The 113,374-nt window shown below is 64.9% G+C and carries 102 protein-coding genes, 1 tRNA gene and 1 pseudogene (1 of these 104 cut by a window edge); 37 read left to right on the forward strand and 67 right to left on the reverse strand.

Features of this window, described 5'->3' with window-relative positions; all coding sequences use genetic code 11:
- Positions 1–78: 78 nt before the first annotated feature.
- From FJW10_RS22640 to obgE, 3 genes are read right to left on the reverse strand one after another with little or no spacing between them, the layout of a single operon-like run.
- A complete protein-coding gene (locus FJW10_RS22640; RefSeq protein WP_140901701.1) occupies positions 79–1,365 on the reverse strand; it encodes a glutamate-5-semialdehyde dehydrogenase in 1,287 nt (428 codons plus the stop codon).
- Positions 1,366–1,399: 34 nt separating this feature from the next.
- Positions 1,400–2,539, reverse strand: a complete 1,140-nt coding sequence (gene proB, locus FJW10_RS22645; protein WP_140901702.1) for a glutamate 5-kinase — start codon at positions 2,537–2,539, stop codon at positions 1,400–1,402.
- 5 nt (positions 2,540–2,544) lie between these two features.
- Positions 2,545–3,573, reverse strand: a complete 1,029-nt coding sequence (gene obgE / locus FJW10_RS22650; protein ID WP_140901703.1) for a GTPase ObgE — start codon at positions 3,571–3,573, stop codon at positions 2,545–2,547.
- Between the two features lie 152 nt (positions 3,574–3,725).
- On the opposite strand from obgE, the gene FJW10_RS22655 reads away from it, so the two are divergent.
- Positions 3,726–4,589: an endonuclease/exonuclease/phosphatase family protein gene (locus tag FJW10_RS22655; protein ID WP_140901704.1), complete on the forward strand. Its 864-nt coding sequence runs from the start codon at positions 3,726–3,728 to the stop codon at positions 4,587–4,589.
- A 163-nt stretch (positions 4,590–4,752) separates the two neighbouring features.
- Here the strand turns inward: FJW10_RS22655 and FJW10_RS22660 are convergent, their stop codons facing one another.
- From FJW10_RS22660 to FJW10_RS22670, 3 genes are all read right to left on the reverse strand, one after another.
- A complete protein-coding gene (locus FJW10_RS22660; protein WP_140901705.1) occupies positions 4,753–5,340 on the reverse strand; it encodes a GNAT family protein in 588 nt (195 codons plus the stop codon).
- A 125-nt stretch (positions 5,341–5,465) separates the two neighbouring features.
- Positions 5,466–5,735 (reverse strand): 50S ribosomal protein L27, encoded by a 270-nt coding sequence (rpmA, locus tag FJW10_RS22665; RefSeq protein ID WP_140646513.1) that lies wholly within the window; start codon positions 5,733–5,735, stop codon positions 5,466–5,468.
- A gap of 100 nt (positions 5,736–5,835) precedes the next feature.
- Positions 5,836–6,558 (reverse strand): 50S ribosomal protein L21, encoded by a 723-nt coding sequence (locus tag FJW10_RS22670; protein WP_140832811.1) that lies wholly within the window; start codon positions 6,556–6,558, stop codon positions 5,836–5,838.
- A gap of 326 nt (positions 6,559–6,884) precedes the next feature.
- Here FJW10_RS22670 and FJW10_RS22675 point away from each other — a divergent pair.
- Positions 6,885–6,974 (forward strand) — tRNA-Ser (locus FJW10_RS22675).
- A gap of 19 nt (positions 6,975–6,993) precedes the next feature.
- On the opposite strand, the gene FJW10_RS22680 is transcribed toward FJW10_RS22675, so the two are convergent.
- From FJW10_RS22680 to FJW10_RS22735, 12 genes are all read right to left on the reverse strand, one after another.
- Positions 6,994–8,100: a tyrosine-type recombinase/integrase gene (locus FJW10_RS22680; RefSeq protein ID WP_140901706.1), complete on the reverse strand. Its 1,107-nt coding sequence runs from the start codon at positions 8,098–8,100 to the stop codon at positions 6,994–6,996.
- Positions 8,084–8,290 (reverse strand): hypothetical protein, encoded by a 207-nt coding sequence (locus tag FJW10_RS22685; RefSeq protein ID WP_140901707.1) that lies wholly within the window; start codon positions 8,288–8,290, stop codon positions 8,084–8,086. Before FJW10_RS22685 ends, FJW10_RS22680 begins: the two co-directional genes overlap by 17 nt.
- 221 nt (positions 8,291–8,511) lie before the next feature.
- Positions 8,512–8,847, reverse strand: a complete 336-nt coding sequence (locus FJW10_RS22690; RefSeq protein WP_140901708.1) for a DUF2190 family protein — start codon at positions 8,845–8,847, stop codon at positions 8,512–8,514.
- Between the two features lie 14 nt (positions 8,848–8,861).
- Positions 8,862–9,059, reverse strand: coding sequence for a hypothetical protein (locus FJW10_RS22695; protein ID WP_140901709.1), 198 nt, complete (start codon positions 9,057–9,059; stop codon positions 8,862–8,864).
- A gap of 5 nt (positions 9,060–9,064) precedes the next feature.
- Positions 9,065–10,891: a prohead protease/major capsid protein fusion protein gene (locus tag FJW10_RS22700; RefSeq protein WP_140901710.1), complete on the reverse strand. Its 1,827-nt coding sequence runs from the start codon at positions 10,889–10,891 to the stop codon at positions 9,065–9,067.
- On the reverse strand, positions 10,888–12,288 hold the full coding sequence (locus FJW10_RS22705; RefSeq protein WP_140901711.1) for a phage portal protein: 1,401 nt from the start codon (positions 12,286–12,288) through the stop codon (positions 10,888–10,890). Before FJW10_RS22705 ends, FJW10_RS22700 begins: the two co-directional genes overlap by 4 nt.
- Complete coding sequence (locus tag FJW10_RS22710; protein ID WP_140901712.1) at positions 12,288–12,824, reverse strand: hypothetical protein; 537 nt, start codon at positions 12,822–12,824, stop codon at positions 12,288–12,290. The genes FJW10_RS22705 and FJW10_RS22710 overlap by 1 nt, the downstream gene beginning before the upstream one ends.
- A gap of 129 nt (positions 12,825–12,953) precedes the next feature.
- On the reverse strand, positions 12,954–13,607 hold the full coding sequence (locus tag FJW10_RS22715) for a hypothetical protein (RefSeq protein WP_140901713.1): 654 nt from the start codon (positions 13,605–13,607) through the stop codon (positions 12,954–12,956).
- A 529-nt stretch (positions 13,608–14,136) separates the two neighbouring features.
- A complete protein-coding gene (locus FJW10_RS22720; RefSeq protein ID WP_140901714.1) occupies positions 14,137–14,424 on the reverse strand; it encodes a hypothetical protein in 288 nt (95 codons plus the stop codon).
- 227 nt (positions 14,425–14,651) lie between these two features.
- Positions 14,652–14,969 (reverse strand): hypothetical protein, encoded by a 318-nt coding sequence (locus tag FJW10_RS22725; RefSeq protein WP_140901715.1) that lies wholly within the window; start codon positions 14,967–14,969, stop codon positions 14,652–14,654.
- Positions 14,966–17,215 carry a hypothetical protein gene (locus FJW10_RS22730; protein ID WP_140901716.1) on the reverse strand — a complete coding sequence of 750 codons (2,250 nt, stop codon included), beginning with the start codon at positions 17,213–17,215 and terminating at the stop codon, positions 14,966–14,968. The genes FJW10_RS22725 and FJW10_RS22730 overlap by 4 nt, the downstream gene beginning before the upstream one ends.
- 217 nt (positions 17,216–17,432) lie before the next feature.
- Positions 17,433–18,389: a helix-turn-helix domain-containing protein gene (locus FJW10_RS22735; RefSeq protein ID WP_140901717.1), complete on the reverse strand. Its 957-nt coding sequence runs from the start codon at positions 18,387–18,389 to the stop codon at positions 17,433–17,435.
- A gap of 527 nt (positions 18,390–18,916) precedes the next feature.
- Here FJW10_RS22735 and FJW10_RS22740 point away from each other — a divergent pair.
- Positions 18,917–19,315 (forward strand): hypothetical protein, encoded by a 399-nt coding sequence (locus FJW10_RS22740; protein ID WP_140901718.1) that lies wholly within the window; start codon positions 18,917–18,919, stop codon positions 19,313–19,315.
- 100 nt (positions 19,316–19,415) lie between these two features.
- Here FJW10_RS22740 and FJW10_RS22745 read toward each other — a convergent pair whose 3' ends face one another.
- The 11 genes from FJW10_RS22745 to FJW10_RS22795 all read right to left on the reverse strand — a co-directional run bounded on the left by FJW10_RS22745 (position 19,416) and on the right by FJW10_RS22795 (position 29,855).
- The gene (locus tag FJW10_RS22745) at positions 19,416–20,348 is read right to left on the reverse strand and encodes a carbohydrate kinase family protein (RefSeq protein WP_181177626.1); all 933 of its coding nucleotides are present in this window, start codon (positions 20,346–20,348) and stop codon (positions 19,416–19,418) included.
- Complete coding sequence (locus tag FJW10_RS22750; RefSeq protein WP_140901720.1) at positions 20,345–20,857, reverse strand: ureidoglycolate lyase; 513 nt, start codon at positions 20,855–20,857, stop codon at positions 20,345–20,347. Before FJW10_RS22750 ends, FJW10_RS22745 begins: the two co-directional genes overlap by 4 nt.
- Positions 20,854–21,546: a BtpA/SgcQ family protein gene (locus tag FJW10_RS22755; protein ID WP_181177627.1), complete on the reverse strand. Its 693-nt coding sequence runs from the start codon at positions 21,544–21,546 to the stop codon at positions 20,854–20,856. Before FJW10_RS22755 ends, FJW10_RS22750 begins: the two co-directional genes overlap by 4 nt.
- A gap of 44 nt (positions 21,547–21,590) precedes the next feature.
- The gene (locus tag FJW10_RS22760) at positions 21,591–22,418 is read right to left on the reverse strand and encodes a GntR family transcriptional regulator (protein WP_140901722.1); all 828 of its coding nucleotides are present in this window, start codon (positions 22,416–22,418) and stop codon (positions 21,591–21,593) included.
- Positions 22,419–22,423: 5 nt separating this feature from the next.
- Positions 22,424–23,287, reverse strand: coding sequence for an ABC transporter substrate-binding protein (locus FJW10_RS22765; RefSeq protein WP_140901723.1), 864 nt, complete (start codon positions 23,285–23,287; stop codon positions 22,424–22,426).
- A gap of 39 nt (positions 23,288–23,326) precedes the next feature.
- The gene (locus tag FJW10_RS22770) at positions 23,327–24,091 is read right to left on the reverse strand and encodes an amino acid ABC transporter ATP-binding protein (protein WP_181177628.1); all 765 of its coding nucleotides are present in this window, start codon (positions 24,089–24,091) and stop codon (positions 23,327–23,329) included.
- Complete coding sequence (locus FJW10_RS22775) at positions 24,088–24,936, reverse strand: amino acid ABC transporter permease (protein ID WP_246674349.1); 849 nt, start codon at positions 24,934–24,936, stop codon at positions 24,088–24,090. The genes FJW10_RS22770 and FJW10_RS22775 overlap by 4 nt, the downstream gene beginning before the upstream one ends.
- 424 nt (positions 24,937–25,360) lie before the next feature.
- Positions 25,361–26,203 carry an HlyD family secretion protein gene (locus FJW10_RS22780; RefSeq protein ID WP_140901726.1) on the reverse strand — a complete coding sequence of 281 codons (843 nt, stop codon included), beginning with the start codon at positions 26,201–26,203 and terminating at the stop codon, positions 25,361–25,363.
- Positions 26,200–26,409: a DUF1656 domain-containing protein gene (locus FJW10_RS22785; RefSeq protein ID WP_140832806.1), complete on the reverse strand. Its 210-nt coding sequence runs from the start codon at positions 26,407–26,409 to the stop codon at positions 26,200–26,202. Before FJW10_RS22785 ends, FJW10_RS22780 begins: the two co-directional genes overlap by 4 nt.
- 5 nt (positions 26,410–26,414) lie before the next feature.
- Positions 26,415–28,460 (reverse strand): FUSC family protein, encoded by a 2,046-nt coding sequence (locus tag FJW10_RS22790; RefSeq protein WP_140901727.1) that lies wholly within the window; start codon positions 28,458–28,460, stop codon positions 26,415–26,417.
- A gap of 48 nt (positions 28,461–28,508) precedes the next feature.
- Complete coding sequence (locus tag FJW10_RS22795) at positions 28,509–29,855, reverse strand: MFS transporter (RefSeq protein ID WP_140832802.1); 1,347 nt, start codon at positions 29,853–29,855, stop codon at positions 28,509–28,511.
- A 151-nt stretch (positions 29,856–30,006) separates the two neighbouring features.
- On the opposite strand from FJW10_RS22795, the gene FJW10_RS22800 reads away from it, so the two are divergent.
- Positions 30,007–30,462: a MarR family transcriptional regulator gene (locus FJW10_RS22800; protein WP_140901728.1), complete on the forward strand. Its 456-nt coding sequence runs from the start codon at positions 30,007–30,009 to the stop codon at positions 30,460–30,462.
- Between the two features lie 114 nt (positions 30,463–30,576).
- On the opposite strand, the gene recQ is transcribed toward FJW10_RS22800, so the two are convergent.
- Both recQ and FJW10_RS30855 read right to left on the reverse strand, forming a co-directional pair.
- Positions 30,577–32,421: a DNA helicase RecQ gene (gene recQ, locus FJW10_RS22805; RefSeq protein ID WP_140901729.1), complete on the reverse strand. Its 1,845-nt coding sequence runs from the start codon at positions 32,419–32,421 to the stop codon at positions 30,577–30,579.
- A complete protein-coding gene (locus FJW10_RS30855) occupies positions 32,421–34,067 on the reverse strand; it encodes a sulfotransferase (RefSeq protein WP_246674350.1) in 1,647 nt (548 codons plus the stop codon). Before FJW10_RS30855 ends, recQ begins: the two co-directional genes overlap by 1 nt.
- A 239-nt stretch (positions 34,068–34,306) precedes the next feature.
- On the opposite strand from FJW10_RS30855, the pseudogene FJW10_RS30860 reads away from it, so the two are divergent.
- Positions 34,307–34,408 (forward strand): annotated as a pseudogene (locus tag FJW10_RS30860) (LysE family translocator); the annotation flags it as partial.
- A gap of 6 nt (positions 34,409–34,414) precedes the next feature.
- Here the strand turns inward: FJW10_RS30860 and FJW10_RS22820 are convergent.
- A complete protein-coding gene (locus tag FJW10_RS22820) occupies positions 34,415–35,161 on the reverse strand; it encodes a sulfotransferase (RefSeq protein WP_181177629.1) in 747 nt (248 codons plus the stop codon).
- A 252-nt stretch (positions 35,162–35,413) separates the two neighbouring features.
- On the opposite strand from FJW10_RS22820, the gene FJW10_RS22825 reads away from it, so the two are divergent.
- Entirely contained in the window at positions 35,414–36,511 is a 1,098-nt protein-coding gene (locus FJW10_RS22825) for a glycosyltransferase family 9 protein (protein WP_140901731.1), read from the forward strand.
- Between the two features lie 95 nt (positions 36,512–36,606).
- Here the strand turns inward: FJW10_RS22825 and FJW10_RS22830 are convergent, their stop codons facing one another.
- Genes FJW10_RS22830 through uxaC form a run of 8 tightly spaced genes read right to left on the reverse strand, consistent with a single transcriptional unit; the run spans position 36,607 to position 43,683 of the window.
- Complete coding sequence (locus FJW10_RS22830; RefSeq protein WP_140901732.1) at positions 36,607–36,939, reverse strand: cupin domain-containing protein; 333 nt, start codon at positions 36,937–36,939, stop codon at positions 36,607–36,609.
- Positions 36,940–36,973: 34 nt separating this feature from the next.
- Entirely contained in the window at positions 36,974–37,741 is a 768-nt protein-coding gene (gene kduD / locus FJW10_RS22835; protein ID WP_140901733.1) for a 2-dehydro-3-deoxy-D-gluconate 5-dehydrogenase KduD, read from the reverse strand.
- Positions 37,738–38,589 carry a 5-dehydro-4-deoxy-D-glucuronate isomerase gene (kduI, locus tag FJW10_RS22840; RefSeq protein ID WP_140901734.1) on the reverse strand — a complete coding sequence of 284 codons (852 nt, stop codon included), beginning with the start codon at positions 38,587–38,589 and terminating at the stop codon, positions 37,738–37,740. The genes kduD and kduI overlap by 4 nt, the downstream gene beginning before the upstream one ends.
- A gap of 20 nt (positions 38,590–38,609) precedes the next feature.
- Positions 38,610–39,383, reverse strand: coding sequence for a FadR/GntR family transcriptional regulator (locus tag FJW10_RS22845; RefSeq protein ID WP_140832786.1), 774 nt, complete (start codon positions 39,381–39,383; stop codon positions 38,610–38,612).
- Positions 39,384–39,394: 11 nt separating this feature from the next.
- Positions 39,395–40,675: a TRAP transporter large permease gene (locus FJW10_RS22850; RefSeq protein ID WP_140901735.1), complete on the reverse strand. Its 1,281-nt coding sequence runs from the start codon at positions 40,673–40,675 to the stop codon at positions 39,395–39,397.
- Between the two features lie 3 nt (positions 40,676–40,678).
- Positions 40,679–41,260, reverse strand: a complete 582-nt coding sequence (locus FJW10_RS22855) for a TRAP transporter small permease (RefSeq protein WP_140901795.1) — start codon at positions 41,258–41,260, stop codon at positions 40,679–40,681.
- A gap of 5 nt (positions 41,261–41,265) precedes the next feature.
- A complete protein-coding gene (locus FJW10_RS22860; RefSeq protein WP_140901736.1) occupies positions 41,266–42,243 on the reverse strand; it encodes a TRAP transporter substrate-binding protein in 978 nt (325 codons plus the stop codon).
- Positions 42,244–42,279: 36 nt separating this feature from the next.
- On the reverse strand, positions 42,280–43,683 hold the full coding sequence (uxaC, locus tag FJW10_RS22865; protein WP_140901737.1) for a glucuronate isomerase: 1,404 nt from the start codon (positions 43,681–43,683) through the stop codon (positions 42,280–42,282).
- 165 nt (positions 43,684–43,848) lie between these two features.
- On the opposite strand from uxaC, the gene FJW10_RS22870 reads away from it, so the two are divergent.
- A complete protein-coding gene (locus FJW10_RS22870) occupies positions 43,849–45,360 on the forward strand; it encodes a mannitol dehydrogenase family protein (protein WP_181177630.1) in 1,512 nt (503 codons plus the stop codon).
- Between the two features lie 190 nt (positions 45,361–45,550).
- Here FJW10_RS22870 and FJW10_RS22875 read toward each other — a convergent pair whose 3' ends face one another.
- From FJW10_RS22875 to FJW10_RS22910, 8 genes are all read right to left on the reverse strand, one after another.
- Complete coding sequence (locus tag FJW10_RS22875) at positions 45,551–45,958, reverse strand: F0F1 ATP synthase subunit epsilon (RefSeq protein WP_095769727.1); 408 nt, start codon at positions 45,956–45,958, stop codon at positions 45,551–45,553.
- A 109-nt stretch (positions 45,959–46,067) separates the two neighbouring features.
- Entirely contained in the window at positions 46,068–47,648 is a 1,581-nt protein-coding gene (gene atpD, locus FJW10_RS22880; protein WP_140704407.1) for a F0F1 ATP synthase subunit beta, read from the reverse strand.
- 65 nt (positions 47,649–47,713) lie between these two features.
- On the reverse strand, positions 47,714–48,598 hold the full coding sequence (locus FJW10_RS22885) for a F0F1 ATP synthase subunit gamma (protein WP_140901738.1): 885 nt from the start codon (positions 48,596–48,598) through the stop codon (positions 47,714–47,716).
- A gap of 34 nt (positions 48,599–48,632) precedes the next feature.
- Positions 48,633–50,162: a F0F1 ATP synthase subunit alpha gene (atpA, locus tag FJW10_RS22890; RefSeq protein ID WP_140646477.1), complete on the reverse strand. Its 1,530-nt coding sequence runs from the start codon at positions 50,160–50,162 to the stop codon at positions 48,633–48,635.
- Entirely contained in the window at positions 50,162–50,722 is a 561-nt protein-coding gene (locus FJW10_RS22895) for a F0F1 ATP synthase subunit delta (RefSeq protein WP_140901739.1), read from the reverse strand. The genes atpA and FJW10_RS22895 overlap by 1 nt, the downstream gene beginning before the upstream one ends.
- Before the next feature lie 235 nt (positions 50,723–50,957).
- Positions 50,958–51,353, reverse strand: a complete 396-nt coding sequence (locus FJW10_RS22900; RefSeq protein WP_140832775.1) for a DUF4345 family protein — start codon at positions 51,351–51,353, stop codon at positions 50,958–50,960.
- 95 nt (positions 51,354–51,448) lie between these two features.
- A complete protein-coding gene (locus FJW10_RS22905; RefSeq protein ID WP_140901740.1) occupies positions 51,449–52,144 on the reverse strand; it encodes an aspartate/glutamate racemase family protein in 696 nt (231 codons plus the stop codon).
- A 33-nt stretch (positions 52,145–52,177) separates the two neighbouring features.
- Positions 52,178–54,361, reverse strand: coding sequence for a primosomal protein N' (locus FJW10_RS22910; RefSeq protein WP_140901741.1), 2,184 nt, complete (start codon positions 54,359–54,361; stop codon positions 52,178–52,180).
- 90 nt (positions 54,362–54,451) lie between these two features.
- Between FJW10_RS22910 and fsa the strand changes: the two genes are divergently transcribed.
- Positions 54,452–55,108, forward strand: a complete 657-nt coding sequence (gene fsa / locus FJW10_RS22915) for a fructose-6-phosphate aldolase (RefSeq protein ID WP_140832770.1) — start codon at positions 54,452–54,454, stop codon at positions 55,106–55,108.
- 312 nt (positions 55,109–55,420) lie between these two features.
- Here the strand turns inward: fsa and lptE are convergent, their stop codons facing one another.
- Entirely contained in the window at positions 55,421–56,002 is a 582-nt protein-coding gene (lptE, locus tag FJW10_RS22920; RefSeq protein WP_140901742.1) for an LPS assembly lipoprotein LptE, read from the reverse strand.
- Positions 55,989–58,616, reverse strand: a complete 2,628-nt coding sequence (leuS, locus tag FJW10_RS22925) for a leucine--tRNA ligase (protein ID WP_140901743.1) — start codon at positions 58,614–58,616, stop codon at positions 55,989–55,991. The genes lptE and leuS overlap by 14 nt, the downstream gene beginning before the upstream one ends.
- Before the next feature lie 291 nt (positions 58,617–58,907).
- Between leuS and FJW10_RS22930 the strand changes: the two genes are divergently transcribed.
- The 3 genes from FJW10_RS22930 to FJW10_RS22940 all read left to right on the forward strand — a co-directional run bounded on the left by FJW10_RS22930 (position 58,908) and on the right by FJW10_RS22940 (position 61,293).
- On the forward strand, positions 58,908–59,570 hold the full coding sequence (locus FJW10_RS22930; RefSeq protein WP_140832765.1) for a YggS family pyridoxal phosphate-dependent enzyme: 663 nt from the start codon (positions 58,908–58,910) through the stop codon (positions 59,568–59,570).
- 134 nt (positions 59,571–59,704) lie between these two features.
- A complete protein-coding gene (locus FJW10_RS22935) occupies positions 59,705–60,109 on the forward strand; it encodes a hypothetical protein (protein WP_140901744.1) in 405 nt (134 codons plus the stop codon).
- A gap of 134 nt (positions 60,110–60,243) precedes the next feature.
- Complete coding sequence (locus FJW10_RS22940) at positions 60,244–61,293, forward strand: aldo/keto reductase (protein ID WP_140901745.1); 1,050 nt, start codon at positions 60,244–60,246, stop codon at positions 61,291–61,293.
- 67 nt (positions 61,294–61,360) lie between these two features.
- Here the strand turns inward: FJW10_RS22940 and FJW10_RS22945 are convergent, their stop codons facing one another.
- Entirely contained in the window at positions 61,361–62,266 is a 906-nt protein-coding gene (locus FJW10_RS22945) for a LysR family transcriptional regulator (RefSeq protein ID WP_140704384.1), read from the reverse strand.
- Positions 62,267–62,389: 123 nt separating this feature from the next.
- Between FJW10_RS22945 and FJW10_RS22950 the strand changes: the two genes are divergently transcribed.
- Together FJW10_RS22950 and FJW10_RS22955 are read left to right on the forward strand one after the other, a co-directional pair.
- Entirely contained in the window at positions 62,390–63,577 is a 1,188-nt protein-coding gene (locus FJW10_RS22950) for an MFS transporter (RefSeq protein WP_140646455.1), read from the forward strand.
- A 40-nt stretch (positions 63,578–63,617) separates the two neighbouring features.
- The gene (locus FJW10_RS22955) at positions 63,618–64,652 is read left to right on the forward strand and encodes an aldo/keto reductase (RefSeq protein ID WP_140901746.1); all 1,035 of its coding nucleotides are present in this window, start codon (positions 63,618–63,620) and stop codon (positions 64,650–64,652) included.
- A gap of 293 nt (positions 64,653–64,945) precedes the next feature.
- On the opposite strand, the gene FJW10_RS22960 is transcribed toward FJW10_RS22955, so the two are convergent.
- Positions 64,946–65,218 (reverse strand): usg protein, encoded by a 273-nt coding sequence (locus FJW10_RS22960; RefSeq protein ID WP_140646989.1) that lies wholly within the window; start codon positions 65,216–65,218, stop codon positions 64,946–64,948.
- Positions 65,219–65,520: 302 nt separating this feature from the next.
- Here FJW10_RS22960 and acs point away from each other — a divergent pair, with 302 nt between their 5' ends.
- Both acs and FJW10_RS22970 read left to right on the forward strand, forming a co-directional pair.
- The gene (acs, locus tag FJW10_RS22965) at positions 65,521–67,476 is read left to right on the forward strand and encodes an acetate--CoA ligase (RefSeq protein ID WP_140901747.1); all 1,956 of its coding nucleotides are present in this window, start codon (positions 65,521–65,523) and stop codon (positions 67,474–67,476) included.
- Entirely contained in the window at positions 67,476–68,237 is a 762-nt protein-coding gene (locus tag FJW10_RS22970) for an MOSC domain-containing protein (protein WP_140901748.1), read from the forward strand. The genes acs and FJW10_RS22970 overlap by 1 nt, the downstream gene beginning before the upstream one ends.
- Before the next feature lie 12 nt (positions 68,238–68,249).
- On the opposite strand, the gene FJW10_RS22975 is transcribed toward FJW10_RS22970, so the two are convergent.
- The 3 genes from FJW10_RS22975 to FJW10_RS22985 all read right to left on the reverse strand — a co-directional run bounded on the left by FJW10_RS22975 (position 68,250) and on the right by FJW10_RS22985 (position 72,474).
- Positions 68,250–69,518 (reverse strand): cyclopropane-fatty-acyl-phospholipid synthase family protein, encoded by a 1,269-nt coding sequence (locus FJW10_RS22975; protein ID WP_140901749.1) that lies wholly within the window; start codon positions 69,516–69,518, stop codon positions 68,250–68,252.
- A 401-nt stretch (positions 69,519–69,919) separates the two neighbouring features.
- On the reverse strand, positions 69,920–71,281 hold the full coding sequence (locus FJW10_RS22980) for a pilus assembly protein (RefSeq protein ID WP_140901750.1): 1,362 nt from the start codon (positions 71,279–71,281) through the stop codon (positions 69,920–69,922).
- 323 nt (positions 71,282–71,604) lie between these two features.
- Entirely contained in the window at positions 71,605–72,474 is an 870-nt protein-coding gene (locus tag FJW10_RS22985) for a transglutaminase family protein (RefSeq protein WP_140901751.1), read from the reverse strand.
- Between the two features lie 267 nt (positions 72,475–72,741).
- Here FJW10_RS22985 and FJW10_RS22990 point away from each other — a divergent pair, with 267 nt between their 5' ends.
- The gene (locus FJW10_RS22990) at positions 72,742–73,407 is read left to right on the forward strand and encodes an HAD-IA family hydrolase (protein ID WP_140832746.1); all 666 of its coding nucleotides are present in this window, start codon (positions 72,742–72,744) and stop codon (positions 73,405–73,407) included.
- On the opposite strand, the gene FJW10_RS22995 is transcribed toward FJW10_RS22990, so the two are convergent.
- Positions 73,404–73,625, reverse strand: coding sequence for a DUF1674 domain-containing protein (locus tag FJW10_RS22995; RefSeq protein ID WP_140832744.1), 222 nt, complete (start codon positions 73,623–73,625; stop codon positions 73,404–73,406). The genes FJW10_RS22990 and FJW10_RS22995 overlap by 4 nt on opposite strands.
- A gap of 167 nt (positions 73,626–73,792) precedes the next feature.
- On the opposite strand from FJW10_RS22995, the gene htpX reads away from it, so the two are divergent.
- The 4 genes from htpX to purH all read left to right on the forward strand — a co-directional run bounded on the left by htpX (position 73,793) and on the right by purH (position 79,803).
- On the forward strand, positions 73,793–74,827 hold the full coding sequence (gene htpX, locus FJW10_RS23000; protein ID WP_140901752.1) for a zinc metalloprotease HtpX: 1,035 nt from the start codon (positions 73,793–73,795) through the stop codon (positions 74,825–74,827).
- Positions 74,824–76,200, forward strand: a complete 1,377-nt coding sequence (locus FJW10_RS23005; RefSeq protein WP_140901753.1) for an RsmB/NOP family class I SAM-dependent RNA methyltransferase — start codon at positions 74,824–74,826, stop codon at positions 76,198–76,200. Before htpX ends, FJW10_RS23005 begins: the two co-directional genes overlap by 4 nt.
- 147 nt (positions 76,201–76,347) lie before the next feature.
- Positions 76,348–78,072: a heparinase II/III family protein gene (locus FJW10_RS23010; protein WP_140901754.1), complete on the forward strand. Its 1,725-nt coding sequence runs from the start codon at positions 76,348–76,350 to the stop codon at positions 78,070–78,072.
- A gap of 114 nt (positions 78,073–78,186) precedes the next feature.
- Positions 78,187–79,803 carry a bifunctional phosphoribosylaminoimidazolecarboxamide formyltransferase/IMP cyclohydrolase gene (purH, locus tag FJW10_RS23015; RefSeq protein ID WP_140901755.1) on the forward strand — a complete coding sequence of 539 codons (1,617 nt, stop codon included), beginning with the start codon at positions 78,187–78,189 and terminating at the stop codon, positions 79,801–79,803.
- A 139-nt stretch (positions 79,804–79,942) separates the two neighbouring features.
- On the opposite strand, the gene FJW10_RS23020 is transcribed toward purH, so the two are convergent.
- Entirely contained in the window at positions 79,943–81,331 is a 1,389-nt protein-coding gene (locus FJW10_RS23020) for an MFS transporter (RefSeq protein WP_140901756.1), read from the reverse strand.
- Between the two features lie 414 nt (positions 81,332–81,745).
- On the reverse strand, positions 81,746–86,515 hold the full coding sequence (locus FJW10_RS23025) for an NAD-glutamate dehydrogenase (RefSeq protein ID WP_140901757.1): 4,770 nt from the start codon (positions 86,513–86,515) through the stop codon (positions 81,746–81,748).
- 130 nt (positions 86,516–86,645) lie between these two features.
- Here FJW10_RS23025 and FJW10_RS23030 point away from each other — a divergent pair, with 130 nt between their 5' ends.
- Positions 86,646–87,209 (forward strand): peroxidase-related enzyme, encoded by a 564-nt coding sequence (locus tag FJW10_RS23030; protein WP_140832733.1) that lies wholly within the window; start codon positions 86,646–86,648, stop codon positions 87,207–87,209.
- 166 nt (positions 87,210–87,375) lie between these two features.
- Positions 87,376–87,699, forward strand: coding sequence for a YciI family protein (locus tag FJW10_RS23035; protein ID WP_140832731.1), 324 nt, complete (start codon positions 87,376–87,378; stop codon positions 87,697–87,699).
- Positions 87,700–87,761: 62 nt separating this feature from the next.
- Here the strand turns inward: FJW10_RS23035 and FJW10_RS23040 are convergent, their stop codons facing one another.
- Complete coding sequence (locus FJW10_RS23040; protein WP_140647002.1) at positions 87,762–88,376, reverse strand: LysE family translocator; 615 nt, start codon at positions 88,374–88,376, stop codon at positions 87,762–87,764.
- A 463-nt stretch (positions 88,377–88,839) separates the two neighbouring features.
- Here FJW10_RS23040 and FJW10_RS23045 point away from each other — a divergent pair, with 463 nt between their 5' ends.
- A complete protein-coding gene (locus tag FJW10_RS23045; RefSeq protein ID WP_246674351.1) occupies positions 88,840–89,571 on the forward strand; it encodes a DUF1062 domain-containing protein in 732 nt (243 codons plus the stop codon).
- On the opposite strand, the gene typA is transcribed toward FJW10_RS23045, so the two are convergent.
- Positions 89,508–91,337, reverse strand: coding sequence for a translational GTPase TypA (gene typA / locus FJW10_RS23050; RefSeq protein ID WP_140901758.1), 1,830 nt, complete (start codon positions 91,335–91,337; stop codon positions 89,508–89,510). The genes FJW10_RS23045 and typA overlap by 64 nt on opposite strands.
- A 201-nt stretch (positions 91,338–91,538) precedes the next feature.
- On the opposite strand from typA, the gene FJW10_RS23055 reads away from it, so the two are divergent.
- A complete protein-coding gene (locus tag FJW10_RS23055) occupies positions 91,539–91,820 on the forward strand; it encodes a hypothetical protein (protein ID WP_140832727.1) in 282 nt (93 codons plus the stop codon).
- 204 nt (positions 91,821–92,024) lie between these two features.
- On the opposite strand, the gene FJW10_RS23060 is transcribed toward FJW10_RS23055, so the two are convergent.
- Positions 92,025–93,599 carry an alkaline phosphatase gene (locus tag FJW10_RS23060; RefSeq protein WP_140901759.1) on the reverse strand — a complete coding sequence of 525 codons (1,575 nt, stop codon included), beginning with the start codon at positions 93,597–93,599 and terminating at the stop codon, positions 92,025–92,027.
- Positions 93,600–93,885: 286 nt separating this feature from the next.
- The gene (locus FJW10_RS23065) at positions 93,886–95,169 is read right to left on the reverse strand and encodes an MFS transporter (RefSeq protein ID WP_140832723.1); all 1,284 of its coding nucleotides are present in this window, start codon (positions 95,167–95,169) and stop codon (positions 93,886–93,888) included.
- Positions 95,170–95,247: 78 nt separating this feature from the next.
- On the opposite strand from FJW10_RS23065, the gene FJW10_RS23070 reads away from it, so the two are divergent.
- A complete protein-coding gene (locus FJW10_RS23070; RefSeq protein ID WP_140901760.1) occupies positions 95,248–95,856 on the forward strand; it encodes a TetR/AcrR family transcriptional regulator in 609 nt (202 codons plus the stop codon).
- Between the two features lie 44 nt (positions 95,857–95,900).
- Complete coding sequence (locus FJW10_RS23075) at positions 95,901–96,491, forward strand: hypothetical protein (RefSeq protein WP_140832719.1); 591 nt, start codon at positions 95,901–95,903, stop codon at positions 96,489–96,491.
- Positions 96,492–96,507: 16 nt separating this feature from the next.
- On the opposite strand, the gene FJW10_RS23080 is transcribed toward FJW10_RS23075, so the two are convergent.
- Positions 96,508–97,035, reverse strand: coding sequence for a TetR/AcrR family transcriptional regulator (locus FJW10_RS23080; protein WP_181177632.1), 528 nt, complete (start codon positions 97,033–97,035; stop codon positions 96,508–96,510).
- A 164-nt stretch (positions 97,036–97,199) separates the two neighbouring features.
- Here FJW10_RS23080 and FJW10_RS23085 point away from each other — a divergent pair, with 164 nt between their 5' ends.
- From FJW10_RS23085 to FJW10_RS23110, 6 genes are all read left to right on the forward strand, one after another.
- Positions 97,200–98,912, forward strand: coding sequence for an MFS transporter (locus FJW10_RS23085; protein ID WP_140901762.1), 1,713 nt, complete (start codon positions 97,200–97,202; stop codon positions 98,910–98,912).
- 96 nt (positions 98,913–99,008) lie between these two features.
- A complete protein-coding gene (locus tag FJW10_RS23090) occupies positions 99,009–101,084 on the forward strand; it encodes a 3-hydroxyacyl-CoA dehydrogenase NAD-binding domain-containing protein (protein ID WP_140901763.1) in 2,076 nt (691 codons plus the stop codon).
- Positions 101,085–101,253: 169 nt separating this feature from the next.
- Positions 101,254–102,279, forward strand: a complete 1,026-nt coding sequence (locus FJW10_RS23095) for a BMP family protein (RefSeq protein WP_140901764.1) — start codon at positions 101,254–101,256, stop codon at positions 102,277–102,279.
- A gap of 230 nt (positions 102,280–102,509) precedes the next feature.
- Complete coding sequence (locus tag FJW10_RS23100; protein WP_140901765.1) at positions 102,510–104,030, forward strand: ABC transporter ATP-binding protein; 1,521 nt, start codon at positions 102,510–102,512, stop codon at positions 104,028–104,030.
- Positions 104,030–105,085: an ABC transporter permease gene (locus FJW10_RS23105; protein ID WP_140901766.1), complete on the forward strand. Its 1,056-nt coding sequence runs from the start codon at positions 104,030–104,032 to the stop codon at positions 105,083–105,085. Before FJW10_RS23100 ends, FJW10_RS23105 begins: the two co-directional genes overlap by 1 nt.
- Positions 105,082–106,026, forward strand: coding sequence for an ABC transporter permease (locus FJW10_RS23110; protein ID WP_140901767.1), 945 nt, complete (start codon positions 105,082–105,084; stop codon positions 106,024–106,026). Before FJW10_RS23105 ends, FJW10_RS23110 begins: the two co-directional genes overlap by 4 nt.
- 222 nt (positions 106,027–106,248) lie before the next feature.
- On the opposite strand, the gene FJW10_RS23115 is transcribed toward FJW10_RS23110, so the two are convergent.
- Entirely contained in the window at positions 106,249–107,016 is a 768-nt protein-coding gene (locus FJW10_RS23115) for an SDR family oxidoreductase (protein WP_140901768.1), read from the reverse strand.
- 297 nt (positions 107,017–107,313) lie between these two features.
- On the opposite strand from FJW10_RS23115, the gene FJW10_RS23120 reads away from it, so the two are divergent.
- Together FJW10_RS23120 and FJW10_RS23125 are read left to right on the forward strand one after the other, a co-directional pair.
- Positions 107,314–107,469, forward strand: coding sequence for a hypothetical protein (locus tag FJW10_RS23120; protein ID WP_140832702.1), 156 nt, complete (start codon positions 107,314–107,316; stop codon positions 107,467–107,469).
- 154 nt (positions 107,470–107,623) lie between these two features.
- Positions 107,624–108,607 carry an LLM class flavin-dependent oxidoreductase gene (locus tag FJW10_RS23125; protein WP_140901769.1) on the forward strand — a complete coding sequence of 328 codons (984 nt, stop codon included), beginning with the start codon at positions 107,624–107,626 and terminating at the stop codon, positions 108,605–108,607.
- On the opposite strand, the gene FJW10_RS23130 is transcribed toward FJW10_RS23125, so the two are convergent.
- From FJW10_RS23130 to FJW10_RS23140, 3 genes are all read right to left on the reverse strand, one after another.
- Positions 108,573–109,487 carry a sigma-70 family RNA polymerase sigma factor gene (locus FJW10_RS23130; RefSeq protein WP_246674352.1) on the reverse strand — a complete coding sequence of 305 codons (915 nt, stop codon included), beginning with the start codon at positions 109,485–109,487 and terminating at the stop codon, positions 108,573–108,575. The two genes, FJW10_RS23125 and FJW10_RS23130, sit on opposite strands and share 35 nt — an antisense overlap.
- Positions 109,488–109,495: 8 nt before the next feature.
- Positions 109,496–109,810 carry an antibiotic biosynthesis monooxygenase gene (locus tag FJW10_RS30865; protein ID WP_140901771.1) on the reverse strand — a complete coding sequence of 105 codons (315 nt, stop codon included), beginning with the start codon at positions 109,808–109,810 and terminating at the stop codon, positions 109,496–109,498.
- Between the two features lie 128 nt (positions 109,811–109,938).
- Complete coding sequence (locus tag FJW10_RS23140; protein WP_140901772.1) at positions 109,939–110,613, reverse strand: isochorismatase family cysteine hydrolase; 675 nt, start codon at positions 110,611–110,613, stop codon at positions 109,939–109,941.
- 406 nt (positions 110,614–111,019) lie between these two features.
- On the opposite strand from FJW10_RS23140, the gene exbB reads away from it, so the two are divergent.
- The 3 genes in view from exbB to FJW10_RS23155 are tightly spaced (at most 5 nt apart) and all read left to right on the forward strand, a layout consistent with a single transcriptional unit that may run on beyond the window.
- Positions 111,020–111,976, forward strand: a complete 957-nt coding sequence (gene exbB, locus FJW10_RS23145) for a tonB-system energizer ExbB (RefSeq protein WP_140901797.1) — start codon at positions 111,020–111,022, stop codon at positions 111,974–111,976.
- A 5-nt stretch (positions 111,977–111,981) separates the two neighbouring features.
- Positions 111,982–112,485 carry a TonB system transport protein ExbD gene (gene exbD, locus FJW10_RS23150; protein WP_140901773.1) on the forward strand — a complete coding sequence of 168 codons (504 nt, stop codon included), beginning with the start codon at positions 111,982–111,984 and terminating at the stop codon, positions 112,483–112,485.
- On the forward strand, positions 112,482–113,374 hold the 5' portion of the coding sequence (locus tag FJW10_RS23155) for an energy transducer TonB (RefSeq protein ID WP_140901774.1). Its footprint extends 97 nt past the window's final position; only the first 893 of its 990 coding nucleotides appear in the window; the start codon lies at positions 112,482–112,484; the stop codon falls past the right edge of the window. The genes exbD and FJW10_RS23155 overlap by 4 nt, the downstream gene beginning before the upstream one ends.

Raw genomic sequence — 113,374 nt, forward strand, 5'->3', positions numbered from 1 at the left:
TCCCCCGTTGAGGGGGAGATCGCCGGCAGGCCAGAGGGGGGGGCCTTGGCGCAAAGGCTCACGCTCTAGCGGCAAGCGTCAAGGCCTCACCTGCCCAGACCCGCGCACGCGGTATTTGAATGAGGTGAGCTGCTCGACGCCGACCGGCCCGCGCGCGTGCATCTTGCCGGTGGCGATGCCGATCTCGGCGCCCATGCCGAACTCGCCGCCATCGGCGAACTGCGTCGAGGCGTTGTGCAAAAGGATCGCCGAGTCGATCTCGTTGAAGAATTTCTCGACCGCCCGCGCATCCTCGGCGACGATCGCCTCGGTGTGGTGCGACGAGAAGGTCTCGATATGCTCGATCGCGCCGGCGACATCGTCGACCAGCTTCACCGCGATGATGGCGTCGAGATATTCCGTCACCCAGTCCGCATCGGTCGCCGGGCTTGCGTCGGAGAAGGCCTTGATCACTTCGGCATCGGCATGGATCTCGCAACCGGCCGCGCGCAGCGCTTCGAGGATCGGCACCAGATGCGTGGAGGCCACCGCGCGGTCGACCAGCAAGGTCTCGGCGGCGCCGCAGACGCCAGTGCGCCGCATCTTGGCGTTGACGGCGATCTTCACCGCCATGTCGAGCTTGGCCGAGCGGTCGACATAAAGATGGCAGATGCCTTCCAGATGCGCGAAGACCGGCACCCGCGCCTCGTTCTGCACGCGTCCGACCAGGCTTTTGCCGCCGCGCGGGATGATGACGTCGAGATTGCCGCCGAGACCTTTCAGCATCTCGCCGACGGCGGCGCGGTCGGTGGTCGGCACCAGTTGGATGGCATCCTGCGGAAGGCCGGCGGCCTTCAGCCCTTCGACCATGCAGGCATGGATCGCCGAGGACGAGTTGATCGAGTCCGAACCGCCGCGCAGGATCACAGGATTGCCCGCCTTGAGGCAAAGCGCGCCGGCGTCCGCCGTCACGTTGGGGCGGCTTTCATAGATGACGCCGATGACGCCGAGCGGCGTGCGCACGCGCTCGATATGGAGGCCGTTCGGCCGATCCCATTCGGCGATGACGTCGCCGACCGGATCCTTGAGCGCGGCGATCTCGCTTATGCCGTCGGCCATCGCCTTGATGCGCGAGGGGGTGAGCTTCAGGCGGTCCATGAAGGAGCCCGACAGCCCGGCCTCCCCGCCATTCGACATGTCGATGGCGTTGGCGTCGAGGATCGCCTGCTCGTTGCGCAGGATGGCATCGGCCATGGCGATGAGCGCGGCATTCTTGGCCTTGGTGGAAGCGACGGCCAACGGTCGCGCGGCGGCGCGGGCGCGGCGGCCGAGATTGGCCATCAGGGCCACGGTGTCTTCGCCGGACTTTTCATGCAGCTTCAGCATGGTTCATCCCTCCGCTTGGTCGTCGGCCGATGCTCTAGTCGTCGGCCAATACTTGGTCGCCGGCGACGCTTACCACAAGGTCGTCGCGATGGATCATCGCCGAGCGGGCCTCGTAGCCGAGCACGTTTTCGATCTCGGCCGTCTTCAAGCCCGCGATCCTTACGGCATCGGCGGCATCATAGGCAACAAGGCCGCGCGCGATCTCGCGGCCCTCGGGCGACAGGATCGCCACCGTGTCGCCGCGCGAGAAATTGCCGCTGACCAGTTTAACGCCCGCCGGCAGCAGCGACTTGCCCGATTTGAGCGCACCGATGGCGCCCGCATCGACCGTGAGCCGGCCTGCCGGCTCGAGCTGCCCGGCGATCCAGGTCTTGTAACCCTTCACCGGATTGGCGCTCGGCTTGAAGAAGGTCGCGCGCTCGCCACGCTCGATCGCCATCAGCGGCGACAGCCTGGTGCCCGAAGTGATGATCATGGCGGTGCCGGCGGCGTTGGCGATCTTGCCGGCGTCGAGTTTCGTGCGCATGCCGCCGCGCGACAGCTCGGATGCGGCCACGCCCGCCATCGCCTCGATGTCCGGCGTGATGCGGTCGACCACGGGGATGAATTTTGCTTGCGGATCCTTGGCCGGCGGCGCCGTGTAGAGCCCGTCGATATCGGAAAGCAGCACCAAGAGATCGGCGCCCATCATCGTCGCCACTCGCGCCGCCAGCCGGTCGTTGTCGCCGTAGCGGATTTCCGACGTCGCCACCGTGTCGTTCTCGTTGATGACCGGCACCGCCTTCATCTTGAGCAGGGTCGAGATCGTCGCGCGCGCGTTGAGGTAGCGGCGGCGTTCTTCAGTGTCGCCAAGCGTCAAGAGGATCTGGCCCGACCTCAGCCCTTCCTTGCCGAGCGCGTCCGACCAGGCGCCGGCAAGCGCGATCTGGCCGACCGCGGCGGCGGCCTGACTCTCCTCGAGCTTCAGCGCGCGTTTACCGAGGCCGAGAATGGTGCGGCCAAGCGCGATGGCTCCTGAGGATACGACAAGCACTTCCGCGCCGGCATTGGCAAGCGCCGCGATGTCGTTGGCAAGCGAGGTCAGCCAGTCGCGCTTCAAACCTGTCGCGCGGTCGACGAGAAGGGCCGAACCGATCTTCACGGTGATGCGCCGGTATGATTTCAGCGATTTCACGGGTCTTATCGCCAGCGCGTGTCGACAGGAGCCGGAACGGCATCGCGGGCTTCGGCGACCACCGCCATCAGCGCGCGCAGCACCGCCTCGACGCCTTCGCCGGTGACGGCCGAGACAAGCAGCGGCGCGCGGCCGGCGGCGCGCTTCAGCGAGGCGGCCTTCTTCTTGCGCTGATCCGCGTCGAGGATATCGATCTGGCTGAGCGCGACGATCTCGACCTTGTCGATCAGCCCATGGCCATAGGCATCGAGCTCCGCACGCACGGTCTTGTAGGCCTTGCCGGGATTTTCCTCCTGCGCCGAAACCAGGTGAAGCAATACGCGCGTGCGCTCGACATGGCCGAGGAAACGGTCGCCGATGCCGACCCCTTCATGCGCGCCCTCGATCAACCCGGGAATATCCGCCAGCACGAATTCGCGGCCATCGATGCGGGCGACGCCGAGGCCGGGATAGAGCGTGGTGAAAGGATAGTCGGCGATCTTCGGCTTGGCGGCGGTGACGGCGGCAAGGAAGGTCGATTTGCCGGCATTGGGCATGCCCACCAGGCCGGCGTCGGCAATCAGCTTGAGCCTCAGCCAGATGCTCAGCTCCTCTCCAGGCAGGCCGGGATTGGCGCGCCGCGGCGCCTGGTTGGTCGAGGTCTTGAAATGCTGGTTGCCGAAGCCGCCATTGCCGCCCTTGGCGAGCAGGAAGCGCTGGCCGACGATCGTCAGGTCGCAGATCAGCGTTTCATTGTCCTCCGCAAAGACCTGCGTGCCCGCCGGCACTTTCAGCGTCACGTCGGCGCCCTTGGCGCCCGTCATGTTGCGGCCCATGCCGTGCATGCCGGTCTTGGCCTTGAAATGCTGCTGGTAGCGATAGTCGATCAGCGTGTTCAGCCCGTCGACCGCTTCCATCCAGACATCGCCGCCGCGGCCGCCGTCGCCACCGTCCGGTCCGCCGAACTCGATGAATTTTTCGCGCCGGAACGACACCGATCCGGCGCCGCCATCGCCGGAGCGGATGTAAACCTTTGCCTGGTCGAGGAATTTCATCTGCGTTTCAAGTTTCTGCTGGTGGCCTTGCGGGATTGCTCTAAACCAAGGCGGGACGAAGGGCGAGGCTGTTTTGCGACTAAAGCGCCTGATGCTCTTTTGCAAAAGACGCAGTAGCACTGTTCGCGAGCCAGGGTTGGGGAAATGCTCGAATGAAGGTCGTCACCTACAACATCCAGTTCGGCATCGGCCTCGACGGCAAATACGATCTTGGCCGCATCGCCGATGCGGTACGCGGCGCCGATGTGATCGCGCTGCAGGAGGTGACCCGCAACAATCCGCGCAACGGCGGTCGCGACATGGTGGCCGAGATCGGCGAGGCGCTGCCCGATTATTTTGCCGCCTATGGCAGCAATTTCGAGGTCAATATCGGCTCGCGCCTGGAGAACGGCCGCGCCGTCTCGACGTCCTTCCAGCTCGGCAACATGGTGCTGTCGAAGACGCCCATCCATCTGTCGCGCAACCTCCTTTTGCCGCGCAGCCGCAGCCTCGAGACCATGAACTTCCAGCGCGGCGCGCTCGAGGCGCTGATCGAGACGCCGCTCGGCTTCATCCGCTTCTATTCCACCCATCTCGACCACCGCAGCCCGGTCGAGCGCCAGGGCCAGATCCGTTTCCTGCGCCAACGCCTGCTGAACTACACGCTGGAAGGCGGTGGTCTGTCGGGCATTCCCGAGATCGGCCTGCCGGACCTGCCCTATCCGGAAGCCTTCATCGTTATGGGCGACTTCAACATGCTGACGGGATCGCCCGAATATGTCGAGCTCGCGGGTCGCCCGGACCATGAGTTCGGCATGCCGTTGACCGCCGATCTTGCCGTCGACGTCGCCCAGCGTCTGGCCGTCGCCGACCTCGTCACCTGGGTCGACCCCGATCGCCCCGGCGACAAAAGCCGCCACAAATGCATCGACTATGTGTTCACCAGCGCCTCGTTGGCCAAGTCGCTGCAGCGCCTGTGGTCCGACCGGGAAGCCGTCGGCTCCGATCATTTGCCGCTCTGGGCCGAACTGAGCTGAGTCGCCTTCGAGCGCCGACGCCTAGGCGTGTTGCTATTCAGGTCAGGCCGAGCCGAAAATGATGGCTACCGGGAACCGGAGCGGAGCGTACTTAAAGTACGTGAGCACCGGAAGCGCAGGAAGCCGGCATTTGCAGGCCGGCCTCACCTGAATTTCAATATGCCTAGAAGTGGACCCAGTTGCGCAGACTGGTCCACGTCTTCCTGTCGAGCCGGTAGCGCTCGACCGGCACCTGGCCGGCGACGATCGAGTTCAGCATGCCCTGGCCGGCATACTGGAAGCCGCATTTGTGGATGACGCGGCGCGAGGCCGGATTGATCACCCGGGTCGAGGCGTGCAGCACCTGGATCGAAGTGTTCTGGAACGCGAGGTCGACTAGCGCATGCGCGGCCTCCGTCGCATAACCGCGCTTCCAGTAGGGTTCGCCGATCCAGTAGCCGAGCTCCAGTCCGCGATCGGTGGTGTTCAAGCCGGCGCAGCCGACGAAAGTGCCGGTGCCGGCAAGCGTCAGCGCATAGACGATGCCGGCGCGACGCGACGCCGCCATGGCAAGGAAGGTGCGGCCCTCGGCTTCGCCGTAGGGATGCGGCATGCGGGCCAGCATTTCGGCGACGTGCCGGTTGTCGGCAAGCGTGACGAGTTGCTCGAGATCGCTCTCGCGCGGGGCGCGCATGACCAGCCGCTCGGTGGCCAGCACCGGGCAATCGATCACATAACTTTCGTCTTCGGTATCTTCCGCTTCGGCAACCATTTAGTCCTCCAGGGCAAAGAAAAATGAAAAAGGAGAGAGGGCAAGCCCATCTCTCCTGATCCTTTTCCTGGCCTGGCCAGACACCGGTTCCCGAGATGGGCGCCGGTGTTATGGTGCGGAACCGGCTACTCCGCTGCTTTGGTAATCGGGTTCACCGATACGTAGGTTCGGCCGTTGGCTTTTTTGTTGAAGGTGACTGCGCCGGCGTCGAGCGCAAAAAGGGTGTGGTCCGTGCCCATGCCAACATTGGTGCCCGGATGCCAGGTCGTGCCGCGTTGGCGGATGATGATGTTGCCGGCGACGACGGCTTCGCCGCCGAACTTCTTCACGCCCAGACGCTTGGAGTGCGAATCGCGACCATTGCGCGACGAACCGCCAGCTTTCTTGTGTGCCATTTGACTAACTCCGATGCGCCCTGAGGCGCTTGAATGGTCTTATGAACGCGTTCGCGTTCCGTTTCAAGTCCCGTACCGGCGACGATCGTCGCCGGCAGAATTACTTCTTCGCCAGTTCCTTGGCCTGCTCGCGCCAGTCCTTGATCTGGTCGGCGCTGAACGGCATGTGCTCGTCGATCTTGGCGACATCCTTGTCGGTGAGCTTGGCGAGTTGCGCGAAGGTGACGATGCCCTGCTCGGCGAGATCCTTCGCCGCGACCGGGCCGATGCCCTTGATCACGGTCAGGTCGTCCGGCTCGCCCTTCGGCGCCTTGAACAGCGGCGCGGCGGCGGTCTCGGCCTTAGCCTCTTCCTTCGGAGCGGCCTCAGCCTTGGGCTCCTTCTTGGCCTTCGGCTCCTTCGGAGCGGCTTCGGCCTTGGCCTCGGCGGCGACTTCCGCCTTGGCTTCGGGCGCCTTTGCCTCGGCCTTGGCTTCCGGCTTGGCGGCGGCCTTCTTCGACGGCTTGGCGCCACCCAGCAGGATCTCGGCGATCCTGACGGTGGTCAGAAGCTGGCGGTGGCCGATCTTGCGGCGCGAATTCTGGCGGCGGCGCTTCTTGAAAGCGATGACGGTGCGGTTCTTGCCCTGCTCGACGACTTCCGCCGTGACCATGGCGCCATCGACGAACGGCGCGCCGAAGGTGACATTCTCGCCCTCGCCATGCGCGAGCACATTGCCGATCTCGACGATATCGCCGACCTTGGCTTCGAGTTTCTCGATCTTCAGGAGATCGTTGGCGGCGACGCGATACTGCTTGCCGCCCGTTTTGATGACTGCGAACATTTTTTGCCTTTCGCTGTTCGGTCGGCCTCGATGAACCGCGTCAGGCGGTTCGGCCGTCTTTTTGTCAGTCTGCGGGTTCAAAAAACAAGCGGCGCGGAAGAGCCTCCACGCCGATTGCGGGCTGTCCCTAACCGAAGGTTGCGCCGGAGTCAAGGCAAGCGGCTCGCGCCTGCAGATGCATCGAGCGACGTTGCCGGCAAATATCGACCTGTTCCGTCGCCGTCGCTTTTCGCGGAAGCTGGAAATCGGTCGAATAGGGCCTTGTAACTCTAACAGTCAGCCGTTATCTAGTGCGCCGCGCCGGCAACGGCCGACCATGACCTCGCGGAGAGGTGGCAGAGTGGTCGAATGCACCGCACTCGAAATGCGGCATACTCGCAAGGGTATCGGGGGTTCGAATCCCTCCCTCTCCGCCATCCCGTTTACGAAGCGTAATCATTTCAATCCTTTAGCGCCGCTTTTGTCCAACCTTTCATCGAGGTTGGGAAAATTCTGTTCCCGGTCTGATCGGTCGGGCATGGTGTCGATTGCCGCATCAGCGAGGCTCACCTGGTCGGCCGCGCGGGTGTAGCGCTCGACCTCTTTCAGGGTCCGGTGGCCGGTAACCGCCTGGATGCGTTTGGTGCTGTTGCCAGCGTCGGCGAGGCGACGCGCGGCCGCCTTGCGCAGGCCATGCGCCGATCGGCCAGGAAGGCCTGCATCATCGCACTGCTCACGGAACCAGTTACCGAAGCCGGCGGCGCTGAAGGGCGCGCCGTACTCCGTCACGATGAAGGTGAGGTTGCTCTTGGCTGTGTGCGCGATCGCCTCGACCAATGCCGGGTGCATCTTCAGCGAAAGCGCCTCGCCGGTCTTGTTCTGCCGCAAGGTGATGCGATCGCCGGTAACATGCTGCCAGCCCATGCGCACCACATCGCCGCGGCGCTGGCCGGTGTAGAGCAGCAGCGCCATCGCCAGGCGCGGCTTGGTGCCGATCGGATGCTTGGCCTCATAGGCGGCAATATCGGCTTCAGACCATGTGGCGAAGCCCTCGGACTTTACCTTGAAGCCCTTCACGCCGCGCGCCGGATTGGCGCGGATCTGCTCGTCGTCGACCGCGAAGTCGAGGAGCAGCCGCAGCAGCCGCAAGAGGTTGTTAGCCGCGTGGGGGCGATCGGCCATCCTGCCGATAATCGCCTTGATGTGTTGCCTCTCGAGGCCGCGCACAGGCTTGTCGCCATGGCCTCGGGCGAATCGGTCGAGGATCCCGCGATAGGTCGCCCGGGTGGCCTCGCTCAGCCCGAGGAACTCGGGCGCGCGATAGAAAGCCAGCACCAGGGCGGCGAGCGAGCCAGGCTTATGCCGGCCGGCGCCTATGCGGCTTGCTGCTTCGCGCACACCGGCGAGCGCGGCTCGGTATTCTTCCCAAAACTCGTCGGTGTCGATTGGCGCTTTCAGATAGGTCGAGAACAGGCCCTTGCGGAAGCGCAGGCGCGTCTTGCCGTGGCGATCGGGCGCCGGGCTGACATGCTTGGGGAGGCCGTGCCTATTGCGCCTTGCCATCGTCCAGGACCTCGTCCCACGGATTGGCGGCCGGCGTGGCGGGGCCGCCGCGCTTTGCGCCATCGACGGTAATAATGCGCACGCCGTCCTTGTTGGCAAACACCTCGGCCACAATCAGCCCTGCAGCGCGCGCGCCATTGACGGCGCGGCTGACATCGGACTGCATGAACGAGGCGGAGCGGCGTGACATCTCAATCTCTTTTGTTTTGAAGGATTTCGCGCACGGCCTTGGCAGGCCGTGCGCAGCACACCGATGGCAAGGGGAAGGAGAGCCCCCGGCGAGGCGGTGCGGCGGGTCCATCCAAACCCACCTCGTGCCGATGAAGCCGTCCGCATTTTTCGAAGCCTTCGGGGCTGGCGGGGACGGACGACCTCTATCAGGACGCGGCGCGCCCCATGCTCACCCCCGCCCTAGATACGCAGGCGCACGCGCGCCGTGGCAGTGCCGCCGCTGGCGGCGGCGAGCGCGGTGCCGATATTCAGATTGTCCTGGCTGGTGCCGCCGTCGTCGGTGGTCACCACCTTGGCGTCGTCGTCCCAATAGATCTTGGCACCATAGGTGACGCTGACCGCCGCTTTCGGCAGGTCGAAGACGCCGGCGCAGGCCATCTCGAAATCGTCGCCCTCGTCGGCATCGGTCGCGGCAACGCCGAACAGGGCATCGAACTGCACGCCGCCGCCCGAGGTCACGCCGCCGGCCGGCGCGGTGGCGGTGATGACATTGCCGGCCTGTACATAGTTCTTCATTTCGGTCGATCCTTCTATTTGAAGTAGTAGGTGCGCACCCGTGGCCTGGTCAGGGCGGCGATCTGCCGTTCAAGGTCAGAGATCGCCGCCGCCAACTCAGGATCCGGTCGGAACTCGGTCGAGGTCTCGCCGTGGCGAACAGTGCGCACGCCGGTGCCGCGCACCTTGCGCAGCGCGTCGAGCCTCGTCTGGAGTTCCTGCAGCGTGGCCATGACGATCAGTCGCCCGGGTTCATGTACCAAGAGCGATAGTCGAGGAACGCCGCCCCGAAATCGAGGCTTACCTTGACCTCGACGCCGTCGACCTCAAAGCCCGCGCGCGTCGCGGTCTGCGGGCCTTCGGCGCCTTGAAGGTAGGCAAATTCCAACCCTTCGGCCGTCGCTGGGTCAGCAACAACATACCAGCGCTTCGAATCGGACATACGCGCCTCGACCAGAAGCTCGAGCTTGCCGCCGAACGGATTGACGTCGGCGACCGATGCCGCCTGGATGGTAGCGAGCGCCTTTTCGGCAACGGTCTCGGCTTCCGGCGGCACCAGCAAGAACTTCGGCGCGACGTTGATCCGGCGGCCGGAAAGCCCCGTCTGCTTGCGCATGGCCAGCCGCGCCGCGTCGAGCCCGTAGAACTGAGGCGGGTTATCTTCGGTAAACGCGACCGGGGTCGCGGCAAGGTTACCATGGTCGACATGGAACAGGCGCTTGGTGTCGGCCATCAATGGCCCGAGACCGGCACCGGATTCCAGCAGGTCGACCAGGAACTGCGCTTCGAAGTCGGCAGCCGCGGCGCCCATCTTCGATGCCAGGTCGGTGAATGCGCCGAGGTCATCATTGACAATCGCCTTGCGCGACAGGCCGACGATCTTGCCGAAACTGTCGATCTTGTAGCTTTCTCCGGCCTCGGCCATGGTGCCGTATTTAAATTCGCCGTGCTCGTTGACTTTCTCCAGCGTCGGCGCCTCGCCGAGTTGCACCATGGTCTTGGCGCGAAAATCCCTTGCCGTCGTCTGCCTGGCCACACGCTTCAGCGTCGCCGGGGCGGCCTGGTAGGCGGTGCGCAGCGACCGGTTCGCCGTGTCGGCGAAAATCAGCGGGAAGTCGGACGTGGTCTGCAGCGCCCGGGTGATGGTCTCGGCCGGCGAAAGGCCGCTGGTGGCAACACCGCGCAGGCGCATCATCTCGCGCGCCATGTCGAGCGTGGTGAGGCCGACGAACGGGCGCGCCTGCTCGGAAAGCTGATGACGCGGATTGGCGCGCAGGTAGAGCGCCTCGCCCATGCGCTCGGCGATCTGCTCCGGCGAGGCATCATTGCTGTTGACGATGAAGGCGCGCGGCGCAATGCGGGTCTGCTGCTGCTGCACGCGTTCGGCGGCGGCGGCGCGCGCCTCGACGATCGTCGCCTCGCTATCGATCAGGCCGTCGGCGAACTCCGCGCCGAGGTTGAACGTCGCCGCCAGCGCGCGGATCTCCTGGTTGACGGCGGCGCGCGTGACGACGGGTGCCGGCGGCACGACGACGGGAGCCGGTGCGGGTGCGGGAGCCGGTGCGGGAACAATGACGGGATCGGGCATTTCATTACCTCGTGTTGTTGCGCCGGCATCCGCGCCGACAGGGACTAGGGAGATTTCGCGGGGCTGCCACCGGGTGATGGTGCGCGTGCGCCGGCCGGCCGCGTCGATGCTGTCAACAAAGTCGATCACGCCATAAGCGACGGACGCGTTGGCGATGATGCCCGCCTTCACGTCCTGCCAGATGGCTTCGGCACGCTGGGAGAACTCGACGGTGACGATCAGCTCGCCGGCAACGATCCGGGCCGAGCGCACGACGCCGAGCTGACGCTCCAAACCGTCCTGCCGGTGGCTGTCGAGCAGAGGCATGGTGGCGATGCGGGAGAGGTCGACCGCCGCGGCTGAAACCGTCAGGACCTCGGCAAAGGAACCGGCCATATCCATGCGCGGCACGGCGGCGCCGGTAGACGCCACCAGCTCGACGGTGCGGGCGGCCTCGTCGATGGAGCGCGGGCGGAAATCGCGATGGTGAATGGTCATGGCGCGGGCTCCGGGCTCGGCGCTGGCGCGGCGGGCAACACCACCGGCTCGATGCCAAGGCGCTTCATGCGCGCCTGGTCGGCGGCGATCTCGGCGTCGAGCTCCTCGATGTCGTAGCCCTGCTCGGCGACGACCTGGGCGCGGCTGACCAGGCGGTTGTTGATCTGAAGCACCGCCGCCTCGCTGTCCTTCAACGGATCGACCCAATCCCATTTCGGCGGCAGCCATTTAACCGCCATGAAATCGGCCTCGGCGGTGCGGAAGGCCGTCGCCGAGATCCGGCCCGAAAGCACCTGCCAGAGCAGAAAGCGGCGCCAGGCAGGGCGGCAGAGCTGGAAGACGATGACTTGGTGCTGGATCGTCTGCGCGAAGCGGCGGAACTCCAGCAGCGCCGCGCGGGCGCTGGAATAGTTGACTTGGCTGTAGTCGCCGCTCAACTGCTCGGCGGCCATGCCGACGCCGGCGGCGATCATGCGCAGGATCGACGCCACGAACTCGGGCACGTTGCCGGCGTCGGGCGGCTCGCTGAAACGCACGTCGGTGCCCGGCGGGATATCGACCATCGCGCCCGGCTCCATCGCCACGTCGGTCGTCCCATTGTAGGTCTCGCCCTCATAGACCGGTTCGCCGTCGGGAGCGACGATGAAGCCGACATGCAAGGCGCTGACGCGGCAGCGCTCGATCATCGCATCGATCAGCTGGACAAGCGTGTTGGCCGGCACCAGCACGGGCGTCAACCAGGACAGGCCGCGAATCTGGCCGGGAAACAGCGGGCGAAAGATGTGCACGACGTCGGCGGCGGGCCAGCGCTCCGGCGCCAGTGCTGCGGCGCTCAGCGCATCGAGGTTCGGACCGGCTCGCCTGATCCAATAGGCGACGATGCGGCCGAACGCGTCGAACTCGACGCCATCGTTGATCAGCCGGCCATCGCTCTTGGAGCGGTCGAGTTGCTCGGGATGCAGGCGACGCATCTGCGGCGCGCCGGTCATGGCATCCGCCATCCAGACGCCGAGGCCTTCGCCGAGCACCACCATGTCGCGCACCAGGCCAAGCTGGATGCCGAAGAAATCGCAGCGGCCATCGGCGTCGGCCTGGTCGGCCCACAGCGAGAAGCCGCGCGCCAGCATCTTGCGCACCGTCTCGACCGGATGGCCGGCACGCGGCACGATGCCGGTGCCGACCAGCTGGTCGGGCAGCGCCTGGGCGATGCGGGCGCCGGTTGCGTTGTTCATGACATAGTTCTGCGCGCGGGCGGCGACGACGCTGGCGCCGGCCGAGACGTAGCTGGCCTCGGCGCGCGGCTGCGGCGTGTCGCGCCAGCGGCGCGTCGGCGCCGCCGCCTCGAGGCCTCGCAAGGCATGGTAGGCCGCCTTGGCGCGATCGAGCAGGCCGGCCATCAGTCGGCACTCTCCGCAGCACCGCGCCACTTTTCGGCGCGACCCTGGAGATCGTCACACTCAGCCTCGACATCGTCGAGATTGATCACGAGCTTCCAGAGGATATCGACATGCTCATCGGTGTCCAACAAGGCATCGAGTAGCTTCGGTTTCGGCTCAACGTGAGCAAGGTGGCGGGCGGCATTGCCTCTGCGGGCATGGACTCGATCCCACGAATCATCGCTCACGCTGAGAGCTTCAAGCTCTTCGGCCGACCGCGTCCCCTGAATGTCGCGATCGAACGCGGTGATGATCAGAAAAGCCGGTTCATGGTACAAAGTAAGCCCGCCGATTGCGCGGCCGACCTCTGGGCGGCAACCGCCGTCGACGAGGCGCATGAACACGAGCAGGCGCATGATGTCATGCTTTTCCCACAAGCGAGCCTTGCCGATCTCCGGACGCTCCAGCATCCGAAAATGGCCTTCGGAGATCCATTTCTCGATGCGCGTCTTCGACCACATCTTGATCGCGCAGAGGGCAGAAAGTTTCGCAGCCACCGGGGACACTCCTGAGGTTTTGTCAGTGCTTTGTCCCACACCTCTGACTTTTCGTCAACGGTTGCCGCCTGTCTCTGTGGATAACAGATGGCGCGGACAAGCCGCGCCATCCGTTTTTTCGTCATAAAATCAACCTTGTTTGCAGCACGCCTGTGCGACCTGAAGCGCGCGCTGCGCCTTAGCCAGTCGGCGGATGTCCTTTGCCAACACGTGCTGGAAATCGTTGTAGAAAAATTCGCGCTGCACCCGCAGCTTCAGCTCCATGTCCTGAAGCGATCTAGCCGGGAAGCACATCACTTTCTCGCCGGCCCGGTGCCGCCGGCCGCTCAGTCGTTTTTCGGCCCGCAGCGCTTTATCGAGACCGCTTGTGCGTTGAGCCCTGTCGCACGCCTGCCGCCAGGCCTCTTCTCGCGCCTTGTTTTCGCGAGTGGTCGCCTCGATCTCTGCTTTCCGAGGATAATCAGCATTGTCGCCGCCCTTCAGGCGAGCCTCGAGCATCTTCACAATTTCCTCATTGGTCAGCCGCGGCGGAGAGAGCCATTCGGGCTTCGGCGGCTTGCTGTCAAAGTACCGTGTTTCGGCCTCGGCCAACCTGTCCCCGAAGGGCTTCCACTTACGGTTCTCGTCGTCATAGGCAGCCTTGAGCCGCAGCAGTTCGGGGCTGACGGCCATCGCCACATCCACCGTTGGAGCGGTCTGGGCTGCCGCAACAGGAGGCATGGCCATTGCCGCCAAGCTGGCCGAGGCTCCGAAGATCGAGCGGCGGGAAACGTGCGTGTTCATGAACTTCTCCATTGTGTGAAAACTCCCTCCCGACGACGCGGGCTCTCCGCCCGCCGGCGGATTCGAAGGCAACGACAATCGAGAATCGAGGCCGCGGTTCTGGGGATCATGGGGACAAGCAGCTGTTATCCCGCCGACATCGACGTGCTTGGTGAACGGCATGTGAAGATTTTCCTCTGGATTTTCGGCTTTCTAGGGCCGGTTGCCAGCGGTCAGCACTGGCGCCGGGAAGCTAGAAACACCGCCAGAGACGGTGCGCGACGGCCTTTCCCTTTCGGGTCTTGTATAGCCGTCGCCTTCCCGGCATAGTGTGCCGGTCGCGCCGACGGCTAAGTCGGCTCGCTCGTTTCGATGGCGATCATGATCCCGGCAAGGATCGCCCCGCCATCGCTCTGGTTGCCAAGGTCCCGGCTAAGGACCTTCGCGGGAGTTTCTAGGCTCCGCCCGGCACGCTGCCGTGATTTGCTGATTTGGTCAAGCTTCCCCTTCACTGGGGGGCTACGCCGGCAAATTTTACCGGTGGCGCGCTTTAGCGACCCAGCACCCGGATAGAGCCAGCCGTGAAGTTGCCGCCGCCAGAATTGTTGATGCGGATGGCATTGATCGGCGACGTCGAACCGACGAAGAGGAAGTCGGTGGCGCCGGCCGCGCGATTGAGAGCCCTGCACAGTTTCGGCACGCCGTTCAGATTGGAACCGAAGATATGGACGCTGCCCGAGCGCGCCGCGGTGCTGTTGGACTCGTGCATCCCGACTGAAATCTGGTTGCTTTCAACGCCAGCGGTCGAGATAAGGACGTAGTCGCCAGATGCGTTCAAGAAGTTTGCGCCGTTGTCGACGCTGCAAAGCAGCTGCCTACTGCCGGTCGTGCCGTCGGAAATATTGCGGGCCTGAATCAGCAGCTCGGCATAGGCGTATCCCAGCTTCCGGCGACACTCCAGCGTGGCGCGGCCGGCGGTGCGTTTTCAGCGAACACGAACATATGCGTTTTCCTTTCCTTTTCTCAGTGAATTATCTCGCTCTAGGGCGAAGGCGATGTAGGCGATCATGCCTTGCCGCCCGGATTGCTATAGGCGAGGTCTGCCAGCTCGGCCGCCGTCATCATGGCGAGCGCGTATTCGTTGCCGAATCGCTGCCAGAGTGTGAAGGGCACGGCCACCTTAAGCCGCTTGCCGTCGACCTCGAAGATGATGCCGACCCATTCGCCCTTGGGTGCCGGGCCGGCCCAGAAGCCGGCGACATGGGCCCCTTGGAAGTCGCCGAAGGCCTCCTGAAAAGCCGCCTGCCTGGCGCGCACATCGGCGTTGTGCTGGTCGCCTGGTTGCGGAATCGTCGCCGGATCGAAGTCGGGGAAATGGGTCATCGAACGCTTCCCCGCCCTGGTGCGCGGCCGGTGCTGACGTGCGCGTGTCGGATCGCCTCTTTTTGCAGGCGTTGCATAGCTATGTCGCCGATGGTGCCGACGTCGATCGGCGTCCCGCCATTGAACTGCAGCAGCAGCCTAGCACCGTTGCCGTTCGTCGATCCGGATGCCTGCGATACGCTGTTAACGAGTCCGCCACTGGCGAAGCGCGGGATCGTCATCGATCGGTTGATGTCGTCGACGAAGCCGCCGAGGCTGAAGCCGCGCAGGCCCTTCAACGACGGTAGAACGCCCTGATTGAGTGCATAGACCACGTCGAGCCCAAGCTTCTTCACTGCCGCCGCCTGCAGCACGAACTCGCCTGGGCTCAACCAAGCCAGCAGATTGTCGCTGCGCGGTCCGCCAGGTCCTCGGATCAGGCCGCCGGCGGCGAAGCCGCCTTGCGACCCGCCGCCGCCGCTGTCCCCGCCGCCGAGGCCGACGAGTTGCTTGGCCAAGTTGATCGCCGACTGGATCTTCGAGACAATGCTGTCGACCAGCGACGAGATGCGATTGAGGACGCTGCTGGCGATGCTGACCAGGCCGTTGAAGATCGAGGTGATCCGCTGCGGCAAGGTGCCGAACCACCCGGCGATCCGATCGACGATCTGCTGCGCGATCGAACCCAGGCGATCGATCAAGCCGTTCCAGACATTGACGATCGCGTCGACGACGCCGTTGAAGGCATCCACGGCCCGTTGCTGACCTTCCTGGAAGGCGCCGACAATGCTGTTCCACAGTCCCGCTGCGCCGTCGACAATGGCCTGCCAGGCGCCCGCAGCGCCGTCGGTGATGAACTGCCAGGTCGCGGCGGCGCCGGCTTTGATGTCGGTCCAGAAGACCGCGATGGCTACGCCGGCCGCCAGGAAGCCGCCGACGATCAATGCCGGGATACCGCCGATGAGGGAGATGAGCGCGCCAAAGCCGGCGACCACGCCACCGATGGCGATTCCGATCGCGGTGAAGCCCCCGACAACGCTCAGCACGAAGGCGGCGATCAGGAGCTGCCCGCCGGTAAAATCTGTCCCGAAGACCTTGTTCAGCTGATCGGCGACGAACTGCGCTGCATCCCGCAGGGCCTTGAACGCAGGCAGGATGATGTTGTTGAATGCGCCGGCGGCATCCTTGGCGAACTGCACGACCGCATCGCGCACTTGGAGAATCCATTTGCCCTGAACCTTGTCGTCGTTGCCGGACAGCGCAAAGAGCAGGTCGCGCACGACGCCGAGCACCTTCTGATTGATGGCCTGGCCGAGATCGATTAGCAGGTCGCGGTTGCTGCTGATGATGTCGGCGAAGCCATTGGCAAGCGCCGTGATGCCGGGCGCGAAGATCAGGCCGAGCTGCAGCTTGGCGCCGGCGGCGGCCTTGCTGAGGCTGTCGAGGCTGTCGCCGAGCGCATCGCCGATATCGGCCTGTTCCTTCGTCAGGACGGTGCCGAGCTGCTCAGCCTGCCTGCCAAGGTCGAGGATGCCGGTCTTCGCCTGGTTGAGGAACGGCAGCAGCTTGGGGCCAAGCGCCTTGCCGAACAACTCGATCGACAAGGCTGATTTCTCCAGTCCGTCGGGCATCCTGGCGAAGGCGTCGGCAACGTCGAGCAGGATCGCCTCGTTGCTGCGCAGCTTGCCGTTGGCGTCGCGGATCTTCACGCCAAGCCGGTCGAAGATCGTGCCGGCCTGCTTGGTGGCGTCGGCGGCCTTCTTCGTAGCGCCGCCGAATCGCGTCACCGTGACGCCGCTGGCATCGAACGAGGCGCCTGCCTTGTCCGTCGATTTGGCCGCATCGGCGACCTCCTTGTTGAGCCGGCTCATGCCGCCGATGAAGTCCTCGGTCGACACGTTCGCCATGTTGGCGGCGAACTCGAGCCGGCCGTAGGCGTCGACCTGCAGTCCGGCCGACTGCGCCGCCTTGCCGGCATTGTCGGCGACCTCGCCGGCGGATTTCGCCAGGCCAAACAGCGCGACACCGGTTCCCGCGGCGGCGGCCGTGACGCCGGCGCCGAGCAGCGCAACGCGCTTGGTCACAGTCGACAGCTGGTTGCCGAGCTTGCTGAGGCTGGCGGTGAACTTGGCGAAGTCGGCTTTCGCCGCCGCCGCCTGGATGTCCTTGAAGGCCTTTTCGCCGGCCGCGCCGAGCGCTTTGAGCTGGTCCTTGATGGCATCGCCGCCCTCGAGCGCGATCCGCTGCACGATCGTGTTTTTCGCCACGGTTCTCAATCCTTTCCGTTGGCCAACCGGCAAATTTTGCCGGTAGAGACCACCGGCAAATCCTGCCGGTGGCCATGGCGTTTAGGCTGTTTAGGCTGCTCTTTAGCCTGCTCTTTAGGCTCGCAAAAACGCGTCAGACTGGGGCAGGACAGCGCTTCGCCGTCCCGCATACGGTTTTGCCAGGGAGGACCCGACGTTCGGAGAGGCCGCTTGGTTGTCATGCCGCTGCACCTGATGACGCGTTCCATGCTTCCCAAGCCGCTATCCTGTCAGCATACAGGTCCGGCCGCTCGAGCATGGCCTTGGTGGGCGGCGCCGGCGGTGCAGGCTGCATTGGCTTGCATGCTGCCTCGGTTCGCTGGACACGCGGCCCCAGGCCCAGCCAGCTCTTGTCACCGAGGTATCGGCCGAAGCTGGGCACATGGCTTCTGCCGATCGACTTCAACGAGTTGACGTAGCGGCCGATCTCGGCAACCGCCTCACAGCGTTCATCGGCCGTAAGGGCAAGCCATGCATCCAGTGCGGTCTTACGATCGTCAGCGAACCCGGATGGCCAGGCGTGACGAGCTTTCTCGAAATCTTCTTGCGCGCGCTCTCTCTCAATAGGTTCCCTTACAGGTTCCCTTACAAGGTTAGTGTCCGAAATTCGGACACGGCTCGGGGACAAATTCGGACACGGCTCGGCCTGATTTTCGGACACGGCTCCGTGTCCGGAATTCGGACACGGCCCCATATTGTTCTCAGCTGGAACATTTTCGGCCACCTCGTTCTTGCTGGGAACGAGGTCGAAAACATTCTCGCCTGGAATGTTTTCCACCCGGGTCTGCAAATTTGCAGACCCGGCCGTAAAGTCTTCCACGCTGGAAGAGTTTTCAAGATTCCCGTCTGGAATTTTGAAATCGTCCTCAAAGGCGAATCGGTAGCGCGTCGACTGCTGTCGGTTCGTGCCTTCATCGCGGCGCTGCTCGCGTCTGATCAGGCCTGCCGCCTCGAGGGCGGCGATCTGGTCATTAAGCGACGAGCGGGAAAGCTCGCAATCGTAGGCCAGCGTCTCCTGGCTTGGAAAGCACCCGTTGTCGGGGTGATATCGGTCGCACAGATGCCAGAGCACCAGCTTTGCAGCCGGCCGCAAGCCGCGCTGTGCGATGGCCCACATGGTCGCCTTGTGGCTCACCGCGCGGGTCCTCCCTGGCAAAACCGTATGCGAGGGGACGTAGCGCTGGCGTGCCCCAGTCTGACGCGATTTTCAAAGCCTTGACAGATAGCCTTGACAAGGCCGCTCCGGTTGGGAAGTCGCAGAAAAACGCCAGTGATTTCAATGGGGGCCGAAAGGCGGTTGGGAAATGCAAGGCCTTGGTTGGACAGGGATGTGGGATAGCCTCCCTCTCCGCCATCCTGCTTCGCTCTTCGAGCTTCGCAGGATAAGCACGATCCTTGGCGCGAAACAGGATGCCCTCCGAAGCTTTAGCGAAGGAGGGCTGGATCGCCGGACTTAAAACGCCTCGAGCCCGGATCAACGCGTTTCGATCGATCCATATCCGGGTCGTGAAGCAGCACACATACGCGTGACAGAAATCCGACCATGGTCGATAATAGTATGACCTCAGGGGATCGTCCCGCGGAGGATCGTTCGACATGCGCTCTGGGCGGAATCCAACATTGTCCGATCGCTCTTCGGATCGGCTGTTGACTGGCCGAACCATGGCGGCCGCCCTGGCAATTGCGTTTTCCGTTTCGCCTTCGCACACCGCGCAGCATCGTTTGCCGAGCGGCTACAAATGGGGCCGCTGCCTGCTGGTCGTTCACGGCGAGACCCGCATCTCCGGAAAATGCTCCTATCAAATCGAACAGGGCGGCGATTTCAACATCCAGGGACCTCATCAGGTATTTGCGGGCATCGACTATCCCGACACGCATAGTGGGGCCGGCGAAATGTCCAAGGATTACTGGGCCGTCGTGTACAAGGACGGAGATTCTTGGGCAGGCTATGCGAACGGGGATATTCGCGACACTCACGGCGAGGGAGGAGATTGGGGAGAACTTCGCCGTGAAGGCGCATGCTATGTCGGGAAGGACGTCCGGGTGTGCCTTTGGCATTAGGCGGCAGGGTTTAGTTCAAGCCCCCGACGGTTGGCTATTGTCGCCCACGGACGACCAGGCGTGCCAATCGACGCCGGAGAAATGCTCAAGAGAGTTCGCGTCAGGGACGCCGCGCTTCGCGCCAGCGGCTGATCTCATCAGCCTTGGCCTTGCCGCCGCGTGGTCCGTGGATCGTCACCGAGCGGGACGCGGCCGCCACCGCGAAATCGAGCGCGCTCGCAAAGGCCTGGCCCTGGGACAGGCACCAGGTCAACGTGCCGCCGAACGTGTCGCCGGCCCCGGTCACGTCGACGACCTCGACCGGGTAGCCGAGGGCGCGCACGACGTCGCCGCCGTTGCTTGCTTCGGCGCCGTCGGCCGCCATGGTGCGAACCACCCAGGCGATGTCCGCTATGCGCATCCAGGCGCCGATGCGCGAGATATCGTCATGGCCGAAGGCCGCGCGAAAACCCACCTGGTTGAAGATCACGACTTGGGCCCCTGTCAGATACGGCATATCCGCTTGCGTGCAACCACCGACGTCCAGATCGAAGATGGCGCGGCGACCATGCGCGCGCAGGTCCGTCAGCAATTCGGCCTGTCCAAGCATCTCGCCGCCAATCCCGCAGCGCAGCCGCCGGGCGCGGTAAAGCGTCAGGTAGAGAAAGCCCGGCGAGCGCAGCGCCCCCAGGGTCTCCGGCGTGAGCCACATCGGCTGCTGGCCCATTTCCACCGTCAGCACGACGTGCTCGCCGCCGACGAGAAAGATCAGATTGCGTGATTCCGCGATTGCTGGATCGGTGAGCATATGCGCCACGCCTACACCATTGGCACGTAGGTCCCCGACCAGGCGCCGCGACAAGGCGCTGTCGTTCAGCAACGAGATGAATTCGGTCTCGCCGCCAAGCGATGCGTGCACGACAGCGGCGTTGGCGATCGAGCCGCCGATCTCGGCCGGCAGTTCGTTCACCATGCCTTTGTCCGCCGGACCTGGCCAGCGCTCGGCGGTGTAGTATTCGTCCAGCGCGACGTCGCCGATGAAGAACGCGCTCACGCAGCCGGTCCCTGATTCGCGGTAATGAGCAGTGGTCCGCCTTCGACCGGAACCCAGGGGCTCTCGCCCAGTCCGCAGATGGCCATCCAGAAATAGGCGGTCGGCCGCGTCAGGCCCCGGCACGCATCGTGCCAGACGCCCCGGTCCATGACCACCGCCTGTCCCGGCGAGATTATGAAAGCTTCGATCTGGTCGCGGCGTGGCGCCGGAGCCCTGGAAGCCGGCGCCACGGCCAGGACGACGGGCGCATCGGCGCAGAAGACGGCCTCTTCCGTGCCGGGATGCCGCTCCATCTGCGCGCAATGCCATGGCGCGGCGCCGCCACTGGTCATACCGAGATGGCCGCTGCCGTCAATCAGCGGCTTGTGGGTGAAACCGTCCTCCCAGCCGTTGCCGGTCGTCCAGACGACCTTCCGGTCGCCACCGCCGGCGAGGTCGTAGACAGTGCCGAAACCCGCGAAAGCCTCCGCGGTGGCGTGACGGGCGACGATGTGGCCGGGCGCGCTCATGCGGCGATCCGTACCGAACGCACGGCCCGCATGAAGCGTGCGACATGGTCTGCCTCGACCGGACCGGTATCGCGATGGTCGCGCTTGAGCCAACTGCCGACGATGGCGCCATCGGCGACGGCCAGTTGCTCGGCCGCATTGGCTTCCGTCATTCCGGCGCCGATCACAAGCGGCACCGACCCGTTCGTCGCGGCACGGAACCTTGCGACCTTGTCGAGATCCGTCGGCTCGGCGGTTGCGTTCGAGGTGACCACCAACGCGTCGCACCGGGCCGCGCCGATCTTGACATCTTCGACCTCTGGCCGGCCGGAAAGGACCGGCTTGTACTTGAAGCGGACCCCGCCCAGCAACAGCACGGGAACAGCGGTCCTGTGCGCAGCCAGCTCGGCGGCGAAGGATGCATCAGCCTCGGGCGGCAGATGACCCGCGACCGAATCGATCTGAATGAAATCCACCGGATAGCGGCCGGCCAGCGCAAAGGCGGCTGCATCGTCACGCAGCACATTGACGCCGATCCTGCTGCCGAGCCGCAATCCACAGATGCGGTCGAGCGCGCGTTCGACATCCTCCGCGTCACCGAAATAGTTCTCGACAACCAACCCGTCCACACCTTCGCCGGCAAGAATGCGTGCCTCTTCCTCGGCCTGATCGAGCTTTCCCTGGCGCCCCTCGCCGGCGAGATGCAGCATGGCGAGTATCGGCTTGGGGCCGGCGAAGATTCGGCCGAAGCGGCTCATGTCTGTTCTCCTGCGTCACGCTGCGCGGGGAGTTGCGCAGTGCTGCGCCCCCAACGCGTTGCAAATTTCATCTGGACCGCGGGCGAATAGACGATCGACGTGCGCTCGACCAATCGGTCGTCGCCGTCCAGGACATCGCCGCTGGCGCAAAGATAGCCCGGTACCTCCGGCGCGCTCGCGAAGACCTCTTTCAGGCGCGCGGAAGGTGGCACGACCGTCAGCAGAAGCTCGGAACGCATCGGGTGGCGGCCATAGTCACGGCGCAGCGTCTCGTAGAGCGACTGCGCCGCGAAGTCATAGTGTTCGATGCCGGGATAAAGTTCGAGGCTCAGCCACGACGTATCCATGTTCAGCCAGGTGACGGCCTCGCCAGTGGCGAGGCCGCGCGCACGGACGAGATGCAATTCGCCGTCCTCGACCTGATGTTCCAGAACCCGCGTCACCGGGCGCTGGCCCTGCCGTCGAGCCAGTTCCGTGAAGCTGCCGAAGTTCCAGATGCTGTGGCTGATCGGCCGGTGCGAGACGATCGTCCCGCGGCCCCTGACCTGCTGCACCAGACCTTCCGAAACCAGCAGCGACATCGCGTTGCGGACAGTGGTCCGTGCGATGCCGAACTGGTCGCGCAGCTGGTTCTCCGACGGAATGGCCTCCCCCTCGGCAAGATCTCCGCTCAGGATTGCCGCGCGCAGCATCCGGTAAAGCTGCCGGTAGAGCTGTTCGCCCGAATAGGCGTCGAGCTGCAGCCGCGACAGGCCGAAATCCGGGCGCCCCGCTTCGAGGCGCGGATCCGCGGTGGACCGGTTGGTCGGATCAGATCGGGGCATGGTTTCTACTTTTTCGCGCCGTTCACCGTGAATTCCTCCACGCCGGCCTCCTTCAGGCCGTAGCGGTCGAGAATCTCGACATAGGTGCCATCCGCCTTCAAAGCGTTAAGAGCCGCCAGGACCGCGTCGCGCAACTGGGCGTTCTGCTTGGCGAAGGCAATGCCGTAGTGGTTGATCTCGCCGACGGCGCCGATCTGGTAGAACTTGCCGGGCTCCTGCTTCATCAGGTCGAGCAGGCCTTCCAGGCCGATGATCGAGGCCTGCGCGCGGCCCTGCTTGATCTGCATGATGTGTTCGGCCTGAGTTGGAATCTGGATGACGCTCATCTGCTTGTCCGCGGCGCAGGTGGCTTTGCTCAAATCCTCGGCCCAGGTGACCCAGCTGGTGCCGGTGGCGACCGCGATGGTCTTGCCGCACAGGTCGGCTTCCGCCTTGATGGAGTCCTTGAGCTCGGCGGTGGAATAGAAGACGTTGCCGGTCTTGAAATAGTCGATGAAGTCCAGTTGCGTCTGGCGCTCGACCTTGTCGGAGAAGGCCGTCAAGATCAGGTCGGAGCGGCCGGTGACGACCTGCGGGATCAGTTGCGGAAAGTCGACGTTCTGAAAGTCGGCCGTCAGGCCAAGCCGGTCGGCGATGGCTTTTGCCAGATCAATGTCGAAGCCCTTGAGGTCGGTCGAGCCGGCGTCGTTATATTCCATCGGCGGATAGGCAAGGCTGATGGTAACGTTGAGCTTGCCAAGGGTGCGCACGGCATCGGGCAGCTTTGCGGCCGCGGCCTCATCCTTTGCTGCCACGGCTTGGCTGCTTACGGCCAGGCCAAGAAGTGCGGCCGAGGCAAGGCATTGGATCATCGAAAACGTTGGTTTCATTTTAGTTCTCCCATTTTGAACTTGTGCGCGGCCCCGACCTCAGGTCAGCACGCGGCTGAGGAATGTTCGGACGCGCGGATCGCCGGGCTTGCTGAGGACCTGCTCCGGCTTTCCCGTCTCGCGAATCTCGCCGTCGATCATCACCAGCACGCGGTCGGCGACTTCGCGGGCAAACCCGATCTCGTGCGTCACGACGATCATCGTCGTCCCGCCCCTGGCGAGGTTGCGCATGACCTCCAGCACCTCGCCGACCAGTTCGGGATCGAGGGCGCTGGTAGGCTCGTCGAACAGCATCACGCTGGGCTCCATCGCGAGCGCCCGCGCGATGGCGACACGCTGCTTCTGTCCACCCGAAAGCTGCGAGGGATAGCTCGATGCGCGCCCTGCCATGCCCACCTGATCGAGCAGCTCAATGGCGCGGGCCTCCGCCTCGGCGCGACGCAGGCCGCGCACCACCATGGGCCCCTCGGTGACATTGCCCAGCACCGTGCGATGCGCGAAGAGGTTGAAGTGCTGGAACACCATCCCCAATTGGCGCTGCTGGTCGCGCAGGCGACGCACCGGCAGCTCGTTGAGGACGCCGGCGCGCAACTCGTAACCCATGATCGAGCCGTCTACCCAGACATAGCCGGCATTCGGGACCTCGAGATGGTTGATGCAGCGCAGGAATGTGCTTTTGCCGCTGCCTGAGGGGCCCAGGATGCAGAGCACCTCGCCATAGCTGACCTCGAGGTCGAGCCCCTTCAGCACGTCATGATCATCGAAGCTTTTGCGGATGCCGACCGCCTTGACCGCGAGACTCATGCTTCCCTCGAAGCCACCGCGCGCGGCGCGCGTATCCTGAACCATGGCCCGCGATTGCCGGCCGAGCTGCCGCCACGCCCGAAATGCCGTTCAAGGTAGTACTGGCCGATCGACAACATCGTGGTTCCAGCCAGGTACCAGATGGCGCACACGAAAAGCAGCTCGATGACCGCACCGTTGATGAAGTATATGCGCTGCGCCGCGTTCAGCATTTCGCCCATGGCGATGGTCGCGGCGAGCGAGGAGAATTTGAGCATCCCGACGGCGCTGTTGCCCAGGACGGGAAGGATGAGCCGCAGGGTCTGCGGCAGGACGATCCTGCGCATTGTTTGGCCGGGCGTCATGCCCAGCGTGTTCGCGGCCTCGATCTGGCCGCGATCCACCGATGCGATACCCCCACGAACCACCTCCGTGAGGTAAGAACCCTCGTTGACGCCAAGCCCCAGCACCGCCGCCACGAAAGGCGTCACCACGTCGACCATCCGCTCGTCGATCAGCCCCGGAATGTAAAGCCGCGGAAAGACCAGCCCGATGTTGAACCAGATTAGCAGTTGCAGCAGCACCGGCGTGCCGCGAAAAATCCACACATAAAGCCATGCGGCAAACCGCAAGGTCGGGTTGGCGGCGGTGCGCATGATGCCGAACGCGAACCCAAGCGCGATGCCCAGGGCCAAGGCGCATGCCGAGATCAGCAGCGTCCAGCCAAACCCCACGACGATGACGCGTGCGGTAAGAAACTGTCCAACGACGTCCCACCGGATCTGGCCCACGGCGAAGGCCCGGACAATCAGCGCCAGCAGGGCAAGTCCGATGATGGCGCTGATCCACCGTCCCGGATGGGCCAATCCACGCCGTGGAGCATCCGGGCCGGGCAAGTCCGGAAGCTGCAGTGGCGAAGCCGATGGGGTTGATCTCGAATGGTTCATAGCCAAGTTGTATGGTTAGGCCTACAACTCACTTCGTATGCGAGCGCCACCAGCCTGTCAAGCGACGTTCGGCGGGCCATTTCTGTGCGCGTTTGCGGCAAGCCTTGCGTGGCGGCTGGGATTCCGGGCGCGGGAGAAGCCCGGCCCCAACCAGGGGCGCCGCGATCGCATTCGGGAAAGGAGGGCAGGAAGCCGCCGCCCGGCTTGGCGTTATGAGACCGTGGCCGCGCCTTGAGCGCTTCGCGAAAACGGCGAAGCGCTCTATGTTTTTGTTTTGCCGCAATTCGGGGCGGAGAACCGTTGCGCGCTTATCCCGGGTTGCCTTGGATCGAACGGCGGAACGTCAATTGCCCGATTTATGATCGATGGTCACTGTCGCGGAGGTTCCGACGACCAGCCTTGCCTTGGTGGCGGCGTCGCCGTCGAGCACGATATGCGGGTTGATGTCCGCCAGCAGCGTCCCGGACGTGCGCTCGCGGTCCTCGATGCCGGCGGCTATGCTTGCGACGTGGCCCGACAGCGACGACTTCCATCCCATCGGCCTGATCGACGCCCTGGCGCCGACCTCGATGCGCGGCAGTTTCGTCTCCTCGAAATAGCCGTCGATGCGGACCGTGTCGGTGTCGACCAGCGCCATCGTCGCCCCTCCCGTCGTGACATAGTCGCCGGGGCGAAGGCTGAGATTGGTGATGATGCCGTTGACGGGCGCCCTGACTTCCGCGCGGTCGAGGTTGAGCTGCGCCAGGTCGCGCGCAGCGCTTGCCTGCAGGCTTTCCGACTCCGCCTCGGCCACGCTCGATTGCGCCTCCTCGATCTGCTGGACGCTGACCGCCGAGGCTGTCAGACGTTTCAGACGTTCCAGATTTCTCCTCGCCTGGTCGAGCGTCGCCTGTCGGCCCTCGACCATCGCCTGCGCCTGCGCGAGGGCGACGGCGAAGCGCTGGCGGTCGACCTGGAACAGCACGTCGCCCTTCCTGACCGCCTGGTTGTCCTTGACCAGGACCTCGGCCACGAGACCTGAAACGTCCGGCGTGACGCCGACGACATCGGCGCGCACATGCGCGTCGCGCGTCCATGGCGCGTTCATGTTGTCGTCCCACAGCTTCCAGGCGGCGACGCAGGCGACGGCGACTACGGCGGCCGTGACGAGGACCCTGCCGGTCAGTCGAAGAAGACGGTATTTCATGAGAACAGCCGATTTGAGAGCGAGGACATTGCCCCGAGGATGAGGATGTACAGCGCGAGGTTGAAAAGCGCCCGGTGCCAGACGAACGAATAGAGGCCGGTCCACGACAGCACCTGCCAGACGACCCGCGCCACGATGAAGGCCGCCAGCATCGTGACCAGAAGTCCCGGCAGATAGACGCCGCCAATGCTGATATCGTTCTGCATGTGACCTACTCCGCTACCAGGAGCATCGGCTCCGGCACTGTCGAATGAACGGGTGGCTCGGCGTTTCGGAACAGCGCGCGCCGCAGACCGACCAGCGCGTCGACGGATCGCCGCGCCGGCGCGGCCTGACGGCCCGCCACGAGGGCGAGCGCGGCGTCGATACGTTCGCGCAGCCGCGGTGACGCCGCAACAGGCTCGCCGAGCCGGAGCCGCTCCTTGAACAGCACGGCAATGGCCGACAGAACCTCGCCGACCGCTGTCCCTTCGGCCGAGGTGAGCCGGTTGCGCAGCCGCTGCAGCTCCACGATGTTCAGCCCCAGCCTGATTTCCGCATAGCCGTCGATCGTCGACAGCTCCTTGTTTTCCATGGATGCGAGCCGGGGAACGAGTTGCCCGAGGCGATCCAGCATGCGCCCCGCGAGCCTGCGCTGGTCCTCGGCGCGTTCGCCCGCGGCAAGCTGGGCAAGGTCGGACCAGCCGGCATGCACCAGTCGCCGGGCGGCGATCTCGCCGCCGAAAGGCCGGACCACCAGCGTCCACACAAGCGCGAAACCGACGCCGGCCAAGGCAGCGAGCCCGCCGCCCGCGAAGGAGGTGAAATCGGCGGAAAACCTGTCGCTGAGCGCGATGAACGACGCGGTGTTAACGGTGAGCAGCATCGCCAGCATGTTGTACTGAGGCCTTGGAATGATGGTGCCTAGCACAAGGAACGGTGGCGCCAGCACGAGAACCAGCAACGGAAAGCTCTGGATCGAGGGCAGGATGGCAAATTGATAGGCCGCGGTGACCACCAGGCTCACCGTGCACCAGATGAACATCGACAGGAGAAGCGGCGCGGGCCGGTCGGTCGCCGCGAAGAATAAGCAGGCGACCGCCACCATGAGAACGAATCCGGAGCCTTCGGTCCAGCCCGAGTAGATCCACAGGGCGAAGGCAATCAGGACGGCGAGGATCACCGAAGCGGCATAGAAGGACAGCATTCCATAATCGTGATGGCGGGTGCGCGAGAAGGTCCGGCGCCGGCGGAAAGCAAGCTTTTCACCGCTCGATTCGCCGGTCGCGATCTGCTTCTTCAAGACGAGGCAATCGTGCCATGCATCGACGATTTCGCGCAGCCTGGCTAAGGCGCTGTCGAGGATCAGGCTCTTCCAGTCGACGGCATAGGCAGGCGGACGCAGATCGGCGATGCGCGAGCGCAGCGCGACGGCGCGATCCGGATCGGCCACGGCCTGCAGCCAGGACCCGACGTCGTCGAGCAGGGCGATGAGATCGTCGCGCAGCACCCGATCCTGCGATCTCAGTTCATGAAGCCGGTCATCGAGCGACGAGAGCAGGGGAAGCAGCAGCATGAGACGCCCGCGCAATTGCCGCGCCTGCCGCGTAAGCCCGTGCGTCTGGTGATCGTATCCGAGCTGGCTGATGAGGATGTCGAAGCCGGAAATGTCGGATGCCAGCTTCTGCCGGACCGGAGGCGCCGGCCGCGCAGCGCCCTCGCCTCGCAGGATTTCACCGGCCCACTGGGCGGCGTCGCCCAGCCAACTGGAGATACGCGACGACATCAATGAAGACAGCCCGATCGGGAATACCAGCTGCGCGACCACGCTGGCGCAGACGATGCCGAGGATGATCTCCTGGCTGCGGGCCGAGGCGATGTCGAAGATCGTCTGGGGCGAGTCGACGGCCGGCAGCGCGATCAGCGGCAGCGAATAGCCGGCGAGCATGAAGACATAGCTGCGCGGCGTACGGTCGAGCATCGAGATGTAGAGCAGAACCCCTGTCCACAGCGCCACGGCGATGCTCATCAAGAGCGGCGAATTGACGAAGGTCGGCAACAGCAGGACGGCCCCGGCCGCGCCGATCAGCGTGCCGAGCGCGCGGTAGAGCCCCTTGGACGAGGTCGCGCCGGCGAGCGGATTGGCCACCACATAGACGGCGGCCATGGCCCAGTATGGCCGCGGCAGGTCGAACGAAAGCGCTATATAGAGCGCCAGCATCGAGGCGAGGAACGCCTTGATCGAAAACAGCCAGTCTTGCCAGGAGGGAAGCGTCATGGATTTGGCTCTCGCGCCCGCCTCCTCACTGGCGGGCGCCACGGTTGGCTAGCGGTTGATGTCGACATCCTTGGTTTCGCGCCCGATCAGCAGAGCGACCAGCGTGAGCACCGCCATCGCCGAGAGATAGACGCCGACCCAGAGAGGCCCGCCGCCCTTGCTCCACAGCGCCACGGCGATGAAAGGCGCGACCGCGGCGCCGAGGATCGACGACACGTTGTAGGAAATCCCCGAGCCGGTGTAGCGCACATTGGCCGGGAAAAGTTCAGGCAACAGCGCTCCCATCGGGCCGAAGGTCATGCCCATCAGGCTGAAGCCGATGATGAGCCAAGCCATGACGCCGACGGTTCCGGCATGGAGCATCGGCACCCACGACAGTCCGAAGATAGCGATGGCGATGGTGATCCAGATCAGCGTGCGGCGTCGGCCCCAGCGGTCGGCCCATGGCCCCGAGACCATGGTGAAGACGCCGAAGAAAACCACGCCTATGATCATCATCAGCACGAAGGTCGTGTAGCCGTAGCCGAGGCCGGGCACGGCGGCCGAGGGCGCGGCGCGGCCGTAGCTCAGCGAAAACGTCGTCATCAGGTAGAACAGGACGTAAGTGGCAAGCATGTAGAACGTGCCGAGGACGAGCTCTTTCCAATGCGTGTTGATGACCGAGGCCAACGGCAGCTTCCTGACCTTGCCCGCGCGCACGGCGTTGTCGAAGGCGGCGCTTTCGACGAGATTCAGCCGCACCCAGAGGCCGATGGCCACCATGATCAGCGAAAACAGGAACGGGATGCGCCAGCCCCAGGACAGGAAGGCCAGGGACGGACGCGAGGGATCGTCCGAAGGCAGCATGGCGGCGATGATCAGGAACAGGCCATTGGCGATGATGAAGCCGATCGGCGCGCCCAACTGCGGAAAAGTGCCGTAGACGGCGCGCTTGCCCTTCGGCGCATTCTCGGTCGCGACCAGCGCTGCGCCGCTCCACTCCCCGCCGAGGGCAAAACCCTGAGCGAGGCGCAGCACCACCAGCAGGGCCGGCGCCAGCCATCCGGCGCTCGCATAGGTCGGGAGCAGGCCGATCAGGAATGTCGCCAGCCCCATGGTGAGCAGCGCGCCGACCAGCGTGATCTTGCGGCCGCGCCGGTCGCCGAGATGGCCGAAGAAGATCGCGCCCAGCGGCCGCGCGATCATGGCCGCGCCGAACACCGCGAAGGAGGCGAGCAGCGCCGTCGTGTCGTTGCCGGCGGGGAAGAACAGATGCGGGAATACCAGCACCGCCGCCGTGGCATAGACGTAGAAGTCATAGAACTCGATCGTGGTGCCTATGAGGCTCGCCAGGATCACCCTGGAGCGGGGATTGGCGGGAGAAGCTGCTGGCACTGCGTCGAAGGCAACGGACATCGAAAACACCTTGGGGGAACGGGCCGAGGCCGGTCCCCCGTGTTGAGAACGGAGACTTGGTGAGAACGGATCTGTCCGGATACAACGGATCGATCATGTTGTCTCGCCGATATAGATTGCATCCTAATAGATTGTATGCGAACGATTAGCAATGGAAAATGAACGGTCCAGAAGCCGCGAAACGATCGGCCAGATCATAACCAACGTGGCGCGCCTCTGGCGCCGCACCGCCAACGAGCGGCTGGATCGCTGCGGCCTGTCCCACGCCATGGCCATGCCCCTTCTGGCGCTGTGGCAATTGGGCGGCGAAGCTCGCCAGGGCGCCGTTGCCGAACAGGCCGGTCTCGAAGGTCCTTCGCTGGTCCGTCTTATCGACCTTCTGGTGGCGGAAGGCCTTGTCGCGAGACGGGAGGATCCAAGCGACCGCCGGGCCAAGATCGTGTCGCTGACGAAGGAAGGCGAGGCGCGGATGAAAACCATCAACGCGGTGCTTGCCCAGCTCCGGCACGAGTTGGTCTCGCTGATCGGCGATGAAGAGCTCGAGACCGCCTCCGCCGTGTTGCGCCGGATCCAGACGGAGCTCGCCAACAAGCTCGGCGAGGGCTGAGCGGCGGCCCGCGGGCGCCGGAGCTGTTCGCCAGAGACGTCGGAACGGCAGCTCGCAGGCCACAGCTATCGATCGCCCGCCGAGCGATCCGCATGCCCCAGCGGGGTGAGGTCCTTAGATCGACCCGCTCGCCTCATGCGCCGCGATCGCGCTCACGAAGATCTCCCCGAACTCCTTGAGCTTGGCGGCGCCCACGCCATTCACCTCGGCGAAGTCGTCGAGGTCGTGCGGGCGGCGCTCGGCCATGTCGATCAGGGTGCGGTCGGAGAACACCACATAGGCCGGCACCTGGCGTTCCTTGGCGAGCCGCAGCCGCAACGTCTTGAGCGCGGCCAGCAAGGAAGTGTCCACGCCCTCGCCGCCCGTGGCGGAACCCTGCGCGGCACGCTTCCTGCCACGCGCAAGACGGTCCCGGCCCTCGACACGATATTCGAACGCAACCTCGCCACGGCCGAGCGAGCGGCCGCTTTCGGAGATGGCGAGACCGCCATGGCCATCGGGATCCGGCACCAGGAAGCCGCCGGCGACGAGTTGCCGGATGAGCGACAGCCAGACCGGCTTCCGGTGCATGATGCCGGTCTTGAAGCTGGCGAGCTGCTGATGGCCTCTGGCCAGCACCTTTTCGGTCTCATGGCCGAGCAGGATGTCGATGACATGGGCGGCGCCGAAGCGCTCGCCGCTCTGCGCGACCGCCGCGACGATGATCCGCGCCTCGGCGCCGCCATCGGCGCGCGGCGCCTGGTCGAGACAGTTGTCGCAATTGCCGCAGGCTTGCGCCTCCTCACCGAAATAGCCGAGCAGCACCTGGCGCCGGCACCGCGCCGTCTCGCAATAGCCGATCAGCGTGTCGAGCCGGCGATGCGCCCGTCTTTTGTGCTCGGGCGAGGTATCCTCGTCGTCGATGAACATCCGCCGCGTGCGGATGTCGCCGGCACCGTAGAGCATGTGGGCTTCCGCCGGCCGGCCGTCGCGTCCGGCACGGCCGATCTCCTGGTAATACGCCTCCAGGCTGCCGGGCAGGTCGGTGTGGAAGACATAGGCGACATCGGGCTTGTCGATGCCCATGCCGAAAGCGATGGTCGCCACCATGACGACGCCCGACAGGCTCATGAAGGTGTTCTGGTTCGCTTCCCGCGCGTCCTTGCTCATGCCGGCATGGTAGGCGAGCGCGCGCACGCCGTTCTTGTCCAGGAAGGCCGCCATTTCCTCCGTCTTGCGGCGCGATAGGCAATAGATGATGCCGCTCTTGCCCTGGTGGCGCTCGATGAAGCGGAGCAGCTGGCGCTTGCTGTCCTGCTTGGGCTCTATCGCCAGCTTGATGTTGGGCCGGTCGAAGCCCAGCACCAGGGTCTCGGCGCGCCCGGCAAACAGCCGCGCTTCGATATCGGCTCGGGTAGCCTCGTCCGCCGTCGCCGTGAGCGCGATGATGGGCACCTGCGGAAACACGCCGCGCAACTTCGACAGATCCTCATATTCGCGCCGGAAGGCCGGTCCCCACTGCGAAATGCAATGCGCCTCGTCGATGGCGATCAAACCGACATCGAGCCGGGACAGGGCTTCGAGCATCCGCTCCGTCATCAGCCGCTCCGGCGCCATGTAGAGCAGCCGCGTCTGCCCGGACGCCACGCGGCGCCAGGCAGCGACATTGGCGTCACGGTCGAGCGAGGAATTGATCGTGTCGGCGGCCACGCCGGCGAGGCGCAAGGCGGCGACCTGGTCCTGCATCAGCGCCACCAGCGGCGACACCACGATGGTGAGCCCGCCCTTGACCAGCGCCGGAACCTGATAGCAGAGCGACTTGCCGGCGCCCGTCGGCATGACCGCCAGCACATGGCGCCCGGCCAGCAACGCCTCGATCACGCTCGCCTGCCCGGGGCGAAAATCGTCGAAGCCGAACACATCCTTCAGGACGCGCCGCTTATGGTCCTCGGCCCGCAGGCCCGCTGCCTGTACCGGCATCACCGCGCCGTTCCCGCGTTCAAGGCGTCGGCCGGCACGTCATAGCCGAATTCGCGGCAGAAGCTTTCCACGCGGGCGAGGAACGCCGCCGGCAGGCCATGCAGATAGGTCCGGAATTCTTCATTGCGCTCCCATTTTTTCAGCGACGTCGCCCGTATCGGATTGTCCGCATCCCGGCTGTACAGGGTGACCGGTGAAAGACCGAACGACCGAGCGATCCTGCCCTGGACGATATCGGGTTCAGCAACCAAGTCCTCATAGCGCAGATGGAAAACGGCTCTTTCGGGCTGAGCCTTTCTAAGGCGCATCAATCCGTCATACTCCGCCTCCCAGCGCTCGGTCGTTACATGAAAGCGCCGCTCGTTCACAGTCTCCGGATGAGAGCTGGTGAGCACGTCGAAAGGATGCCGCACGCAATAGATCAACCCGACCGAGTCCGGTAGATGCTCGATGTCCTTATGGCTCTCATAGGTGCGTTTGACGACCAGATTGAATTCGGGGCGATCCAGTTCGAGCAGCGTCCGGTAAGGCGCTTCGTCCGCATGGACATAGATATCGTCGAAGCACCCCATCAAGCGACGGCCGAGCGTGGTTCCGCTGCGGGCGCAGCCGGCAATGAAGATTCTTTTGCGAGACGTCATTGCCGAGGGCAGCCAGGGCGCGGCCTTGCGCAAGCGCCAGAACAGTCGTCTTGCGCCACGCCGCAGAGTGGTCGCCGGCGTCCGGACTGCTTTGGCAGGGACGTCCCTCGAAATGATCTCGGCCAAGGCGATGCCGCTCTCTCCGGCGACGGCGTAGAGCAGCCAGCTTCGCCCGTCCTCCTCGAAAATGGCGGGATCGCGCAACGCGTTCTCCTTGCCCTTGGCCGGGCCTTCCCGGCTGCGACGGACCGGCAAGCCCGCCCCTTCGAAATCCGTCCGCGGCCGCAGCAGTTCGGTCTCGCCCCGCACCGTCCAGTTTCGCCAGTCCTCGACGAGATCGATCGTGCCGTGAAGGATCCGTTCCGGCGCGTCGCCCCTGCGCGTGTAATAGACCCGCAGCCAGCGACCGGATTTCTGCAGCGCCAGATGCCGTGGGACGGGGAGACGCTTCATGCCGTGAAGAACGGCCGGGCCCCGTTCGAAATCGGAGATGCCGGTCCTGGAGCGGAAGACGGTGACGGCCCCTGTCCCTAGAAGACCGTACCACCATTGGCCGTGGTGGAAGAACCGGGCATAGGAAGGCCCGATCGGCTCGGAAAGCGGATCGAAATGAAGGCCGTCACCGGATGTCGCGGCAAAGGTCATCTGGCCTTCCCTGTCTTTTGCCGGTCCATGAAAATACATGATGAAGCGACGCTGGCGCCGATCGACGTGAACGTCGGGAGACGCGATGTGGCCTTCGATGAAGGGGCATTGATCGAGCGACAGCACCCCGCCGGGATGGATGCGCCACGGACCCTCGATCGAATCCGCGTGAGCGAGGCGGATATAGGAGCCATTGTGGTCGGCGAAATAGAGATAATAGGCGCCGAGCCGCCCGGGCGCCCAGTCGGGCATGCCAATCAGCGACGGTCCGTTGATGTTGATGCCATCGCCGCCGGGCAACATGTCCGGCGTCACGATGAGCCCATGCCGCCTTGCGGTGAGAACGGGTTGCGCGATCATGCGGCGGGCTGCTTCCGGTCGCCGGTTCCGTTCCGACGACCAGCCAGCCTGTTGTGGAGCCTGCACGTTCCAGCCCGGTTTCGCTGGGTGTCACGTGTCGCTTGCTCTTCCAAGCCAGCCCCCTTCAAGGATTGATCCTGCCGCCGCCGCGCGCGGCAGGCGCCTTGGCGATGGCCGTCCGGCATCGTTCGGTCTTGTCGTTTCGATACAACGGCGAGCGTTGAAACGGAAGCCAATGCCTGGGCCTGCGCCGCAATCCGGCAGTGCTGAAATGGCAGGGCAAAGCGGTCGGCGGCATCTATTGCGCGCTCGGCATACGCCTGGCGCTGCAGCAGCGCTGAAATGCTTCACCCGGTAGAGCCGGTCCAGGCAGGCATGTCGTAGCCGAATTCGCGACAGAAGGCCTGCATGGGTCCAAGGACGGCCTGTGACAGCTGGCCTTGAAGATAGGCGCGATAGTCTTCGTTGCGCTCCCACTTGCGCAGCGAGCGTGCGTGGATAGGGCCCTGCCCGTCCGCGGTCACCGGCACTCTCGGGCGGAGCCCGAACCGATCTGCGATCCGTTGTTGCACGGCGTCCGGGTCGGCGATCGTGTCTTCGTAGCGCACGTAGAGAATATCGCGCGCCGGCTGCGCCTTTCTCAGGCTCAGCAGCGCATCGTATTCCAGCACCCAGCGGTCCGCCGTGGTGTGAAATCGACGTTCCCCCATGGTCTGCGGATGCACGCTGGTGAGCACATCCAACGGATGTCGAACGCAATAGACAAGACCGATGTCGGCGGCCAATTTTGCAAGGTGGACGAAGGCCCGGGAATCGCGCTTGACGACCAGATTGTTTTCCCGGCGGTCCAGCAGATAGAACTTCGTGTGCCGCGCCTCGGGCGGCCAGACGAAAGTATCCTCGAAGCTTTTCATGACGCGTTGCGTCAGGGTCGTTCCGCTGCGCGCGCACCCGGCTATGAATATCTTGTTGGCCCGCGCGGCTCGCGCATTCGGCCTCGACCGCCAGCGAATTTTGACGGCCGTCACCAGGCGATCAAGCTCCCTGCTTGACCGGGCCATCAGAAAACCGAAGGCCGCCCCGAGTTTTGGCATATCCACCCCCATCGCGTGGAACGACTTGCCCCAGCCGCCCTCGGTTTATTGGCCGAAATAGCCTTGTTCGAAGCCGGAACCCCCCGGGCCATGTCGAGACTGACATCGCCAACCCGGTCCCCGCCGGCGGGATGACAAGTCAAGGCTTTCCTTATACAAGAAACCAGGCATCCTCTTGCAGGATTTCAGCCGGGGGTGCTGATTTTTCTTGCAAGAATTCTTGCGATCCAGCTTCTGCGGCATCACACATCAATGGAATTCGCCGTCACGATGGATTCGTCCGCGCCCGTGCTGATCTTTTATGCCCGCAACGACGCGCTTGGCGACGGCCTGCTGCGGATTCCGGCCCTGCGTGCGGCAAGAACGGCCTTTCCCCAAAGCCATATCGTCTACGGCGCCATGCGCGGTTCATCGCTCTCGCAGGTGTTGCGCAAGCATGTCGCGCATCTCGTCGATGACTTCAGGACGAAGACGCCGCTTTCCGCCATCCTCGCCGAATTCGCGCCGCGCGGCCGCAAGGCCATCGTCGTCGATCTGCGGACCGGCGTGCCGGGCCTGATGCTCACGGCTCTGCAACTCGCGGGCCGGGGCATCCGCTATGAAGCGAATTTTGCTGGCCACCTTCTGTCGCTGCGCTGGGACACGCGATTGACGCTGCGGCCGGAACACAATGCCTGGCGCTACCACCGGCTCATAGAGCGCCTGGCGGGCCGGCACCTGCCTTTCGATCACAGGCTCGATGTTCCAGACGCCGCCCGCGCGCGGGCGCGCCAGTTGCGGGACGGTTGCGGCCGTCCGCTCGTCCTGCTTGGCGGCAATGCCCAGGGCAGGAAGTGCATGAGCGAAGATCAAGTGGTGGCTGTCGCCGGCAATCTCATCGGTGCCGGCTACCGGGTGCTGTATCTGGCGACCCCCGGCAGCGGACCGACCCCGCAGGCTCTGGTCGCAAGGGAAAGCCGCCTCCAGGTGGCCGGCCCGGAACTCGCGCCGGACGTCGCAGGCTTCGACGATCTCCTGCTGGCGCTGGGCGAGATGGCGGTCGCCTATATCGGCATGGAGGGCGGGCTGGCGCATCTCATGGCCACCGTCATGACGCCGGCGGTGATCGTCAACAACGGCGCCAATATGGAGCGCTGGCGGCCGCTTTCGAATACCGTCGAGGTGGTCACGGCGCCCAGGCGAGGCCGTTCGGCCAATGTCGCCGACACGCCGGTCGAGGCCATACTCGATGCCGCGCATCGCCTGCTCGCGGCAGGCTGCCGCGACCACGTGGCGGCGGCACCAGTCACGGAAAGGCGTGAAACCGCTCCGGTGCAGTCCGGCGTTTCCGTGAATGCTGACACGCTTTAGAGCATGATCCCGAAAAGTGGGAACCGGTTTTCGGAGAAAGATCATGCTCCAACAAAGAGTTACATCGTGACGGCGATTCGAAACGCCATCACGATCTAGTTCAGGAAATCGGCCCGGCAGGGCGCGAAGCTGTCGACCAGCCGCCCGGCCTCCAGCGCCTTGACGCCATGCACGAGATCGGACGGAACGATGAAACTGCTCCCTGTTTCGAGGATCTCCGACCGGCCGTCGATGGTGACCTCGAAGCGGCCCTCGGCGACATAGCTTGCCTGCACATGCGGATGCGAATGCAGTGCGCCGATGCCGCCCTTGTCGAAGGCGAACTCGACCATCATCAATTCATCGGTGTGCACCAGCACCCGCCGTCGGTTGCCGTCCAGCGTCGGCTCCCAGGCTTTTTCGCCCACATGGGAAAAGATATCGGTCATCGCTCAACGTCCGTTCGAAAGGGGCAGGAGACAGTCACCGCGCCAGCCAGCCGCCGTCGACCGGCATGACCGCGCCATGCATATAGTCCGACGCCCGCGCCAGCAGGAACACGGCTGCATCGCCTATGTCCTCGGGCTGGCCCCACCGTCCGGCCGGGATGCGCCCGAGGATGGCGGCGCTGCGGTCGGGATCGGCGCGCAAGGCTTCGGTGTTGTTGGTCTCGACATAGCCCGGCGCGATACCGTTGACGTTGATGCCTTTCGCCGCCCATTCGCAGGCGAGCAGCTTTGTGAGGCCGAGCACGCCATGCTTCGAGGCCGTGTAGGAGGCAACGCGGACGCCGCCCTGGAAGCTCAGCACCGAGCCTATGTTGACGATCTTGCCGCGCCGTCCCGTATCCGCAAGCACGCGCCTCGCGAAACCCTGGCAGAGGCGGAAGACCGTCTTCAAATTGACGTCCATCACCTCGTCCCAGTCGACTTCGCTGAGGTCGACCGCATCGGCGCGCCGGATGATGCCGGCATTGTTGACGAGGCCGTCGAGCGGGCCGCTCTCGTCCCAGACCCGGTCGAGCATCGCGGCTGCCTCGGCGGGATCGCCGAGGTCGACTTTCACCGCTTCGAAGCTGCCCCCCGCCGCCGCGACCTTCCCGACCGTCTCGTCCATCGCCGAGCGGCCTGCGCCGACGACCATGCCGCCGGCGCGCGCGACCGACACGGCGATGCCTTGCCCGATGCCGGTGTTGGCGCCGGTGACCAGGATGCGCTTGCCCGTGAGGCTGAAGGCGGAAAGATCGCTCACCGCAATTGATCCATCGCCACCTGGTCGACGTCGGTATAGTCGACGTTGTCGCCGGCCATCGCCCAGATGAAGGCGTAGTTGGATGTGCCGGCGCCCGAATGGATCGACCAGCCCGGCGACAGCACCGCCTCCTCGCTGCGCATGACGATGTGGCGCGTCTCGTCCGGTTCGCCCATGAAATGGAAGACGCGCTGCCCTTCCGGCAGATCGAAATAGAGATAGGCTTCCATGCGCCGGTCATGCACATGGCAAGGCATGGTGTTCCACACCGATCCGGGCGCCAGTTGCGTCATGCCGACGACGAGCTGGCAGGTCTTGACGCCGTCGGCGTGGATGAACTGGAAGATCGAGCGTTCGTTGCTGGTCGCCTGGCTGCCGAGGTCGAGCCGCCTGGCGTCGCCGACGCGGATCAACCGGCTGGGATAGGTCCGGTGCGCCGGCGCGCTCAGCAGGTAAAATTTTGCCGGCTTGTCGGGCTCCGCCGAGGCGAACGACACCTGCTCAGTGCCCATGCCGAGATAGACCATGTCGCGCGCCGCCAATTCGTAAGGCAGGCCGTCGGCCATGACGGTGCCGGCGCCGCCGATGTTGACGGCGATCAGTTCGCGGCGGTCGAGGAAAGCCTTGGTTCCGGTCGGCTTGATCGCCTCGAGCGGCAGGATTTTGTCGACCGGCACGGCGCCGCCGACGATCATGCGGTCGTAATGTGTGTAGGTCAGGCTGACAAGGCCCGGCTGGAAAAGCCCCTCGACGTGGAAGTGGTGGCGCAGCTCGTCGGTCCCCATGGCCGCGGCGGCGATAGGATCGATGGCGAAGCGCGAGGAAAATTCGGTGTGTGTCTGGTCCATTTCTAGGCCTTGTCCGACGGTCACTCGGTCGATGCCGCTTTCAGCGAATTGGCATAATAGGCCTGTCTGGCCTGCAGCCGCTCGCGGTAGCGCTGCTGGCTGCGGGTCAGATGCGTGCGCATCGCCTCGCGCGCGGCCTCGGCATCGCCCGCCGAGATCGCATTGAGGATGACGAGGTGCTCGCGCTGCAGGCCGCGCTGGTACTCGTCCGACTGGACGAGCTCTGTCGACCAGGGCGAGGTCACGTCGCAGGGAATGGCGCGGCGTCCCAGCACCTCGAGCATCTCGACATAGAACGGGTTGTTGGTGGCGCTGGCGATCGTGCGGTGGAAGGCGAGGTCGGCCGGGCCGGTCGGCTGGCTGGCGAGCAGCAGCCGCTCGAACTCGAAGAAGGCCTCCTGGATCGCGGCCTCCTGGGCGGCGTTGCGGCGGATGGCGGCCAGGCCCGCCGATTCGATCTCGATCGCGAGGCGGACCTCGAGCACGTTGAGCGCGACCGAATCCTTGGCTCCCATGTCGGCGGCCAAAACGCCGAAGGTCGTCGAGATGTGCTCGCTGACGAAGACGCCGGCGCCTTGCCGCGCTTCGACCATGCCATCGGCGGCAAGCTTGGCCAGCGCCTCGCGGATGACCGTGCGGCTGACGCCGAAAGTCTCCGTCAGCTGGCCTTCGGTTGGCAGCTTCTGTCCGGGCGGAACCTCGCCTGCCAGGAGCTGCTTGCGGATCGCCGCGACCACTGTCTCCGACAGCTTCGGCTTGCGTTCGACCCTGAGGTCGGCAACTGTTTGGGACACGTGGTGCCCTCCTAATGGAACAGGCTCGGCAGCCACAATGAGATTTCCGGTATGTAGGTGACAAGCATCAGCACCGCGAAGGCCGCTCCATAGAACGGCCAGATCGAGCGCATTGCCGTCCAGACAGGAATGCGACCGATGGCGCAACTGACGAACAGCACCGCGCCGACCGGCGGCGTGCAAAGGCCGATGCCGAGATTGAGGATCAGGATGACGCCGAAATGCACGGGATCGACGCCATAGGCCATGACCACCGGCAGGAAGATCGGCGTCGTGATGATGATGAGCGGCGACATATCCATGAATGTGCCGAGGATGAGCAGGACGACATTGATCAGGAACAGTATGATTAGCTTGTTGTCGGACACGGACTGCAAGAACGCGACAAGCGCTGCCGGAACCCGGAGATAGGCCAGCAGCCAGCCGAAGGCCGCGGCGCAGCCGATAATCATCAGCACCATCGCTGTCGTGCGCACCGCCGCGGTGGTCGCGGTGACGAAATCGTTCCAGCTCATCGACCGGTAGATGATCAACGTCACCAGGAAAGCATAGACGATGGCGATGCACGAGCTTTCGGTGGCGGTGAAGATACCGGAGCGGACGCCGCCAAAGATGATGCCGATCAGGATCAGCCCGGGAATGGCGGCGACAAGCAACTGCAAGGCCCGGCCGAAACCGGCAAACGGTTCCGTCGGATAGCCGCGCCGGCTTGCCACCAGATAGGCGGTGACCATCAGTGACAAGGCCAGCAACAGCCCCGGCAGAACGCCAGCGGTGAACAGATCCGCGATCGAGATGCGGCCGCCGGCCGAGATCGAATAGATGATCATGTTGTGCGACGGCGGGATCAGCAGCGCAATGATGGCGCCGACTGAGGTGATGTTGACTGCATAGTCGACGCCGTAGCCGCGCGCCTTCATCTGCGGGATCATCAGCCCGCCGACGGCTGAAGCATCGGCCACCGCCGAACCGGAAATACCGCCGAACATGGTCGACGCGGCAATGTTGACTTGGCCCAGACCGCCGCGCAGGTGGCCGACCAGGGACCCGGCCAATGCCACCAGGCGGGCGGCGATGCCGCCGCGAACCATAAGGTCGCCGGCGAAGATGAAGAACGGGATGGCCATCAGCGAAAAGACGCTGACGCCGGAATTGAGCCGCTGGAACACCACGACGGGTGGCAGGCCGATCGTGAGGATCGTCGCGAAGCTGGCGACGCCGAGGCAGAACGCGATCGGCGTGCCGATAACCAGCAGGAAGACGAAAGTGCCGAAAAGCACGATCAGCGCCATGGTTCAAAGTTCCTCGCCGGCTGCGTAGATGTCGGCATCGACCGGCAGCCCGGCAAAGCGCCCTGCCAGCCGCTCGAGTGAAAACAGGCAGACCAGCCCGCCACCCAGGATGACCGGCAGGAAGCTGACGCCGCCGGGCAAGGCGAGCGATGGCATCACCGTGTTCCAGGTCAACCTGGCCAACTGCACGCCATAGACGATCATGCCCGCGCCGAAGGCCAGCACGACGAGATCGGAAATACTGCGCAGCACCGCCTTGGCCGAGGCAGGCAAGACATAGAGCAGCACGTCGAAGCCGAGATGCGTACGCTCGCGCACGCCGACGGCGGCGCCGAGAAAGATGAACCAGCCCATCAGCAGCACGGATGAGGATTCGGTCCAGCTCGGCGAGCGGTTCAGCACGTAGCGCGAGAAAACCTGCCAAAAGATGATGACGGTCATCAGCGTCAACCCGGTGCCGCTGACCCATAACGCCAACCGCGCAAGCCCGGAAAGGGTCCGTTCCACCCGCAGCCAGAACCCTTTCGGACCCGACTGGCTGGATGGCAGCGCGGAAACCTCCGTGCCACCGGGCCCGTTGCCCATCCCGGTCATTTCGTCGCCTGGATACGGGCGGCGAGGTCCTTGAGCTCGGGCGTCGACAGATATTTGTCGTAGACCGGCTTCATCGCGTCGATCAGCGGCTGCTTGTCGATCTCGCTGACCTTGACGCCGGCCTTCTCGACGATGTCGCGCGACTTCTTCTCCTGCGCGTCCCACAGCTCGCGCATCTTGACGACGCTGTCCTTGGCCGCCTGGCGCACGATCGCCTGGTCTTCCGGCGCGAGCTTGTCCCAGCTTGCCTTCGACATCACCAGCACCTCCGGCACGATCTGGTGCTGATCCAGCGTGTAGTGCTTGGCGACCTCGTAGTGCTTGGCGGATTCGAAGCTCGGCCAGTTGTTCTCGGCGCCGTCGATGACGCCGGTCTGCAGCGCCGAATAGACCTCGCCATAGGCCATCGGCGTGGCGTTGGCGCCAAGCGCGTTCACCATGTCGACAAAGACGTCCGACTGGATGACGCGGAACTTCATGCCCTTCATGTCTGCCATCGAGGCGATGTCCTTCTTGGTGTTGTAGAAGGAGCGCGCGCCGGAATCGTAGAAGGCGAGTCCGACAAGGTCATGCGCTTCGAAGGCCTTCAGGATCTCGTCGCCGATCGGCCCGTCCATGACGTGGCGCATATGCTCGACCGAGCGGAAGATGTAGGGCAACGACGGCACGGCGGTTTCCGGCACGATGCCGTTGAACGGCCCCATGGAGACGCGATCGAGGTCGATGACGCCGGCCTGGGTCTGCTCGATCGTGTCCTTTTCCTCGCCGAGCTGCGCCGAATGATAGACCTCGATCGAATAGCGCCCGTTGGTGCGCTGCTTGATCAGCTCGCCCATATATTTGACCGCCTCGACTGTCGGATAGCCGTCCGGATGGGTGTCCGAAGAGCGCAGGACGGTTTCGGCCCGCGCGGCGCCGATCATCAAGGACCCGATGGCGAACGTCGCCGCCAGCAATCTCGAAATACGCAACATGTTCTTCCTCCCTTCAAAAATCACGGATGCCCTGGCTCAGAGCCGGTACGCCTTCTTGGCGAGCGAGTAGGCAAGCTCCCGCGCCAGCTCATGCGCCTCCTCCTCCCGGAGGCGATGCTCTGCGACCAGCCGCGCCAGAAAGGCGCAGTCGACACGCCGCGCGACGTCGTGGCGCGCCGGGATCGACGGAAAGGCGCGCGTGTCGTCGTTGAAGCCGACAGTGTTGTAGAAGCCGGCCGTCTCGGTGGTCATCTCGCGGAAGCGGCGCATGCCTTCCGGGCTGTCGTGGAACCACCAGGCCGGCCCGAGCTTGAGCGCCGGATAGACGCCGGCGAGCGGCGCAAGCTCGCGCGCATAGCTCGTCTCGTCGAGCGTGAACAGGATGATTGTGAGGTCGCGCTCCAGCCCGACGCAGTCGAGCAGCGGCTTCAGCGCCGTCACATAGTCGGTCCGGGTCGGGATATCGAAGCCCTTGTCGCGGCCGAACCTCTGGAAGACAGAAGGCGAATGATTGCGCCATGATCCAGGATGGATCTGCATCACCAGGGCGTCGTCGCGGCTCATCTTGGCCATCTCGGTCAGCATCTGGGCTCGGAACAGTTTTCGCTCGCGCTCATCCTCGGAGCCGCTCCGGATGCGGTTGAACAGATCTTCGGCCGCCGCGTCGGAAAGATTGGCGGTCTCGGCCGTCGGATGGCCGTGATCGGATGAGGTCGCGCCGAATTCCTTGAAATAGGCGCGGCGCTTTCGATGCGCATCGAGATAGCCGGACCACCTTCCGGTGTTGCATCCGGTGATCTCGCCGAGGCGATCGAGATTGGAAGCAAACCCTTCGAAATCGGGATCGACCACGGCGTCCGGCCGGTAGGCGGTGACGACACGGCCGTTCCAGCCGCTGTCGCGGATCGTCCGGTGCCATTTGAGATCGTCGAGCGCGCCTTCGGTCGTCGCGATCACCTCGATGTTGAAGCGCTCGAACAGCGCGCGCGGCCGATAGTCGTCGCGTTGCAGCAGCGTGGCTATCGTATCGTAGATGCGGTCGGCGCTGGTCGCGGTGAGCGGCTCCTCGATGCCGAACAGATGTTCGAACACATGGTCGAGCCAGAGCCGTGTCGGCGTGCCGCGGAAGAGATAATAATGCTCGGCGAAGCGCCGCCAGATCGCCCGGCCGTCGGTCTCGACCGGCGAACCGTCGTGCGCCGGCACGCCGAGCTCCTCCAGCTGCACGCCTTGGCTGAACAGCATGCGGAAAATGTAGTGGTCCGGCACGATCAAGAGCTGCGCCGGATCGGGAAACGGTTCGTTGAGCGCGTACCAGCGCGGGTCGGTGTGGCCGTGCGGACTGACGATCGGCAGGTCCTTCACACCCGCGTAAAGGTCGCGCGCCAATGATCGCGTTTCCGGCGCGAACAGCAGGTCCGGATCGGTCAATGCGGCCACGCGGCTCCTCCCAGGGCTTCGCTATTGGTAGATCAGCGAGAGATAATGTCAACATACAAATATTATACAGTTGTATGATGACTTTCGGCAGGAACGCGGCCATTGTGTATGGTGACAGCGGGTGTTACGTCGCTGCCGTCGTTTTCCGATCGGAGACTGGCTTCCATGAGCGGCCGCCTGTCCAACGCTACCTTAGCGGAGCTGCCGGCCGAAGTTCTGGTGCCTCGCTACGACCGCAAGTCCGTCGCGCCCGGCATCGTCCATCTTGGCGTCGGCGCCTTTCACCGTGCCCACCAGGCCGCCTATGTCGATGCCTGCCTGGCGGACGGCGAGAGCGATTGGGGCATCGTCGGGGTCTCGCTGCGCAGTCCCGACACACGCGATGCGCTCAAGCCGCAGGACGGGCTCTACACGCTGGCAATCAGGGACAGCGCCGGCGAACGGCTGCAGGTCATCGGCTCGATCCAGTCCTTGCTCGTCGCTCCGGAGGATCCTGGCGCGGTGCTCGCCGCGCTCACCGACCCACGCACCCGCATCGTCACGCTTACCATCACCGAAAAGGCCTATCTCAGGGCAGCCGACGGCAGCCTGGATGAAGCCCACCCCGACATCGTCCACGATCTGGCGAACCCCGGATCGCCGAAGACGGCGCATGGTTTTCTCGCCGAGTCGCTCGCGCGCAGGCGCGCCGCCGGCATACCCCCCTTCACCGTGCTCTGCTGCGACAACCTGCCGGCCAACGGTGCCACGCTGCACCGGCTGTTGATCGAGTTCGCCAAATTGCGCGACGCCCAAACAGGCTCGGGCGACCAGCCGTTAGCGGGCCATGTGGCCGACGAAGTGGCCTTCCCGTCTTCTATGGTCGATCGCATCGTGCCGGCGACGACGGATACCGATCGCGCCCGCATCGCCGGCGAACTCGGCCTCGATGACGCGTGGCCGGTGATGACCGAGCCGTTCCGCCAATGGGTGATCGAGGACAACTTTCCGGCCGGGCGGCCGGCCTGGGAGAAGTTCGGCGTCACCATGGTCGAGGATGTCGGCCCGTTCGAGGACATGAAGCTGCGGCTGCTCAACGGCGCGCATTCGGGCATCGCCTATCTCGGCCTGCTCAGCGGCCACGCCACCGTCGATCGCGCCTTTGCCGATCCGTCGATCCGGCAATTCGTCGATGCGCTATGGCGGGAGGCCATCCCAACGCTTCCGCAGGATGCCGGGCTCGACACAAGCGCCTACACGGCCGAGCTTGCCGCGCGCTTTTCCAACACCGCGCTTGCTCACCGCACCGCGCAGATCGCCAATGACGGCAGCCAGAAGCTGCCGCAACGCATCGTCGCCTCCGCCCTCGCCCGGCTGGAAGCGGGTCTGCTGCCGGAACATTTGTCGCTGGTTGTCGCCGCCTGGATCGCCGCCTGCGCCGCGCGCGGCAAGACATTGCCGGAAAGCCATTTCACCGATCCGCTCGATGCCGCCCTCGGCGACCTGTTCGGCCGCAATCCGCCGACGGCGGAGATGACGGCGGCGGTGTTCGATCTCGCCGGCTTTGCCAAGGGTCACTCGGAACGGCAGAAATTGATCGAATTTGTCGCCACGCATCTGGTCCATTTCAAGCAGGGCGGTCCGAAGCTGGCTCTCGCCGCGCTCGGCATCGGCAACTCGAATGGAACGGCCGGATAGCGTTTGTGCCCGGTATTGGCTGGACGGTGAACCGGGACGGTTTCACTTGTTTGCCGGCTTAACCGTTCATCACCGGCAGCGCGGGCATAGTCGACTCCGGTCGCATTCGGGACTGTTTCGCAAACGAAAAAACGGGCAAACAAAAAGCGGGGCAAGCCCCGCTTTCTCAAACGCCTATCGGCAGCCGAATTCAGGCCGGCAGCAGCGCGCCTTCCAGCGTGGTGAGCTGGCTGAGGAACTGCTCGGCCTTGCTGCGGCTCTCGTCGTCCTTGGCGTCGGCGGCGTCTTCCTTGGCCTCCTGGATGCGGCGAGCCAGATCGGCGCGATCGATGTCGTTCACATGCGTCGCCGATTCGGCAAGCAGCGTGCAGCCGGAAGGCAGGATGTCGGCGAAACCGCCGAACACGACGAAGCGCTCTTCCTTGCCGCCCGCGGTCTTTATCGTGACGACGCCAGGCTTGATCGTGGTCATGACCGGCGCATGCTGCGCCATCACGGTCATCTCGCCTTCGGCGCCCGGAATGACCACGGACTCCACCTGCTCGGAAACGAGCAGCCGCTCCGGCGAGACCAGTTCGAACTTGAAAGCTTCAGCCATGTAAAACTTAGCAGGTAGGGAATAGTGAGTAGTCAGTAGTGAAGGGAGGCAACCGCCCGGATCACACCGCTATTCTCTACTCGCTACTCACTACTCCCTATTCGCTTTCTTATGCCGCTTCAGCCGCGAGGCGCTGTGCCTTCTCGACCGCCTCATCGATGCCGCCGACCATGTAGAAGGCGGCTTCGGGCAGGTGATCGTAGTCGCCGGCGCAGAGGCCCTTGAAGCCCTTGATGGTGTCGGCGAGGTCGACCAGCTTGCCCGGCGAACCGGTGAACACTTCGGCGACGAAGAAGGGCTGCGACAGGAAGCGCTCGATCTTGCGGGCGCGTGCAACCGTCTGCTTGTCCTCTTCCGAAAGCTCGTCCATGCCCAGGATGGCGATGATGTCCTGCAGCGACTTGTAGCGCTGCAGGATAGACTGCACCTGGCGGGCGACCTGGTAGTGCTCCTCGCCGACGACCATCGGGTCGAGCATGCGCGAGGTGGAATCCAGCGGATCGACGGCCGGATAGATGCCCTTTTCCGAGATCGCGCGGTTCAGCACGGTGGTGGCGTCGAGGTGGGCGAACGATGTCGCCGGCGCCGGGTCGGTCAAGTCGTCGGCCGGAACGTAGATGGCCTGCACCGAGGTGATCGAGCCCTTGGTCGTCGTCGTGATGCGTTCCTGCAGCGCGCCCATGTCGGTGGCCAGCGTCGGCTGATAACCCACGGCGGAAGGAATACGGCCGAGCAACGCCGACACTTCCGAGCCAGCCTGGGTGAAGCGGAAGATGTTGTCGACGAAGAACAGCACATCCTGGCCCTGGTCGCGGAAATATTCGGCGACGGTGAGGCCGGTCAGGCCGACGCGGGCGCGCGCGCCCGGCGGTTCGTTCATCTGGCCGTAGACAAGTGCTGCCTTCGAGCCCTGGCCGCCGCCCTTCTTGTTGACGCCCGATTCGATGAACTCGTGATAGAGATCGTTGCCTTCGCGGGTGCGCTCGCCGACGCCGGCGAACACCGAGAAGCCGCCGTGGGCCTTGGCGACGTTGTTGATCAGTTCCTGGATCAGCACGGTCTTGCCGACGCCGGCGCCGCCGAACAGGCCGATCTTGCCGCCGCGGGCGTAAGGCGCCAAGAGGTCGAGGACCTTGATGCCGGTGACCAGGATCTGCGCTTCCGTCGACTGGTCGACATAGGCCGGAGCCGGCTGATGGATGGAGCGCAGTTCGACGCCGTCGACCGGGCCTTCCTCGTCGACCGGCTCGCCGATGACGTTGATGATGCGGCCGAGCATGCCCGGGCCGACCGGGACCGAGATCGGCGCGCCGGTGTCGAAGACGTCCTGGCCGCGGACCAGGCCTTCAGTCGAGTCCATGGCGATGCAGCGCACTGTGTTCTCGCCGAGATGCTGGGCGACCTCGAGCACCAGGCGGTTGCCGACATTGTCGGTTTCAAGCGCGTTCAGAATGGCCGGCAGGTGATCTTCGAACTGCACGTCGACGACGGCGCCGATGACCTGGCGGACCTTGCCGGCGGCGCCGACCCGCTTGGCCGCAAAGGCCGGCGCATTGGCGGTCGCTGCCGCCTTGGCGGGGGCTGCTGCCTTGGCCGGAGCGGCCGCCTTCTTGGCCGGAGCGGCCTTCGCCGCCGCTTTGGGGGCCTCTGCCGCCTTCGCGGCGGTCTTCGGGGTAGCTGCTTTCGCCATCGTCTTTGCCCTTTTCGTCTATCCGTTGTTCACGCCGTCCGCCGGGTGTCCCGCGCGGCGCGTGATTAGAGCGCCTCGGCGCCCGAAATGATCTCGATCAGTTCCTTGGTGATCTGCGCCTGCCGCTGGCGGTTGTAGGTGATCGACAGCCTGTTGATCATGTCGCCGGCGTTGCGCGTCGCATTGTCCATCGCGCTCATCTTGGCGCCCATCTCGCCGGCCGCGTTTTCCAAAAGCGCGCGGAAGATCTGCACGGCGATGTTGCGCGGGATGAGGTCGGAGAGGATCTCGCCCGGCTCCGGCTCGTATTCGTAGACAGCGGTGGCGCCGTTGCCCGTCTCGGCGGCGGACGCAGCCTGTGCCGCCGGGATGATCTGCTGCGCCGTCGGGATCTGGCTGATCACCGATTTGAACTGCGAATAGAACAGCGTGCAGATATCGAAGCCGCCCTCGTTGAAGAGGTGGATGACCTTGCGCGCGATCGCATCGGCATTGACGAAGCCGAGAGTCTTGACTTCGCGCAGGTCGACGCGTTCGAGGATCATCGAAGCGTAGTCGCGGCGCAGGATGTCATAGCCCTTTTTGCCGACGCAGATGATCTTCACCTGCTTGCCGTCGGCCAGCAGCCTGCGGATGTGATCGCGGGCGAGTCGCGCGATCTGCGAGTTGAAGCCGCCGCACAGGCCGCGCTCGGCCGTGCAGACGATGAGCAGATGCACATCGTCCCTGCCGGTGCCCGTCATCAGCGCCGGGGCATCGCCGCCGCCGCCGATCGCCTGGGTGATGTTGGCCAGAACCGCGCCCATGCGCTCGGAATAGGGACGCGCCGCTTCCGCCGCTTCCTGGGCGCGACGCAACTTCGCCGCGGCGACCATCTGCATCGCCTTGGTGATCTTCTGCGTCGCCTTGACCGAGGCGATACGGTTACGAAGGTCTTTTAATGAAGGCATGCTTCAAACCTGATCCCGTGCGTCCGGCTTGTTGTTAGGCGAAGGTCTTGGCGAAGGCGTCGATCTCGGCCTTGAGCTTGGCGCGCAAATCGTCCGACAGCGCCTTCTCCTTGCGGATGGCGTCGAGCACGTCCTTGCCGGCCGAGCGCATGTGGCTGAGCAGGCCATGTTCGAACTTGCCGACCTGGTTCAGCGGCAGCTTGTCGAGATAGCCGTTGACGCCGGCGAAGATCACCGCGACCTGTTCCTCGACCTTGAGCGGCGAGAACTGCGGCTGCTTGAGCAGTTCGGTCAGGCGCGAACCGCGATTGAGCAGACGCTGCGTTGCCGCGTCGAGGTCGGAGCCGAACTGCGCGAAGGCCGCCATTTCGCGATACTGCGCGAGCTCGCCCTTGATGGAGCCGGCGACCTGCTTCATCGCCTTGATCTGCGCCGAGGAGCCGACACGCGACACCGACAGGCCGACGTTCACCGCCGGGCGGATGCCCTGGAAGAACAGGTTGGTTTCGAGGAAGATCTGGCCGTCGGTGATCGAGATCACGTTGGTCGGGATGTAGGCCGACACGTCGTTGGCCTGCGTCTCGATGATCGGCAGCGCCGTCAGCGACCCGTTGCCGTTGTCGTCATTGAGCTTGGCGGCGCGCTCGAGCAGGCGCGAATGCAGGTAGAAGACGTCGCCCGGATAGGCTTCGCGGCCCGGCGGGCGGCGCAGCAGGAGCGACATCTGGCGGTAGGCGACGGCCTGCTTCGACAGATCGTCGTAGCTGATCAGCGCATGCATGCCGTTGTCCCGGAAATATTCGCCCATGGTGCAGGCGGTGAACGGTGCCAGGAACTGCATCGGCGCCGGGTCGGACGCGGTGGCGGCGACGATGATCGAATATTCGAGCGCGCCGCGCTCTTCCAGCACCTTGACGAACTGCGCGACGGTCGAGCGCTTCTGGCCGACGGCGACGTAGACGCAGTAGAGCTTTTCCTTCTCGGGGCCGTTGTCGTGCACCGACTTCTGGTTCAGCATCGTGTCGAGGATGATGGCGGTCTTGCCGGTCTGGCGGTCGCCGATGACCAGCTCGCGCTGGCCGCGGCCGACCGGGATCAGCGCGTCGATGGCCTTGAGGCCGGTCGACATCGGCTCATGCACCGACTTGCGCGGGATGATGCCGGGCGCCTTGACGTCGACACGCTTGCGTTCGGTTGCCTTGATCGGGCCCTTGCCGTCGATCGGATTGCCCAGCGCGTCGACGACGCGGCCGAGCAGGCCCATGCCGACAGGCGCGTCGACGATGGCGCCGGTGCGCTTGACGGTGTCGCCTTCCTTGATGTCGCGGTCGGCACCGAAGATGACGACGCCGACATTGTCGGCTTCGAGGTTCAGCGCCATGCCGCGGATGCCGCCCGGGAACTCGACCATCTCGCCGGCCTGGACGTTGTCGAGGCCGTAGACGCGGGCGATGCCGTCACCGACGGACAGAACCTGACCGACTTCGGAGACCTCGGCCTCCTTGCCGAAATTCTTGATCTGGTCTTTCAGAATTGCGGAAATTTCCGCGGCGCGGATGTCCATCAGCCGACCTCTTTCAGTGCAAGCTTGAGCGAATTGAGTTTGGTTTTGAGCGACGTATCGATCTGGCGCGAGCCCATCTTGACGATCAGCCCGCCGAGCAGCGACGGATCGACGGTCATGGCGATGGCCACGTCCTTGCCGGCGATGCCCTTCAGCGCCGCCTTGAGTTCATCCTGTTGCGCGGCCGTCAGCGCATGCGCCGAGGTGACCTCAGCGGACGTCTCGCCGCGATGGTCGGCGGCGATCCGGCGGAACGCCTTGATCATGCCGGGCACCGCGAACAGGCGGCGGTTCTTGGCCACGACGCGCAGGAAATTGCCGACCAGGCCGGTGATCTTGGCCTTGTCGGCGATGGCGGCAATAGCCTTTGCCTGGTCCTCGCTGGAGAACACCGGGCTGTTGATCAGCCTCGAGAGATCGTCGCTGTCGTTGAGCATTGCCTCGAAGCTGCCGAGGTCGGCCTCGACCTTGGCGACTGAATTGTCCTGCAGCGCGAGCTCGAATAGCGAGCCTGCATAGCGTTCGGCGACAGCTGAGATTGGCGATGACGATTGGGCCACGGACCGTCTTTTCTCTTGTCTGACAGGCCGCAGATTGTTGGCGCGAGCAAAAACTCTGGCTAAATCTTTGACCTTATTACAAATTTTCAAGCACGGAGATGCGGCTTCCGCTATCCCCTGCCGAAAGTCGATTGCCGTCTAGCACAGGCCTTTTAAGACCGCAATGCATCGTCCGGCATGGTTTTCAGGCACTTTTGTCGCATCAGGCGGCGAAGGCCAAGCTCAAGCGCCGAATTCATGGCACGAAGCCGAAGGCAAAGGCCAGCGGCAGCGCCGCCAATGCCAATTCAACCACGATCGAAACCCAGTTGAAAGGGGTGTTGGCGCTGTCCGACATCATCGACAAGAGCCTGCCGAAGGCGGTGAACAGCCAGGAGAAGCCCAGCGCCATGTAAAGCAGCGGCTGCGCCAGGAGGATGCAGCACAGGCTGACGCCGAGATAGAAGCCCGACATGCGGCCGCGTCCTTCGGCGATCGCCGCCGCTTTCTCCGGCCTTGGCTGCAGGCGCAGCGCGCGAAACGCAAGCCCCGGCGCCAGGAACAGGAACAGGCCGAGGGCCAGGGTCGCGACGGCGCTCGACCAGGCCAGCCATTCACCCTGGCTCGCGGGCCACGGAAACGCGAAGTCCATAAAATCCCCCTCGTATTTCTTGTTCTGAAACACCGGCATTCTAGCGAGGGAATGAAACCGCGCCAGAGGATGGCGGGCACATTAGGTACAGCGCATCAAGCGAGTGCGAAATCGACCGCGGCCTCGGCATGGATCCGCGTCGTGTCGAACACCGGAACGTCGAAATCGCCCTGGCCGATCAGCATGGTGATCTCGGTGCAGCCCATGATGACGCCGTCCACGTCGTTGGTGCGCCGCATCCGGCCGACTTCGTCGAGATAGGCGGATTTCGATTCGCCTTTGACGATGCCCTGGCAAAGCTCGTCATAGATCACCCGGTGCACCATGTCGCGGCCGGCCTGGTCCGGCACCACCGGCTGGAGGCCGTATTTGTCGGCAAGCCGACCCTTGTAGAAATCCTGCTCCATGGTGAAGCGCGTCGCGAGCAGCGCCGGCCGCTTCACGCCGGCATCGACGACGGCATGCGCCGTGGCGTCGGCGATATGGATAAGCGGGATCGATATGGCCGCCTGCACCGCGTCGGCGAGCTTGTGCATGGTGTTGGTGCAGATCACCAGGCCCTCGGCGCCGCCCGCCTCCAGCCTGCGCGCGGCTTCCACCAGAAGAGCGCCTGCGCCTTCCCAGTCGCCGGCATGCTGCCGTTCGGCGATCTCGGCGAAATCGAACGACCACAGGAGCAGCTTCGCCGAGTGCAGACCGCCCAGCCGCTCGCGCACGATCTCGTTGAGCAGGCGATAGTAAATGGCGGTCGATTCCCAGCTCATGCCGCCGATGAGGCCAAGGGTTTTCATGAGCCAGCACTCCGTTGGGACTGTCTCTCTCGCTTATAGGAAGCTCTGCGGGTCGATGTCGACCTGCACCCTGACCGAGCCGCGCGGCTTCGGCCCCTCGGCCAGCATGGCGCGAATGAAGCCTTGCATGTCGGCGCGCCGCTCGCCCTGGATCAGCAGGCGGAAACGGTGGCGCCCGCCGATCAGCGACAGCGGCGCTTCGGCCGGCCCGAGCACGAAGAGGTCGGAAGCCTGCGGCGCCGCGCGCCGTAACCCCCGCGCATGGTTTTCCGCCTCGCCCCGTGTCGCGGCGCTGACGATGATGCCGGCGAGCCGTCCGAAGGGCGGCAGCGCCGCCCGCTCGCGCTCGGCGATCTCGCGCTCGTAAAAAGCTTCCGAATCGCCCGAGACGATCGCCCGCATTACCGGATGATCCGGCTGGTAGGTCTGCAAGAGGCCGAGGCTCTTCTTGCCGGTGCGGCCGGCGCGCCCCGTCACCTGGCTGAGCAGCTGGAATGTGCGCTCGGCGGCGCGCGGATCGCCATTGGCGAGCCCCAGATCCGCATCGACCACCCCGACCAGCGTCATGCCGGGAAAGTTGTGACCCTTGGCGACGAGCTGCGTGCCGATGACGATGTCGGCCTCGCCATTGGCGACGGCCTCGAGTTCGAGCCGCAGACGGCGCACGCCGCCCAGAAGATCGGAGGACAGCACGATGGTGCGGGCATCGGGGAAATGCGCCACCACCTCCTCGGCGATGCGCTCGACGCCGGGGCCGCAGGCCACCAGATGGTCGAGCGTGCCGCATTCGGGGCAGGCCTCCGGCCGCCGCTCATTGTGGCCGCAATGATGGCAGACGAGCTGGCCGCGAAACCGGTGCTCGACCAGCCAGGCCGAGCAGACCGGGCAGCCGAAGCGATGGCCGCAGACCCGGCAGAGCGTCAGCGGCGCATAGCCGCGCCGGTTGAGGAAGAGCAGCGACTGCTCCTTCCTCTCCAGCGTGCGCTGCATCTGCTCCAGCAAGACTGGCGACAGGAAACCGCCGCGCGCCGGCGGCGAGCGCCGCATGTCGATCGACTTCAGGTCGGGGAGCGCCGCCTCGGCGAAGCGCGACGACAGCACCGCCCGGTCGTAGCGGCCCTGGCTGGCGTTGACCCGGCTTTCCACCGACGGCGTCGCCGAGGCGAGCACGACCGGGAAAGTACCGATATGGCCGCGCACCACCGCCATGTCGCGCGCGTTGTAGAAGACGCGGTCTTCCTGCTTGTAGGCGGGATCGTGCTCCTCGTCGACGATGATCAGGCCGAGTTCCTTGAACGGCAGGAACAGCGCCGAGCGCGCGCCGGCGACGACGCGCACGCCGCCTTCCGCAACCTGCCGCCAGACACGTTCGCGCATCCGGGGCGGCAGGTCGGAGTGCCACTCCGCCGGCTTGGCGCCGAACCGGTCCTGGAAACGTTCGAGGAACGCATGCGTCAGCGCGATTTCCGGCAAAAGGATCAGCACCTGCCTGCCCTTGTCGAGCGCAGCCGCAACCGCCTCGAAATAGACTTCCGTCTTGCCCGACCCGGTGACGCCGTCGAGAAGGGTGACATTGAAAGTATCGGCCGCGATTGCCGCCCGCAGCTTCTCCGCCGCGACATTCTGGTCCGGCATCAGCTCCGGCACGGCATGGCTGGTATCAGGCGCCGCCACCACCGGACGCGGTGGGATCATCACCGTCTCGAACACGCCTTGTGCCCGCAATCCGTCGATGACGGTCGAGGACACGCCCGCGGCATGCGCCAGCCCGGAGCGCGTCCAGGCAAGTCCGCCTTCGGCCGTCTCCAGCACGCGCCTCCGCGCATCCGTCAACCGGTCCGGTTCGGCCAGCGTGCGCTGCAGCCCTTCGATCCACGGCTCCGGGTCGAAGGCCTCGGGCGCTCTGAGCAGCATGCGCGCCACCATGCCGGGAGCCGACAGCGTGTATTGCGCGATCCAGTCGACGAAGCGGCGCATCGCCCTATCGATCGGCGGGCAGTCGAACACTTCCTCGATCGGCCGCAGTTTCCTCGCATCGACGGTTTCGACGGCGCCGTCCCAGACGATGCCCGCGACCTGGCGCGGCCCGAGCGGCACGCGCACGATCGAGCCCGGCACCACGCGCATGCCCGGCGGCACGGCATAGGTGTAGGGCCGTTCGGCCGGCATCGGCACCAGCACGGGCGCGGCTGCGACAAAGGGCGAATCTTCCATCATCAGGCGTGACCTTGCCCTGACTTTGGTCTAGATCAAAGGGGACCCTCGCATCTGCCTGGCTGGCGCCCGGCAATCCCCAAGGAGACCGCCATGAAATTTTTTGTCGACACCGCTGACATCAAGGAAATCAAGGAGCTCAACGATCTCGGGCTGCTCGACGGCGTCACCACCAACCCGTCTCTGATCCTGAAATCGGGTGGCAAGATCATCGACGTCACCAAGCAGATCTGCGACATCGTCGAAGGTCCCGTCTCGGCCGAGGTCGTGGCGACCGAGTACAAGGACATGATGGCCGAAGCCAAGGTGCTGGCCAAGATCGCGCCGAATATCGCCATCAAGGTACCGCTGACGCTCGACGGCCTGAAGGCCTGCAAGACCATCCGCACCGAGATGAACCGCATGGTCAACGTGACGCTCTGCTTCTCGGCCAACCAGGCGTTGCTGGCCGCCAAGGCCGGCGCCTCCTTCATCTCGCCCTTCGTCGGCCGCATCGACGACACCGGCTCGGACGGCATGGAGCTGATCTCGGAAATCCGCACCATCTACGACAATTACGATTTCAAGACCGAGATCCTGACCGCCTCGGTGCGCACGGTGAACCACGTCAAGCAGGCCGCCCTGATCGGCGCCGATGTCGTCACGGCGCCGCCGGCGACGCTGAAGGCGCTGGTCAATCACCCGCTGACCGACAAGGGCCTCGCGCAGTTCCTCGCCGATTGGGCCAAGACCGGCCAGAAGATCGGCTGAGGCGGGAGCAGTTCCAGGAAAAGTGCGTAACGATTTTCCGTCCGGAATTGCACAAGGCAAAAAGTAGCGAAGAAGGTCGGGCAACCGGCCTTTTTTCGTGGCGAAGTGTCTATGCCTCGGCAAGTCACATGCCTTTGCGATTGGCCGGGACGCCCATCGCGATCGTCATCCACGGGCGGAGCAAGGAGCAAAGCGACGCGCGCAGACCCGAGGATCCATTCCGTGACATACGAGCGTCGCGACGCCGCTTCGCGGCTGCTCCGCCCTAGGATGACGAAGTTCGGAAGGCTTCAGCCAATCCCCGGCGAGGAACTAGGCCCTTTTGCCGTGCTTGGCTAGGTCCTGCGCGATCGACAGCCGCAGAAGGTCGGCCAATTCGCGCGCGGCCCGGTTCTCGGCGTCGATCTGTGCGCGGTAGGCCGCGAATTCCTGGCGCGGCCGGTCGAAGGACGAAGGGATGGAGCGCTTGCCGACGGCAATCACCGTGTTGGTCGCGGTGTCCCGCAGCACGTAATTGGCGGTCAGCGTGACCGTGCCCGCCGTCGGCTCGTCTTCCTGGGTCTGCACCTGCACGATGGCCGCCGATTCGACGAGCTCGGTGACGCCGAGATCGAGCGTGTAGGCCGGCGAGGCCGGCTCGCCCGAGCCTTGCCCGAAGGCGAAGATCAGGTTGTTGCGCACCTGCTGCGCGTAGCGGGTGTTGACCGGCTTGATCGAGATCGAGCCGAGCTCGGCGGATGCGCTGAGCCGCGATCCGGGCGACAGCGGCTGGTTGGAATAGAGCGGCCGCACGGTGCAGGCCGAGACCAGCGCCAGCGCGGCGACCATGCCGCAGACCGCCAAGCGGCCGCGCAGGCGGGCCGCTTCTGACTTCACCGGATCAGGGAACGACATTGACGATTCTCTGCGGCACGATGATCACCTTGCGCGGGGCCTTACCTTCCAGTGCTTTTTGCACGAAGTCGAGGGCCAGCACCGCTTTTTCGACGGCACCTTGATCCGCGTCGCGCGCAATTGTCAAATCCCCCCGCTTCTTGCCGTTAACCTGTACCGGCAGCACGATCTCGTTGTCGACGACCAGAGCAGGATCGTAGACCGGCCAGGGCCGTTCGGCGACCATCTCGGCGCCGCCGAGCTCCTGCCAGCACTCTTCCGCCAGATGCGGCATGACGGGCGCGATAATATGCACCAGGATCTCCACCGCCTCGCGGCAGGCGCCTTTCAGCGCGGCATCGGCCTTGCCCTCGGCAACGTCGGCGAGCGGCGTCGCCAGCGCGTTGGCCAGCTCGTAGATACGCGCGATCGCCCGATTGAAGCCGAGCTTCTCGATATCCTCGCCGACCGCCTTCAGGATCTTGTGCGCGGCCTTGGACACGGCGCCCGCCTCGCCATCCGTCGCCGCCGCCGGTTTCACACCGGCAAGCTGCTCGGCCGCGATCTGCACCAGGCGCCAGACGCGCTGCACGAAGCGGTGCGCACCGGCGGCGCCGTCGTCGGTCCATTCGACGTCGCGCTCTGGCGGCGAGTCCGACAGCATGAACCAGCGGGCGGTGTCGGCGCCGTAGCCGTCGGTGATCTCTTCCGGGCTCACCGTGTTCTTCTTCGACTTCGACATCTTCTCAAGCGCGCCGACCGTCGCCTCCTCGCCGGTGGCGATCTCGACGGCGCGGCGCTTGCCGCCCACGTCCTCGAGCCTGACCTCGCTCGGCGACAGCCAGCGTCCGTTGTTGGACGGGCCGCCGACGCGGTAGGTCTCGTGCACGACCATGCCTTGCGTGAACAGGCCCTTGAACGGCTCGGCCAGATCGAGGTGGCCGGTCTCGCGCATGGCGCGGGTGAAGAAGCGCGAATAGAGCAGATGCAGGATCGCGTGCTCGATGCCGCCGATATACTGGTCGACCGCCAGCCATTCGTCGGCCGCTTTCGGCTCGGTCGGCTCGTTCGCCCAGGGCGCGGTGAAGCGCGCGAAATACCAGGACGAATCGACGAAGGTGTCCATCGTGTCGGTCTCGCGCCGCGCATCGCGGCCGCATTGCGGACATTTGACATGCCGCCAGGTCGGATGACGGTCGAGCGGGTTGCCCGGACGGTCGAACTCGATGTCGTCGGGCAGCTTCACCGGCAGGTCGGCCTTCGGCACCGGCACGACGCCGCAATGCTCGCAATGGATCATCGGGATCGGGCAGCCCCAGTAGCGCTGGCGCGAGATGCCCCAGTCGCGCAGGCGGAAATTCACCTTGCGCTCCGCCATCGGCCGGCCGCCGATCGTCTTTTCTTCCAACAGCTTCGCGACTTCGTTGAAAGCCTTCTCGGGCTTCATGCCGTCGAGGAAGCGCGAATTGATCATCACGCCGTCGTCGACATAGGCCTCCTCGATGATCTGGAAGGTGTTCGCGTCGGCGTCTTCCGGCATCACCACCGGGATCACCGGCAGGCCGTATTTGTTGGCGAAATCGAGATCGCGCTGGTCGCCCGACGGGCAGCCGAAAATGGCGCCGGTGCCGTATTCCATCAGCACGAAATTGGCGACATAGACCGGCAGCGTCCAGCTCTCGTCGAACGGATGGACGACGCGAATGCCGGTGTCGAAGCCCTTCTTCTCAGCCGTCTCGAGCGCCGCCACCGAGGTGCCCATGTGGCGGACCTCGTCGACGAACTTGGCCAGCTCGACATTGGTCTCGGCGGCTTTTCTCGCCAGCGGATGGTCGGCGGCGACCGCCATGAAGGAGGCGCCGAAGATGGTGTCGGGCCGGGTCGTGTAGACTTCCAGTTCGTTCGTGTCGCCGACCGGCGCCGCCAGCGGCCACCGGATCAGCAGCCCTTCCGAGCGGCCGATCCAGTTGTGCTGCATCAGCTTGACCTTTTCCGGCCACTCTTCGAGCCCGTTGAGCGAGTCCAAGAGGTCCTGCGCGAAGTCGGTGATCTTGAAGAACCACTGCGTCAGCTCGCGCTGCTCGACCAGCGCGCCCGAGCGCCAGCCGCGGCCGTCGATGACCTGCTCGTTGGCGAGCACCGTCATGTCCTCCGGATCCCAGTTGACCTTGGAGGATTTGCGCGTCACCAGCCCCTTCTCGACGAAGTCGAGGAACAGCATCTGCTGGCGGTGGTAATAGTCGACGTCGCAGGTGGCGAACTCGCGTGCCCAGTCGAGCGACAGGCCCATCATCTTGAGCTGCTCGCGCATGACGGCGATGTTTTCATAGGTCCAGTCCTTGGGGTGGACCTTGTTCTGCATGGCGGCGTTTTCGGCCGGCATGCCGAACGCATCCCAGCCCATCGGGTGCAGCACGTTGAAACCCTTGGCGCGCTTGTAGCGCGCCACCACGTCGCCCATCGTGTAGTTGCGGGTGTGGCCGATATGGATCTTGCCCGACGGATAGGGGAACATCTCGAGCACGTAATATTTCGGCTTCGGGTCGTCGTTGCGGGCCTCGAACAGCTTCTTTTCGGCCCAGGCCTTCTGCCATTTGGGCTCTGAGGTGCGCGGATTGTAACGTTCGGTTGCCATCGGATGTTTTTCACTTAAAAGCAGGTGCGCGGTGCTGGATTAAGGCGTGTTGATATTCAGGTCAGGCCGAGCCGAAAATGGCGGGTTCCGAGAACCGGAGCGGAGCGTACTTAAAGTACGTGAGCACCGGAAGCGCAGGAAACCGGCATTTGCAGGCCGGCATCACCTGAATATCGACACGCCTAGGCCGGCAGCCGAGACAATGTCGTCGCGGTGTTCACCATGGATTGCCGGACCCGTCAACTGCGGTGAGCCGGCGTCGGCGTTAAAAACTATAGGCAGGATAGTGGCATGACGAGCGCCGTAGAGCAGCTCCACGCGGTCAAGGCGAGGATCGCCGGCGCCGAACGCGAGGCCAAGCGCGAGCCCGGCGCCGTCACGCTTGTGGCAGTGTCGAAGACCTTCGCGGCCGACGACATCCGCCCCGTCATCGAGGCCGGCCAGCGGGTCTTCGGCGAGAACCGCGTGCAGGAAGCGCAGGGAAAATGGCCGGCGCTGAGAGAGGCATCCGCCGATCTGGAGCTGCATCTGATCGGCCCGCTGCAGTCCAACAAGGCCAAGGAAGCCGTCGCTCTCTTCGACGTCATCGAGACCGTCGATCGCGAGAAGATCGCCGCGGAGCTTGCCAAGGAGATCGCCAGGCAAGGCCGCGCGCCGAAGCTGTACGTCCAGGTCAATACCGGTTCCGAGCCACAAAAGGCCGGCATCGAGCCGCGCGACGCGGTCGCCTTCGTCAAGCGCTGCCGCGACGTGCACGGCCTCGCCATCGAAGGCCTGATGTGCATCCCACCCGCCGATGAGAATCCTGGCCCGCATTTCGCGCTGCTGGAGAAGCTCGCTCGCGAAGCGGGTGTCGCGAAGCTTTCGATGGGCATGTCCGGCGACTACGAAACCGCCGTCGCCTTCGGCGCGACCAGCGTCAGGGTCGGCTCGGCGATCTTCGGCAGCCGGTAGCAAGGAGCGCCTCTGGGAAGCGTAGGCCTTTCCTTGGGCCGGCCGCGTCACACCACCGCATTGTCGCCTAGAATCCTGGCGCTAGCTCCGTGCACAGGAAGCAAGTGGCTCCTTTCATAGCAAAGGAGGTCCCTATGACCGCCACATGCCACAGCCAGCACACCATGCAAAACCGGCAAGTCTCCCGCGGGCTGCACCGCTGGGTCTATTTCGCCATGATTGGACTTGCGGCCTGCTATGCATTGTCGGCCTGGATCGGCTTCGCGGGCAGCGGCGCCGACGACTATTTGCTGTTCGTCGTAACTGGATTCATCGTCATGTCGGTCGTGTTGCCGGCCATCGCCGGCCGTGTCTGGCGTCATCACCGGATCAGCGCTGCCGGCAGACCCACGACGCTCGCCGACTGGTTGGCAGGCGATTTCGACACCGGCGAGAGCCCGGTGAAGGCCAGCACGGCGACGATCGAAATCCTGCTGCCCCTTGCCGCCGTCGCATTCGGCATGACTGCCTTCGCGATCCTCGCTTTGGTGGAAAGCTGAGCGCCCTGGCAATCGTCACGATCTCGTTACCGGCCCGCCGACCGGTCGATATTCTTTGCGCCCGCGCTTGAAACGAAACGGACCGTTCCTATTTCCCCGATGTCATTCAATCCTTTTCTCGGGGAAAGCTCACCATGCGCTATAACCAGCTTGGCAACACCGGCCTGTTCGTTTCCGAGCTCTGCCTCGGCATCATGACCTTCGGCGCCGCCGGCGAGAATGCCCAATGGGGGCTGATCGCCAGCCTCGACCAGAAGGGCGTCAACGAAATCGTCGGCCGCTCGATCGCCGCCGGCGTCAATTTCTTCGATACGGCCGACGTCTATTCATTCGGCCAGTCCGAGCAGCTGCTTGGACAGTCGCTCAAGGACCTCGGCGTCAAGCGTTCGGACGTCATCATCGCCACCAAAGTGCATGGCGCCATGGGCAACGGGCCCAACGAGCGCGGCTCCTCGCGCGGCCACATCATGGATTCGGTCGACCGCAGCCTGGAGCGGCTGCAGACCGATCATATCGACCTCTACCAGCTGCATGGCACCGACACGGTGACGCCGATCGACGAGACGCTGCGCGCGCTCGACGATCTCGTCGCCAGCGGCAAGGTCCGCTATGTCGGCGTCTCCAACTGGCAGGCCTGGCGCATCGCCAAGGCGCTCGGCATTGCCGAGCGCAAGGGCTTTGCTCGTTTCGAGACCATTCAGTCCTATTACTCGATCGCCGGCCGCGATCTCGAACGCGAGATCGTGCCGCTCATCAACGAAGAGAAGCTCGGCCTGATGGTCTGGTCGCCGATGGCGGGCGGACTGCTCTCCGGCAAATATGGCCCCGGCGCGCCCGGCAATGGCGAGGGCCGCCGCGCTTCCTTCAACTTCCCGCCGGTCAACGAGGACCGCGCCTGGGCGGCGGTCGCCGGCATGCGCGAGGTTGCCAAAAAACACGATGTCAGCGTCGCCACCGTGGCGCTTGGCTATGTGCTGGCAAAGCCTTTCGTGATGAGCGTCATCATCGGCGCCAGCCGCATGGACCAACTCGAGCAGAACCTCGCCGCGACCGGTTTGAAGCTCGACGCCGACGACCTTGCGAGGCTCGATGAGGTGAGCGCGCTGCCTGCCGAATATCCCGGCTGGATGCTGGAGCGGCAAGGCGCCGGCCGGCGCCCGGCGCCGTTCGTGCCGAAGGCGTAATCCGTCTTCGCAAGCAAGCCGACGTCCTTCGGGAGCCGCGTGTCCTTGGACGCGCGGCTTTTCCGTTTCAGAGACGAACGGTCTCCGCGAGAAAGTCGAGGAAAGCCCGCACCCGTGCCGGCAGATGCTTGCCATGACCGACATAGACAGCATGTGTCGGCTCCTCGTCGCCAGGATTGAACTCCTCGAGCAACGGCACGAGCAGTCCGGCGGCAATGTCGGGCTCGACATGCCAGCGCGCCAGCCGCGCTATGCCGGCTCCTGCCAGCGTCGTTCGCCGCATCGCTTCGCCGTCGGTGAGCGACATGTTTCCGACAATCGGCATGATGATCGATTTGCCTGTCGCATCAACAAAGGGCCAGCCCTCGATATGCCTGGCGAAGCCGAAGGCCAGCATGTTGTGGCGAGCGAGGTCGGACAATGCGCGTGGCGTGCCGCGTGCTTCAAGATACGCAGGCGACGCGACCAGGACCATCCGGCTCTGGCCGAGCTTGCGCGCAACCAGGCGTGACTCGCGTAGCGGCCCGGCGCGGATAGCGACATCGGCGCGCTCTTCCAGAAGATCGATCACACTGTCGGTCAGCACGGCTTCGACGAAAATCTCGGGATAATTCTCCAGGAAGCGCGGCAACAACGGCATCAGCCGGTGCTGGCCGAACGGCACATAGGAATTGACCCTAAGCCGGCCTCGCGGCGCTGCACCCGCCGCCGCTTCGCGCTCGGCCGAGTCGAGATCGGCGAGGATGCGCAGGCCGCTGTCATGGAAGGCAGCCCCTTCCGGCGTCAGCTGCAGCTTGCGTGTCGAGCGGCTGATGAGCCGTGCGCCAAGCCGCGCCTCAAGCCGCGCGATCAGCTTGCTCACCGCCGACGGCGTCATCCGCAGCGCCCGCGCCGCGGCCGAGAAGCTGCCCGCCTCGACGACGCGGACGAACACTTCGATCTCGCCGGAGCGGTTGATCTCGGGCCTCGCCATTCGTGAATCTATTTCACAGAAAGTATGCCTGATGCAAGGCTGGTTCACAGCTTGGCGGATCACGATCTTCCGCCCGGGGCGCGGGCTTTGGGCCTCCCCTTCCTGATCAACCGGACCGCAGCCATGCCTCTCGCTCTTTATGCCCTCACCGCCGGCGCCTTCGGCATCGGCGTCACCGAATTCGTCATCATGGGCCTGCTGCTCGATGTCAGCGCCGATCTCGGCGTGTCGATCTCGGCCGCGGGCCTGCTTATTTCCGGCTATGCGCTGGGCGTCGTCGTCGGCGCGCCGCTGCTTGGCGCCTTGACCGGCCGTCTGCCGCGCAAGACCCTGCTGCTTGCCCTGATGGTTGTCTTCACCGTCGGCAACCTCGCCTGTGCGCTGGCGCCCGACTACTGGACGCTGATGGCGGCGCGCGTGCTAACCGCCTTCGCCCACGCTTCCTTCTTCGGCGTCGGCTCGGTCGTCGCGACCAGCCTCGTCGCGCCCAACAGGAAGGCTTCGGCCATCGCGCTGATGTTCACCGGCCTCACCGTCGCCAACATCCTCGGCGTGCCGTTTGGCACCTGGCTCGGCCAGGCCTATGGCTGGCGCTCCGCCTTCCTCGCCGTCACGCTGGTCGGCGTCGTCGCCTTCGCCGTGATCGCATTGCTGGTGCCGCGCGACGAACCGGCCGCCACGGACGAGGCGGAAAGCGCCGAAGGCACGCTTGCCGTGCTCGGCCGCCGGCCGGTGCTGCTTGGCCTTTTGACCACGGTGCTGAGCTGGGTCGGCGTCTTTGCCGCCTTCACCTATCTGGCGCCGATCCTCACCCGCGTCACCGGCTTTTCCGAGGGAGCCGTGTCGCCGATCCTGCTGGTCTTCGGCGGCGGACTGGTCGCCGGCAACCTGCTCGGTGGACGCCTCGCCGACCGGCATTTGGTACCGACGGTTATTGGCACGCTGGTCGCGCTGTCGGCGGTGCTGTTCCTCATGGCCGCGGCGATCCATCAGCCGGTCGCGGCGGTCGTCGCCGTCGGCCTGCTGGGCGCCGCCGCCTTCGCCACCGTCGCGCCGCTGCAGATGTGGGTGCTGGAGAAGGCCAAGGGCGCCGGCCAGGGCCTTGCGTCTTCCTTCAACATCGCCGCCTTCAATCTCGGCAACGCCATCGGCGCCTGGCTCGGCGGCTTCGTCATCGATCACGGCCCCGGCCTCGGCGCCGTCCCTCTCGTTGCCGGCCTGGTGCCGCTCGCCGCGCTCGGCGTGGTGCTCGTGGCGCTGCGCCTCGAACGCGGCCGCGCCATCGGCAAGCCGGTCACGGCGCAGGGCTGAGCGGCCGAATTCCGCCTTCGACATCCCAAGGAGAAAAATCATGGACTATCGACCTCTCGGCGCCTCCGGCCTGAAAGTGCCGGCGCTTTCCTTCGGCGCCGGTACCTTCGGCGGCTCCGGCCCGCTCTTCGGCCACTGGGGCAACAGCGACGCCAAGGAGGCGCGCCGGCTGGTCGACATCTGCCTGGAGGCGGGCGTCAATCTCTTCGACACGGCCGATGTCTATTCGAACGGCGCCTCGGAAGAGGTGCTTGGCGAGGCCATCAAGGGCCGCCGCGACGCGGTGCTAATCTCGACCAAGACGTCCCTGCCGATGGGCGACGGCCCGGCCGACTGGGGCTCGTCGCGGTCGCGCCTGATCCGCTCCGTCGACGTGGCGCTGAAGCGCCTCGGCACCGACTATATCGACCTCTTGCAGCTCCATGCCTTCGACGCCTCGACACCGGTCGAGGAGGTGCTGTCGACGCTGGACGACCTCGTGCGCCAAGGTAAGCTGCGCTATGTCGGCGTCTCAAACTTCTCCGGCTGGCAGGTGATGAAGTCGCTCGGCCTGGCGGAAAAGCACGGCTACCCGCGCTATGTCGCGCATCAGGTCTACTATTCGCTGGTCGGCCGCGACTATGAGTGGGAGCTGATGCCGCTCGGCCTCGACCAGGGCGTCGGCGCGCTGGTATGGAGCCCGCTCGGCTGGGGCCGGCTGACCGGCAAGATCCGCCGCGGACAGCCCTTGCCGGAAAAGAGCCGGCTGCACGACACCGCCAGCTTCGGTCCGCCGGTCGAGGACGAGCATCTTTTCAAGGTGGTCGATGCGCTTGAAGCGGTCGCCGCCGAGACCGGCAAGACCGTGCCACAGGTCGCCATCAACTGGCTGCTGCAGCGGCCGACCGTGTCGTCGGTGATCATCGGCGCGCGCAACGAGGAGCAGTTGCGGCAGAACCTAGGCGCCGCCGGCTGGACGTTGACGCCCGAGCAGATCAAGGCGCTCGATGAAGCGAGCGCGGTGACGGCGCCCTACCCGTATTTCCCCTATCGGCGCCAGGAAGGCTTCGCCCGGCTGAACCCGCCAGCGGTGTGACGTGTCGACCCGTCCCTATCAGGGCGAGCGTGAACGTTCGCGATTGGCTGCCACCTCCGAGCTTCATCATCCACGGGCGAAGCAGCCGCGAAGCGGCGTCGCGAAGACCCTAGGATCCATGCCGTTACCTTGATCGCCGAGCGCGCGGAGCAGAATTCTGGATCGCCGCAACGCTTCGAAGTCACGGAATGGATCCTCGGGTCTGCGCCGCGTCGCTTCGCTCCTTGCTTCGCCCGTGGATGACGAAGCGACGGGCATTTCCGCCAATCACTGACGATCGATAAAACCTGCACCTAATGTACCAGGAACTCCCCATCCACCTTCCGCCACTCATTCGGTGCGATCAGCTTGTGATGCGTGTAGGTGACCGAGTGCAGCGGTCCGTCGAGCTTGGTTTTCCAGAATTCGATGAAGCGGATCAGCACCGGGAATTTCGGAGCTATGTCGTAATCCTGCCAGACAAAGCTTTGCAACAGGTGCGGGTGGTCCGGGTAGTGGTAAAGGATCTTGGCCGTGGTCAGCCCATACCCCTTGAGCATCAGGTCCATTTCGGAATTGTCGCGCATTGCGTTTCCTTGGTTGATTCTCCTTCCTCCCAACGCTGAATTGTGCGCACGGTTGCTTAACTGTCTATGGATTTCTTCGAGCTTCTTCAAAATTTTTGCCGTTAAAACAGGCGGTTAGCAGCCGTGAAGCGAGAGTGCTAATAGCTCTAGCGCTTAACCCCGCGTCATCCCGCCGCGCGAATCCAACGTCTAATATTGCCGTCACGGCGGAACTGTTAATAATGCCTCGAATTCGCGGCCGCTTCGCCGCGATGCCGTCGGCGTTTCAAGCCGGCGCAACGGTCCCGGAGGAAAGCTGAAAAATGTCCGATGTGCATGTCCACCGCGTCCAGCCGGCGTGGAAGAAGAACGCGTTGATCGACAACGATACCTATCTCAAATGGTACGCCGACAGCGTGAAGAACCCGGACAAGTTCTGGGGCAAGCATGGCAAGCGCATCGACTGGTTCAAGCCTTTCACCAAGGTCAAGAACACTTCCTTCGACGGCAAGGTCTCGATCAAGTGGTTCGAGGACGGGCTGACCAACGTCTCCTACAATTGCATCGACCGGCATTTGAAGAAGCGCGGCGACCAGACCGCCATCATCTGGGAGGGCGACAACCCTTACGACGACAAGAAGATCACCTACAACGAGCTCCACGCGCATGTCTGCCGGCTCGCCAATGTGATGAAGAAGCACGGCGTCAAGAAAGGCGACCGCGTCACCATCTACATGCCAATGATCCCGGAAGCCGCCTATGCGATGCTTGCCTGCGCACGCATCGGCGCCATCCATTCGATCGTCTTCGGCGGCTTTTCGCCTGATGCGCTGGCCGGCCGCATCGTCGACTGCGAATCGACCTTCGTCATCACCGCCGATGAAGGCCTGCGCGGCGGCAAGCCGATTCCGCTCAAGGACAATACCGACAAGGCGATTGAGATCGCCGCCAAGGCCGGCACCAAGGTCGAGAAGGTCATGGTGGTTCGCCGCACCGGCGGCAAGGTCGGCTGGGCGCCCGGTCGCGACGTCTGGTACCACGACGAGATCACCACGGTGAAGGCCGACTGCAAGCCGGAGAAGATGAAGGCGGAAGACCCGCTTTTCATCCTCTACACCTCCGGCTCGACCGGCAAGCCGAAGGGCGTGCTGCACACCACGGCTGGCTATCTCGTCTATGCCTCGATGACGCACCAATATGTCTTCGACTACCATGACGGCGACATCTACTGGTGCACGGCCGATGTCGGCTGGGTGACGGGCCACAGCTATATCGTCTACGGGCCCTTGGCCAACGGCGCCACGACGCTGATGTTCGAAGGCGTGCCGAACTATCCCTCGCAGTCGCGCTTCTGGGAAGTCATCGACAAGCACCAGGTCAACATCTTCTACACCGCGCCGACGGCGTTGCGCGCGCTGATGGGCGCTGGCGACGACCCGGTGAAGAAGACATCGCGCAAATCGCTGCGCGTTCTGGGCTCGGTCGGCGAACCGATTAATCCGGAAGCCTGGGAGTGGTATTTCAATGTCGTCGGCAACGGCAAGGTGCCGATCGTCGACACATGGTGGCAGACCGAGACCGGCGGCATCCTGATCACGCCGCTGCCAGGCGCCACCGACCTCAAGGCAGGCTCGGCGACACGGCCCTTCTTCGGCGTCAAGCCGGAACTGGTCGACGGCGAGGGCAAGGTGCTCGAAGGGACCGCCGACGGCAATCTCTGCATCACCGATTCCTGGCCCGGTCAGATGCGCACCGTCTATGGCGACCATGACCGCTTCGTGCAGACCTATTTCTCGACCTACAAGGGCAAGTACTTCACCGGCGACGGCTGCCGCCGCGACGCCGACGGCTACTACTGGATCACCGGCCGCGTCGACGACGTCATCAACGTCTCCGGCCACCGCATGGGCACGGCGGAAGTCGAATCGGCGCTGGTGAGCCACGAGAAAGTGTCGGAAGCCGCTGTCGTCGGCTACCCGCACGACATCAAGGGCCAGGGCATCTACAGCTACGTCACCCTGATGAAGGGCATGGAGCCGAGCGAGGAGCTGCGCAAGGAACTGATCGCGCATGTCCGCAAGGAGATCGGCGCCATTGCTTCGCCCGACAAGATCCAGTTCGCGCCCGGCCTGCCGAAAACCCGTTCCGGCAAGATCATGCGCCGCATTCTGCGCAAAATCGCCGAGGACGATTTCGGCGCGCTGGGCGACACCTCGACGCTCGCCGATCCGGCCGTGGTCGACGACCTCGTCGCCAACCGGCAGAACAAGAAGGGCTGATGACCGGCGATCTCGGCACCGTCAGCCAGCTCTGGCGCTACCCGGCGAGTTCGCTCGCCGGCGAGCGGCTCGATGCCATCTCCGTCGGGCTGAAGACCGTCGACGGCGACCGGCTGTTCGGACTGGTCGATGTTTCCGACGGCGAGATCGCCAGGCCCGACCGCGAGGCCAGATGGCATAAGGTGCCGCTGATCCGCACCCGGTTGAGCGAGGACCCGATGAGCAAGGAATGGCGGCTCGAAGTGGCCGTGCCCGGCGGCGGCTGGCTGCCGGCGCCAGACCCTCGAAGCAACCGCGCTGTATCCGCCTTCCTCGGCTTCGAGGCAGCGATCCGACCATTCGGCGCGCAGAACGCGGCGCCCTCCTATGCCGGTCCGCTGATCGAGGCCCGCTACGCCAAGGCGCCGATCCATCTGCTCACCACCGCCTCGCTGTCCCGGCTGAAGGCGCTGCATCCCGAGGGCACACCCGATCCGCGCCGCTTCCGGCCCAACATCGTCGTCAATATGGACCCGGTCGAAGGCGCCTTTCCGGAGACGGAATGGATCGGCAGGAAACTCGCGGTCGGCGATCTCGAGCTCACCGTCTCCGAGCCCTGCCGCCGCTGCGGCTTCACCATCATCGCCCAGGACGGTTTCGACACCGATCCCGGCATCCTGCGCAACCTGGTGCGCCACAACGCCCACAATCTCGGCGTCTACTGCACCGTCGACCGGCCCGCGCGGATCGGGATCGGCGCGCCGATGCGCTTGATGGACTGAAGCGGGCCGGGTCTACCTGTACAAATCCGCCCGTGTCGGTGGCAGGCCGCTCGGGCCGCGGGCGCGCCTGGTGGCGACAGTCTGAAAAATCTGCGCCGAGGCGCGCTGGAAGGTGATCGAGCAACCCGTCAGATAGAGCAGCCACAGCCGCGCCTTGGGCTCGCCGACCTCGGCGACCGCCTCGTCGAAGCGCGCATGCAGACGCTCCGCCCACAGGCGGCAGGTTTGCGCATAATGCTCGCGCAGGTTCTCCACGTCATAAACGAGGAAGCCGTGCGCCTCGAGATTGCCGAGCGTCATGCCGATCGTATCGAGCTCGCCGCCAGGAAAGATGTATTTGATCAGGGCCTTGTATTCCGGCCCCTTGCGCAGCGTCTTGCGGATGTCGCCCTTGCTGCGCCTGGTGATGGCGTGATGCAGATAGATCCCGCCGGGTTTCAGCAGTCGATGGACGGTCGAGAAGTAGGCCTCGTGATTGGCGAGCCCCAGATGCTCGAACATGCCGATCGACGATATCTTGTCGAACGTGCCTGAGAGTTCGGCATAGGATTTTATCTCGATGGTGATGCGATCCTCCAGCCCCTCGGCGCGAATGCGCTCGCGGGCAAGGTCGGTCTGGGCTTGCGACAGCGAGACGCCATGGCCGAAGACGCCGTAATTCTTCGCCGCATGGATAAGCATCGCGCCCCAGCCGCAGCCGATGTCGAGCAGCCTTTCGCCGGGCTCGAGCCTGAGCTTGCGGCAGATGTGGTCTAGCTTGTCGACTTGCGCCTGGTCGATGCCATTGGCGAAATCGTGGAAATAGCCGCAACTGTAGACCATGCGCTCGTCGAGGAAGAGTCGGTAGAAATCATTCGAAATGTCGTAATGGTGCTGGATCGCCTCCTTGTTCGATCCGCTGACGAAAGGCTTGCGGCCGGAAAGGTCGCTGCGCGCCGTCATCTGCTTGCGCGAAAACAGCACAGCCGGCAGGTCGCGCAGGATCGCCAGCTTGGGCAGGGATTTGAGCTTCGTCTTGAGCTTGCCTTGCGAAGGCAGGGCATAGAAATCGAACAGCGTGCCCTCTTCGATATCGACGGTCTTGGAAATCCACATCTCCACCAGCGTCGAGAAGGTCGGCCGGCGAACCAGTTGCCAGACGATGTCCTGATCGTTGATGGCAAGCACCGGACCGCTGGCGGGGCCGATCCGCTCGCCGGTCCACAGCCGGACCGCAAAACCCGGCTTCAGCGTTTCGACGACCTTGCGTACGATCCGCGCTGCTCTGTCGGCGGCGTCCATTCCCACCTCCCGATATGTCGCCCCCAGAGGCGCACTGTCGTCCACCGGCCTGTGGACCGCAATCCCGATCTGTTGCGCAAAAGCACCGCAAGAGCAGGTTTCCCGGGTGGAGGCATGACCATTCCGTCGCGTCATCTTGTCTTTTGCCGCGACACACCCCATCATCTGAGTGTCTTCAACGAACTGAAAGGAGGTGATCCGATGTCGAGTGATTTCGTTTTCCATAACGTGAGCTCTGCGGATTGCACTTTCGGGAAGCAGTCTTCCCGTTAAGGCGCGAGACGCGCGGCAGGTAGCCCGATGGGGCTGCCGCCAGAAGCCGCGTCATGGACGGAAACACGGAAGGCCGCCGGCTTCGTCAAGAAGCGGCGGCCTTTTCCTTTTCTTTGCGATAAACCCCGCTACCTGGTCACCGTCAAATTGTCGATGTTGCGCACGATATCCTGGAAGGCCTGGTCAAGCTCGGCGCCGTTGGCCGCCTGATAGAAATGCTTGCTGTTGCCGCTATCGGGGCTGGCGCAGGATTGCAGCGTCGACTTGGCGTTCTTCTCCGTAAGGGCAAAGCCGATGGTGAATATCTCGATGCCTTGGTCGCGCATCGCCGCGCAGAGCGTTGTCGCGGCCGTGCGCGTCTGTACCTTGCCGGCGTCGTTATAGACCTGACTCGCGTCGCTGGCGTCGAAATAGGACAGGTTGAATTCGCCGTCGGTCATCAGGATCACATATTTGGCCACCTTCTTAGGATCCAGCTTGGCCGGCCGTTGCGAGGCGTTCATCACACTGCCCCAGTTTTCCGAGAGCATATACCAGGCCCACTGAATCCCGATATGACCGGCGGTGCCGCCGGAGGCGACGAGATCCTTGATGACATTGTTCAGCGTAGAGGCATTCGCCGTCAGCGGCTGCAGCGTCGCGACCGGACAGGCTGCCGTATTGGTCTGCTTGGCGAAGGCCGACAGATAGAGGTCACGATTGACCATGCTGACGTCGGGACCGGCATCCGAGTACTGATAGGCGCTCTTGCGCTCGGTGGCGCAGTTGTCCGGCCGCGTCGACGCCGAGACATATTTCGGATCGTCATTGCCGGGCGCCTGCTTGCGCTCGCTGGCCTTGGTCTCGACAAAGACCGTGCTTGCGGCGAGCGAGCCGACATTGACCGAATTGGCATAAGGCACGATCGCCACCCGCACCCGCGGATTGGCGGCGTTCTGGCCGGCGAGGAAGGAATTGACCGCGTTGCTCGCCGCTGTCCTCAGGTCCTTGATCTTCTGGCCGGCCATCGAGCCGGTGACGTCGAGCATCATCGCCACCTCGACCGTCTTGTCCGAATAGAGCGCCGTGGTCGAGGACGTCACCCGTTGCATGTCGCCGATGCTGAACAGGGGGAAATAGAGGCTGAGATCGGTGTGCACATCCGCCTTCACCGTGCTGGCCGTCCTGTCGACGGTGAGTTTGTCCAGCACGATCCGGTTGGCCTGCAGGATGCCGGCCGCGCTGTTGGCGTCGAGGAACGCCTGCACCGTCTTGTTGGCGTCGGCTTCGGTGATGACGCCGAGGGTGAGATCGCGGGCCGTCGAGGTCACAGCGGCGTCGACGACGCCCTGCAGGCTCGATCTCGCATTGTAGAGCTGCGAGATATTGACCGCCAATCCCACCCCCAGCGCGAGGACCGATGCGGCAGCTCCGAACAGAACCGCGAAATTGCCTTCGCGATTGCGGGCAAAGCCGTCCACCCCACGAACGACGCCTCTGAACTGCCGCATCCCTTCCGCCTCCACTGTTTGCGGCACCGTGCCGCACGACAAAGGCGTTGCAGGATTTCGGCCAGACCCGGCCAACGACCCGCCGAAAGATGCTTAACGGCAGGTTAATCCATTGTTTTTGCTGGCTTTCGGCAAATCCTAGAGTGAACGGGAAGTAAACGAAAATACGCTGGCCAAGCGACCTTCATGAAGTGCTTACCATGATCTCGAAGGCTGTCGCGGTCGTTCTCTCTTCGGCACAATCGAACTGTGCCGAAGCGGGTCAGCGGCAGCCATAAAACAGGCGCAGCGCAGGGTCTGTTGAAAACCAGGTCAGGCCGGCATCAAAGGAGCATCTGCGCGCTGACCGTCCGATCGATGCCATGATGCGGAGGATTGAAGCGGTTGCCTTCCTGCTCGTAGGTCCAGACCTTGAACAGGCTGAGCTGGTGCGGACCGAAACTGTGCAGCAGCGGCACGTCGGTGGCGTCGCGGCCGCGCGCAATGACGACGCGGCCGATGCGCGGGCAGTTGTGGCGCGGATCGAACGTGTACCATTTGCCGTCGAGGAAAACTTCCATCCAGGCCGAGAAGTCCATCGGTGCCGGATCGGCCGGCACGCCGATATCGCCGAGATAGCCGTTCACGTAGCGGGCCGGAATGTTGATGCATCGGCAAAGCGCGATCGCCAGATGCGCGAAGTCGCGGCACACGCCGACGCGCTCCTCATGCGCCTGGGCCGCCGTGCGCGTGGCGCGCGCATAGCCGTAGCCGAAGGAAAGTCTGCTGTTGACATAATCGACGATCGCCTGCACCCGCGCCCAGCCAGGCGGCAAATGGCCGAAAAGCTGCCAGGCGATGTCGCTGAGGTGGTCGGTCTCGCAGTAGCGGCTGCCGAGCAGATAGACCAGCACGTCGTCGGGCAGTTCCGCGACCGGCGTTTCGCGCGCCAACGTATTGACTTCATCGGTCTCGCCGCTGTCCTCGATCGTCGCATCGTAGAGGATGCGGAAGCTTCCGGCGGGCGCCGTGAAGCGACGGCAGATATTGCCGTGGCGGTCGCGATAGGTCCGGGTCGGCACCGAGGGCGAGGTCAGAACCCGCGTCTGTCGCTTGATGTCGGCATGCCGTTCGGCATGGACGTCGAGAAGCGAGATGATCGGCGTCACCGCCGCGCATTCGATGGCGATTTCATATCCGAGCCGGATCAGCATCGCATGCCCCCCTTCGTGATTTTGGAAAGACTGCTTGTTCAACGCCGCGAGCCGGAGCCGGTTCCGGCGCAGAGTCGAAATGGCGGCGTCTGGAGCAATTCAGGAAAAGTGCGCAGCGGTTTTCGATCCGCAATTGCGTAGAAACAAGAAGTGAGAACAGGTCAGCGTTCCATCAACGCTGACCTGTTCTCTTCTCAGGCGGTCCTGCCCGGGCTAAACTGCGCTTTACGTTTCGCCCTCCCCGAAAACGATTCTCCAGGACATCCGATGTTTGCAGGCTCAAAATTCGCCGCCTTCCTATTCGACATGGACGGCACGGTGCTCAACTCGATCGCCGCGGCGGAACGGGTGTGGACGGCATGGGCAAACAGGCATGGCCTCGACGTGGCGGCTTTCCTGCCCACGATCCATGGCAGGCGAGCGCGCGAGACGATCGCCGCGCTGAGGCTTCCGGGTGTCGATCCGCTGGCGGAGGCGGATTTGCTGCTCAAGGCCGAGGCGGATGACCTCGAAGGCATCGTCCCGATCCCCGGCGCCGTCGCGTTTTTGCAATCGCTGCCGCCAGAGCGCTGGGCGATCGTCACCTCGGCGCCGCGCGAGCTGGCGCTGCTGCGCATCAAGGCGGCCGGCATCCCGGTTCCCGCCATGATGGTGACCGCGGAAGACGTCACCCATGGCAAGCCGGCGCCGGACTGCTTCCTTCTGGCGGCAAGGCGTCTCGGCATCGAGGCGCGCGACTGCCTGGTCTTCGAGGATGCGCCGGCGGGCATAGCGGCGGGCGAGGCTTCCGGCGCCTCGGTGATGGTGATCAGCACCACCCATGTCCACCCGCTCGTCACGCCGCACCCGACAATCCGTTCCTATGACGAAATCGCCATTGCGACGGACGATAAGGGCTGGATCGCCCTCGCGCCCGAGCGGGCCGTTGCTTAAAAGTCGCTGGTGAGACCCTTGACCTCCCAGTCGCCGTAGCGGCCAGGTTCCTTGCCGCCGCGGCCGCCGATCTCCTTCGGCAACTGCGCTTCCGCCACTCGATACTTTTGACGACGCGCTTCGGCCTCTGCTAGCGCCCGCTGCGCTTCGGGCGCCAGCGTCTTTTGCAGCTCTTCGGTCGTTGCAACCGCTTCGGTTTTGCTTGGCTCTTCGGTCATGCGATACTCCCGCCGATTGAAACGAAGCCCGGCCTCTCCCATCATATAGCCATGACGACAGAAGGATCGACCCCCATTAATGAGCATCGGAATATTCCGAAAACCGGATTCCACTTTTCGGTCCGATGCTCTGGCCCCCTCCGCCACCACGTCAGACGGATGAAACGATGAACACGCTTCGCACCACCATGCTTCTTGCCGCGATGACGGCGCTGTTCATGGGCGTCGGCTATCTGATCGGCGGCCCGGGCGGCATGGTCATCGCGCTTCTGATCGCCGCCGGCACCAATCTGTTCAGCTATTGGAACGCCGACAAGATGGTGCTGTCGATGAACCGCGCCGTCGAGGTCGACGAGAAGAGCGCGCCCGAATATTACGCGATCGTGCAGGCGCTGGCCAAGCAGGCCGGCCTGCCAATGCCGAAGACCTATCTGATCGACAACCCGCAGCCCAACGCCTTCGCCACTGGCCGCAACCCGGCGAATGCCGCGGTGGCGGCGTCCACGGGCCTGCTCCAGCGCCTCTCTCATGAAGAGGTCGCGGCGGTGATGGCGCATGAGCTTGCGCATGTGCAGCATCGCGACACGCTGACCATGACGATCGTAGCCACGCTTGCCGGCGCCATTTCGATGCTCGGCAATTTCGCTTTCTTCCTCGGCGGCAGCCGGGAAAACAACAATCCGTTCGGCTTCGTCGGCGTGCTTGTGGCGATGATCGTCGCGCCCTTCGCCGCGATGATCGTGCAGATGGCGGTGAGCCGCACGCGCGAATACGAAGCCGACCGGCGCGGCGCCGAGATCTGCGGTCACCCGCTATGGCTTGCTTCGGCGCTCAACAAGATCGCGCGCGGCGCCGAACAGATTCCCAATCCGGACGCCGAGCGCAATCCGGCTATGGCGCATCTTTTCATCATCAACCCGCTCCACGGCGAGCGCATGGACAATCTGTTTTCGACCCATCCGAACACGGAGAACCGCATCGCTGCCTTGCAGGAGATGGCGCGCGCGATGGGCGAGGCCGCGCCGGCTAATCGGCGCGAGGCTTCCGCGCCGCCCATCCAGCCCGAGGAGCCATCAGCAGGGCCATGGGGCAAGCCGGCAGATGCGGCCTCAGAGGCTGGGCCGGCGCCGCCAAAGCCCAATCCTTGGGGGCGCAACCCGACCGGACCGCGCAATGTCCGGCCGAAGGGTCCCTGGTCATGACGCCGCCGAGGCGCGGACAGCCAGGCAATCCGCAACACAAGGATGGCGACGAGAACGTCGCCGGCCTTGTGGCGCGCAAGGCGGCCGCGCGCCTGCTTGCCGCCGTCATCGACGCGCATACGCCGCTCGATGGCCTGACCGACAACGAGCACGGCCACCCGCAATACAGGGCGCTGGACGGCCGCGACCGGGCGCTGGTGCGCGCCATCCTGGTCACGGCGCTGCGCTATCGCATGACCATTGCCGGGCTGCTGGCCAGGCGCCTGGAAAAGCCACTGCCGGCCAATGCCACCGCGCTCTCGCATATCCTCAACGTCGCCACCGCGCAGATCCTGTTCCTCGATGTTCCCGACAGCGCCGCCGTCGACCTTGCCGTGACCCACGCCAAGTCCGATCCGCGAACACTGCGCTTCTCCGGCCTCGTCAACGGCGTGCTGCGTTCGCTGGCGCGCGCCAAGGAGGCCGAACTTGCCCCGGCGCTTGTCGCCACCAGCGAGGCGCCGCAATGGTTTTCGCAGCGGCTGACCGCCGCCTACGGAGCCGACAGGGCGCGCGCCATTCTTGCCGCGCATCGTCATGAGGCGCCGGTCGATTTCACGGTCAAGGCCGATCCGGCGGTCTGGGCCGAGCGCCTGGGCGGCATCGTGCTGCCGACCGGCACGGTGCGTGTCGAAAAGCTCTCCGCCAATGTCATCGACCTGCCCGGTTTCGCCGACGGTGCTTGGTGGGTTCAGGATACCGCGGCAAGCCTGCCGGCGCGCCTGTTCGGCGACATCCGCGGACAGCGCGTCGCCGACCTGTGCGCAGCGCCCGGCGGCAAGACGGCGCAGCTTATCCTGGCCGGCGCCGAGGTGACCGCGGTCGACACCTCGAAGAGCCGGCTGGCGCGGCTCAGTCAGAATCTCGAGCGCCTCGGCCTGACCGCCGAACTCGTCCAGACCGACCTCCTGGATTACCGGCCGGCGCAATTGTTCGACGCCGTGCTGCTCGACGCACCCTGCTCGTCGACCGGCACGGTACGCCGCCATCCCGACGTGCCCTGGACCAAGACCATGGCGGATGTCGAAAAGCTCGCCGATCTCCAGCGCCGCCTGCTTGCCCATGCCGTCGGTCTCGTCAGGCCCGGCGGCCGCATCGTCTTTTCCAACTGCTCGCTCGACCCGATCGAAGGCGAGGAACTCTATCGCGATTTCCTCGCCGGGAACCCCGGCGTGGACGCCGATCCGATCCGGCTTGGCGAAATTGCCGATATCGACCCATTCCTGACGCCGGAGGGCACGCTGCGCACCACGCCGGCCGACCTCGCGCTGGAATCGCCCGGGATTTCGGGCTTGGACGGCTTCTTTGCCGCGCGGATGAGACGGACCGATTGAAACGTTATCTCATAAAACTTGCTGACTTTTTTAGGGAAGACCCGGCCGTGGCCGCGTGAATTGGTTCACTTCGGCGAAATCCGCCTTCGCATAAGTTCTTGAATCGCATAAGCTTGTGCTCGGGTTATGGGGACATCAGGAGGGCTATTGGCACTTGTTGCCGGCAGCACGACGCGTCTATGGACGCTTGTCGCGAGGGAGTTCTGGCGCAAAACGCGCCGGCGCCTCCGCGCCGGCCCGGTCTATCGCTGGCGCTATTCCGGCCGCACGCCCGAACGTGTCCTGATCGCGCCGCCGGATCTGCGGCTCGCCGATCCGCAGATCGCGCTGGAGATCTATTACGGCCGCTACCCGCTGTCCGGCCATCTGGTCGAGACCGGCGGCACATCGCCCTTCCAGCTCGACGTGCCCAATCGCGGCTGGCAGAAATCGCTGCATGGCTTCCGCTGGCTGCGCCACATGCGCGCCACCGGCACCGAGCTTGCCGCCGCCAACGCCAGGGCGCTCGTCACCGACTGGATCGCCATGCACGGCAATCAGATCTCCGGCATCGCCTGGGAGCCGGGCACGACGGCCAAACGGGTGATCGCCTGGCTGCAGCATTCCTCGGTGGTGCTGCAAGGCGCCGAATTCCCCTTCTATCGCGCCTTCCTGAAATCGCTCGCCGTGCAGATCCGCTATCTCCGCTCGATGGCGCGCGAGATGCCGGATGGCGAGGCCAGGCTGCGCGCCCGCATCGCGCTTGCCTTCGCCGCGCTGTCCTTGCCGGCGCCGGCCTCGGCGCTGCGCGCCGCGACACGCAACCTGGCCGAGGAGCTGGAACATCAGATCCTGCCCGATGGCGGCCATATTTCGCGCAAGCCGATGGCGGTGCTGGAGCTGCTGGCCGATCTTCTACCGTTGCGCCAGACCTATGCCAACCAGGCCGAGGCACCGCCGTCGGCCTTGATCGGCGCCATCGACCGCATGTTGCCGGCGCTGCGTTTCTTTCGTCACCAGGACGGCAGCCTCGCCCGCTTCAACGGCATGGGCGCCACCATCCACGACCGCATCGCCACCATCCTGCGCCATGACGACACGGTGGGCGCGCCGCTGCTGCACGCGCCGCACTCCGGCTACGAGCGCCTGTCGATGGGCGGCGTGACGGTGATCGCCGACACCGGCCTGCCGCCGCCGGTCGACGTCTCCAACGCCGCGCACGCCGGCTGCCTTGCCTTCGAACTCTCCTCCGGGCGCCAGCACTTCATCGTCAATGCCGGCATCGACACCTACGGCGCCCCGGAATTCCGGCCGCTGGCGCGCGCCACCGCCGCGCATTCGACCGCCACGCTCAACGACACCTCGTCGGCGCGCTTCAGCCATTCGCTGCGCGTCAGCGATCTGCTGGGCTCGCCGCTGATCGGGGGCCCGCAGCACGTGCCCTGCAAGCGCCTCGACCAGAAGGGCGTGCACGGCTTCGTCGCCCGCCACGACGGCTATGCCCAGCAATTCGGTTTCCTGCATGAGCGCGAGCTGAAGCTGACCACGAACGGCAACGTGCTTGCCGGCCGCGACCGTTTCCTGCGCCCGGGCAATGCCGCGATCCGCAACAACGGCCGCGACTTCGTCACGGTGCGCTTCCACGTCCACCCCGACATCAGCCTGCTGCAGGACGACCACGACCGCCTGACGCTCGCCGCCGCGCAGGGCGACACCTGGGTTTTCACCTGCGCCGAAGTGGCGCCGGAGGTCGAGGAATCGATCTACTTCGCCGGACTGAGCGGCCCGCGCCGCAGCCGGCAGATCGTGCTTGCCTTCAAGGCCTCGGAGATTGCCGAGGTCCACTGGCAGCTGACCCGCACCGGCATCGCCGGCCATCCGGAAAACAACTGAGCCTGGCCGGCAGAACGGGCTGCGCGCCTGATGCCAGACCCACTTGATTTCCGGGGCTCATATGCTAGGGCCGGCCAACGTCCCCTTCCAACAGCTCCGAAAGGCCGCCTGTCCATGGCCGTGCCCACAAAAAACATTCCGGCGCCCGACCTTGTTCCGGTGCGCCGGGCGCTGCTTTCCGTCTTCGACAAGACCGGGCTCATCGCCTTTGCCAGGGCGCTCGCCGCCGCCGGCGTCGAGCTGGTTTCGACGGGCGGCACGGCGAAGGCCATCGCCGAGGCGGGCCTGGCGGTCCGCGACGTTTCCGAGCTCACCGGCTTTCCCGAGATCATGGACGGCCGGGTCAAGACCTTGCATCCGTCGGTGCATGGCGCGCTGCTCGGCATCCGCGACGATGCCGAGCATGCCAAGGCCATGCGCGACCATCGCATCGAGCCGATCGACCTTGTCGTCTCGAACCTCTACCCGTTTGAAGAGGTCCGCCACTCCGGCGCCGGCTATGCCTCGATCGTCGAGAACATCGACATCGGCGGACCGGCGATGATCCGCGCCGCGGCCAAGAACCACGCCTATGTCGCCATCGTCACCGATCCGGCCGACTATGCGTCCGTCGTCAACGCGCTGGAGATGAACCTCGGCTCGCTGTCGCTCGACTTCCGCAAGATGCTGGCGGCCAAGGCCTTTGCCCGCACCGCCACCTATGACGCCGCGATCTCCGGCTGGTTCGCCGAGGCACTGCAGATCGAGCACCCGGCCTGGCGCGCCTTCGGCGGCCGTCTCGACCAGGTGATGCGCTATGGCGAGAACCCGCACCAGGGCGCCGGCTTCTACCTGTCGGGCGACAAGCGGCCGGGCGTCGCCACCGCCAGGCAGTTGCAGGGCAAGCAGCTCTCCTACAACAACATCAACGACACCGACGCGGCTTTCGAGCTGGTCGGCGAGTTCGATCCCGCCCGCTCGGCGGCGATCGCCATCATCAAGCACGCCAACCCTTGCGGAGTCGCCGAGGGTGAGACGTTGAAGGCGGCATACGCCAAGGCGCTGGCCTGCGATCCGGTCTCGGCCTTTGGCGGCATCGTCGCCATGAACCGCATCCTCGACGCTGAGGCGGCGCGGGAAATCGTGAAAACCTTCACCGAGGTCATCATCGCGCCCAACGCGACCGACGAGGCAGCCGCGATCGTCGCCGCGAAGAAGAACCTGCGCCTACTGGTCACCGGCGGCCTGCCCGATCCGCGCGCCGCCGGCACAACAGCGAAGTCGGTCGCCGGCGGGCTGCTGGTGCAAAGCCGCGACAACGCCGTGGTCGACGATCTCGAGCTGAAGGTGGTGACGAAGCGCGCGCCGACGCCGGCCGAACTGGCGGACCTCAAATTCGCCTTCCGCGTCGCCAAGCACGTCAAGTCCAACGCCATCGTTTATGCGAAGGATGGCGCCACGGTCGGCATCGGTGCCGGCCAGATGAGCCGCGTCGATTCCTCGCGCATCGCCGCCCGCAAGGCGCTGGACGCGGCGGAAGCCGCCGGCCTCGCCGAACCGCTGACCAAGGGCTCCGTCGTTGCCTCCGACGCCTTCTTCCCCTTCGCCGACGGCCTTCTCACGGCGATCGAGGCCGGCGCCACGGCCGTCATCCAGCCCGGCGGCTCGATGCGCGACGAGGACGTCGTCGCCGCCGCCGACGAGCACGGCATCGCCATGGTGTTCACGGGCGTAAGGCATTTCAGGCATTGAGGCTCGGCGCGAAGATGCTTCAAGAATTCGCTCCGCTGAGTCTATTGGTGCGGTTTTCGAGAACCGGAGCGGAGCGGACATTCAGGTCCGTGAGCACCGGAAGCGCAGAAAACCGCGGCAAGCGGCCAGCGGAGTAGAATTATCGAAGCATTTCTTTCGGCCTGTCCGCCGGATAGGGTGTGCCCGCCAGGATCGCCATGCCGATGCCGAGAAACAGGATGATCGCCGCCATGCCGAGGCGTGGTGAATCGCTCACGGTGGTGATGGTCGCCACCATAAACGGCGCCAGGAAGCTGGTCGCGCGTCCCGCCAGCGCATAGATGCCGAAATAGCGGCCCGACTCGGCGGCGGTCACGCTGCGCGCCATGTAGGAACGCGACGACGCCTGCACCGGCCCGAAAGCGAGCCCGATCAGCAGCCCATAAAGGATATAGGCCTTTTCGGCCGCGGTGCCGAACAGGCCGCCTGAATCGGCGGTCGACAGCGGGATCAGGCCGAGCAGCGTGAAGCCCGGACCGGTCGAGACGACGCCGATCGTGGCGACCGAGAGCATCACCAGCGCGATCATCACCACGTGCTTCGAGCCGAGCGCGGTATCGAGCCGCGCCGCGATCCAGCAGCCGAAGATGGCGACGACGTTAAGGATGATGCCGAACAGACCGATCTCGGTGATCGACCAGCGGAACATGCCGGCCGCGAAGGTGCCGCCGAGCGCCAGCAGCGCATTGACGCCGTCCTGATAGATCATGCGCGCCAGCAGGAAGCGCAGGATGCCGCTGCGCTGGCGCACTTCCACCAGAGTAGACTTCAACTCGGACAGGCCCTCGCGCACCGCCGGGCCGATCGGGATTCCCTTGGCGGCGTCCGGCGTGAAGAAGAACATCGGCAGGATGAACAGGAAATACCAGCCGGCGGACATCGGCCCGGTGAAGCGCGCGTCCTCCCCGAGTTTCGGATCGAGTCCGAACAATGGATCGAGGCCGATGAGCGTCTTGCCGGTTTCGAGATTACCCGCCAGGAACAGCACCACGAAGATCAGCGCGATCATGCCGCCGAGATAGCCGAGCCCCCAGGCCATGTTGGATATCCGGCCGATCTCTTGCTTCGGCACCAGCCGCGGCATCATGGAATCGTTGAACACGGTGGAGAATTCGGCCGCCACCGAAGCCAGCGAAAACAAGAGCACGACCAGGAAAAGGTTCGAGCCCGGCGCCGCGAACCACAAAAGCGTGAGGCTGACGATCTTGATCGTCGCGAAGAAGGCGATCCACGGCTTGCGCGGCCCGGTCTGGTCTGCGATCGAGCCGAGCACCGGGGACAGCACCGCGATGACCAGGCCCGCGGCGGCGATACCATACCCCCAGGCGGCCTGCCCGGCTGTGGGATCACTGGCCATGCGCGAGACGAAATAGGGCCCGAAGATGAAGGTGGTGACGACGGTGAAGAAAGGCTGCGCCGCCCAGTCGAAGAACATCCAGCCCCAGATGCCGCGCCCCGATGTCCGCTGCACTGTCTCTACTGCCGCCATGCTGATTCCCTCGACCCGCCCGCGTCGGGAGCCATGTCTGCATGTTTTCAGGCAGCGATGCAAACGAACAAGCGCGGCGCCAATTCCTCGCCCCACGAAGGCGGCTACGCGATGCACGCATCTTCTGGCGTGACCGATCAGGCCGAGGCTTGATTGCCAGGTGGTTCCCCCAATCCGTCGCTGCTTCGCAGCGCCACCTTTCCCCCTCCGGAGGGAAGGGAAAGGAGCGTTGCTCGACGAGCATTGACGGCAAAAAGCTTGGGCGCCTTCCTCTACCCCGTCGATCGGGGGAGAGGTGGCTCGGCGAAGCCGAGACGGAGTGGGGGTCGACCCGCGCAGCATAGGATAACGCAAGCGCCAAGCTGCCATGCGCGCTATCGCCAAAGACCAGCCGCTTTGGCAGGGCGAGGAACTTCACATCCCCGTCAGGTCGCTCATCAGCCCCGACGCCACCGAGAGCCGCGACACGGTGATGTCGCCGCCTTCGGTCAGCGCCTGCAGCCGCTCGCGGATGCGCGCGACGCGTTCGCCGCCGGCCTCGAGCCATGCCCCGACCGGATCCGCCGCCGTGCCGTGCGCGGTGAGCGCCGCCACCGCGATGCCGCGCCGCGCCACGCCGATCGTGTCGGTCGCGCGCGACAGCGCCAACTGGTCGTAATAGTCGGGCGGCATGATCGAGCGCGCGGCTTCCTCGACGCGCGGGATGCGGAAGGCATCGCTGACGGCGAAGAACGCCTTGGCCGCATTGACGACGTCGGCATTGGCCGTGCGCGCGGTGAGCGCGACATCCGGAATCAGCTCGGCCACCTCGGCCAGAGCGAGCTGCCCGGCGAGCTTCTCCGGCGCGCCGCCCTTGAACAGGCCGTGCCGCCGCTCCTCGACGCGCTCGCGCGAGAAGGCCGGCAGCAGCGACGCCAGTTTCGGCTCCAGCGCCTTTCGCGCATCCTGCAATTCGGCGATGCGCTGGCCAAGCGGCGCGGAACCCGCTTCGTTCTTCAGGGACCAGCCGCTGGTCACGAAGATGAGCCGGCTGACCGCCTGGTAGAGATCGAGCTGGATCTGGCCGTCGATCTGGTTGTCGAGCGCGTCGATCTCCTTGTAGAGCGCCGGCAGCGCGAAGCCGTCGCGGACCACGGCGAAGGTGCGCACGACATCGGCCGCCGTGCGGCCGGTCGCTTCCTGCAGCCGGTTGACGAAGGTCGGACCGCCGCGATTGACTAGATCGTTGGCGACGACGCGCGCGATGATCTCGCGCCGCAGCCGGTGGTCGCGGATCTCGCCGGCGAATTTCCTCGCCATGCGTTCCGGGAAATAGCCCATCAGGTCGCGGTCGAAATGTTCCTCGTCCGGCACGTCGCTGGCGACGATGTCGGAGAACAGCACGATCTTGGCATAGGCGAGCAGCACGCCGAGCTCGGCCCTGGTCAGCGGCTCACCGCGCGCCTCGCGTTCGGCAAGCGCCGCCGGCGAAGGCAGCGTCTCGACCGCGCGGTCGAGCAGGCCGCGCGATTCCAGCGCCGTCATGAAACGGGCCTGGTGCGCGATGTCGGCAAGGCCGCGCTTGCGCGCCAGCGAGAGCGCCAGCGTCTGCTGATAGTTGTTGGAGAGTACCAGCGCGCCCACCTCGTCGGTCATCTCGGCGAGCAGCTTGTTGCGCGCCGGCCGCGTCAGCGAGCCCTTGCGCATGGCGGAAGCCAGCGCGATCTTGATGTTGACCTCGACGTCGGAGCAGTTGACGCCGCCCGAATTGTCGATGGCGTCCGAATTGCAGCGGCCGCCATTCAGGCCGAACTCGATGCGCGCCCGCTGCGTGACGCCGAGATTGGCGCCCTCGCCGATGACTTTCGCCCGGACATCGAGCGCGGTGACGCGGACGGCGTCGTTTGCCCGGTCGCCGACATCCTGGTTGCTCTCGCCCGAAGCCCGCACATAAGTGCCGATGCCGCCGAACCACAAAAGGTCGACCGGCGCCTTGAGGATGGCGTTCATGATCTCGACCGGCGTCGCCGTCGTCTTGGCGAGGCCGACGGCGGCGGCGGCCGCCGGCGGCAGCGTGATCGATTTCTGGTTGCGCGAGACGATGACGCCGCCTTCCGACAGCTTCGACTTGTCGTAGTCCTGCCAGGACGAGCGCGGCAGCGCGAACATGCGCACCCGCTCGGCCATCGATGCGGCCATGTCCGGATCGGGGTCGATGAAGATGTCGCGATGGTCGAAGGCTGCGATCAGCCTGGTCTGCGGCGACAAGAGCATGCCGTTGCCGAACACGTCGCCCGACATGTCGCCGACGCCCACCACGGTGAAGGGCGAGGTCTGGATGTCCCGGTTGATCTCGCGGAAATGCCGCTTCACCGCTTCCCAGGCGCCCTTGGCGGTGATGCCCATCTTCTTGTGGTCGTAGCCGGCCGAACCGCCGCTGGCGAAAGCGTCGTCCAGCCAGAAGTGGTGTTTTTCGGAAATGGCGTTGGCGGTATCGGAGAAGGTCGCGGTGCCCTTGTCGGCGGCGACGACGAAATAGGGATCGTCAGGATCGCGCCGCACCACGCCGGCCGGCGGGATGACGCCGTCGACGCCGATATTGTCGGTGATCGAGAGCAGGCTGGAGACGAAATTCTTGTAGGCCGAGGTGCCGGCTTCGAAGATGGCGTCGCGCCCGGCGCTCATCGGCAGCTTCTTCGGGTAGAAGCCGCCCTTGGCGCCGACCGGCACGATGACCGCGTTCTTCACCTGCTGCGCCTTCACCAGGCCTAGCACCTCGGTGCGATAGTCCTGGGCGCGGTCCGACCAGCGCAGGCCGCCCCGAGCCACCGGGCCGAAGCGCAGATGCACGCCTTCCACCTCCGAGCCATAGACGAATATTTCGCGCCATGGCCGCGGCGCCGGCAGGCCCTCGACCGCTTGCGAGTCCAGCTTGATCGCCAGCGATTGTCCCTTCGCTTTTGTATCGGATACGAAATGGTTGGTGCGCAGCGAGGCTTCGATGAGGTTCAGATAGCGGCGGATGATGGTGTCGTCATCGATATTGGGCACCTCCTCCAGCGCGTCCTTGATCTTGGCCTTGAGGTGCTTGGCGGCGACCGCGCCATCGCCCTCCGCCGTCGGGCCGAGCCGGGCGACGAACAGCGCATGCAGGCCGCGCGCGATCTCCGGATAGCGGTTGAGCGCGGCGGCGATGAAATCCTGGCTCTGCGGAATACCGGCCTGCTGCAGATAGCGGCCATAGGCGCGCAATATGGTGATCTCGCCCGACCACAGGCCGGCGGTCTGGGCCAGGCCGTTATAGCCGTCATTGTCGACATCGCCGCGCCAGACCGACAGGAACGCGTTCTCGAACAGCGCGCCGCCATCGGCGAGGTCTATTCGCGCGCCGTAGCTGTTCTCCAGCTCCATGTCGTGGATGAAGACCGTGCCCGCCGGATCGTCGCCGACCTCGAAGGTGCGCTCGCTGATGACGCGGAAGCCGATGTTTTCCAGCACCGGCACGCGCCGCGACAGCGCCACCGGACTGCCGAAATGATAGATTTTCAAAGCCGCCTGTTGCGGCTTCTGGTCGGCATGGCGGTAATAGTCGATGGCGATCGGATTGACGGCGTTGATTTTCGCGATGCGCCCGGCATCGGCCAACGCCACGGCGGCCGAGAAGGAGTCGCGATAGCTTTCGGGGAACCGCGCCGCGATCGCCTTCAGCGCCGGATCGCTGCCGGCGGCTTCCGCGGCTTCGGAGAGCGCGTCCTCCCAGGTGCGCACGATGTCGCGGATCGCCGCCTCGATCGTCGACTGCTCGACCTTCGGCGTCTTGCCGCCGGAACGGCCGATGATGAAATGCACGCGCGCCAGCCCGCCTTCCGGGAAGGCCGGGTAATAGGCCGACAACCGGCCTTCGAACGCGGTCTTGAGATAGGTGCCGACCTTCTCGCGCACGACGCTGTCGTAGCGGTCGCGCGGCACGAAAACGATGATCGAGACGAAGCGGTCAAACTGGTCGACGCGCACCAGCGCCCGCACGCGCGGCCGCTCGATCAGCCCGAGTATGGCGCCGGCATGCTTGCGCAGGATGGGAATGGGGACCTGGAACAGCTCGTCGCGCGGATAGCTTTCCAGGATGTTGATCAGCGCCTTGCCGGAATGATCGTGCGGATCGAAACCGGATTTCGAGATCACGGTCTCGGCCTTGGAGCGCAGATAGGGGATCTTCATCACCGAGCGCGTGTAGGCGGTCGAGGTGAACAGGCCGACGATGCGCAGCTCGCCCGCAAGCGCGCCTTTCGCCGTGTAGGTCTTGATGCCGATGTAATCGAGATAGATGCGGCGATGCACCGACGACTTGGCGTTGGCCTTGGTGACGATCAGCGGCTCCGGCCCGTGCAGGAAGGCGCGGATCTCCGGCGTCGTCGTCACCGCCTCCGTGCCGCGCCTCAACACCAGCACATCGGGATCCGAAAGGATGCCGAGGCCCGGCTTCTCGGCGCGCTCCAGCGAGCCGCTTTCCTCGCCGCCGGTATATTTGAACTCGCGCATGCCGAGGAAGGTGAAATTGTCGTCGCGCAGCCATTCTAGGAAGGCGATCGCCTCGGCGACGCTCTTCTTGTCGAGCGGCACCGCCGAATAGCGGAATTCGGAAATCGCCTGGTCGAGGCGGGCGAGCATGCGTTTCCAGTCGACGACGGCCGCCCGAACCTGCGAAAGCATCTTGCGCAGCCGCTCGGTGAGGCTCTTGGCCTGCTCGGCGTTCAGCCTTGGAATGTGGACATGGACGACACTCAGCCTGTCGTCGTCCTCCTTGCCGACATCGCCAAGCACCTCGACCACGCCATCCTTGCCGTGGCGGACGGTGACGATCGGATGGGTGACCAGCGTCGGCTCGCCGCTGATCTCGGTGATCTCGCCAAGGATGGAATCGAACAGGAACGGCATATTGTCGTTGACGACGGTGATGACCGTTACCGGCCGGCCGTCGCAAGCGACGCCCGAATCGGCTTCGACGGCGACGACGCTTTCGCCTTTCCTGTGGCCGGCGACCGCTTGGGCGGCGAGCTCGCCGGCGCGTTCGAGATCGGCCACGTCATAGGCCGCGATGTCCTCGGCGGGCGCCCGTGCCAGCAGATAGTCGGCAAGCCTTGCGGGTTTCTCCTCCGCTTTCGCGGCGGCGGCTTTCTTCTTCGGCTTGGATTTCACGCTGGCCATGACGCTTATTGCCTCCCGTGGCATGCTTTTGCGACTATGGTAGCCAGATGACTGCGGTTTGGCGACAAAGGTTTGACGACGCTTTAAAAAATTCGAGCCGACGCCATCGCCGCGCGAGGAGAGAATGACCATGACCGGCAAAATAACCGCGCTCGACCTTGTCCAGGCGGAACTCAGCGAGGCGACGAAAGCCTATTTCGACAAATGCCGGGAGAAGCTCGGCCTCGTACCCAACGTGCTCACCGCCTACGCCTTCGACGAGAAGAAGCTGCGCGCCTTCACCGACATGTACAACGATCTGATGCTCGGCGATTCCGGCCTTTCGAAGCTGGAGCGCGAGATGATCGCCGTGGTCGTCTCCTCGATCAACCACTGTTTCTATTGCCTGACCGCGCATGGCGCGGCGGTGCGCCAGCTGTCGGGCGAGCCGGCGCTCGGCGAGATGATGGTGATGAATTTCCGCGCCGCCGCGCTATCGCCGAAACAGACAGCGATGCTCGAATTTGCGGTCAAGCTGACCGAGGAGCCGGCCAGGATCGTCGAGGCCGACCGCGCCGCCTTGCGCCAGGCCGGCTTCACCGATCGCGATATCTGGGACATCGCCTCGACCGCCGCCTTCTTCAACATGTCGAACCGGGTGGCCGCCGCGGTCGACATGCGGCCCAACCCCGAATACCACGCCATGGCGCGGTAGCGGCCGCGGCTTTATATTAGCGATATCGAATTTTTCATTGCCCATCCCGCCATTTGGTCCGATGATCAGGATTGCGGCATAGCCGCACATCCGACTGCGGCGTAGCCGCATATTGCAAGCGGCGTGGCCGCATGCCGGTTCGACGCCGCCGACAAGGGAGGAGAACATGGCGAAATTTCTCTATGTCTATCACGGCTCCGGCAAGATGCCGACCGACGAAGCCGAACGGAAAGCGGCTATGGATGCCTGGACCGGCTGGTACGACAAGCTCGGCTCGGCAGTGGTCGACGGCGGCAATCCGGTCGGCATGTCGAAGACGGTGCTGCCGAGCGGCAAGATCGAGAACAATGGCGGCAGCAATCCGACCGCCGGCTACACCATCGTCGAGGCAAAAGACATCGACGACGCCGTCGCCAAGGCCAAGGACTGCCCGATCCTGATGGACCCTGCCTTCAGCGTGGAGATCGCGCCGATCATCGAGATGATGTAGCGCTTACGCGTTTTGATGCATGTCGTTATCCCAAAACCGCGGTGCACTTTGGGCGACATGCATTAGGAACGCGCCGCGATTGCCGCGGCCGCGCCCGCCATCGTCGTAGCGCTGACGCGGTTGGCGATCTTCATGGCGCGCTTGCTCTTCAGGAGCCGGCGCGCCTGCGATGCCGCCAGCACCCAGGCGAGGTCGATGACCACCAGCACGATAGCCATGGTCAGCGTCAGCTCGACCCAGCCGACAACGCTGACCGAGGCAAGATCGATGATGGTCGGCAGCAGCGCCAGATAGAACATCATGATCTTCGGGTTGCCGAGCGTCACCGCCATGCCGGCAAAGAACAGTTTCAGAGGCGAGTCCTCGCGCGGCATCTCGCCTTCCTTCGCCTCGACCGGCGCCGTCCACATCTTGAACGCCAGATAGGCGAGATAGGCGACGCCAACCCATTTCACGACGACGAAAGCGTAGTGGAAGGTCTGCGCCACGACGGCGAGCCCGAACACCGCCAGCGACAGCCAGACGGCTTCACCGATCCACATCGCCAGCAGGAACGGGAAGACGTCGCGGAACCCCTTCGAGATCACGCGCGCCACGAGTGCTGCGATCGACGGGCCGGGCGAGCCGGCGGCGACGAACAAAGCGGCGGCGAAGATCAGCAGCGAGGCGAGATGCATGGCGGACCTCTTGTGGCGAAGAACTCGACCCCGCGAGACTAGCGCAACCACCGGGATGGCGAAAGTCGGTCGGCTTGCCGGCTGGACGCCATGCGGTTAGAAGACCCACTCCGATATCCATTTTCGAGCTTCACTTTGCCTCAGTAACCGCCGGTCTCGCCAACTCCTCTGAATGCACCGCAGGCGCGGCCATTGGCGTGTCTGCTTCATCTCACGTGTTCTTCAGGCGGCGGTTCGAGACCGGTTTGGCATTGCTGAGCCGCCGCGTGTGACCCACGCCGACGCCTGACTTCCAACACACGCAGCCTTCGCCACGCCGTGCCAGCACGAGCATGATCCCGAACCAAAGGCCCACGTCAGCGAAAAGTGGTACCCGGTTTTCGGAAAAGATCATGCTCAACAAAAAGGGGCATCTCGGACATTGCCGGCCTGACGGACTTCCCGACGGGAAGGGCCTGCCGGCATGTCTACCTTGCGTGTCCACTGGACGATCGCGCCCGTAACCGCGCCTCGACCTCTGATCAACTGCAACCGCTGCACCGGCCTCAAGGCTTATCAATGCAGCGAGAAATTCCGCGTCAATGCCAACGGCAAGCGCATTGACGTCTGGCTGATCTATCGCTGCGTCGACTGCGACAACTGCTGGAATTTCGCCATCCTGGAACGGCGAAACCGCCGCGACATCGAGCCGGCGCTGCTCACGGCGTTTGAAAGCAACGATCCGGCGTTTGTCCGCCGCCATGCTTTCGATGCCGCCGCGCTGCGCGACCGGGCCGGCCGGATCGAGGAATCTCCCGACGTCACGGTCCGAAAGGAGCTTCTGGACGGCGAGCCGGGGCGCGCAGTCGCGCTCGCGCTCGAACTTCGTCTCGATGGCACGACACCTTTGCGGCTTGACCGCCGCCGGCGAATTCGGTCTTTCGCGGTCAAGGCTTCAGGCCCTGGACGACCGAAGGCGACTGACCATCGAACCGGATGGCGCCAAAGCCTTGCGCAAGCCGGTTCGCGACGGCCTGGCGGTGCGCGTCGATCTGGCCGAGGAGGCGGATTGCCGCGCTATCCTGTCGGCCGCGTGCCGCTGAAACGAAAAGAGGCAGCTTCCGCTCCCTCTTTGAACTTCGTCTGCAAAGCTTACGCCGCGCCCATCACCTTGGCGGCCTTTTCGAAACGCTTGCGCTCGTTCGGGTCGAGATAGAGCTTGCGGAGGCGAATGGTCTTCGGCGTCACCTCGACCAGCTCGTCGTCCTGGATCCAGGCCAGCGCCCGCTCCAGCGTCATGCGGATCGGTGGGGTCAGCTTCACCGCCTCGTCCTTGCCGGCGGCGCGGATGTTGGTGAGCTTCTTGCCCTTGAGCACGTTCACTTCGAGGTCGTTGTCGCGCGAATGGACGCCGATGATCATGCCCTGGTAGACCTTGACGCCCGGATCGATGATCATCGGGCCGCGGTCTTCGAGGTTCCACATCGCATAGGCGACCGATTCGCCCTGCTCGTTGGAGATCAGCACGCCGTTGGTGCGGCCGGGCAACTCGCCCTTGTAAGGCTCATAGGCGAAGAACAGGCGGTTCATCACGGCGGTGCCGCGCGTGTCGGTCAACAATTCGGACTGGTAGCCGATCAGGCCGCGCGTCGGTGCGTGGAAGACAAGGCGCTGGCGGTTGCCGCCGGATGGACGCAGCTCGACCATTTCGGCCTTGCGTTCCGACATCTTCTGCACGACGACGCCGGCATGCTCCTCGTCGACGTCGATGACGACTTCCTCGACCGGCTCCAGCAGCTGGCCGTCGTCGCCCTTCTGCATGACGACGCGCGGACGCGACACGGCAAGCTCGAAACCTTCGCGGCGCATCGTCTCGATCAGCACGGCGAGTTGCAACTCGCCGCGGCCGGAGACGAAGAAGGAGTCCTTCTCCGCCGATTCCTCGATCTTGAGCGCGACATTGCCCTCGGCCTCGCGCAGCAGGCGGTCGCGGATGACGCGGCTGGTCACCTTGTCGCCCTCGGTGCCGGCGAGCGGCGAGTCATTGACCAGGAAGGACATGGTGACGGTCGGCGGGTCGATCGGCTGCGCATGCAGCGGCTCGCTCACCGCCGGGTCGCAGAAAGTGTCGGCGACCGTGCCCTTCGACAGGCCGGCGATGGCCACGATGTCGCCCGCCTGGGCTTCCTCGATCGGCTGGCGCTCGAGACCGCGGAAGGCGAGGATCTTGGAGACGCGGCCGGTCTCGATCTGCGTGCCGTCATGGTGCAGCACCTTGACCGCCTGGTTGGCCTTCAGCGTGCCCGACTCGATGCGGCCGGTGATGATGCGGCCGAGGAACGGGTTGGCTTCGAGGATGGTGCCGATCATGCGGAATGGGCCGGGATGAACGGTCGGTGCCGGCACATGCTTGACGACCAGGTCGAACAGCGGGGCGAGACCCTGGTCCTTCGGGCCCTCGGGATTTTCAGACACCCAACCGTCGCGGCCCGAGCCGTAGAGGATCGGGAAATCGAGCTGCTCGTCGGTGGCGTCGAGGGCCGCGAACAGGTCGAACACCTCGTTGACCACTTCGATATGGCGGGCGTCCGGACGGTCGATCTTGTTGATGACAACGATGGGACGCAGGCCGACCTTGAGTGCCTTGCCGACCACGAACTTGGTCTGCGGCATCGGGCCTTCGGCGGCGTCGACGAGCACGATCGCCGAATCCACCATCGACAGGATGCGCTCGACCTCGCCGCCAAAATCGGCGTGTCCGGGCGTATCGACAATGTTGATGCGGGTGCCGTGCCAGTCGACCGAGGTCGCCTTGGCCAGGATCGTGATGCCGCGTTCCTTTTCGAGGTCGTTGGAATCCATGGCGCGCTCGGCGACGCGCTGGTTGTCGCGGAAGGCGCCGGACTGTTTCAGAAGCTGGTCGACCAGCGTGGTCTTGCCATGGTCGACGTGCGCGATGATCGCGATATTGCGGAGGTTCATTTTTCTGGTCTCGGGAACGTTGCAGGCAGCAGGCCCAAAAGCGCCGCCTTTTTCGGTTGCGCGGCTCATACAGGGTTTTTCGCAATTGCGAAAGGGGAGGCCCGGCTCCAAATACATGGTCACTGATTCTTAAACGTCTTGGTGTGAAATGATTTCGTTAACCAAGGCGGAACCTTTGAGGGGCCGGGCGATTTCATGTTCATGACCGATCAGATGTCCAGATTGCGTCCGGTTTTCGCGTGGGCAGCGCTCGGCGTGCTGCTTGCGGCCGGTGTTGCACAGTCGGCGACGGCCCTGAGAGAGAGCGGCTCCATACAGCCGCCCGACGCCAGGACCGCGCAGCAGATGTTCGCCGACGCGCCCGACGGCGTCGACCCGATCGTCACCGGCCCGGTCAGCGCCGCCTTCAAGCAGCGCCAGAAGGACGCCAATTGCGACACCGCGGTTTGGCCGAAAATTCCGCGGGCCTGCTATCCGGATTGATCTGCCGCCGCGTATAACGCGGCAAACGTAGCGGTCCTTCGCGCCCCTCTGGCGGACATCTCCCCCGCTTGGGAGGAGATTAGCTGTCGCGTCGGCTTTCGCCAATCTCCAGCGCTGAAGGACTAGCGGCAGCGGCGGAGCTGCCAATCTCCCCCCTTGCGCGGGAGATGTCCGGCAGGACAGAGGGGGCGCCCCGCGCCGCCCTTACGCGGACCGCACCGGATCGAGCGTCACCTTGTAAAGCTCGTTGTCGTCGCGATCCATCAGCCGCACGGTGAGCTGTTCGGTCGCGCCCGAAATATCGACCAGGCCGAAGAACTGCAGCCCGGCCGACGGCGGCAGGTTCTGGCCCTGCTCGGCGGTCGGCGCCTTGATGAATTTCAACTCCGGCCCGAAGGTCATGTCGAGGTCGTTGGGGCCGAAGGTGCCGGCATGGATCGGGCCGGAGACGAATTCCCAGAACGGATTGAAATCCTGGAACTGCGCCTTGTCGGGGTTGTAGTAATGCGCCGCGGTGTAGTGCACGTCGGCGGTCAGCCACACCGTGTTGGTGATGCCGGCATTCTTGATGAAGCGCAGCACATCGGCGAATTCGAGCTCGCGGCCCTTCGGCGCGCCATTGTCGTTATTGCTGACGGCCTCGAAACCGACCTTCTTGGCCGCGTCGTCCCAGACGACGAGGCTGAGCGGCATGTCGGCGGCGATGATCTTCCAGGTCGCCCGTGAGTTGGCCAGCTCGCGCTTAAGCCACTTGGACTGCTCCTCGCCGATCATGCGCGACTTCGGCGTCAGCGTCTCCTCCATGTCGGGGCCGTTCGGGCCGCGATAGGAGCGCATGTCGAGGAAGAACACGTCGAGCAGCGGACCGTGGGAAATCTTGCGGTAGACGCGGCCGGGCTCCGACGGCTCGTAACGGATGGTCGTCATCTCATGGAAGGCGCGCGCCGCGCGGGCCGCCAGCACATGGATGGACTTTTCGGTGTAGCGATTGTCGGCGGTCAGATTCTTCGAATCCGACCAGTTGTTGAGCACCTCGTGGTCGTCCCACTGGTAGAAGGTCGGGCAGATGGCGGAGAGGCCAAGCACATGCTTGTCCATCATGTTGTATTTCCACTGGTCGCGATATTCGTCCAGCGTCTCGGCGACCTTGCGCTTGCCGTCGAGCATGACGACGTTCTTCCACTTGCCGCCGCCGGGCAGGTCGACCTCGTCCTTCAAGGCGCCGTCGGCATAGATGGTGTCGCCCGAATGCAGGAAGAAGTCCGGCGTGTGCTTGGCGATGGTGGAATAGGTCTTCATGCCGGTCTCGTCGATGCCCCAGCCCTGGCCGGCGGTGTCGCCCGACCAGGCGAAGCGCACGTCACGCTTCGAGGACGGCGCGGTGCGGAAGCGGCCGACGATCGGCTCGGAGACAGCGTTGATGTCGGACAGGTCGGCAGCCACCATGCGGTAGAAGATGTCCTGATCGGAAGCGAGGTCGGTGAGCAGGCGCTTGACCGTGTAGTCGCTGGCCGGCGAGGTATCGAGCGGCGCCAGCCGCGTCGCATTGGCGAAGCTTTCGGTCGTCGACACTTCATACATCACGCGCGCCGGACGGTCCGTGCGCGTCCACACCATGCCGGAGGTGGCGTCCACGTCGCCCGACTGGACGCCATGCGTGAAGGCCGGACGCTGGCTGGCGCGGGAATAGTATGGCAGCGCGAGTCCGGAGGCGCCGACAAGGCCGAAGGCGCTGGCCGAGGTGACGAAAGCGCGGCGAGTCAACGAAAGCTTGTTCATGGCTGTCTCCGGATGGCGTTGAACGGGACCGCCAAGCTCTCGCCTCAATGTTTCAGGCGTGTCTCGGAACCATGAAGTTTTGATAACAGTGAACAGTCTGGACTTTCTCTTCTGCCCTCGCGGAGAAGGGAAAAACTGCGCCGGGAGGCATGTCGAGATTCGGGTCAGGACGAGCCGAAAACGGCGGTCTCCGAGAACCGGAGCGGAGCGTACTTAAAGTACGTGAGCACCGGAAGCGCAGGAGACTGCTGTTTGCAGGCCGGCCTCACCCGAATCTCGACATGCCTCAAGCCGCCTGCGCCTCCGGCTCGAAAGCCGGCCTGTCGGTGTTGATCAGCAACGAGATGCATGCCGCCGCAATACCGGTCATGCCGGCAATCAGGAACGCCAGCTCGTAATTGCCCTGCAGCTCGCGCATCGTGCCGCCGAAGGCGGCCGCCGCCGCGGCGCCCACCTGGTGGCCGGCGACGATCCAGCCGAACACGATGGGTCCGCTGCGATCGCCGAACGCCTCGTTGGCAAGCCTCAGCGTCGGCGGCACGGTGGCGATCCAGTCGAGCCCGTAGAGCACGGCGAAGATGACCAAGCTGGTCGCCGAGAAGCCGGAATAAGGCAGGTAGATCAGCGACAGCCCGCGCACCGCGTAATAGACGCCGAGGAGCTTGCGCGGATCGAAGCGGTCGGTGAGCCAGCCGGACAGCGTCGTGCCGATCAGGTCGAAGATGCCCATCATCGACAGCAGTCCGGCAGCCTGCACCTCGCCGATGCCCATGTCGCCGCAGAAGGCGATGAGATGCGTGCCGACGAGGCCGTTGGTAGTGAAGCCGCAAACGAAGAAGGTGGCGAACAGATACCAGAACACCCGGGTGCCGGCAGCCCGGCGCAGCGTGTTCAGCGTATGCGCCAGGAAATTGCCCTGCGACGCGGGCGACACCGGCGGCACGTCGTCGGCATCGGCGCCGTAGCGCACCTGGCCGATCGAGGCGGGGCGCTCGGGCACCAGCAGCAGGACGAACGGGATCAGGGCCGCCGTCGCGATCGCCACGGCGATCGCCACCGGCTTCCAGCCGCCGCTCTGCGCCAGTGAGGCGATCACCGGCAGGAAGATAAGCATGCCGGTGGCGCTGGAGGCCGACATCAGCCCCATCATCAGGCCGCGATTGGTCTTGAACCAGCGGTTGACGATGGTGGCGCCCAGCACGCTCGCCACCGCGCCCGAACCGATGCCGGAAAACACGCCCCAGGTGAGGAAGAGATGCCAGGGCTCAGTCATCAACAGGCTGAGCGCGGTCGATCCCGACATCACCAGCAGCGCGCCGAGCAGCGTGCGGCGCAGCCCGATGCGCTCCATCAGCGCCGCGGCGAACGGACCGGTGAGGCCATAGAGCAGGATGCCGACGCTGGCGGCCCAGGAGGTCACGTCGCGACGCCAGCCGAAGCTCTCTTCCAGCGGAACCATCATCACCGAGGGCGCAGAACGAAGCCCGGCCGCGATCAACAGGCAGAAGAAGATGACGGCAACGACGACGAAAGCGTAGCGCTGGCCAAACGGACGGGACTGAGCTATCATGTTACTGACCGGTACGTTGCAATGGGGTGATGCCCTACATACGTACCGGTCAGTAACATTGTCAAGCGAGTTGTTTGCATGCCATCGGACAATAAAATTGATGCGTCATTGGGCGGAGCTCCGGCGCCGAAGGCTGCGGACAAAATCCTGGACGTCGCGCGCGACCTTTTTTATCGCGAGGGCATCCGGGCGATCGGCGTCGACGAGATCGTCAAGCGCGCCGGCGTCACCAAGCCGAGCCTTTATCGCAGCTTCCCGTCCAAGGACGAGCTCGCCGCGTCCTATCTGCGCAAATACGACCTCGAATTCTGGGAACGCTTCGACGAGGCCGTCGATGCCCATCCGGGCAATCCGCGCGCGCAGATCATCGCTTTCCTGACCCGGGTCGGCAAACGCACGCAGAAACCGGATTATCGCGGTTGCGGCATGACCAACGCTGCGGTGGAATATCCCGAGCGCGGGCATCCCGCGCGGGTGGTGAGCGAGAACAACAAAGTGGAGCTGCGCCGGCGCCTGCGCGGCATGGCCGCCGCGATGGGCGCCGCCGATTCCGATACGCTGGGCGACGGCCTGCTGCTCCTCATCGAAGGCGCCTATATCAGCGGCCAGCTGTTTGGCCTGGGCGGACCGGCGGCCGCCGTCGCGCGCAACGCCGACCTCCTGATCGAAGCCAGCTTGAAGAAATAGCAATTGACGCTACGCTTTCGGCAACTCGAACGGAGTTGTCAGCCATGCGTGTTCTTCCAATCCCGCTTGCTTTCGCCGCTCTCTGCCAGACGGCCCAAGCCGGCGAGATCTCCAGCGCCTACACCGATCTCGACTGGAAGAAGGACTGCGTCACCTATGCGCAGGCCGCGGAAGGCGACGGCGACTGGGCGAGCCTCGTCTGCTCCGGCTATCGCGGCTACCCGGTGCTGATCGGCTATGACGACGCGCGCGAATCCGTCTATTATGGCTTCCCATCCGAGGACATGACCGCGGTCTGGGAGAGCTTCACCGCCTTCAACGGCTCGGGCCCGAAGGTCGAGTGGCGCATCGAGACCAATGGCGATGTCGCCATTCCCTTCGCCGCCATCCACCGCCGCTCGATCAGCGACCCGCAGGACGAGAAGAAATCGACTGACGTGCTGGTCGTCGCCAAGGTGGCGCAGCCGGAAGAGCATCGGGGCTGCACCGTCGGCCTGGTTTTGGCCACCGGCAACCCGCAGGCCAACGACCAGGCGCGCAAGCTTGCCGATGAGAAGGCGAAGACCTTCGCCTGCGGCAAGGACAAGCGCGAAGTGATCGGCGACGTGCCCGCTTTCGGCCGGGTGGACAACTAACCGCGACCGGGCTTCCTCAGCCTTCGCCGGCCTCCAGATGCCGGCTAAGCATTAGCCGCAAGTCCTCCAGCACGCCGTCGCGCAGCCGCTTCTCGCCGGTCAGCGTCAGCGGAATGCGCATCAGCTGCGGCACGATCACCGCCAGCCTTTCGGCCTGTCCCACCGGCAGCGGCGGATCGGCGGCGGCGAACAGCGTCGCGATCTGGCTGCGACGGTGCCCTCGCATGGCGCGCCGCCAGCCGTCGTCACCCGGCAGGTCGAGCAGCGCCGAGTAGGCCGGATGTCCGGCCATGAAGGTCCCAAGCCGCGCGAACAGCCGGTCGGCGATCGCCGCCGCGCTCATCCCTTGCGTCCGGTCGCGCAGGTCATCGAGCTCGGCCGAAAGCGCTTCCGCGTTCTGGGCGAGGATTGCCTGCGCCACCGCCTGCTTGGTCGGGAAGAAGAGATAGAGCGTGCCGATGGCGGCGCCCGCCTTGGCGGCGATCTCGGTCATGGTCGTCGCGTCGAAACCCTTCTCGACGAACAGCTCCGAGGCCGCCGCCATCAGCGCGGCGACGCGGTCACGGCCTCTTTTTTGCTTCGGCGCGCGCGGCTGCGGCACAGTTGCGCTTGATTTTTCCGAGGCCATCCTCATATTTCAAACCTGAAACTATCCTCATATATAGCCTGCCGGCCCTCGACGCGCCAGCGGCGCCGGATCTGAACGCCATGACCACCGCAAGACAGGACCGCCCAAAGAGCCACAAATGGATGGTTCTGAGCAACACCACGCTCGGCATGCTGGCCGCAGCCATCAATGGCTCGATCCTTTTGATAAGCCTGCCGGCGGTGTTTCGCGGCATCGGCCTCAAGGCGCTCGACCCCGGCAACATCAATTACCTGCTCTGGGCGATCATCGGCTACATGATCGCCACCGCCGTGCTGGTCGTCGCCTTCGGCCGGCTGGGCGATCAGTTCGGCCGGGCGAAGATGTACAATCTGGGCTTCGCCATCTTCACCGCCGCCTCCATCGCGCTCAGCCTGCTGCCGGGACAAGGCGATTTCGCCGCCATGTACCTGATCGGCGTCCGCATCGTCCAGGGCATCGGCGGCGCGCTGATCATGGCCAATTCCACGGCGCTGCTCACCGACGCCTTCCCCGAGAACGAACGCGGCTTCGCGCTCGGCATCAATGTCGTGGCGGCGATCGGCGGCCAGTTCATCGGCCTTTTGATCGGCGGACTGCTCGCCGACACCGACTGGCGGCTGGTGTTCTGGATCAACGTGCCGTTCGGGCTTGTCGGCACCATCTGGGCCTATCTCAAGCTGCACGACGCGCCGAACCGCTCCAGCCACACAATCGATTGGCTGGGCAATGTCAGCTTCGGCCTCGGCCTGGTCATGATCCTCACCGCCATCACCTATGGCCTGCAGCCCTATGGCGACCAGGTGATGGCCTGGACCAGCCCGAAAGTGCTGACCTTGTTTGCCATCGGCATTGTCTCGCTGATCGCCTTCGTGATCATCGAAAACCGTGTCGCCAAGCCGATGCTCGACCTGTCGCTGTTCCGCATTCCGGGCTTCGCCTATGGCAACATCGCCAACCTCGCCTCCGGCATCGCCCGTGGCGGCCTGCAATTCATGCTGATCGTCTGGCTGCAGGGCATCTGGCTGCCGCTGCACGGCTATTCCTTCGAGCAGACCCCGCTCTGGTCGGCGATCTTCATGCTGCCGCTCACAATCGGCTTCCTGATCGCCGGGCCGATCTCGGGCTATTTCTCCGACCGCATCGGCGGCGTGCCTTTCGCCGTTGGCGGCATGGTCGCGGGCGCGGCCAGCTTCGTCGCGCTGATGCTGCTGCCGGCCGACTTCTCCTACACGGCATTCGCCGGGCTGCTCTTTCTCAACGGCCTCGGCTCCGGCCTGTTCGTGGCGCCGAACTCGACGCAGATCATGAATTCGGTGCCGGCGCGCGAGCGCGGCCAGGCTTCGGGCATGCGCGCCACCACCACCAACGCCGGACAGGTGCTGTCGATCGGCCTGTTCTTCAGCCTGATGCTGGCCGGCCTCGCCGCCAGCTTGCCGGCGACGATGGAAGCCGGCCTTCTGGCGCAACACGTGCCGGAGGCGATCGCACACCAGATCGCCAACATGCCGCCGGTCGCCAGCCTGTTCGCCGCCTTCCTCGGCTACAACCCGATGGGCGAACTGATCCCGGCCGACGTGCTCCACGCTTTGCCGCCGGCCAACGCCGCGACACTGACCGGCAATCAGTTCTTCCCCGAGCTGATGTCGGGGCCGTTCAAGCACGGGCTGGTCTTCGCCTTCACCTTTTCGGCGATCCTCTATCTGGGCGCCGCCTTCGCCTCCTGGCGCGGCGGCCGCGGCGCCGAGGCGGAGTTTTCAGAGAACCTGGCCGCCGAGGCAGCAAGTCGACGCTAAACGGCCAAGCGTTAGGCCAGCGCTGCATCGGGTTCCCATTCGGGTCGCTGCCGAGTAAACCCTTGCGCGATTGCAGCCGGTCTCGGGAGGTTCCGCTTGTCCAGTTTTGTCAGCGTCGCGAACGAAAACGGCGTGGCGGTGGTCACCATCGACAACCCGCCGGTCAATGCGCTGAGTTTTCACGTCCGTAAGCCGCTCCACGAGGCGCTCGCCGCTTTGCGCGACGATCCCGCCGCAAGCGCGATCGTCATCGCCTGCGCCGGGCGCACCTTTGTCGCCGGCGCCGACATCACCGAATTCGGCAAGCCGATCCAGCAGCCGGAACTGCGCGCCATCATCGCCTTGCTTGAAACCATCGCCAAGCCAACGGTCGCCGCGATCCACGGCACCGCGCTCGGCGGTGGGCTGGAGCTGGCATTGGGCTGTCATTTCCGCGTCGCCGATCGCGACGCCAAACTTGGCCTGCCCGAAGTGAAGCTCGGCCTTTTGCCGGGCGGCGGCGGCACCGTGCGACTGCCACGCCTTGTGGGTGCTGTGAAAGCGCTCGGCATGATCGTTTCCGGAACGCCGATTTCGGCCGACGAAGCCAAGGCCACCGGATTGGTGGATGCGGCTTTCGATGGCGATCTGCTTGTTCAGGCCATTCGTTTCGCCAACGAAATGGTGGAGCGGGGCGAACCGTTCGCGCCGGTGCGCGACCGCGACGACCGCCTTGCCGGGACCGATCTCGCCGCCTTCGACGCCCAGAGGGCGGAACTGGCCAGGAAGGCCCGCGGGCTTGAAGCGCCGCTTGCCTGCGCCGAAGCCGTGCGCAACGCGATCACCTTGCCGTTCGACGAGGCGCTTGCGGCCGAGCGGCAGCTCTTCCTGAAACTCGTTTCCGGCGACCAGTCGCGGGCGCAGCGGTATCTGTTCTTCGCCGAGCGCGAGGCGGCCAAGATTCCCGGCAAGGACCTGCGGAAGCGCCGGATCGAACGCGTCGGCATTATCGGCGCCGGCACGATGGGCGGCGGCATCGCCATGGCTTTCGCCAATGGCGGTCTTCCGGTGACTTTGGTCGAGACCAGCGAGGAAGCGCTGCGACGCGGGCTGGCGACGATCGACAAGAACTACGCCGTTTCGGTCAGCCGCGGTTCGTTGACAGACGCGGCCAAGCAGAATCGGCTCGGACTGTTCAAGGGCAGCACCGACTATGCCGATCTCGCCGATTGCGATCTGATCATCGAGGCCGTGTTCGAGGACATGGCGGTGAAGAAAGAGGTGTTCGGCAGGCTTGACGCCATCGCCAAGCCCGGCGCCATCCTCGCCACCAACACCTCCTATCTCGACGTGAACGAAATTGCCGCCTCGACCTCGCGTCCAGGGGACGTGCTCGGCATGCATTTCTTTTCGCCGGCAAACGTCATGAAGCTCTTGGAGATCGTGCGGGCCGAAAAGACCGCGCCCGACGTGCTGGCGACGGTCCCCGATCTCGCCCGGCGCATCGGCAAGGTGGCGGTCGTCGTCGGTGTCTGCCACGGTTTTGTCGGCAACCGCATGCTCGCCGCGCGCGGCGCGGAGAACGAGGCGCTGTTGCTCGAAGGTGCAACGCCCGCCCAGGTCGACAAGGCGTTCACCGATTTCGGCTGGCCGATGGGACCGTTCCAGATGGGCGATCTCGCCGGCCTCGACATCGGCTGGCGCAACCGCAAGGCGCGCGGCCAGACGGCGGTGATCGCCGATACGCTTTGCGAGCAGGGCCATTTCGGCCAGAAGACCGGTCGCGGGTGGTATCGCTATGAGGCTGGCGCGCGTGAGCCGATCGCCGACCCCGACGTCGCGGCGTTGATCCGTGCCAAGGCGGAAGAACTGGGCATAGCGCGGCGCCAGATCGGCGCCGACGAGATCATCGAGCGCACACTTTACCCGCTGGTCAACGAAGGCGCGACGATCCTCGAGGAAGGCATCGCCGCGCGGGCGTCCGATATCGATGTCGTGTGGGTCAACGGCTACGGCTTCCCGATCGGCAAGGGCGGACCGATGTTCTGGGCCGGACTTGAAGGCGCGGCGAAGATCGTCGAGCGCTTGGAGCATTGGCATGGGCGGACCGGCAGGGCGATCTTCGAGCCGGCGCCGGTGCTGAGAAAGTTTGCCGAGACGGGATCGTGGGAAGGTGCGGGCGGCGCCCCATAACGTCGTCATTCCAGGGCGGAGCGAAGCGTAGACCCGAGGATGACGAACGCCGAGGCGGCACACCAAATTTGACCATGTGGACAAATCTCAACCACCGTTCCATAGTCTCTCGTCTGACATTTTTTTGAACGGCCGGCTCGACACGGCTGTCGAACAGAGGGGCACTTCAATGGAAAACGAACGTAGCAAAACGCAGCGCGCCGGCCTGTCGCGGCGCAACATGCTGGAACTCGGCGCGCTCGGCCTTGCGGCGGCGGCACTGCCCGGCGCGGCCTTCGCCAAGGATAAGAAGCTGAAGGTGGCGGCGATCTTCGCCACGCCGATCGAGGAGCCGTGGGATAATCAGATCCATGTCGCCCTGCAGAAGGCCGAGAAGGAACTGGGCATCGAGTACAAATGGTCGGAAAAGGTGCAAACCGCCGACTTCAGCCGCGTGATGCGCGAATATGCGCAGGGCGGCTACCAGCTGGTGCTGGGCGACGCTTTCGCCGCCGAGCGTGAATCGCGCCGCACGGCAAAACAATTCCCGAAGACGGCTTGGCTGTTCGGCTCGGGTGCTGGGCCCGCCGAGCCGAATTTCGGCGTCTTCGACAATTGGATCCACGAACCCGCCTATCTCTCCGGCATGATCGCCGGAAAAACGTCGAAGTCAGGCACGGTCGGCGCCGTCGCGGCCATGGGCATTCCGGAAGTGAACCGGCTGGTCAACGCCTTCTTCGCCGGCGCCAAGGAGGTCAACCCGAACATCAAGAAGAAGGTCGCCTTCATCGGCTCCTTCTTCGATCCGCCCAAGGCTAAGGAAGCGGCCGTGGCGCAGATCGATGCCGGCGTCGACGTCATCTATGCCGAGCGTTTCGGCGTCATCGAGGCGGCTGTCGAGAAGAAGATTTTTGCCATCTCCAACATGTCCGACCAGTCGAGCCTCGGGCCGGATACGGTCATCACCGGCCCGGTGTGGGACATGTACCCGACGGTCGAGCAGGCGATCAAGCTGGTCAAGGCCGGCGTCTTCACCGCGCAGGACTATGGCGATTTCTCGCGCATGGCCAAGGGCGGCTCGTATCTGGCGCCCTTCCACAAATTCGACAAGACGCTGCCCGCCGACGTCAAGGACCTGGTCGAGAAGAAGAAGGCCGAGATCCTCGAAGGCAATTTCCGCGTCGACGTCGACGAGAACACGCCGGTTTCGGATTGACGCCTGGTTGAGGGGCGGCGCTAGGCACCCTCTCTGTCCTGCCGGACATCTCCCCTCGAGCGGGGAGATTGGCAGTTCCCTCGACGGCGCTCGATCTTTCAACATTGAAAGTTGGCGAAGGCCGCCGTGACATCTGATCTTCCCCGTGAGGGGAAGATTGCCGGCCGGCCAGAGAGAGGGTGTAGCGCTGCCCTCCATGGTTGGCCGGATCGCAAATCCAGGGAGCACCCTTGTCCGCCCCACTCATCGAAATGCGCGGCATCACCAAGCGCTTCGGCGCCGTCAAGGCGAACGAGGCCGTCGATCTCAGCGTCGCGCCGGGCGAGATCCTTGGGCTGCTCGGCGAGAACGGCGCCGGTAAGACGACGCTGATGAACGTGCTATTCGGCGCCTATGCGCCGGAAGCCGGCGAGATCCTGGTCGAAGGCAAGCCCGTCGCCATCCACAATTCGGCCGATGCGCTCGCCGCCGGCATCGGCATGGTGCACCAGCATTTCCACCTCGCGCCGCGGCTGACGGTGCTGGAAAACCTCCTGATCGGCATTCGCGGCAAGTCCGGCCGCATCGACCGTGGCGGCGGACTGGCGCGGCTACAGGAGATCGGCCGCCAGCATGGCTTGAGCCTCGATCCGAACCTACCTGTCTCGGCGCTGTCGGTCGGCGAGCAGCAGCGGCTGGAGATCATCAAGGCGCTGTTTCGCGGCGCCAGGCTTTTGATCCTCGACGAACCGACGGCGGTGCTGGCGCCTTCTGAGGTCGACGGCCTGTTCGCCGCCCTGCGCTCGATGGCGGCGCAAGGGCTCGGCATCATCTTCATCTCGCACAAGCTGAATGAAGTTCGCGCCCTCACCCATCGCTGCGTGGTGCTGCGCCACGGCAAGGTCGCCGGCAGCATCGACCGTCCGGCGCAAACGACCTCGGCCGAGATGGCGAAGCTGATGTGCGGCCACGAAATCGTGCCGCCGGTCAAGGAGGCTTCGACGCCCGGCGCTTCCGTGCTGACGCTCGACGGCATTTCCACCGCCGGCCATGCCGGGACGCCGTTGCGCGACGTCTCGCTTTTCATTCGCGCGGGCGAGATCCTGGGCATCGCCGGCGTCTCCGGCAACGGCCAGCGGGCGCTTGCCGACGTCATTTCCGGCATGCTGGCGCCCAAGGCCGGAGCGATGACGATAGCCGGCAAAACGGTTGCGCAGTTTTCGCCGCGCGAGCTGCAGGCGCTCGGCCTCGGCCGCATACCGGAAGACCGGATGACGACCGGCCTCGTCACCAACCTCCCACTCGCCGATTCCATGGTGCTGCCGCGCATCGGCACCGAGGCATTCAGCCGCAGGGGGCTGCTCGATCCGGCCGCGATCCGTGCCTTCGCCGAAGCGCAGATCAAGGCCTACGATATTCGCTGCCCCGGCCCGATGGTGCGCGCCGGCGCGCTGTCGGGCGGCAATCTGCAGAAGGCGCTGCTGGCCCGCGAACTCGCCTTCGACCCGAAGGTGCTGATCGTCTCACAGCCGACGCGCGGGCTCGATATCGGCGCCGCCCGCTTCATCCACGAGAAGTTCCTGGCCATGCGCGCCAAGGGCTGCGGCATCATCGTCATCGGCGAGGATCTGGAGGAATTGCTGATGCTCTCGGATCGCATCGCGGTGATGTATGAGGGCCGCATCGCAGGCACGCTTCCCAGCGCGGATGCCACCGTCGCAAGGCTCGGCCTGATGATGACCGGCGCAGGGCACACCGAGGAGGCGGCCTGATGTTTCGCCTCGAAGCCCGCGCCTCGACACCCGCCTGGTTCAATCTCGCGCTGCCGCTCTTGGCCATCGCCGCGACGCTCATCCTGTGCAGCGGCCTGATTGCCATCGCCGGCGCCGGCGTGGTCGAAGCCTATGGCGTGATGCTGTCCGCCTCGCTCGGCGACAGCTACGCCCTCACGGAAACCCTGGTGCGCGCCGCACCCATGATCTTCACCGGCCTTGCGGTGGCCATCGCCTTCCGCGCCAAATTCTGGAACATCGGCGCCGAAGGTCAATTGCTCGCCGGCGCGGTGGCAAGCTGCTTCGTCGGCGCTATCCCGATGCCGGGCTATCTCGCCATGCTGTTGATGGCGCTGGCGGGGGCCGCGGCAGGCGCGCTCGTCGCGCTGGTCCCCGCCACTTTGCGCGTAAAATTCAAGGTCGACGACGTGGTGAGCTCGCTGCTGCTCAACTCGGTCATCTATTACGCGCTGATGGCGCTGATCGAGGGACCGTGGAAGGACACGTTCAGCGGCTACCCGATCTCGCCGCCGATCGAGGACGCGGCCAATTTCCCGGTGCTGATCGAAGGCACGCGCCTGCATCTCGGCGTCGTCGTGGCGTTGATCGCCGCACCGCTTTGCTGGTTCCTGATCGCGCGCACCACGCTCGGCTTCCGCATCCGCGTCACCGGCGAGAACCCGGAAGCCGCCCGCTATGGCGGCATCAACGTGCAGCGCGTGCTCATCTCCACCGCGCTGCTGTCCGGCGCGCTGGCCGGGCTCGCCGGCGTTGGCGAGGTCGGCGGCGTGCACTTCCAGGTGATGAGCGACATTTCGCCGGGCTATGGCTATTCCGGCATCGTCGTCGCGATGCTCGCCCGGCTCAACCCGCTCGGCGTGGTGCCGGCGGCGATTTTCCTGGCCGCAGTCATGACCGGCGCCGAGGCGATGTCGCGCGCGACCGGCGTGCCGGCCTTCCTCAGCGACGTCATCCAGGGCACGGCGCTGCTTGCCATGCTGGTGGCGCTGCTCTTCACCGCCTACCGCATCCGCCGCGTGGGAGCGCAAACATGAGCGCGGTGTTCGAGCAGATTTTCCAGGTCGGCTTCCTTGCCGCCATCATCCGCATCGCCACGCCGCTCGCTTTCGCCACGCTCGGCGAAATGTTTTCCGAGCGCGCCGGCGTGCTCAATCTCGGCATCGAGGGCATCATGCTGCTCTCAGCGATGGCGGGCTTCACAGCCGCCAGCCTGAGCGGCAGCCTGTGGCTGGGCGTGCTTGTCGCGGTGTTGACCGGCATGCTGATGGGCGCGCTGCATGCGCTGTTCACGGTGGCACTGGGCCTCAGCCAGCATGTCTGCGGCATCGGCGTGACATTGTTCTCATCCGGCCTCGCCTATTTCCTCTACCGCCTGATCTTCGGCCAGCAATCGGTGCCGCCGAGCGTTACCGGCTTCAAGCCGGTGGCTATCCCGCTGCTCTCGGACATTCCGATTCTAGGCCCGGCCGTGTTCAACCAGTTCACGCTCGTTTATCTCGCCATCATCGCCGTCCCGCTCGCTGCCTTCGTGCTCTACCGCACGCCATGGGGGCTTTCCGTGCGCATGGTCGGCGAGAACCCTCGTGCGGCGGACTCGGCCGGCGTCAGCGTGATCGCCACACGCTTTCAGGCGGTGATCCTCGGCGGCGCGCTGATGGGCCTTGCCGGCGCCTTCCTCACCATGGCGCAGTTCAACGCCTTCACCTTCGGCGTCGTATCCGGACGAGGCTGGGTGGCGATCGCGCTGGTGGTGTTCGGCCGCTGGGACCCATGGCGCTCGGCGGGCGCCGCACTGCTCTTCGCCTTCGTCGACGCGCTGCAGCTCAGGATGCAAGCGAGCGGCCTCGGCCACGTCCCTTATGAAGCGTTCCTGATGCTGCCCTTCATTTTCACCATCGTCGCCATGGCTTTCATGTCGCGCAACGCGGTCGCGCCTTCGGCGCTGCTGAAGCCGTTCCGACGGGAGGAGCGTTAGACGAGCAGGCGTCCTTTTCTCTCCCTCCGGAGTGGGAGAGGTGGCGTTGCGAAGCAGCGACGGAGTGGGGGAACCGCCTTGCAACCGCCGCCAACGAATATTGAAATGGGCCCAGGCGTAAGAGTATTTCGGCACCGCGCCAAGGGTCGACCCCCACTCCGTCGAGCTACGCTCGACACCTCTGCCCCGATCGACGGGGGAGAGGAAGGCGCCAAGCTGGCCTCAAATCGCCGTGAACGCGTTGTCGACAAACAGATGCGCGCCGTTGACGAAGCTCGACTCGTCGCTCGCCAAGAACAGCGCGGCCTTCGCCACTTCCTCCGGCTCGCCGATGCGGCCCTGCTGCGCGGCCATCGCCGCGTCCGAGACGTCGACGCCGAGCTTGCCGAGATCGGCCACCTCGCGCAAGCCATGCGGCGTGCGAATGAAGCCGGGACAGACGGCGTTGCAGCGGATGTTGCGGTCGCGGAATTCCACCGCGATCGCCCGCGCGAACATGTGGCAGGCGCCCTTGGTCGTGTCGTAGAGCACTTCGTTCGGCGTTGCCGCCACGGCCGAGATCGACGAGGTGCAGACGATCGAGCCGCCGCCTGCGGCGATCATGCCGGGCAGCACCGCGCGCGTCATCAGGAACATCGAGCGCACATTGACGGCATGCAGCCAGTCCCATTCTTGCAGCGTCGTTTCCAGGAACGGTTTGATGACGATGGTGCCGGCATGGTTGAACAGCACCGTGACCGGGCCGAGCTTTTCCGTCGCCGCCTTCACCGCCGCTTCGACCTGCGCTTCGTCTGAAACGTCGGCCACGAAATGCTCCGCGACATGGCCCCGCGCCCGGATCGCCGCGGCGGTCTTGCTGGCCGCCTCGCCATTGCGGTCGATGATCGCCACCTTGGCGCCTTCGGCGGCAAACAATTCCGAAGCCGCCCCGCCCATGCCCGTCGCGCCGCCGGAAACGATGGCAACCTTGCCCGCCAGCCTTCCACCCATTCTTATTGCTCCTTCAGTGCCGCCCATATTGGCCCAAGCGATGCTATCCGTCATGCGCGAGGCGGCCAAGACCGTTCGAGCGATTGGATATTGTACCTGTGAACGCCGCGAAAACGGCCGATTTTCAACCGTTCGGCCAGATTGCCTGTGTTCCGATATCGGCCACACTGCCTGCGCTGCGAGTATGGAAAACCACGATCCGTCCTCTTTTAAAAAATTCATTCCAGGAATCGCTCGAAAATAACAATCGACAAAGTCTACTAACTTTATAGATTAATGGTCGTGACGGAGGTCGATATGTCCTATATCCAGAACGCCCAGGCCGCCCGCAAGGGGCAAAGGCTGACTGCCGATCAGAGCTGGAGGCCTGCCTATGGCGGCACCTTCGCCTATCTCGTCTTCGCGCTTGCATTCGTGTTCACCGGCGCGGTGATCCTGGGGCTGATCCCCTGATCCAGGGCGGGCCGAGACCCGCCGTCAAACAATCTGAGTCGAGTAATCGGAGTGGAAAACTGGCCGGGCGCCAGGGCGTCGTCGCGCGCCAACGTCTCGGATTTGGTTAGTAGGCTTTGAAGCGGGGCAAGCCAACGTGATGGAGGAGATGGCAATGCCGATCGAGTTCACGCATGTTCCAGGCAAGCCTGCCAATGGCAGCTTCTTCTACGACTTCGCCGAAACCGCGACCAGATTGTCGCTGATCGAGGACGCCGGTTTCCGCAGGCTGGTGGTCGACGATCCGGCCGGACTGCTCACCAATATGGACATCGCCGCGCAGACGCTCGACCGCACCGGCTCGCTCGAAGTCGTCTTGACGCATTGGGCCGGCGTGATCGAGCCGACCGTGGCGGCAAGGCAGCTCGCGGCGCTCGATCGAAAAAGCGGCGGCCGCCTGTCGCTTCGCATGCTGAGCGAGCCGCTGGAAGACAGCGATGCCGAGGCCCGGCCCGTTGGCCACAGCGTGGTGTGGCAGCGCATCGACGAATATCTGGTGCTGTTGAAGCGCCTGTGGTCGAACGACAGGCCCTTCGACCATGAAGGCGCCTTCTACAGCGTCCGCGGCGGCTTCGTGCCGCGCAAGGGGCCGCATGGCGCCGACCTTGCCATCCGTCTCGGCGGGCAGTCCGGCACGGCCTTGAAGGTCGCCGGAAAGCACGCCGACGTCTTCGAGCTGGCCGCCGGTTCGCCAGACGAGGTCGCGCAATTGATGCAGCGCGTGCGCGGCGCCGCGGCGGAACATGGCCGCGCCGGCAGGCTGCGCTTCGCGCTGCCTGTCCGCATTCGCCCGCACGGCTGGACAGGCACTCCGGATCACAAGGCGGTCGAGCTTGCCGGGCCGCCGGCGCGGATCGCCCTGGCGCTGCTGCCCTACGCGGCGCTTGGCATCGAGGAATTCATGATCGGCGGCATCGACCGCCCAAGCGACATCGCCCGTATCGGACGCGAGACGATCACGCTGGTCGCGAATTCGCTGGCGCGGCGCGAGGTGGAGGTTCCGCAACCGGGATGCTTGCGTCCCAGACCTTCCCTGAGATCCACCTTCGCTAACGCCGGCCTTCCTACGGCTGGGATGAGCAATCCAGGCCGTCCATGACGTAATCCGCGAACAGGAAATCACGGATGCCGGCGATCCGGCCGTTCTCCCAATCGATGAGGATGAAGTAGCGCGGCGGCCTCTCTGGACGGTCCGGGCTGGTGACCAGGATGGCGGGCCGGCCTTCGACAAGGCCGGTCGTGAAATGCCAATGCGTTTCGTCGGCATAGCGGCCGAAATAGTTGCCGACATATTCCTTGCCGTCGGCGCGCAAGCGGTTGACCAGCTCGAGCTTCACGTCCTCGGCCAGCAGGCCGCGCAAGGCATCGAAGTCCCTGGCGTTGAAGGCGGCCACATAGCCGCCGAGGCGTCGCATGTCCTGCGGGTCGAGCGCCGGGCGGGGCGGCGCGATGCGCGGCGCGGCCGCCAGCTTGCGCAGGCTCTCGCGGCCCCGCTGCAGTGCGCCCTTGACCGCCGTATCGGAGGTTTCGAGGATTTCGCCGATCTCCTCGAGGCTGTGGCCGAGCACATCCTTCAGCACGACCGTGCACCTTTGCGCCGGCGGCAGTTGCATCAGCTCGGCTAGGCTCGCCTCGGCGGCCATGCGCGCATCCAGCACCGAATTCTCGTCGGCGATCATGTCGAGCTCGACCTCGCTTTCGCGCCCTCGCAAGCGGGTCCGCTTGCGCAGGAAATCGAGCGCCGCGTTGTGCGCGATACGAAACAGCCAGGGCTCGGTCTTGTCGGGCATGTCGCCATTCCTGATCGCCACGAAGCCTTTGGCCAAAGCTTCCTGGACGATGTCTTCGCCATCGATGACCGATCCGACCATGCGCGAGGCGTAGCGGTGCAACTTGGCCCTCAGGCCGGCGGCATCGCGCTCGAAGGCGCGAAGCCTGGTTTCGGTCGCCGCAACGGACTGATCCTGCGAACCGGTCACGCAACCTCCTAGTCTTCGGTCCCGCCCGTATGGGAATAGGTCGTGTGACCCATCATGCTCTCGCCGGCGGCCAGCTCGATGATGCTCCTCATGTAATCGGAGAAGCGGGGATCGCCGCGGAAGGCGGCGATGTCCTCCGCCGAACGCCATTGCGAGATATTGGCGACCTTGCTGCCGTCGCCGCCGACGACCACCGACGACGACAGCGAGCCCGGCTGCTTGCTGAAGAAGGTTCGCGTTCCTTCGGCAAGCGTGTTGGCGAGTTCCTGCTGCTTGCCCGGCTTGGCGGTGAAGACGTTGATCAGGGTCACTGTGGTCGACATGGCTTGGCTCCGTTTGTCCTGATGGCGGAGGCCGTCGCGGCTCTCGCACCCGTTACGACCCTCAAGACGAAGCCAAAACCGAAAACGGAACGATGGGGCGAAAAAATTTCGATGAAACCACGAAATCCTCAGCGCATTGCGCCCGCGAGTTGCCGTAACGCGGCAATGACTGCCGCCGAATCCGCCAGCGCGCCGAAGACGCCGTCCTCGACCGTCACCATATGCAGCGCTGCTTCGTGAGCGTACTGGTCGCCGCTGGCGCAGGCGTCCGAAATCGTCAGGCACTGGAAGTTGCGGTCGCAGGCCTCGCGCAATGTGGTGTGCACGCAGACATCCGTCGTGCAGCCGGTGAACAGGAGATGCGTGATGCCGCGCGCCCGCAAAACGAGCTCCAGATCCGTATAGGTGAAGGCGCTGTTGCAGGTCTTGTCGATGATGAGGTCCTGCGGCGCCACGTCGATGTCGGCGGAGATCTGGAAGCCCGGGCCGGAACGCAGCAGGACGTCGGTGCCGTCGAGGCCAGCCCGCTTGCGGCGCCATTTTTCGTAAGGCGTCATGTCGGCCATGTCGGCGCGATAGCCTTGCCTGGTGTGGATGATGGTTAGGCCGGCGGTTCGAGCGGCTTCGATCAGCCGGTTGACCGCCGGCAGGATGGCTCTCAGCGGCGATGGATCGTAGCCTTTCCTGGCGAAATAGCCCGTCGGCGACAGGAAATCCTCCTGCAGGTCGATCACCAGCAGCGCCGTATGCTGCGGCTCCAGCCTGCCGTCATAGGGAAAGTCGAAGGGTATCGCCTTGATCATCGGCCGCCTGCCTTGGTTGTTGTGCGCGCATCGTGCCCAGCAACTGCCTTGCCGTCCAGACCTTGCAGCGTGCCGAACCGATATCGGGGAACGCGTTGCAATTGTTGATAATCGCAATCATCTTTATAGTTGACTTGCAAAGTCATGTTTCATAGTCAACCGGCATCGGCCGCATGGCACCTGCCTTGGATGGCGGCCGCTGCGTTGGAGGCAGATGTTGGCCGGAGCGGGGACAGGCTTTCATGTCGACGCCGTGCGCTTCGCCGTCGGCGGACGCACGCTGCTCGGTCCAGTTTCGCTCGAGCTGCGCCGTTCGCGCGTCTACCGCCTTGTCGGCCACAACGGCTCGGACAAGTCCACCCTGCCAGCCGATCGGATATGTGCAATGATGAAGCGAGGACGAGCCTTGTCCCGAAACGGTCTTTTCGCGGCGCTGGCCGCGTCCCTCATTCTTTCGGCCGGCCTCGCCAAGGCGCAGGAACAGCCGGCGGCGCCCGCCGTGCTGGCTCCCCTCGGGCAGGCTCCGGCAGCGCAAGCACCGGTCGCTCCGGCCCTGCAAATGCCGGCGGCGCGGGCGGCCGTCGCCACGCCCGTGGAACCGGGCATCCAGCCGGCCCCGAACAGCGCCACAGGCGAAGAGCGCTCCATCTCGCTGGCGCTGCCGCATGACCTTTCGCCCTGGGGCATGTTCATGAATGCCGACATCGTCGTGAAGGCGGTGATGGTCGGACTGGCCTTCGCTTCCCTGGTCACCTGGACCATCTGGCTCGCCAAGTCGCTGGAGGTGTTCGGCGGCAAGCTGAGCGCCCGCCGCGCCGCCGCCGCGATCGGCAACGCCGCGACGCTGATGCAAGCCGGCCGCGCGCTTGGCCACAGCGGCGGCCCGGCCGCGCTTCTGGTGCGGGCGGCGGAAGAAGAAAGGACGCTTTCGGCCGGCGCGCTCGACCATGCCTCCGGCGATGGCCTGAAGGAACGCGTCGCCTCCAGGCTTGCGCGCATCGAGGCGGCGGCGGCCCGGCGCATGTCGCGCGGCACCGGCCTGCTCGCCACCATCGGTTCGACGGCGCCCTTCGTGGGCCTGTTCGGCACCGTCTGGGGCATCATGAACGCCTTCATCGGCATCTCGCGGGCGCAGACCACCAATCTGGCGGTCGTGGCGCCCGGCATCGCCGAGGCGCTGCTTGCGACCGCCATGGGCCTTGTCGCGGCCATTCCGGCGGTCGTCATCTACAACGTCTTCGCGCGCTCGATAGCCGGCTACAGGCAGATCCTGGCCGACGCCTCAGCCGGCGTCGAGCGGCTGGTGAGCCGCGACCTCGATTTCCGCACAGTGCCGCCGGCAACCGCCATGGCGGCGGAGTAACGGCGATGGCGGCGCGGATTCGCGAGACTGCCGGCGACGATCTCGAGGAAAGCCACGACATCAACGTCACGCCATTCATCGACGTCATCCTGGTGCTGTTGATCATCTTCATGGTCGCGGCGCCGCTCGCCACCGTCGACGTCAATGTCGACCTGCCCGGATCGACGGCAACGCCGGCGCCGCGACCCGAGACACCGCTGTTCTTGACTTTGAAAACCGATCTCACGCTGGCGATCGGCAATGACAGCGTGCCCCGTCCGGCCTTTGCCGGCGTGCTCGACAGCCGCACCAAGGGCGACAAGCAGACACGCATCTTCCTGCGCGCCGACAAGACGGTCGACTATGGCGACCTGATGGAAGTCATGAACCTGCTGCGCCGCGCCGGCTATCTCAAGGTCGCGCTGGTCGGCCTCGAAACAGCTGACGATGCCGGCGGGCGGGCCGTGCCCGAAATGCCTGCGGCCGGCGCGAACCTCGTCCCGGCGCCGGGCGGAAACTCGGCGCCATGACGGTCGCCGCCCGCTCCCGGATTTCCCAGCCGCGCTTCGGCGCGCCTGAGGCCGGCCTGTGGACGAGCGCCGCCGCGATCATTCTGGCCGCCCATGTGGCGGTCGCCTATGCGGTGCAGAACCTGAGTTTCGCCGAGATGCAGGATGGTGGTCCGCCGCCGGCGCTGGCGGTCGAGATGGCACCGCTGGCGATCGCGCCCGCCGTGCCGGAAGAGGCGGCGATGCTGGACATGGTGACACCGGAGCCGCCCGATGCGGCGGACACGGAAAAGCCTGTCGGCGTAAAACCGGCAACCGACCCGGTGCCGGCTGTGGAACAGGCCGAGCCCGTGGCCGAACAGCCATCCGATGCCGACGATACGCAAGAAGCCGAGCAGGCCGCGCTGGCGGAACAGGCCATTGCCGCGCTGAGCGAGCAGAAGCCGCTGGACGAGGTCGTGCCGGACCCTGTCGAGGCGATCGCCCCGGACGTCGTCATTCCGCCGCCGCAACCGAAACTGGTGGAAGCACAAGTGAGGGTGCAAAAGCCGGCCGAACCCAGGAAGAAGGCCGAGAAGAAACCGGTCGGAAAATCGAAGGAACGGGTCAGGAAGGAAAGGGCGCCTCCACCCAAGGCGACAACTACCGCCAGCATCGACGCCAAGGCGGCGGCGAAGGCGGCCGCGCCCCTGTCCTCGAATGCGGCGCCGCGCTCGAGCGTCAGCCCGTCGCGCTGGAATTCCAGCCTGGCGGCATGGATCAGGCGGCACACCCGCTATCCGAGCGCGGCGCGCTCCAGGCGGGCCGAGGGCACGCCGAGCGTGACCTTCACGGTCGACACCTCCGGCAGGGTGGTCTCGGCCCGACTGGCGCGATCCTCGGGCGACGGCGATCTCGACCGCGCGGCCCT

It is taken from the genome of Mesorhizobium sp. B4-1-1 (genome assembly GCF_006439375.1).
Classification (GTDB): domain Bacteria; phylum Pseudomonadota; class Alphaproteobacteria; order Rhizobiales; family Rhizobiaceae; genus Mesorhizobium.

What these genes read in the sequence shown, in the direction of transcription:
- FJW10_RS22640 (WP_140901701.1), bottom strand. Translation starts at nt 1,365, where the DNA reads ATGCTGAAGCTGCATGAAAAGTCCGGCGAAGACACCGTGGCCCTGATG.
- obgE (WP_140901703.1), bottom strand. Translation starts at nt 3,573, where the DNA reads ATGAAATTCCTCGACCAGGCAAAGGTTTACATCCGCTCCGGCGATGGC.
- FJW10_RS22655 (WP_140901704.1), top strand. Translation starts at nt 3,726, where the DNA reads ATGAAGGTCGTCACCTACAACATCCAGTTCGGCATCGGCCTCGACGGC.
- FJW10_RS22660 (WP_140901705.1), bottom strand. Translation starts at nt 5,340, where the DNA reads ATGGTTGCCGAAGCGGAAGATACCGAAGACGAAAGTTATGTGATCGAT.
- rpmA (WP_140646513.1), bottom strand. Translation starts at nt 5,735, where the DNA reads ATGGCACACAAGAAAGCTGGCGGTTCGTCGCGCAATGGTCGCGATTCG.
- FJW10_RS22670 (WP_140832811.1), bottom strand. Translation starts at nt 6,558, where the DNA reads ATGTTCGCAGTCATCAAAACGGGCGGCAAGCAGTATCGCGTCGCCGCC.
- FJW10_RS22680 (WP_140901706.1), bottom strand. Translation starts at nt 8,100, where the DNA reads ATGGCAAGGCGCAATAGGCACGGCCTCCCCAAGCATGTCAGCCCGGCG.
- FJW10_RS22685 (WP_140901707.1), bottom strand. Translation starts at nt 8,290, where the DNA reads ATGTCACGCCGCTCCGCCTCGTTCATGCAGTCCGATGTCAGCCGCGCC.
- FJW10_RS22690 (WP_140901708.1), bottom strand. Translation starts at nt 8,847, where the DNA reads ATGAAGAACTATGTACAGGCCGGCAATGTCATCACCGCCACCGCGCCG.
- FJW10_RS22695 (WP_140901709.1), bottom strand. Translation starts at nt 9,059, where the DNA reads ATGGCCACGCTGCAGGAACTCCAGACGAGGCTCGACGCGCTGCGCAAG.
- FJW10_RS22700 (WP_140901710.1), bottom strand. Translation starts at nt 10,891, where the DNA reads ATGACCATTCACCATCGCGATTTCCGCCCGCGCTCCATCGACGAGGCC.
- FJW10_RS22705 (WP_140901711.1), bottom strand. Translation starts at nt 12,288, where the DNA reads ATGGCCGGCCTGCTCGATCGCGCCAAGGCGGCCTACCATGCCTTGCGA.
- FJW10_RS22715 (WP_140901713.1), bottom strand. Translation starts at nt 13,607, where the DNA reads ATGAACACGCACGTTTCCCGCCGCTCGATCTTCGGAGCCTCGGCCAGC.
- FJW10_RS22725 (WP_140901715.1), bottom strand. Translation starts at nt 14,969, where the DNA reads ATGACCCATTTCCCCGACTTCGATCCGGCGACGATTCCGCAACCAGGC.
- FJW10_RS22740 (WP_140901718.1), top strand. Translation starts at nt 18,917, where the DNA reads ATGGCGGCCGCCCTGGCAATTGCGTTTTCCGTTTCGCCTTCGCACACC.
- FJW10_RS22750 (WP_140901720.1), bottom strand. Translation starts at nt 20,857, where the DNA reads ATGAGCGCGCCCGGCCACATCGTCGCCCGTCACGCCACCGCGGAGGCT.
- FJW10_RS22755 (WP_181177627.1), bottom strand. Translation starts at nt 21,546, where the DNA reads ATGCTGCATCTCGCCGGCGAGGGGCGCCAGGGAAAGCTCGATCAGGCC.
- FJW10_RS22760 (WP_140901722.1), bottom strand. Translation starts at nt 22,418, where the DNA reads ATGCCCCGATCTGATCCGACCAACCGGTCCACCGCGGATCCGCGCCTC.
- FJW10_RS22765 (WP_140901723.1), bottom strand. Translation starts at nt 23,287, where the DNA reads ATGAAACCAACGTTTTCGATGATCCAATGCCTTGCCTCGGCCGCACTT.
- FJW10_RS22770 (WP_181177628.1), bottom strand. Translation starts at nt 24,091, where the DNA reads ATGAGTCTCGCGGTCAAGGCGGTCGGCATCCGCAAAAGCTTCGATGAT.
- FJW10_RS22780 (WP_140901726.1), bottom strand. Translation starts at nt 26,203, where the DNA reads ATGAAATACCGTCTTCTTCGACTGACCGGCAGGGTCCTCGTCACGGCC.
- FJW10_RS22785 (WP_140832806.1), bottom strand. Translation starts at nt 26,409, where the DNA reads ATGCAGAACGATATCAGCATTGGCGGCGTCTATCTGCCGGGACTTCTG.
- FJW10_RS22790 (WP_140901727.1), bottom strand. Translation starts at nt 28,460, where the DNA reads ATGACGCTTCCCTCCTGGCAAGACTGGCTGTTTTCGATCAAGGCGTTC.
- FJW10_RS22795 (WP_140832802.1), bottom strand. Translation starts at nt 29,855, where the DNA reads ATGTCCGTTGCCTTCGACGCAGTGCCAGCAGCTTCTCCCGCCAATCCC.
- FJW10_RS22800 (WP_140901728.1), top strand. Translation starts at nt 30,007, where the DNA reads ATGGAAAATGAACGGTCCAGAAGCCGCGAAACGATCGGCCAGATCATA.
- recQ (WP_140901729.1), bottom strand. Translation starts at nt 32,421, where the DNA reads ATGCCGGTACAGGCAGCGGGCCTGCGGGCCGAGGACCATAAGCGGCGC.
- FJW10_RS30855 (WP_246674350.1), bottom strand. Translation starts at nt 34,067, where the DNA reads ATGATCGCGCAACCCGTTCTCACCGCAAGGCGGCATGGGCTCATCGTG.
- FJW10_RS22820 (WP_181177629.1), bottom strand. Translation starts at nt 35,161, where the DNA reads ATGCCAAAACTCGGGGCGGCCTTCGGTTTTCTGATGGCCCGGTCAAGC.
- FJW10_RS22825 (WP_140901731.1), top strand. Translation starts at nt 35,414, where the DNA reads ATGGAATTCGCCGTCACGATGGATTCGTCCGCGCCCGTGCTGATCTTT.
- FJW10_RS22830 (WP_140901732.1), bottom strand. Translation starts at nt 36,939, where the DNA reads ATGACCGATATCTTTTCCCATGTGGGCGAAAAAGCCTGGGAGCCGACG.
- kduI (WP_140901734.1), bottom strand. Translation starts at nt 38,589, where the DNA reads ATGGACCAGACACACACCGAATTTTCCTCGCGCTTCGCCATCGATCCT.
- FJW10_RS22850 (WP_140901735.1), bottom strand. Translation starts at nt 40,675, where the DNA reads ATGGCGCTGATCGTGCTTTTCGGCACTTTCGTCTTCCTGCTGGTTATC.
- FJW10_RS22855 (WP_140901795.1), bottom strand. Translation starts at nt 41,260, where the DNA reads ATGGGCAACGGGCCCGGTGGCACGGAGGTTTCCGCGCTGCCATCCAGC.
- FJW10_RS22860 (WP_140901736.1), bottom strand. Translation starts at nt 42,243, where the DNA reads ATGTTGCGTATTTCGAGATTGCTGGCGGCGACGTTCGCCATCGGGTCC.
- FJW10_RS22870 (WP_181177630.1), top strand. Translation starts at nt 43,849, where the DNA reads ATGAGCGGCCGCCTGTCCAACGCTACCTTAGCGGAGCTGCCGGCCGAA.
- FJW10_RS22875 (WP_095769727.1), bottom strand. Translation starts at nt 45,958, where the DNA reads ATGGCTGAAGCTTTCAAGTTCGAACTGGTCTCGCCGGAGCGGCTGCTC.
- atpD (WP_140704407.1), bottom strand. Translation starts at nt 47,648, where the DNA reads ATGGCGAAAGCAGCTACCCCGAAGACCGCCGCGAAGGCGGCAGAGGCC.
- FJW10_RS22885 (WP_140901738.1), bottom strand. Translation starts at nt 48,598, where the DNA reads ATGCCTTCATTAAAAGACCTTCGTAACCGTATCGCCTCGGTCAAGGCG.
- atpA (WP_140646477.1), bottom strand. Translation starts at nt 50,162, where the DNA reads ATGGACATCCGCGCCGCGGAAATTTCCGCAATTCTGAAAGACCAGATC.
- FJW10_RS22900 (WP_140832775.1), bottom strand. Translation starts at nt 51,353, where the DNA reads ATGGACTTCGCGTTTCCGTGGCCCGCGAGCCAGGGTGAATGGCTGGCC.
- FJW10_RS22905 (WP_140901740.1), bottom strand. Translation starts at nt 52,144, where the DNA reads ATGAAAACCCTTGGCCTCATCGGCGGCATGAGCTGGGAATCGACCGCC.
- FJW10_RS22910 (WP_140901741.1), bottom strand. Translation starts at nt 54,361, where the DNA reads ATGATGGAAGATTCGCCCTTTGTCGCAGCCGCGCCCGTGCTGGTGCCG.
- fsa (WP_140832770.1), top strand. Translation starts at nt 54,452, where the DNA reads ATGAAATTTTTTGTCGACACCGCTGACATCAAGGAAATCAAGGAGCTC.
- lptE (WP_140901742.1), bottom strand. Translation starts at nt 56,002, where the DNA reads ATGTCGTTCCCTGATCCGGTGAAGTCAGAAGCGGCCCGCCTGCGCGGC.
- leuS (WP_140901743.1), bottom strand. Translation starts at nt 58,616, where the DNA reads ATGGCAACCGAACGTTACAATCCGCGCACCTCAGAGCCCAAATGGCAG.
- FJW10_RS22930 (WP_140832765.1), top strand. Translation starts at nt 58,908, where the DNA reads ATGACGAGCGCCGTAGAGCAGCTCCACGCGGTCAAGGCGAGGATCGCC.
- FJW10_RS22935 (WP_140901744.1), top strand. Translation starts at nt 59,705, where the DNA reads ATGACCGCCACATGCCACAGCCAGCACACCATGCAAAACCGGCAAGTC.
- FJW10_RS22940 (WP_140901745.1), top strand. Translation starts at nt 60,244, where the DNA reads ATGCGCTATAACCAGCTTGGCAACACCGGCCTGTTCGTTTCCGAGCTC.
- FJW10_RS22945 (WP_140704384.1), bottom strand. Translation starts at nt 62,266, where the DNA reads ATGGCGAGGCCCGAGATCAACCGCTCCGGCGAGATCGAAGTGTTCGTC.
- FJW10_RS22950 (WP_140646455.1), top strand. Translation starts at nt 62,390, where the DNA reads ATGCCTCTCGCTCTTTATGCCCTCACCGCCGGCGCCTTCGGCATCGGC.
- FJW10_RS22955 (WP_140901746.1), top strand. Translation starts at nt 63,618, where the DNA reads ATGGACTATCGACCTCTCGGCGCCTCCGGCCTGAAAGTGCCGGCGCTT.
- FJW10_RS22960 (WP_140646989.1), bottom strand. Translation starts at nt 65,218, where the DNA reads ATGCGCGACAATTCCGAAATGGACCTGATGCTCAAGGGGTATGGGCTG.
- acs (WP_140901747.1), top strand. Translation starts at nt 65,521, where the DNA reads ATGTCCGATGTGCATGTCCACCGCGTCCAGCCGGCGTGGAAGAAGAAC.
- FJW10_RS22970 (WP_140901748.1), top strand. Translation starts at nt 67,476, where the DNA reads ATGACCGGCGATCTCGGCACCGTCAGCCAGCTCTGGCGCTACCCGGCG.
- FJW10_RS22975 (WP_140901749.1), bottom strand. Translation starts at nt 69,518, where the DNA reads ATGGACGCCGCCGACAGAGCAGCGCGGATCGTACGCAAGGTCGTCGAA.
- FJW10_RS22980 (WP_140901750.1), bottom strand. Translation starts at nt 71,281, where the DNA reads ATGCGGCAGTTCAGAGGCGTCGTTCGTGGGGTGGACGGCTTTGCCCGC.
- FJW10_RS22985 (WP_140901751.1), bottom strand. Translation starts at nt 72,474, where the DNA reads ATGCTGATCCGGCTCGGATATGAAATCGCCATCGAATGCGCGGCGGTG.
- FJW10_RS22990 (WP_140832746.1), top strand. Translation starts at nt 72,742, where the DNA reads ATGTTTGCAGGCTCAAAATTCGCCGCCTTCCTATTCGACATGGACGGC.
- FJW10_RS22995 (WP_140832744.1), bottom strand. Translation starts at nt 73,625, where the DNA reads ATGACCGAAGAGCCAAGCAAAACCGAAGCGGTTGCAACGACCGAAGAG.
- htpX (WP_140901752.1), top strand. Translation starts at nt 73,793, where the DNA reads ATGAACACGCTTCGCACCACCATGCTTCTTGCCGCGATGACGGCGCTG.
- FJW10_RS23005 (WP_140901753.1), top strand. Translation starts at nt 74,824, where the DNA reads ATGACGCCGCCGAGGCGCGGACAGCCAGGCAATCCGCAACACAAGGAT.
- purH (WP_140901755.1), top strand. Translation starts at nt 78,187, where the DNA reads ATGGCCGTGCCCACAAAAAACATTCCGGCGCCCGACCTTGTTCCGGTG.
- FJW10_RS23020 (WP_140901756.1), bottom strand. Translation starts at nt 81,331, where the DNA reads ATGGCGGCAGTAGAGACAGTGCAGCGGACATCGGGGCGCGGCATCTGG.
- FJW10_RS23025 (WP_140901757.1), bottom strand. Translation starts at nt 86,515, where the DNA reads ATGGCCAGCGTGAAATCCAAGCCGAAGAAGAAAGCCGCCGCCGCGAAA.
- FJW10_RS23030 (WP_140832733.1), top strand. Translation starts at nt 86,646, where the DNA reads ATGACCGGCAAAATAACCGCGCTCGACCTTGTCCAGGCGGAACTCAGC.
- FJW10_RS23035 (WP_140832731.1), top strand. Translation starts at nt 87,376, where the DNA reads ATGGCGAAATTTCTCTATGTCTATCACGGCTCCGGCAAGATGCCGACC.
- FJW10_RS23040 (WP_140647002.1), bottom strand. Translation starts at nt 88,376, where the DNA reads ATGCATCTCGCCTCGCTGCTGATCTTCGCCGCCGCTTTGTTCGTCGCC.
- FJW10_RS23045 (WP_246674351.1), top strand. Translation starts at nt 88,840, where the DNA reads ATGTCTACCTTGCGTGTCCACTGGACGATCGCGCCCGTAACCGCGCCT.
- typA (WP_140901758.1), bottom strand. Translation starts at nt 91,337, where the DNA reads ATGAACCTCCGCAATATCGCGATCATCGCGCACGTCGACCATGGCAAG.
- FJW10_RS23055 (WP_140832727.1), top strand. Translation starts at nt 91,539, where the DNA reads ATGACCGATCAGATGTCCAGATTGCGTCCGGTTTTCGCGTGGGCAGCG.
- FJW10_RS23060 (WP_140901759.1), bottom strand. Translation starts at nt 93,599, where the DNA reads ATGAACAAGCTTTCGTTGACTCGCCGCGCTTTCGTCACCTCGGCCAGC.
- FJW10_RS23065 (WP_140832723.1), bottom strand. Translation starts at nt 95,169, where the DNA reads ATGATAGCTCAGTCCCGTCCGTTTGGCCAGCGCTACGCTTTCGTCGTC.
- FJW10_RS23070 (WP_140901760.1), top strand. Translation starts at nt 95,248, where the DNA reads ATGCCATCGGACAATAAAATTGATGCGTCATTGGGCGGAGCTCCGGCG.
- FJW10_RS23075 (WP_140832719.1), top strand. Translation starts at nt 95,901, where the DNA reads ATGCGTGTTCTTCCAATCCCGCTTGCTTTCGCCGCTCTCTGCCAGACG.
- FJW10_RS23080 (WP_181177632.1), bottom strand. Translation starts at nt 97,035, where the DNA reads ATGGCGGCGGCCTCGGAGCTGTTCGTCGAGAAGGGTTTCGACGCGACG.
- FJW10_RS23085 (WP_140901762.1), top strand. Translation starts at nt 97,200, where the DNA reads ATGACCACCGCAAGACAGGACCGCCCAAAGAGCCACAAATGGATGGTT.
- FJW10_RS23095 (WP_140901764.1), top strand. Translation starts at nt 101,254, where the DNA reads ATGGAAAACGAACGTAGCAAAACGCAGCGCGCCGGCCTGTCGCGGCGC.
- FJW10_RS23105 (WP_140901766.1), top strand. Translation starts at nt 104,030, where the DNA reads ATGTTTCGCCTCGAAGCCCGCGCCTCGACACCCGCCTGGTTCAATCTC.
- FJW10_RS23110 (WP_140901767.1), top strand. Translation starts at nt 105,082, where the DNA reads ATGAGCGCGGTGTTCGAGCAGATTTTCCAGGTCGGCTTCCTTGCCGCC.
- FJW10_RS23115 (WP_140901768.1), bottom strand. Translation starts at nt 107,016, where the DNA reads ATGGGTGGAAGGCTGGCGGGCAAGGTTGCCATCGTTTCCGGCGGCGCG.
- FJW10_RS23120 (WP_140832702.1), top strand. Translation starts at nt 107,314, where the DNA reads ATGTCCTATATCCAGAACGCCCAGGCCGCCCGCAAGGGGCAAAGGCTG.
- FJW10_RS23125 (WP_140901769.1), top strand. Translation starts at nt 107,624, where the DNA reads ATGCCGATCGAGTTCACGCATGTTCCAGGCAAGCCTGCCAATGGCAGC.
- FJW10_RS30865 (WP_140901771.1), bottom strand. Translation starts at nt 109,810, where the DNA reads ATGTCGACCACAGTGACCCTGATCAACGTCTTCACCGCCAAGCCGGGC.
- FJW10_RS23140 (WP_140901772.1), bottom strand. Translation starts at nt 110,613, where the DNA reads ATGATCAAGGCGATACCCTTCGACTTTCCCTATGACGGCAGGCTGGAG.
- exbD (WP_140901773.1), top strand. Translation starts at nt 111,982, where the DNA reads ATGGCGGCGCGGATTCGCGAGACTGCCGGCGACGATCTCGAGGAAAGC.